The 111,360-nt window shown below is 67.8% G+C and carries 111 protein-coding genes, 1 tRNA gene and 1 pseudogene (2 of these 113 cut by a window edge); 59 read left to right on the top strand and 54 right to left on the bottom strand.

Going from position 1 to position 111,360, the window contains the following annotated elements:
- The 4 genes from AC5LXX_RS12810 to AC5LXX_RS12825 all read left to right on the top strand — a co-directional run.
- Positions 1-76 carry the 3' portion of a CysB family HTH-type transcriptional regulator gene (locus AC5LXX_RS12810; RefSeq protein WP_034186287.1) on the top strand. The gene continues 866 nt to the left of window position 1, outside the view, so the window shows 76 of its 942 coding nt (coding positions 867-942); its start codon lies beyond the left edge, outside the window; it ends in the stop codon at positions 74-76.
- A gap of 64 nt (positions 77-140) precedes the next feature.
- The gene (locus tag AC5LXX_RS12815) at positions 141-1,298 is read left to right on the top strand and encodes an ABC transporter substrate-binding protein (protein WP_493409686.1); all 1,158 of its coding nucleotides are present in this window, start codon (positions 141-143) and stop codon (positions 1,296-1,298) included.
- Between the two features lie 92 nt (positions 1,299-1,390).
- A tRNA-Leu gene (locus AC5LXX_RS12820) sits at positions 1,391-1,475 on the top strand.
- Positions 1,476-1,629: 154 nt separating this feature from the next.
- Positions 1,630-1,797, top strand: a complete 168-nt coding sequence (locus tag AC5LXX_RS12825) for a hypothetical protein (protein WP_493409687.1) — start codon at positions 1,630-1,632, stop codon at positions 1,795-1,797.
- Between the two features lie 21 nt (positions 1,798-1,818).
- Here the strand turns inward: AC5LXX_RS12825 and AC5LXX_RS12830 are convergent, their stop codons facing one another.
- The gene (locus AC5LXX_RS12830) at positions 1,819-2,709 is read right to left on the bottom strand and encodes an alpha/beta fold hydrolase (RefSeq protein WP_493409688.1); all 891 of its coding nucleotides are present in this window, start codon (positions 2,707-2,709) and stop codon (positions 1,819-1,821) included.
- Between the two features lie 70 nt (positions 2,710-2,779).
- Here AC5LXX_RS12830 and AC5LXX_RS12835 point away from each other — a divergent pair, with 70 nt between their 5' ends.
- A complete protein-coding gene (locus tag AC5LXX_RS12835; protein ID WP_493409689.1) occupies positions 2,780-3,709 on the top strand; it encodes a LysR family transcriptional regulator in 930 nt (309 codons plus the stop codon).
- 23 nt (positions 3,710-3,732) lie between these two features.
- On the opposite strand, the gene AC5LXX_RS12840 is transcribed toward AC5LXX_RS12835, so the two are convergent.
- The 4 genes from AC5LXX_RS12840 to copC form a co-directional block, all read right to left on the bottom strand.
- A complete protein-coding gene (locus AC5LXX_RS12840; RefSeq protein WP_493409690.1) occupies positions 3,733-4,668 on the bottom strand; it encodes a LysR family transcriptional regulator in 936 nt (311 codons plus the stop codon).
- Between the two features lie 165 nt (positions 4,669-4,833).
- Positions 4,834-5,607: an SDR family oxidoreductase gene (locus AC5LXX_RS12845; protein WP_493409691.1), complete on the bottom strand. Its 774-nt coding sequence runs from the start codon at positions 5,605-5,607 to the stop codon at positions 4,834-4,836.
- Between the two features lie 179 nt (positions 5,608-5,786).
- On the bottom strand, positions 5,787-6,287 hold the full coding sequence (locus AC5LXX_RS12850; RefSeq protein WP_493409692.1) for a DinB family protein: 501 nt from the start codon (positions 6,285-6,287) through the stop codon (positions 5,787-5,789).
- Between the two features lie 65 nt (positions 6,288-6,352).
- Positions 6,353-6,727: a copper homeostasis periplasmic binding protein CopC gene (gene copC / locus AC5LXX_RS12855; RefSeq protein WP_322084525.1), complete on the bottom strand. Its 375-nt coding sequence runs from the start codon at positions 6,725-6,727 to the stop codon at positions 6,353-6,355.
- 114 nt (positions 6,728-6,841) lie between these two features.
- Between copC and AC5LXX_RS12860 the strand changes: the two genes are divergently transcribed.
- The gene (locus AC5LXX_RS12860) at positions 6,842-7,558 is read left to right on the top strand and encodes a pseudouridine synthase (RefSeq protein ID WP_493409693.1); all 717 of its coding nucleotides are present in this window, start codon (positions 6,842-6,844) and stop codon (positions 7,556-7,558) included.
- 106 nt (positions 7,559-7,664) lie between these two features.
- Positions 7,665-7,853 carry a hypothetical protein gene (locus tag AC5LXX_RS12865; RefSeq protein ID WP_493409694.1) on the top strand — a complete coding sequence of 63 codons (189 nt, stop codon included), beginning with the start codon at positions 7,665-7,667 and terminating at the stop codon, positions 7,851-7,853.
- Here AC5LXX_RS12865 and AC5LXX_RS12870 read toward each other — a convergent pair.
- Positions 7,836-8,873, bottom strand: a complete 1,038-nt coding sequence (locus AC5LXX_RS12870) for an NAD-dependent epimerase/dehydratase family protein (RefSeq protein ID WP_493409695.1) — start codon at positions 8,871-8,873, stop codon at positions 7,836-7,838. The two genes, AC5LXX_RS12865 and AC5LXX_RS12870, sit on opposite strands and share 18 nt — an antisense overlap.
- A gap of 107 nt (positions 8,874-8,980) precedes the next feature.
- On the opposite strand from AC5LXX_RS12870, the gene AC5LXX_RS12875 reads away from it, so the two are divergent.
- The 3 genes from AC5LXX_RS12875 (at position 8,981) to AC5LXX_RS12885 (ending at position 11,958) form a co-directional block, all read left to right on the top strand.
- Positions 8,981-10,012: a CDP-6-deoxy-delta-3,4-glucoseen reductase gene (locus tag AC5LXX_RS12875; protein ID WP_493409696.1), complete on the top strand. Its 1,032-nt coding sequence runs from the start codon at positions 8,981-8,983 to the stop codon at positions 10,010-10,012.
- Between the two features lie 292 nt (positions 10,013-10,304).
- Positions 10,305-11,489 carry an acetylornithine transaminase gene (locus AC5LXX_RS12880; RefSeq protein ID WP_493409697.1) on the top strand — a complete coding sequence of 395 codons (1,185 nt, stop codon included), beginning with the start codon at positions 10,305-10,307 and terminating at the stop codon, positions 11,487-11,489.
- Positions 11,490-11,502: 13 nt separating this feature from the next.
- Positions 11,503-11,958 carry a GNAT family acetyltransferase gene (locus AC5LXX_RS12885; protein WP_493409698.1) on the top strand — a complete coding sequence of 152 codons (456 nt, stop codon included), beginning with the start codon at positions 11,503-11,505 and terminating at the stop codon, positions 11,956-11,958.
- 21 nt (positions 11,959-11,979) lie between these two features.
- Here AC5LXX_RS12885 and AC5LXX_RS12890 read toward each other — a convergent pair whose 3' ends face one another.
- The 8 genes from AC5LXX_RS12890 to AC5LXX_RS12925 form a co-directional block, all read right to left on the bottom strand.
- Positions 11,980-12,657, bottom strand: coding sequence for a DUF2278 family protein (locus AC5LXX_RS12890; RefSeq protein WP_493409699.1), 678 nt, complete (start codon positions 12,655-12,657; stop codon positions 11,980-11,982).
- A 270-nt stretch (positions 12,658-12,927) separates the two neighbouring features.
- Complete coding sequence (locus AC5LXX_RS12895; RefSeq protein ID WP_006750046.1) at positions 12,928-13,644, bottom strand: ABC transporter ATP-binding protein; 717 nt, start codon at positions 13,642-13,644, stop codon at positions 12,928-12,930.
- On the bottom strand, positions 13,644-14,420 hold the full coding sequence (locus AC5LXX_RS12900) for an ABC transporter ATP-binding protein (protein ID WP_124456196.1): 777 nt from the start codon (positions 14,418-14,420) through the stop codon (positions 13,644-13,646). The genes AC5LXX_RS12895 and AC5LXX_RS12900 overlap by 1 nt, the downstream gene beginning before the upstream one ends.
- A 23-nt stretch (positions 14,421-14,443) precedes the next feature.
- Positions 14,444-15,613, bottom strand: coding sequence for an ABC transporter permease subunit (locus tag AC5LXX_RS12905; protein ID WP_124456197.1), 1,170 nt, complete (start codon positions 15,611-15,613; stop codon positions 14,444-14,446).
- An 18-nt stretch (positions 15,614-15,631) separates the two neighbouring features.
- A complete protein-coding gene (locus AC5LXX_RS12910; protein WP_006478051.1) occupies positions 15,632-16,582 on the bottom strand; it encodes a branched-chain amino acid ABC transporter permease in 951 nt (316 codons plus the stop codon).
- 211 nt (positions 16,583-16,793) lie between these two features.
- A complete protein-coding gene (locus tag AC5LXX_RS12915) occupies positions 16,794-17,468 on the bottom strand; it encodes an amino acid-binding protein (protein WP_493409700.1) in 675 nt (224 codons plus the stop codon).
- 268 nt (positions 17,469-17,736) lie between these two features.
- The gene (gene ispH, locus AC5LXX_RS12920) at positions 17,737-18,717 is read right to left on the bottom strand and encodes a 4-hydroxy-3-methylbut-2-enyl diphosphate reductase (RefSeq protein WP_011352949.1); all 981 of its coding nucleotides are present in this window, start codon (positions 18,715-18,717) and stop codon (positions 17,737-17,739) included.
- Positions 18,718-18,719: 2 nt separating this feature from the next.
- Positions 18,720-19,175 carry an FKBP-type peptidyl-prolyl cis-trans isomerase gene (locus AC5LXX_RS12925; RefSeq protein ID WP_124456199.1) on the bottom strand — a complete coding sequence of 152 codons (456 nt, stop codon included), beginning with the start codon at positions 19,173-19,175 and terminating at the stop codon, positions 18,720-18,722.
- Between the two features lie 136 nt (positions 19,176-19,311).
- Between AC5LXX_RS12925 and radC the strand changes: the two genes are divergently transcribed.
- The 4 genes from radC to nadB all read left to right on the top strand — a co-directional run bounded on the left by radC (position 19,312) and on the right by nadB (position 22,490).
- Positions 19,312-20,085, top strand: coding sequence for a RadC family protein (radC, locus tag AC5LXX_RS12930; RefSeq protein ID WP_493409701.1), 774 nt, complete (start codon positions 19,312-19,314; stop codon positions 20,083-20,085).
- A 237-nt stretch (positions 20,086-20,322) separates the two neighbouring features.
- Positions 20,323-20,556, top strand: a complete 234-nt coding sequence (rpmB, locus tag AC5LXX_RS12935) for a 50S ribosomal protein L28 (protein WP_004186391.1) — start codon at positions 20,323-20,325, stop codon at positions 20,554-20,556.
- A gap of 17 nt (positions 20,557-20,573) precedes the next feature.
- Complete coding sequence (rpmG, locus tag AC5LXX_RS12940; RefSeq protein ID WP_006478046.1) at positions 20,574-20,741, top strand: 50S ribosomal protein L33; 168 nt, start codon at positions 20,574-20,576, stop codon at positions 20,739-20,741.
- Positions 20,742-20,903: 162 nt separating this feature from the next.
- A complete protein-coding gene (gene nadB / locus AC5LXX_RS12945) occupies positions 20,904-22,490 on the top strand; it encodes an L-aspartate oxidase (protein WP_493409702.1) in 1,587 nt (528 codons plus the stop codon).
- 96 nt (positions 22,491-22,586) lie between these two features.
- On the opposite strand, the gene nadC is transcribed toward nadB, so the two are convergent.
- The 6 genes from nadC to purN all read right to left on the bottom strand — a co-directional run bounded on the left by nadC (position 22,587) and on the right by purN (position 29,656).
- The gene (gene nadC, locus AC5LXX_RS12950; RefSeq protein ID WP_493409703.1) at positions 22,587-23,468 is read right to left on the bottom strand and encodes a carboxylating nicotinate-nucleotide diphosphorylase; all 882 of its coding nucleotides are present in this window, start codon (positions 23,466-23,468) and stop codon (positions 22,587-22,589) included.
- Positions 23,465-24,601, bottom strand: a complete 1,137-nt coding sequence (gene nadA / locus AC5LXX_RS12955; RefSeq protein ID WP_493409704.1) for a quinolinate synthase NadA — start codon at positions 24,599-24,601, stop codon at positions 23,465-23,467. Before nadA ends, nadC begins: the two co-directional genes overlap by 4 nt.
- A gap of 315 nt (positions 24,602-24,916) precedes the next feature.
- Positions 24,917-26,110 (bottom strand): DesA family fatty acid desaturase, encoded by a 1,194-nt coding sequence (locus AC5LXX_RS12960; RefSeq protein ID WP_493409705.1) that lies wholly within the window; start codon positions 26,108-26,110, stop codon positions 24,917-24,919.
- 220 nt (positions 26,111-26,330) lie between these two features.
- Positions 26,331-27,713 carry a mechanosensitive ion channel family protein gene (locus tag AC5LXX_RS12965; RefSeq protein WP_493409706.1) on the bottom strand — a complete coding sequence of 461 codons (1,383 nt, stop codon included), beginning with the start codon at positions 27,711-27,713 and terminating at the stop codon, positions 26,331-26,333.
- 18 nt (positions 27,714-27,731) lie between these two features.
- Positions 27,732-28,997 (bottom strand): RsmB/NOP family class I SAM-dependent RNA methyltransferase, encoded by a 1,266-nt coding sequence (locus AC5LXX_RS12970; protein ID WP_493409707.1) that lies wholly within the window; start codon positions 28,995-28,997, stop codon positions 27,732-27,734.
- Positions 28,994-29,656: a phosphoribosylglycinamide formyltransferase gene (purN, locus tag AC5LXX_RS12975; protein WP_493409708.1), complete on the bottom strand. Its 663-nt coding sequence runs from the start codon at positions 29,654-29,656 to the stop codon at positions 28,994-28,996. The genes AC5LXX_RS12970 and purN overlap by 4 nt, the downstream gene beginning before the upstream one ends.
- Positions 29,657-29,779: 123 nt before the next feature.
- On the opposite strand from purN, the gene AC5LXX_RS12980 reads away from it, so the two are divergent.
- The 5 genes from AC5LXX_RS12980 to dut all read left to right on the top strand — a co-directional run bounded on the left by AC5LXX_RS12980 (position 29,780) and on the right by dut (position 35,996).
- The gene (locus AC5LXX_RS12980; protein WP_493409709.1) at positions 29,780-30,772 is read left to right on the top strand and encodes a bifunctional riboflavin kinase/FAD synthetase; all 993 of its coding nucleotides are present in this window, start codon (positions 29,780-29,782) and stop codon (positions 30,770-30,772) included.
- 102 nt (positions 30,773-30,874) lie between these two features.
- Complete coding sequence (ileS, locus tag AC5LXX_RS12985) at positions 30,875-33,712, top strand: isoleucine--tRNA ligase (protein WP_493409710.1); 2,838 nt, start codon at positions 30,875-30,877, stop codon at positions 33,710-33,712.
- Positions 33,713-33,714: 2 nt separating this feature from the next.
- Entirely contained in the window at positions 33,715-34,215 is a 501-nt protein-coding gene (lspA, locus tag AC5LXX_RS12990; protein WP_124456209.1) for a signal peptidase II, read from the top strand.
- A gap of 67 nt (positions 34,216-34,282) precedes the next feature.
- Positions 34,283-35,494 carry a bifunctional phosphopantothenoylcysteine decarboxylase/phosphopantothenate--cysteine ligase CoaBC gene (gene coaBC / locus AC5LXX_RS12995; protein WP_124456210.1) on the top strand — a complete coding sequence of 404 codons (1,212 nt, stop codon included), beginning with the start codon at positions 34,283-34,285 and terminating at the stop codon, positions 35,492-35,494.
- Between the two features lie 55 nt (positions 35,495-35,549).
- A complete protein-coding gene (gene dut / locus AC5LXX_RS13000; protein ID WP_021160741.1) occupies positions 35,550-35,996 on the top strand; it encodes a dUTP diphosphatase in 447 nt (148 codons plus the stop codon).
- A gap of 48 nt (positions 35,997-36,044) precedes the next feature.
- Here dut and AC5LXX_RS13005 read toward each other — a convergent pair whose 3' ends face one another.
- From AC5LXX_RS13005 to clpS, 4 genes are all read right to left on the bottom strand, one after another.
- A complete protein-coding gene (locus tag AC5LXX_RS13005; protein ID WP_493409711.1) occupies positions 36,045-36,815 on the bottom strand; it encodes a COG4705 family protein in 771 nt (256 codons plus the stop codon).
- Between the two features lie 134 nt (positions 36,816-36,949).
- Positions 36,950-38,329 carry an amino acid permease gene (locus tag AC5LXX_RS13010; RefSeq protein ID WP_493409712.1) on the bottom strand — a complete coding sequence of 460 codons (1,380 nt, stop codon included), beginning with the start codon at positions 38,327-38,329 and terminating at the stop codon, positions 36,950-36,952.
- 105 nt (positions 38,330-38,434) lie between these two features.
- A complete protein-coding gene (gene clpA, locus AC5LXX_RS13015; RefSeq protein WP_124456213.1) occupies positions 38,435-40,735 on the bottom strand; it encodes an ATP-dependent Clp protease ATP-binding subunit ClpA in 2,301 nt (766 codons plus the stop codon).
- On the bottom strand, positions 40,732-41,046 hold the full coding sequence (gene clpS, locus AC5LXX_RS13020) for an ATP-dependent Clp protease adapter ClpS (protein WP_006398529.1): 315 nt from the start codon (positions 41,044-41,046) through the stop codon (positions 40,732-40,734). Before clpS ends, clpA begins: the two co-directional genes overlap by 4 nt.
- Before the next feature lie 290 nt (positions 41,047-41,336).
- Here clpS and AC5LXX_RS13025 point away from each other — a divergent pair, with 290 nt between their 5' ends.
- A complete protein-coding gene (locus tag AC5LXX_RS13025; protein WP_176050694.1) occupies positions 41,337-41,504 on the top strand; it encodes a hypothetical protein in 168 nt (55 codons plus the stop codon).
- Between the two features lie 89 nt (positions 41,505-41,593).
- Positions 41,594-41,797: a cold-shock protein gene (locus tag AC5LXX_RS13030; RefSeq protein WP_006478030.1), complete on the top strand. Its 204-nt coding sequence runs from the start codon at positions 41,594-41,596 to the stop codon at positions 41,795-41,797.
- Between the two features lie 182 nt (positions 41,798-41,979).
- Here AC5LXX_RS13030 and AC5LXX_RS13035 read toward each other — a convergent pair whose 3' ends face one another.
- Entirely contained in the window at positions 41,980-43,569 is a 1,590-nt protein-coding gene (locus AC5LXX_RS13035; RefSeq protein ID WP_493409713.1) for a multicopper oxidase family protein, read from the bottom strand.
- A 617-nt stretch (positions 43,570-44,186) separates the two neighbouring features.
- Between AC5LXX_RS13035 and AC5LXX_RS13040 the strand changes: the two genes are divergently transcribed.
- Entirely contained in the window at positions 44,187-44,411 is a 225-nt protein-coding gene (locus AC5LXX_RS13040) for a hypothetical protein (protein WP_006490888.1), read from the top strand.
- 123 nt (positions 44,412-44,534) lie between these two features.
- Here the strand turns inward: AC5LXX_RS13040 and AC5LXX_RS13045 are convergent, their stop codons facing one another.
- Positions 44,535-46,763 (bottom strand): NADP-dependent isocitrate dehydrogenase, encoded by a 2,229-nt coding sequence (locus tag AC5LXX_RS13045; RefSeq protein WP_493409714.1) that lies wholly within the window; start codon positions 46,761-46,763, stop codon positions 44,535-44,537.
- Between the two features lie 282 nt (positions 46,764-47,045).
- On the bottom strand, positions 47,046-48,302 hold the full coding sequence (gene icd, locus AC5LXX_RS13050) for an NADP-dependent isocitrate dehydrogenase (protein ID WP_493389265.1): 1,257 nt from the start codon (positions 48,300-48,302) through the stop codon (positions 47,046-47,048).
- Between icd and AC5LXX_RS13055 the strand changes: the two genes are divergently transcribed.
- From AC5LXX_RS13055 to AC5LXX_RS13080, 6 genes are all read left to right on the top strand, one after another.
- Complete coding sequence (locus AC5LXX_RS13055; RefSeq protein ID WP_124456217.1) at positions 48,301-48,513, top strand: hypothetical protein; 213 nt, start codon at positions 48,301-48,303, stop codon at positions 48,511-48,513. The two genes, icd and AC5LXX_RS13055, sit on opposite strands and share 2 nt — an antisense overlap.
- Positions 48,514-48,579: 66 nt before the next feature.
- Entirely contained in the window at positions 48,580-49,158 is a 579-nt protein-coding gene (locus tag AC5LXX_RS13060) for a pseudouridine synthase (protein ID WP_321860179.1), read from the top strand.
- Positions 49,159-49,439: 281 nt separating this feature from the next.
- Positions 49,440-49,655 carry a hypothetical protein gene (locus AC5LXX_RS13065; protein WP_011352970.1) on the top strand — a complete coding sequence of 72 codons (216 nt, stop codon included), beginning with the start codon at positions 49,440-49,442 and terminating at the stop codon, positions 49,653-49,655.
- A gap of 160 nt (positions 49,656-49,815) precedes the next feature.
- On the top strand, positions 49,816-50,316 hold the full coding sequence (locus AC5LXX_RS13070) for a DUF192 domain-containing protein (protein WP_124456219.1): 501 nt from the start codon (positions 49,816-49,818) through the stop codon (positions 50,314-50,316).
- 217 nt (positions 50,317-50,533) lie between these two features.
- Complete coding sequence (gene fusA / locus AC5LXX_RS13075) at positions 50,534-52,645, top strand: elongation factor G (RefSeq protein ID WP_124456220.1); 2,112 nt, start codon at positions 50,534-50,536, stop codon at positions 52,643-52,645.
- A 165-nt stretch (positions 52,646-52,810) separates the two neighbouring features.
- On the top strand, positions 52,811-53,827 hold the full coding sequence (locus tag AC5LXX_RS13080) for a HoxN/HupN/NixA family nickel/cobalt transporter (RefSeq protein ID WP_185658264.1): 1,017 nt from the start codon (positions 52,811-52,813) through the stop codon (positions 53,825-53,827).
- Positions 53,828-54,007: 180 nt separating this feature from the next.
- Here AC5LXX_RS13080 and AC5LXX_RS13085 read toward each other — a convergent pair whose 3' ends face one another.
- The 3 genes from AC5LXX_RS13085 to AC5LXX_RS13095 form a co-directional block, all read right to left on the bottom strand.
- Positions 54,008-55,435 carry a hypothetical protein gene (locus AC5LXX_RS13085; protein WP_493409715.1) on the bottom strand — a complete coding sequence of 476 codons (1,428 nt, stop codon included), beginning with the start codon at positions 55,433-55,435 and terminating at the stop codon, positions 54,008-54,010.
- Positions 55,436-55,543: 108 nt separating this feature from the next.
- Complete coding sequence (locus AC5LXX_RS13090; protein ID WP_493409716.1) at positions 55,544-55,723, bottom strand: hypothetical protein; 180 nt, start codon at positions 55,721-55,723, stop codon at positions 55,544-55,546.
- Between the two features lie 60 nt (positions 55,724-55,783).
- Positions 55,784-56,629 (bottom strand): aldo/keto reductase, encoded by an 846-nt coding sequence (locus AC5LXX_RS13095; RefSeq protein ID WP_493409717.1) that lies wholly within the window; start codon positions 56,627-56,629, stop codon positions 55,784-55,786.
- A gap of 166 nt (positions 56,630-56,795) precedes the next feature.
- Between AC5LXX_RS13095 and AC5LXX_RS13100 the strand changes: the two genes are divergently transcribed.
- The gene (locus tag AC5LXX_RS13100) at positions 56,796-57,542 is read left to right on the top strand and encodes a GntR family transcriptional regulator (protein ID WP_089440857.1); all 747 of its coding nucleotides are present in this window, start codon (positions 56,796-56,798) and stop codon (positions 57,540-57,542) included.
- Between the two features lie 28 nt (positions 57,543-57,570).
- On the opposite strand, the gene AC5LXX_RS13105 is transcribed toward AC5LXX_RS13100, so the two are convergent.
- Both AC5LXX_RS13105 and AC5LXX_RS13110 read right to left on the bottom strand, forming a co-directional pair.
- Entirely contained in the window at positions 57,571-58,962 is a 1,392-nt protein-coding gene (locus tag AC5LXX_RS13105) for a CoA transferase (protein WP_493409718.1), read from the bottom strand.
- Positions 58,963-59,131: 169 nt separating this feature from the next.
- Positions 59,132-59,455 carry a DUF2917 domain-containing protein gene (locus AC5LXX_RS13110; protein WP_493409719.1) on the bottom strand — a complete coding sequence of 108 codons (324 nt, stop codon included), beginning with the start codon at positions 59,453-59,455 and terminating at the stop codon, positions 59,132-59,134.
- A 218-nt stretch (positions 59,456-59,673) separates the two neighbouring features.
- Between AC5LXX_RS13110 and mdtD the strand changes: the two genes are divergently transcribed.
- Positions 59,674-61,110 (top strand): multidrug transporter subunit MdtD, encoded by a 1,437-nt coding sequence (gene mdtD / locus AC5LXX_RS13115; RefSeq protein ID WP_124456364.1) that lies wholly within the window; start codon positions 59,674-59,676, stop codon positions 61,108-61,110.
- A 191-nt stretch (positions 61,111-61,301) separates the two neighbouring features.
- The gene (locus AC5LXX_RS13120) at positions 61,302-62,576 is read left to right on the top strand and encodes an EAL domain-containing protein (RefSeq protein ID WP_124456365.1); all 1,275 of its coding nucleotides are present in this window, start codon (positions 61,302-61,304) and stop codon (positions 62,574-62,576) included.
- 19 nt (positions 62,577-62,595) lie between these two features.
- Here the strand turns inward: AC5LXX_RS13120 and AC5LXX_RS13125 are convergent, their stop codons facing one another.
- The 3 genes and pseudogenes from AC5LXX_RS13125 to AC5LXX_RS13135 all read right to left on the bottom strand — a co-directional run bounded on the left by AC5LXX_RS13125 (position 62,596) and on the right by AC5LXX_RS13135 (position 63,928).
- A complete protein-coding gene (locus AC5LXX_RS13125) occupies positions 62,596-63,201 on the bottom strand; it encodes a class I SAM-dependent methyltransferase (protein WP_493409720.1) in 606 nt (201 codons plus the stop codon).
- A gap of 86 nt (positions 63,202-63,287) precedes the next feature.
- Positions 63,288-63,411: pseudogene (locus AC5LXX_RS13130) on the bottom strand (2-dehydropantoate 2-reductase N-terminal domain-containing protein); the annotation flags it as partial.
- Positions 63,404-63,928, bottom strand: a complete 525-nt coding sequence (locus tag AC5LXX_RS13135; RefSeq protein ID WP_493409721.1) for an Mpo1 family 2-hydroxy fatty acid dioxygenase — start codon at positions 63,926-63,928, stop codon at positions 63,404-63,406. The pseudogene AC5LXX_RS13130 and the gene AC5LXX_RS13135, both read right to left, overlap by 8 nt.
- Before the next feature lie 81 nt (positions 63,929-64,009).
- Between AC5LXX_RS13135 and AC5LXX_RS13140 the strand changes: the two genes are divergently transcribed.
- On the top strand, positions 64,010-64,717 hold the full coding sequence (locus tag AC5LXX_RS13140; RefSeq protein WP_493409722.1) for a Crp/Fnr family transcriptional regulator: 708 nt from the start codon (positions 64,010-64,012) through the stop codon (positions 64,715-64,717).
- Between the two features lie 86 nt (positions 64,718-64,803).
- Positions 64,804-66,015: a chromate efflux transporter gene (chrA, locus tag AC5LXX_RS13145; RefSeq protein ID WP_493409723.1), complete on the top strand. Its 1,212-nt coding sequence runs from the start codon at positions 64,804-64,806 to the stop codon at positions 66,013-66,015.
- A 105-nt stretch (positions 66,016-66,120) separates the two neighbouring features.
- On the opposite strand, the gene sodB is transcribed toward chrA, so the two are convergent.
- Positions 66,121-66,699, bottom strand: coding sequence for a superoxide dismutase [Fe] (gene sodB / locus AC5LXX_RS13150; protein WP_011352986.1), 579 nt, complete (start codon positions 66,697-66,699; stop codon positions 66,121-66,123).
- 227 nt (positions 66,700-66,926) lie between these two features.
- Positions 66,927-68,309, bottom strand: a complete 1,383-nt coding sequence (xseA, locus tag AC5LXX_RS13155; RefSeq protein WP_493409724.1) for an exodeoxyribonuclease VII large subunit — start codon at positions 68,307-68,309, stop codon at positions 66,927-66,929.
- A gap of 449 nt (positions 68,310-68,758) precedes the next feature.
- Between xseA and lpxK the strand changes: the two genes are divergently transcribed.
- From lpxK to AC5LXX_RS13180, 5 genes are all read left to right on the top strand, one after another.
- Complete coding sequence (lpxK, locus tag AC5LXX_RS13160; RefSeq protein WP_124456370.1) at positions 68,759-69,787, top strand: tetraacyldisaccharide 4'-kinase; 1,029 nt, start codon at positions 68,759-68,761, stop codon at positions 69,785-69,787.
- Positions 69,768-69,962 (top strand): Trm112 family protein, encoded by a 195-nt coding sequence (locus AC5LXX_RS13165; protein ID WP_006482216.1) that lies wholly within the window; start codon positions 69,768-69,770, stop codon positions 69,960-69,962. Before lpxK ends, AC5LXX_RS13165 begins: the two co-directional genes overlap by 20 nt.
- A 100-nt stretch (positions 69,963-70,062) precedes the next feature.
- Positions 70,063-70,854, top strand: a complete 792-nt coding sequence (gene kdsB, locus AC5LXX_RS13170; protein WP_059233379.1) for a 3-deoxy-manno-octulosonate cytidylyltransferase — start codon at positions 70,063-70,065, stop codon at positions 70,852-70,854.
- Positions 70,855-71,062: 208 nt separating this feature from the next.
- Complete coding sequence (gene adk, locus AC5LXX_RS13175; protein ID WP_124456371.1) at positions 71,063-71,725, top strand: adenylate kinase; 663 nt, start codon at positions 71,063-71,065, stop codon at positions 71,723-71,725.
- Between the two features lie 196 nt (positions 71,726-71,921).
- The gene (locus tag AC5LXX_RS13180; RefSeq protein ID WP_124456372.1) at positions 71,922-72,680 is read left to right on the top strand and encodes an SDR family NAD(P)-dependent oxidoreductase; all 759 of its coding nucleotides are present in this window, start codon (positions 71,922-71,924) and stop codon (positions 72,678-72,680) included.
- Positions 72,681-72,747: 67 nt separating this feature from the next.
- On the opposite strand, the gene AC5LXX_RS13185 is transcribed toward AC5LXX_RS13180, so the two are convergent.
- Both AC5LXX_RS13185 and murJ read right to left on the bottom strand, forming a co-directional pair.
- Positions 72,748-73,590: a SirB1 family protein gene (locus tag AC5LXX_RS13185; protein WP_060313760.1), complete on the bottom strand. Its 843-nt coding sequence runs from the start codon at positions 73,588-73,590 to the stop codon at positions 72,748-72,750.
- Between the two features lie 8 nt (positions 73,591-73,598).
- A complete protein-coding gene (gene murJ, locus AC5LXX_RS13190; RefSeq protein WP_124456373.1) occupies positions 73,599-75,149 on the bottom strand; it encodes a murein biosynthesis integral membrane protein MurJ in 1,551 nt (516 codons plus the stop codon).
- Positions 75,150-75,453: 304 nt separating this feature from the next.
- Here murJ and rpsT point away from each other — a divergent pair, with 304 nt between their 5' ends.
- Positions 75,454-75,726, top strand: coding sequence for a 30S ribosomal protein S20 (rpsT, locus tag AC5LXX_RS13195; protein WP_006482211.1), 273 nt, complete (start codon positions 75,454-75,456; stop codon positions 75,724-75,726).
- 155 nt (positions 75,727-75,881) lie between these two features.
- Here the strand turns inward: rpsT and AC5LXX_RS13200 are convergent, their stop codons facing one another.
- On the bottom strand, positions 75,882-76,202 hold the full coding sequence (locus AC5LXX_RS13200; protein ID WP_124456374.1) for a DUF3579 domain-containing protein: 321 nt from the start codon (positions 76,200-76,202) through the stop codon (positions 75,882-75,884).
- 413 nt (positions 76,203-76,615) lie between these two features.
- Here AC5LXX_RS13200 and argF point away from each other — a divergent pair, with 413 nt between their 5' ends.
- Positions 76,616-77,545 (top strand): ornithine carbamoyltransferase, encoded by a 930-nt coding sequence (argF, locus tag AC5LXX_RS13205; RefSeq protein WP_124456375.1) that lies wholly within the window; start codon positions 76,616-76,618, stop codon positions 77,543-77,545.
- A gap of 88 nt (positions 77,546-77,633) precedes the next feature.
- On the opposite strand, the gene murB is transcribed toward argF, so the two are convergent.
- Positions 77,634-78,683 (bottom strand): UDP-N-acetylmuramate dehydrogenase, encoded by a 1,050-nt coding sequence (gene murB / locus AC5LXX_RS13210; RefSeq protein WP_493409725.1) that lies wholly within the window; start codon positions 78,681-78,683, stop codon positions 77,634-77,636.
- 138 nt (positions 78,684-78,821) lie between these two features.
- Here murB and AC5LXX_RS13215 point away from each other — a divergent pair, with 138 nt between their 5' ends.
- Positions 78,822-79,307 (top strand): YajQ family cyclic di-GMP-binding protein, encoded by a 486-nt coding sequence (locus AC5LXX_RS13215; protein WP_006482217.1) that lies wholly within the window; start codon positions 78,822-78,824, stop codon positions 79,305-79,307.
- Positions 79,308-79,386: 79 nt separating this feature from the next.
- Here the strand turns inward: AC5LXX_RS13215 and plsY are convergent, their stop codons facing one another.
- Both plsY and ybaK read right to left on the bottom strand, forming a co-directional pair.
- Positions 79,387-80,025 (bottom strand): glycerol-3-phosphate 1-O-acyltransferase PlsY, encoded by a 639-nt coding sequence (gene plsY / locus AC5LXX_RS13220; RefSeq protein WP_493409726.1) that lies wholly within the window; start codon positions 80,023-80,025, stop codon positions 79,387-79,389.
- Between the two features lie 116 nt (positions 80,026-80,141).
- Positions 80,142-80,633, bottom strand: coding sequence for a Cys-tRNA(Pro) deacylase (gene ybaK / locus AC5LXX_RS13225; protein ID WP_124456378.1), 492 nt, complete (start codon positions 80,631-80,633; stop codon positions 80,142-80,144).
- A gap of 263 nt (positions 80,634-80,896) precedes the next feature.
- Here ybaK and AC5LXX_RS13230 point away from each other — a divergent pair, with 263 nt between their 5' ends.
- The gene (locus tag AC5LXX_RS13230) at positions 80,897-82,459 is read left to right on the top strand and encodes a class I adenylate-forming enzyme family protein (RefSeq protein WP_493409727.1); all 1,563 of its coding nucleotides are present in this window, start codon (positions 80,897-80,899) and stop codon (positions 82,457-82,459) included.
- An 87-nt stretch (positions 82,460-82,546) separates the two neighbouring features.
- Here the strand turns inward: AC5LXX_RS13230 and xerD are convergent, their stop codons facing one another.
- From xerD to queG, 3 genes are all read right to left on the bottom strand, one after another.
- Positions 82,547-83,497 (bottom strand): site-specific tyrosine recombinase XerD, encoded by a 951-nt coding sequence (xerD, locus tag AC5LXX_RS13235; protein ID WP_493409728.1) that lies wholly within the window; start codon positions 83,495-83,497, stop codon positions 82,547-82,549.
- Positions 83,497-83,964 carry a methylated-DNA--[protein]-cysteine S-methyltransferase gene (locus AC5LXX_RS13240; protein WP_493409729.1) on the bottom strand — a complete coding sequence of 156 codons (468 nt, stop codon included), beginning with the start codon at positions 83,962-83,964 and terminating at the stop codon, positions 83,497-83,499. Before AC5LXX_RS13240 ends, xerD begins: the two co-directional genes overlap by 1 nt.
- Positions 83,965-84,027: 63 nt before the next feature.
- Positions 84,028-85,251 carry a tRNA epoxyqueuosine(34) reductase QueG gene (gene queG, locus AC5LXX_RS13245; protein WP_493409730.1) on the bottom strand — a complete coding sequence of 408 codons (1,224 nt, stop codon included), beginning with the start codon at positions 85,249-85,251 and terminating at the stop codon, positions 84,028-84,030.
- 17 nt (positions 85,252-85,268) lie between these two features.
- On the opposite strand from queG, the gene tsaE reads away from it, so the two are divergent.
- The gene (gene tsaE, locus AC5LXX_RS13250) at positions 85,269-85,823 is read left to right on the top strand and encodes a tRNA (adenosine(37)-N6)-threonylcarbamoyltransferase complex ATPase subunit type 1 TsaE (protein ID WP_124456383.1); all 555 of its coding nucleotides are present in this window, start codon (positions 85,269-85,271) and stop codon (positions 85,821-85,823) included.
- Entirely contained in the window at positions 85,805-87,331 is a 1,527-nt protein-coding gene (locus tag AC5LXX_RS13255) for an N-acetylmuramoyl-L-alanine amidase (protein ID WP_493409731.1), read from the top strand. Before tsaE ends, AC5LXX_RS13255 begins: the two co-directional genes overlap by 19 nt.
- A gap of 45 nt (positions 87,332-87,376) precedes the next feature.
- On the opposite strand, the gene AC5LXX_RS13260 is transcribed toward AC5LXX_RS13255, so the two are convergent.
- Complete coding sequence (locus AC5LXX_RS13260; RefSeq protein ID WP_185658275.1) at positions 87,377-88,255, bottom strand: EamA family transporter; 879 nt, start codon at positions 88,253-88,255, stop codon at positions 87,377-87,379.
- Between the two features lie 152 nt (positions 88,256-88,407).
- Here AC5LXX_RS13260 and AC5LXX_RS13265 point away from each other — a divergent pair, with 152 nt between their 5' ends.
- Together AC5LXX_RS13265 and trxA are read left to right on the top strand one after the other, a co-directional pair.
- Positions 88,408-89,289 carry a pirin family protein gene (locus AC5LXX_RS13265; RefSeq protein WP_493409732.1) on the top strand — a complete coding sequence of 294 codons (882 nt, stop codon included), beginning with the start codon at positions 88,408-88,410 and terminating at the stop codon, positions 89,287-89,289.
- 52 nt (positions 89,290-89,341) lie between these two features.
- On the top strand, positions 89,342-90,190 hold the full coding sequence (trxA, locus tag AC5LXX_RS13270) for a thioredoxin (protein ID WP_493409733.1): 849 nt from the start codon (positions 89,342-89,344) through the stop codon (positions 90,188-90,190).
- Positions 90,191-90,277: 87 nt separating this feature from the next.
- On the opposite strand, the gene AC5LXX_RS13275 is transcribed toward trxA, so the two are convergent.
- Entirely contained in the window at positions 90,278-91,135 is an 858-nt protein-coding gene (locus AC5LXX_RS13275) for a tRNA threonylcarbamoyladenosine dehydratase (RefSeq protein ID WP_493409734.1), read from the bottom strand.
- Positions 91,136-91,263: 128 nt separating this feature from the next.
- Here AC5LXX_RS13275 and pdxH point away from each other — a divergent pair, with 128 nt between their 5' ends.
- The 3 genes from pdxH (at position 91,264) to AC5LXX_RS13290 (ending at position 94,560) form a co-directional block, all read left to right on the top strand.
- Positions 91,264-91,908 carry a pyridoxamine 5'-phosphate oxidase gene (pdxH, locus tag AC5LXX_RS13280; protein WP_493409735.1) on the top strand — a complete coding sequence of 215 codons (645 nt, stop codon included), beginning with the start codon at positions 91,264-91,266 and terminating at the stop codon, positions 91,906-91,908.
- A gap of 121 nt (positions 91,909-92,029) precedes the next feature.
- Entirely contained in the window at positions 92,030-93,250 is a 1,221-nt protein-coding gene (locus AC5LXX_RS13285; protein ID WP_493409736.1) for a class I SAM-dependent methyltransferase, read from the top strand.
- A 23-nt stretch (positions 93,251-93,273) separates the two neighbouring features.
- Positions 93,274-94,560: a DUF72 domain-containing protein gene (locus AC5LXX_RS13290; RefSeq protein ID WP_493409737.1), complete on the top strand. Its 1,287-nt coding sequence runs from the start codon at positions 93,274-93,276 to the stop codon at positions 94,558-94,560.
- A 44-nt stretch (positions 94,561-94,604) separates the two neighbouring features.
- Here AC5LXX_RS13290 and msrA read toward each other — a convergent pair whose 3' ends face one another.
- A complete protein-coding gene (msrA, locus tag AC5LXX_RS13295; protein WP_050017027.1) occupies positions 94,605-95,165 on the bottom strand; it encodes a peptide-methionine (S)-S-oxide reductase MsrA in 561 nt (186 codons plus the stop codon).
- 591 nt (positions 95,166-95,756) lie between these two features.
- On the opposite strand from msrA, the gene AC5LXX_RS13300 reads away from it, so the two are divergent.
- From AC5LXX_RS13300 to AC5LXX_RS13310, 3 genes are all read left to right on the top strand, one after another.
- Positions 95,757-97,163 carry a selenium-binding protein SBP56-related protein gene (locus AC5LXX_RS13300; protein WP_493409738.1) on the top strand — a complete coding sequence of 469 codons (1,407 nt, stop codon included), beginning with the start codon at positions 95,757-95,759 and terminating at the stop codon, positions 97,161-97,163.
- Complete coding sequence (locus tag AC5LXX_RS13305; protein WP_493409739.1) at positions 97,160-97,825, top strand: hypothetical protein; 666 nt, start codon at positions 97,160-97,162, stop codon at positions 97,823-97,825. Before AC5LXX_RS13300 ends, AC5LXX_RS13305 begins: the two co-directional genes overlap by 4 nt.
- 300 nt (positions 97,826-98,125) lie before the next feature.
- Positions 98,126-98,635, top strand: coding sequence for a flavin reductase family protein (locus AC5LXX_RS13310; protein WP_124456395.1), 510 nt, complete (start codon positions 98,126-98,128; stop codon positions 98,633-98,635).
- Here the strand turns inward: AC5LXX_RS13310 and AC5LXX_RS13315 are convergent.
- Positions 98,622-99,122 (bottom strand): Lrp/AsnC family transcriptional regulator, encoded by a 501-nt coding sequence (locus tag AC5LXX_RS13315; protein ID WP_006477992.1) that lies wholly within the window; start codon positions 99,120-99,122, stop codon positions 98,622-98,624. The genes AC5LXX_RS13310 and AC5LXX_RS13315 overlap by 14 nt on opposite strands.
- Positions 99,123-99,252: 130 nt before the next feature.
- Here AC5LXX_RS13315 and kynB point away from each other — a divergent pair, with 130 nt between their 5' ends.
- The 6 genes from kynB to AC5LXX_RS13345 all read left to right on the top strand — a co-directional run bounded on the left by kynB (position 99,253) and on the right by AC5LXX_RS13345 (position 106,442).
- Positions 99,253-99,894: an arylformamidase gene (kynB, locus tag AC5LXX_RS13320; RefSeq protein WP_493409740.1), complete on the top strand. Its 642-nt coding sequence runs from the start codon at positions 99,253-99,255 to the stop codon at positions 99,892-99,894.
- Positions 99,895-99,919: 25 nt separating this feature from the next.
- Entirely contained in the window at positions 99,920-101,173 is a 1,254-nt protein-coding gene (kynU, locus tag AC5LXX_RS13325; RefSeq protein WP_493409741.1) for a kynureninase, read from the top strand.
- A 90-nt stretch (positions 101,174-101,263) separates the two neighbouring features.
- Entirely contained in the window at positions 101,264-102,199 is a 936-nt protein-coding gene (gene kynA, locus AC5LXX_RS13330) for a tryptophan 2,3-dioxygenase (protein ID WP_493411128.1), read from the top strand.
- Positions 102,200-102,530: 331 nt separating this feature from the next.
- Positions 102,531-103,925 carry a D-arabinitol 4-dehydrogenase gene (gene dalD / locus AC5LXX_RS13335; RefSeq protein ID WP_493409742.1) on the top strand — a complete coding sequence of 465 codons (1,395 nt, stop codon included), beginning with the start codon at positions 102,531-102,533 and terminating at the stop codon, positions 103,923-103,925.
- Positions 103,926-104,008: 83 nt separating this feature from the next.
- Positions 104,009-105,379 (top strand): xylulokinase, encoded by a 1,371-nt coding sequence (locus AC5LXX_RS13340; protein WP_493409743.1) that lies wholly within the window; start codon positions 104,009-104,011, stop codon positions 105,377-105,379.
- Between the two features lie 49 nt (positions 105,380-105,428).
- Positions 105,429-106,442 (top strand): sugar-binding transcriptional regulator, encoded by a 1,014-nt coding sequence (locus AC5LXX_RS13345; RefSeq protein WP_124624605.1) that lies wholly within the window; start codon positions 105,429-105,431, stop codon positions 106,440-106,442.
- Between the two features lie 22 nt (positions 106,443-106,464).
- Here the strand turns inward: AC5LXX_RS13345 and AC5LXX_RS13350 are convergent, their stop codons facing one another.
- Positions 106,465-107,688 carry an MFS transporter gene (locus AC5LXX_RS13350; protein WP_493409744.1) on the bottom strand — a complete coding sequence of 408 codons (1,224 nt, stop codon included), beginning with the start codon at positions 107,686-107,688 and terminating at the stop codon, positions 106,465-106,467.
- Positions 107,685-108,881 carry a serine hydrolase domain-containing protein gene (locus AC5LXX_RS13355; protein ID WP_493409745.1) on the bottom strand — a complete coding sequence of 399 codons (1,197 nt, stop codon included), beginning with the start codon at positions 108,879-108,881 and terminating at the stop codon, positions 107,685-107,687. Before AC5LXX_RS13355 ends, AC5LXX_RS13350 begins: the two co-directional genes overlap by 4 nt.
- 113 nt (positions 108,882-108,994) lie before the next feature.
- Between AC5LXX_RS13355 and AC5LXX_RS13360 the strand changes: the two genes are divergently transcribed.
- Complete coding sequence (locus AC5LXX_RS13360; protein WP_493409746.1) at positions 108,995-109,879, top strand: LysR family transcriptional regulator; 885 nt, start codon at positions 108,995-108,997, stop codon at positions 109,877-109,879.
- A 14-nt stretch (positions 109,880-109,893) separates the two neighbouring features.
- Here the strand turns inward: AC5LXX_RS13360 and AC5LXX_RS13365 are convergent, their stop codons facing one another.
- Together AC5LXX_RS13365 and AC5LXX_RS13370 are read right to left on the bottom strand one after the other, a co-directional pair.
- Entirely contained in the window at positions 109,894-111,003 is a 1,110-nt protein-coding gene (locus AC5LXX_RS13365) for an ABC transporter ATP-binding protein (RefSeq protein ID WP_493409747.1), read from the bottom strand.
- 55 nt (positions 111,004-111,058) lie between these two features.
- Positions 111,059-111,360: the end of an HAD family hydrolase gene (locus tag AC5LXX_RS13370; protein WP_493409748.1), read on the bottom strand. The gene runs 385 nt beyond the window's last position; the window shows 302 of its 687 coding nt (coding positions 386-687); its start codon lies off the right edge, out of view; its stop codon occupies positions 111,059-111,061.

The raw sequence follows: 111,360 nt of genomic DNA on the forward strand, positions 1-111,360 counted from the left end.
GCTGCTGTCGCCGACGCTGAACCGCAAGCTGATCGAGCAGGCGCTCAAGGGCGAATCCGAATCGTACGAGCTTTGACCGGCCTGTATAAATACAGGGGCGCCTGTCGCGCCCCTTTTTGCTGCCCGACGGAGATTCCCGCATGACGCTTCCCGCCCTGTTGCGCCGCGCCGCCGGCGCCGCCCTCGTGCTGGCCTGCGCGGCCGCGCATGCCGACCTGAAGGTCGGCGTCGACCTGTCGTCGACCGGCCCGGCCGCCGCGATCGGCATCACGAGCAAGAACGCGATCCTGATGTGGCCGAAGACGATCGCCGGGCAGCCCGTGCAGGTGACGGTGCTCGACGACGCGTCCGATCCCGGTACCGCGGTGCGCAACATCCGCAAGCTGGTCGACGAGGATCACGTCGACGTCGTGGTCGGGCCGAACATCACGCCGGCCGCGCTCGCGGCGCTCGACCCGGTGGCCGCCGCGCAGACGCCGATGATCACGCTCGTCGGCTCCGGCTCGATCGTCGAGCCGCAGGAAGGCGCGCGGACCTGGGCCTTCAAGATGGCGCAGAGCGACCGCGCGATGGCCGACGTGATGACGCGCTACATGGCGAACCACGGCGTGAAGACGGTCGGCTTCATCGGCTTCGCGGACAGCTACGGCGACAGCTGGCTGAACGAGTTCACGCGCTTCGCCGACCTGCGCAAGATCCACGTCATCGCGACCGAGCGCTTCAACCGCACCGACGCGAGCGTCACGGGCCAGGCGCTGAAGCTGATCGCGGCGAAGCCCGACGCGATCCTGATCGCGGGTGCCGGCACGCCGACCGTGCTGCCGCAGCGCACGCTGATCGAGCGCGGCTACAAGGGCCCGATCTACCAGACGCACGGCATCGCGACGCCGGAATTCATCAAGCTCGGCGGCAAGGACGTCGACGGCACGCTGTTCCCGACCCAGCCGGTGGTCGTCGCGCGCACGCTGCCGGCCGACCATCCGGCCCGCAAGGCCGCGCTCGCGTTCGTCGACGCGTACGAGGCGAAGTACGGCGCCGGCACGGTCACGCAGTTCGCGGGCGACGCGGCGGGCGTCTACCCGCGCCTCGCCGATGCGGTCGGCCGCGCGCTGAAGGCCGCGCAGCCCGGCACGCCTGCGTTCCGCGCGGCGCTGCGGCACGAACTCGAACGCGCGCACGAACTCGTCGTGCCGAACGGCGTCGTCAACACGAGCGACAAGGATCATGTGGGGCTGGATCAGCGCGCGAGCGTGATGGGGATCGTGAAGCAGGGCCGGTTCGTGTACCTGAGCCAGTGACTTGCGGCTGAATGACCGGGTGGCTTGCCCGACATCCGGATTTCCGCCATAATCCGCCTTTCGCCGCGCACTGGCTGCGCGGTCTGGAACAAGCCCAGGTGGTGAAATTGGTAGACGCAGGGGACTCAAAATCCCCCGCCGCAAGGCGTGCCGGTTCGATTCCGGCCCTGGGCACCAGTCTTTCGCAGCGTCCACGCGCTGCACCGTCGAAACCCGCGCAAGCTCGCCGCTTCGCGGGTTTTTTGTTTTGGCCGCACGCGATGCCGGCCGCAACGCACGCCCTCCCGCGACAGTCCAAGCATCATCAGGGAACGCAGCACGGAGGCAAGCCATGCCCAGGCGCGTCGTTTCAATCCCGCTTCGCGTCGGCGTGCTCGCCGCGCTGCTGTCGATCCTGCTGGGCGGATGCGACCTGCTCCGCGAGCCGCCCGTACCCGACTGGCCGGGGCCTCATGCGCCCTATCCGTTCCCGGACGACATTCCACACCGCACCGAATGACCGGCTCGGACGGCCGTGCGTTCAGTCGCGCTCGCAGAACCGCAGGATCGCGTCCGCGACGGCCGCCGGCGCCTCGCGTTGCGGAAAGTGTCCGACCGAGTCGAGGATCTGCCGCGCGTAGCGCCCGGCGAAGAACCGCTCGCGCCCGGCCGAGCTGTCCGGATGATTGCAGGTGTCCGCGCCGCCGTGCAGCACGAGCGTCGGCACCGCCAGCACGGGCGCCGGGTTCAGCCGCGCGTCGTCGTCGGCATAGGCCGGCGTACCCGGCGCGAAACCCCAGCGCTGCCGGTACGAATGCAGCACGACGTCGATCCAGTCGGGCCCGTCGAACGCGACGGCTGCCGCGTCGAAATCGCTGTCGCGATACCAACCGGGCGGCGACCACGTGTCCCACATCAGGCGCGTGAACGCGCGGCGGTCGTCGCGCAGCGCCTGCTCGCCGCGCGGCGTCGCCATGAACCAGTGATACCAGTAGTTGCGCGCCTGCTGCAGCGACATCGGCTGGCCGGGATCGTTGGTACCGTACCCGACCGACAGCATCACGAGATGGGACGCGGCACCGTCGCGCAGCCCGCACGCGTTCGCCGCCGCGCGGGCGCCCCAGTCGTGCCCGACCAGCACGGGCCGCTCGACGCCGAGCACGTCGATGAATTCGAGCAGGTCGCGGCCGAGCGCCGCGAGCTGGCCGCTGCGCGGCACGGTTGCATCGCGAAAACGCGTCGGCGCAAAGCCGCGCAGCGCGGGCGCCAGCACGCGATAGCCGCGCGCGGCGAGCGACGCGGCCACCGGCTCCCAGCCGACCGCGCTGTCCGGCCAGCCGTGCAGCAGCACGGCCACGCGCTCGCCGCGCGGGTTCCATTCGAGATAGCCAATATCGAGCGACGCGGTCGTCGCATGCGCATAGGTCGTCATCGTGCACTCCATTGAGTCAGCCTGAGCGCACGATGGTAGGCCGGCCTTTCATCACAATTCACGGAGTATCATGATTCATTCCTTGAATTTCGCGTTGAATCGACCGATGGAACTGACCGATCCCGCGTCGACCGCGCTCGACATCACGCTGCTGCGCACCTTCCTCGAAGTCGTCGACAGCCGCGGGTTCGCGCCGGCCGCCGACCGTCTCGCGCTGACGCCGTCGGCCGTCAGCGGTCACATCAAGCGGCTCGAACAGGCGGCCGGCACCGTGCTGCTCGCGCGCACGACGCGCCGTATCGCGCTCACGCCGGCCGGCGACACGCTGTACGCGTATGCGCGCAACATCGTCGACATGGAGCGCGAAGTGCGCGCGCGGCTGCGCGGCGCGCCGGCGCACGGGCCGCTGCGGGTCGGCGCGTCGGAGGACTTCGCCGGCGCGTGGCTGCCGCACGTGCTGCGCACGTTCCGCGACCGCCATCCGCGGACGTCGATCGAGCTGAAGGTCGGGATCACCGCATCGCTGCTGCGCGAACAGACGCTCGGCCGGCTCGATGTCGTATTCGGCAAGCAGTGCCGGCAGGTCGACACGCCGGGTGAATTGCTGTGGGAAGAGCCGCTCGTGTGGGCCTTCGCGTCGGACCGCGCGCTAGACGCAGGCAGCGAAGTGCCGCTCGCGCTGTTTCCGCAGCCGTGCGTCTATCGGGAAGCGGCCGTCGCGGCGCTCGCCGCCGCGCTGCGGCCGTTCCGCGTGCTGTTCGAGAGCAGCAGCATGGCCGGCTGCGTGTCGGCCGCGCTCGCCGGCTTCGCGGTCACCGCGCTCGCGCGCAGCCAGCTGCGCGACGGCCTGCGCGAATGCGGGCCGCAGGACGGCCTGCCCGCGCTGCCGGCCGCGCGCTTCTACGCGTTCTCGGCGAAACCCGACGGCCCCGGCGCCGCGTTGATCGACGCGGTGCGGGACGCCGGACGCGGCAGGCAGTTCGCGGCGCCGGGCGACTGAAACATGCGCGGCCGCCGCCCCGGTCAGTCGCCTTCCGCGCCCGGTCCGGCCGCCGTCCCCGTCAGCGCATCGGCCATCAACTCGCCGAACCACTCGATGAATGCATTGAGCCGGCGCGACCGATGGCGCCGGTGCGGATACACGGCCGACACGTCCATCGGCTCGGCGCGGTAACCCGCCATCACGTCGACGAGCGCGCCGCTTTCCAGCAGATGCTCGACGTCGAACCGCGGAATCTGGATCAGCCCCATGCCGGCAATGCAGCCGGCGATATAGGTTTCCGCGTTGTTGACGATCACGCGGCTCGGCAGCGTCAGCGTATGCCGCTGCCCGTCCGCGCAGTATTCCCACCCGAGTTCGCGCCCCGTCGTCGGCGACGCATAGCCGATCGCCCAGTGCCCGTGCGCGAGCGCATCCGGATGCTCGGGTACGCCGCATTCGCGCAGGTAGTCGGGGCTCGCGCAGTTGATCAGCGTGAACTGCCCGAGCGGCCGCACGACGAGGCTGCTGTCCGCGAGCCGCCCGACGCGGATCGCGCAGTCGACGCCTTCCTGCACGAGGTCGATGGAGCGGTCGGTCGAGCCGAGCGACAGTTGCAGCTTCGGGTAGCGGTGAAACAGCGACGGCAGCGCGGGCGCGATGACGCGGCGCGCAATCCGGCTCGGCACGTCGACGTTCAGCCGCCCGACGACGTCGCGGTCGCGCCGGCGAAACAGGCGGTCGAGCTCGTCGGCTTCCGCAAGCAGGCGCCGGCCGCGTTCGAGCAGCAGCGCGCCGTCGGCAGTGAGCTGCACCTGGCGCGTCGTGCGATGCAGGAGGCGCGTGCCGAGCCCCGTCTCGAGCTGCTGGACGGCCGCCGACACGGTCGCGCGCGGCACGTCGAGCGCATGCGCGGCCTTGATGAAGCTGCCCATTTCGGCAACCTGCAGGAAGATTCTGACCTGATCCAGCTTGTCCATCGGCAGGGAACGTGGGTTCGGACGACCGTCGCCGCGCGCCGCCGCGCATCGCGGCAAGGTCGGCGGCACAAGGAAAACGAGCGTGCGGCCTCGCGGCTGCACGCCCGTGCATTGTCCACGCAAACGCGCCATTGCGGTGCGCCGCGCGACGCGTGAGCGGCCCGGTTACTTCGTCGTATAGCCGCCGTTGATCAGGATCGTCTGGCCCGTGATCCACCAGCCGTCGGTCACGAGATGACGGATGAACGGCACGACGTCCTCGATGTCGGTCAGGCCCGTCTTGCTGAACGGCGACAGCGCGGCGGCCGTCTTGTGATACGCGACCGCGTCGGCGCCTTCGGCCGGATAGAAGAACGGCGTATCCATCGGGCCCGGCCCGACGGCCGTCACCGAGATCCCGCGTGCGCCGTACTCCTTCGACGCCGCGCGCGTGAAGTGCTCGACCGGCGCCTTCGACCCTTCGTATGCCGCATAGAACGGCGTGAACGCGCCGAGCAGCGACGTCACCAGCGTGACGAGCTTGCCGTGATCCTCGAGGTGCCGCCCCGCTTCCTTGATGAAGAAGAACGCCGACTTGCTGTTGACCGCGAACATCTCGTCGTACTCGGCCTCGCTGATCTCGGTGAACGGCTTCTTCAGCACCTTGCCGACCGTGTTGATCGCGATGTCGATCTTGCCGAAGCGCTGCTTCGCGTCGTCGAACAGCTTCTCGACCGCTGCGGCCGTGGTCAGGTCGGCCTGGAACGTGGCGGCTTCCGCGCCGGCTGCGCGTACCGCAGCGGCCGTCTCCTCGGCCTCCGCCTGCGACGCCGCGCTGTTGTAGTGGATCGCCACCGCCTTCGCGCCGTGGCTCGCCAGGTCCCGCGCGATCAGGCCACCGAGATTCTTTGCGCCGCCTGCGATCAGGACGACCTTGTCTGCGAGCGTGTGAGTTGCCACGGTTGACTCCTTTTTTCGTTGAACGAAGCTAGGAGTGTAGGCACGCGCGACGCGCCGGTCAGCCGGTCGCGGCTGGATGGATTATCCAGAAAATCGACCCAATCGGAGCGATGCAAGGTGGTCGGCCGCACTGACGGCGGCGCCGGATTCTGCGCGCGGCCGCACGGCCGTCACCCGCGTCAGCGCGCGTAAAGCGCCGCGTCGATCTTGCCGAGCAGCCACTGCATGCCGGCCAGATGCTGCTGGTCGTGGCTGCACAGGTAGTGGACGAGCCCGCGCACGGTCAGCGAACCGTAGCCGTCGAACTCGCCGGTGCGCTCGAACTGCTCGGGCGTGAGGCGCGACAGCCGCTCGAGCGTTTCGCGTCGCGCGTCGCGAATCGCCGCGAGCACGTCGGACGCATACGCGTCGTCGTAGCGGCGCTCGATCGCGAGCGCGTCGCCGTCGATCGACTCGAGCAGCGGCCGGTCTTCTTCGAGCATCCGCCGCAGCCGCACGTGATAGCCGTCGATCTCGATGTCGCGCACGTGGCAGAGCTGCCCGAGCGGCGAGAAATGCTCGCTCGGGATCCCGGCCCAGTCGTCGGGCGTCCAGCGCGCGTAGCCGTCGGGAACGGCCGCGAAATGCGCTTCGAGCTGACGGGGGAAGTCGGCGAGTGCGTCGAGCGTCGTCGGATTCATGCGGGAAACTCCCTGTCGGATGAAGGCGACGACAACCCTGGCACGGGCCTGCCGCCGCCGTTACGTCACTTCACGCTGAAGCCGTACGCGCCCTGCGTGCGGTGCCCGTCGGTCGCGACGGCCACCCATTTCACCGTATAGGCACCGGTGCCGGCTGCCGTCAGCGGCACCGTCATCCGCTTGCGGTTCGATGCATCGATGCGAGCGCGGCCGTCCGACACCGTCTTGCCGCCGCCGTCGACGACGACGATCGAGCTGAATGCCGGCTCGAGCGGCTCGGTGAAATCGATCGTGACGGCAGCCGGTGCGGCGGCCACCGTCGCACCGGCTGCCGGATCGCTCTTCGCGAGATGCGCGTGCGCGAAAGCGGCCGACGAGACGGTTGCGGCAACGATGACGGCGGCGGCCTGGCGGCCGAACGGGAATGAATCGAAACGCATGGACTTTCCGTGAAGAATGAACGGGCGCCGCGCCCCGCGCGGCGTTCCGGCAGCTTACCAGCGCATGCGCGTTCATGCCGGTCATCGGCCGCCGCTTGATAGAATGCGCGCGCTATGGATCTCGAAAGCATTCTCTACACCCAGGGCTTCGGCTCGCGCCGCCAGTGCCGCGGCCTGATCGAAGCCGGCCGCGTCGCCGTCGCGGGCACCGTCGCGACCGACCCCGACGCCGCGTTCGATACCGACGGCCTCGTGTTCTCGGTCGACGATACTGCGTGGCCGTTTCACGCGCGCGCGTATCTCGCGCTCAACAAGCCGGCCGGCTACGAGTGCTCGCGCGATCCGCAGCACCACGCGAGCGTGTTCAGCCTGCTGCCCGCGCCGCTCGTCGCCCGCGGCGTACAGTGCGTCGGCCGGCTCGACCAGGACACGACCGGCCTGCTGCTGCTGTCCGACGACGGCCAGTTCGTGCACGCGTACACGTCGCCGAAGCGCAAGGTGCCGAAGACCTACGTCGCGACCGTGCGCCACCCGCTCGACGATGCGCAGCTGAATGCGCTGCGCAGCGGCGTGCAGCTGCACGGCGAGCCGAAGCCGATCGCGGCCGTCGCCGCCGACGCGCGCGGCACGCACGCGCTTGCGCTGACCGTCCTCGAAGGCAAATACCATCAGGTCAAGCGCATGGTGGCGGCGGCGAGCAATCGCGTCGAGTTGCTGCACCGCGAAAGTATCGGTGGCTTCACGCTGCCGGGCGACCTCGCACCGGGCGCGTGGCGATGGCTCGACGATGCCGACCTTTCAGCCCTGCGCAATCCCGTCAAAACCCTGTAAGGGAAAATCCGCACGACCGTTCGATGCGCGGCCGCGTCTCGGGCGCAGGTTCCCCCGCTATACTGAAATCACAAGCTGCAAGAGCAGCGATGCAGGGGGAGATATCGTGAACATCAACCATTCTTTCGAACTGTCGTCGGTGATGATCGCGTTCGCGGTCATCGGTGTCATCGCGATCGGCGGCCTGCTGGCCGCGATGCATATGAAGCACAAATATCATCCGAACCTGATTGGCGCGCTGATCGGTGCGCTGCTGTGCTTCCTGCTGATCGAGGCGCTACCGGCGCTGACCTGACGCACTGCCCGGCGCGAGCGTTTGAAGGAAATCGTCTACGGTCGGGTACCGCAACGTCACGCACAATTCGGCCTTGAGCCGTGCGTTGGACAGGCGTCGCGACTCGCGCATGAACGACAGCAGCGTCGGTTCGAGCTGGCGCTCGGCGTCCGCGCGGCTGATGCGCGGCGGCCTCGGCAGGCCGAGCACCTGCGCGACCCGGTCGAAATACTCTCCCATCCGCAGTTCGCTGTCGTCCGACGCGTGCACCGCGCGCGCCGGCCTGCCGCGCTCGGCCGCGCGGCGCAGGATCGCCGCGAGATCGTCCGCATGGATGTGGTTCGTGTATACGTCGTCGGCCGGCTCGAGCGCCGGCGTGCCGCGCTTGAGCCGCGCGACCGGCAGGCGGTTCGCCGCGTAGATGCCGGGAATGCGCACGATGCGCGCGGACAGCATGCCGCGCACCGTCGCCGCACGCAGCTGCCGCTCGGCCGACACGCGCCGGAACGCGCGCGGATTCGCGGGGCGCAACGGATGCGTTTCGTCGATGCGCGCGCCGCCGCAGTCGCCGTATACGCCTGTCGTGCTCGCGTAGACGAGCCTCGGCGCGCGAAGGCCGTCGGGTACAATACGCGCTCCCCGAACGGGTGCACCGGCCTGCCGCGCAGCGGTGCGCAGCGTTCGGAGCCGGCCGACCGCCGGTGCCGTCGGCGTCGATGGCCGACGCGCGGGCATGGACGTTGCGGCGATCAGCGCACGCGTACGCCGGTCGTCACGGCCGTCGGACTGCGGCGGCGCGAGATGCAGGATCGTGCGGGCAAGGCCCGCGAGGCGGCCGAGCGTCGCCCGGCGATCGAGGTCGCCGACGATCGGTGTCGCACCTGCGGCGCGCAGTTCGTCGCGGCGGGCCGGGTGGCTCGTCAGCGCGAAGATCCGCAGGTTGCAGCGCGCGTCACGCCATTGCGCGACGCAGCGCATGCCGACGTCGCCGCAGCCGACGATCAGTGCGCGCGGCCGGCGCAGGATTCGTGTCGCGATCATGTTGGTTGCGAAATCAGTAGCGGCCGTCGCGCGACGCGCAACGGTCTTGCATTGTAGCTGCCGTGCGCGACATGCACGGTCCCCACATTTTGTTCTAGTTTGGTTCTATGGCATTCAACGTCACTCTCAAGCAAAGCGGCCGGCAATTCCTGGTCGAGTCGGACGAAACCGTGCTGGCCGCCGCGCTGCGCCAGAACGTCCATCTGCCGTACGGCTGCAAGAACGGCGCATGCGGCTCGTGCAAGGGCCAGATCGTGTCGGGCCAGATCGAACAGGGCCCGCACGCCGCATCGGCTCTGTCCAACGACGAACGCACGCGCGGCCTCGCGCTGCTGTGCTGCTCGAAGGCCCAGTGCGATCTCGAAATCGACGTGCGTGAAATCGCCGGCGTCGACGGCGTGCAGGTCAAGAAGCTGCCGTGCCGGATCGCCGCGCTCGAGCGCAAGGCCGACGACGTGATGGTCGTGAAGCTGCAACTGCCCGCCAACGAGCGCCTGCAGTACCTCGCGGGCCAGTACGTCGAGTTCATCCTGAAGGACGGCTCGCGCCGCAGCTACTCGATGGCGAACGCGCCGCACGAGGAAGGCCCGATCGAGCTGCACATCCGCCACATGCCGGGCGGCAAGTTCACCGACCACGTGTTCGGCGCGATGAAGGAGCGCGACATCCTGCGCTTCGAAGGCCCGCTCGGCACGTTCTTCCTGCGCGAGGATTCCGACAAGCCGATCGTGCTGCTCGCGTCGGGCACGGGCTTCGCGCCGATCAAGGCGATCATCGAGCACGTGAAGCACTCGAGCATCACGCGCCCGATGACGCTCTACTGGGGCGCTCGCCGCAAGAAGGACATCTACCTCGCCGAACTCGCCGAGCAGTGGGCACGCGAGATTCCGAACTTCAAGTACGTGCCGGTGCTCTCCGAGCCGGACGCCGGCGATCAATGGACGGGCCGCACGGGCTTCGTCCATCGCGCGGTGATCGAGGACCTGCCAGATCTGTCGGGCCACCAGGTGTATGCGTGCGGCGCGCCGGTGATGGTCGAATCCGCGCAGCGCGATTTCACGCAGCACCACGCACTGCCGGCCGACGAGTTCTACGCGGACTCGTTCACGAGCGCCGCCGATCTCGCGCATCCGGTCTGAGCACCGGGCGCGCCCGCGCCCTCGCTGCACGCCGCCGTGTCACATCCGTGGCATCGCGGCGGTTTACAGTGAGGCGCGGGATGCCTTATGCTTGCGCACATGAACTGCTTCCTGTCCGCCCTTCGACGTCGCCGCTCGCCGCTCCGCCCGGATGCCGCCGGCTCGTCACGGACTCGCGCGTAACCCACACCGCTTCACCGGTTACGCACAAGCTGTTCGACCCACCAGCCACGGCCTTCCGTGGCTTTTTTATTGCCCGTTTCCCTTTCAACGTCCGCTGGAGTCTGCTGCCATGCCCCTGAACGATTTTCCGATCGACTCGCTGATGTACATCACGAACCGCCCCGACATCGTGTTTACGCACGGCAAGGGTTCGTGGCTCTACGATCACACGGGCAAGCGCTATCTGGACTTCATCCAGGGCTGGGCCGTCAACAGCCTCGGCCACTGCAACGACGGTATCGTCGAGGCGCTGAAAACGCAGGCCGAGAAGCTGCTGAACCCGTCGCCGGCGTTCTACAACGAGCCGATGGCGAAGCTCGCGGGCCTGCTCACGCAGCACAGCGTGTTCGACAAGGTGTTCTTCACGAACAGCGGCGCCGAAGCGAACGAAGGCGCGATCAAGCTCGCGCGCAAGTGGGGCCGCAAGTTCAAGAACGGCGCGTACGAGATCATCACGTTCGACCACAGCTTCCACGGCCGCACGCTCGCGACGATGTCGGCCAGCGGCAAGCCGGGCTGGGACACGATCTACGCGCCGCAGGTGCCGGGTTTCCCGAAGGCCGAGCTGAACGACATCAACTCGGTCGAGAAGCTGATCACCGACAAGACCGTCGCCGTGATGCTCGAACCGATCCAGGGCGAAGGCGGCGTGATCCCGGCCACGCGTGAATTCATGCAGGCGCTGCGCGCGCTGACGAAGCAGCACGACCTGCTGCTGATCGTCGACGAAGTGCAGAGCGGTTGCGGCCGCGCGGGCACGCTGTTCGCGTACGAACTCGCCGGTATCGAGCCGGACGTCATGACGCTCGCGAAGGGCATCGGCGGCGGCGCGCCGCTCGGCGCGCTGCTGTCGAAGGCCGACGTCGCGGTATTCGAGGCCGGCGATCAGGGCGGCACCTACAACGGCAACCCGCTGATCACGGCGGTCGGCTATTCGGTGATCTCGCAGCTCGTCGCACCCGGCTTCCTCGAAGGCGTGCGCGCACGCGGCGAATACCTGAAGCGCAAGCTGCTCGAGCTGTCGGAAGAACGCGGCTTCGAAGGCGAACGCGGTGAAGGCCTGCTGCGCGCGCTGCTGCTCGGCAAGGACATCGGCCCGCAGATCGTCGAGAAGGCGCGCGACATGCAGCCGGATGGCCTGCTGCTGAACGCCGCGCGACCGAACCTGCTGCGCTTCATGCCCGCACTGAACGTAACGACCGAGGAAATCGACCAGATGATGGCGATGCTGCGGTCGATCCTCGACACGCTCTAAGGAGACCGCCGCGATGGATGCCGCCGCCGATGCTGTCGCGATCCGCCCGTTCGAACGCGCCGACACCGATGCCGTGCTCGAAGTATGGCGCGACGCGTTCCCGCAATACGAAGACGCCGATGCGCCGCCGCATCGCGATCCGCTGCGATCGATCGAGCTGAAGCTCGCGACGCAGCCGGAACTGTTCTTCGTCGCGACCAGCGGCGCGCGCGTCGTCGGCACGCTGATGGCAGGTTTCGACGGCCATCGCGGCTGGCTCTACTCGTTCGGCGTCGCGAACGACGCACGCCGGCTCGGCGTCGGCCGTGCGCTGATCACGCACGCGGAACGCGCGCTCGCCGCGCGCGGCTGCCTGAAGATCAACCTGCAGGTCCTGCCCGGCAACGACGACGCGTGCCGCTTCTATGCGGCGCTCGGTTATCGCGTCGAGGAGCGCATCTCGTTCGGCAAGACGCTGCCGGCCGCATGATGCCGCCGGCAGCGGCCCTGATCAGTTCGAGCGCGTGATCGGCCCCGCGCCCGGCACCGGATTGCCGAGCGCGTCGGTCGGCACGGCCTGCTGCTCGAACGCCGCGAAATACGCGGCCCATTGGGTGTCGCTCACGCGCACGATCAGCGCACCGTCCTGCCACACGTCGTTGTGGTCGTTGTGGTCGTCGCCCGCGCGATGCAGGTAGTTCGGGCCCGTCGAGCCCTGGTTCATGTGCGTGTCGTGGATACCGTTGCCTTCCGTATAGGTACGGCCGAACACGACGACGTCGAGGCCCTGCGACTGCGCGGCGTTCACGAGCCGCAGCAGCGACGGGATCGGCTCGGGGTTCTCGGTGCCGTCCATCACCGCACTCGCACGCCACGCGCCCGTCTCGTTCAGGATGTCGCTGCGCAGGTAGTCGAGCGCGGGTAACGCGGCCTGCCCCGTGAGGTCGGTATAGCCTTCGGCCGCGGCCGCGAGCGTCCCGGTGACGGGATGGTGGAAATCGTAGACGAGCTTGTAGTTCAGCAGGTCGTCCGCATCGCTGGTGCCGACGTTGATCGCGACATCCCAGTCGCCCGACGGCAGCGCCAGCGTCAGGTGGATGTGGTACTGGATCTCGCTGCCGTGCGGCGAGCCCTTCAGCTTCGCCACCGATGTCACCTTCGCTTTCACGAAACCGTAGTCCAGACTCATGCGTGCTCTCCATGTTCCGATGGGTCGTCGATGCTACGCGGCCCGTGTGTCGGATTGTGGGCGACAGGCTTCGGCCTGCGCTCCCTGTTCCCGCGCCACATGCGCAGCACAACGCTCGAATGGAGTCGCGTCCGCGCGCACAGTTCGCGCACGGATCGCCCCGACAAGAAAAAAGGCTGTCACGGCATCCCGTGACAGCCTTTCGAAAGCCCTGGTGCGACGCATGCGGCATTCGCCGCCGCGCGTCACCGGGCCCGCTCGTTCGCTCGCTTACTCGCCCAGATACGCGGCGCGCACCTTCGGATCGTCGAGCATCTGCTTCGCATCGCCTTCCATCGTGACCGTGCCCGAATCCATCACGTAACCGCGGTCGGCGGCCTGCAGCGCGAGGCGCGCGTTCTGCTCGACGAGCAGCACCGTGATGCCCTCCTTCGAGATCTCGCGCACCACTTCGAAGATCTTCTCGACCATGATCGGCGACAGGCCCATCGACGGCTCGTCGAGCAGCAGCAGCTTCGGCTTCGAGAGAATCGCGCGCGACATCGCCAGCATCTGCTGCTCGCCGCCCGACAGCGTGCCCGCGAGCTGCGTCGCTCGTTCCTTCAGGCGCGGGAAGAAGCCGAACATCCGGTCGACGTCCTTCTTGATCTGCTCGTTGTCGTTGCGCAGGTACGCGCCCATCTGCATATTCTCGATGATCGACATCCGCGCGAAGATCCCGCGGCCTTCCGGCACCATCGCGAGGCCGCGCTTGAGCAGTTCGTGCGACGGGACGCCCTTGATCGACTTGCCGTCGTACTCGATGTCGCCGGCCGAGTACGGCTTCAGGCCGGTGATCGCCTTCATCGTCGTGGTCTTGCCTGCACCGTTCGCGCCGATCAGCGTCACCAGCTCGCCCTGGCGGACTTCCATGTCAACGCCCTTGACGGCCTGGATGCCGCCGTAGTTGACCTGCAAGCCCTTGATTTTCAACATTGCCGCTGCCATCAGTGCACCCCTGCGCCGAGATATGCCTCAATCACCTTCGGGTTCTTCTGCACGTCCTGCGGCAGACCCTCGGCGATCACCTTGCCGTAATCGAGCACCGTCATCCGGTTGCACAGCCCCATCACGAGCTTCACGTCGTGCTCGATCAGGAGAATCGTGCGGCCGTCCGAGCGGATCTTGTCGAGCAGGCGCGTGAGTTCGACCTTCTCGGTCGCGTTCATCCCGGCTGCCGGCTCGTCGAGCGCGAGCAGCTTCGGGTCGGTCGCCAGCGCGCGTGCAATCTCGAGACGGCGCTGGTGGCCGTACGACAGGTTGCGCGACGTGTAGTCCGCGTACTGCAGCACGCCCACGTATTCGAGCAGCTCGATCGCGCGTTCCTTGATCTCGCGCTCTTCCTGGCGTTCGGCCGGTGTCTGGAACACCGCGCCGAGCAGCCCGTGCTTGGTGCGCACGTGGCGGCCCACCATCACGTTCTCGAGCGCCGTCATCCCGCCGAACAGGCGGATGTTCTGGAACGTGCGCGCGATGCCGGCCTTGGCCACCTGGTGCACGGCCGTCGGCGTGTAGTTCGTGCCGTCCAGCTTGAAGTCGCCGGAGTCCGGCGTGTAGAGGCCCGTGATCACGTTGAAGAACGTCGTCTTGCCGGCGCCGTTCGGGCCGATCAGGCCGTAGATCTCACCTTCCTTGATCTGCAGGCCGACGTCGGACAGCGCCTGCAGCCCGCCGAAGCGTTTGTTCACGCCCGAGACGGACAGTCGGATTTGCTTGTCGCTCATGTGTGTATCCCCTTGTCCGTAGGTTAAGCGCGCACCGGCTTCTTGCTGTTGCGCTTCGCCAGTTTCGCGATCTTGTCCTCATGCTTCGGCGCGGGCCACAGGCCTTCCGAGCGATACAGCATGATGATGACCATCGCGAGGCCGTACAGCGCCTGACGGATCACTTCCGTATCGACGATGTCGTGACCGAACAGCGCGTGCTGCAGCGGGCTCATCGTCGAACGCAGGAATTCCGGGAAGATCGCGAGCAGCACCGCGCCCAGGATCACGCCCGGGATGTGGCCCATGCCGCCGAGCACCACGCAGGCGAGCACGACGATCGATTCCCAGAACGTGAACGACTCGGGCGACACGAAGCCCTGGAACGCACCGAACATCGAGCCCGACAGGCCGCCGAACGACGCGCCCATCGCGAACGCGAGCAGCTTCACGTTACGGGTGTTGATGCCCATCGCCTTCGCAGCGATCTCGTCTTCGCGGATCGCTGCCCAGGCGCGGCCGATACGCGAGTGCTGCAGACGCGTACACACCCAGATCACCAGCAGCGAGCAGAGCACGAACAGGTAGTAGTACATGTAGACCGACGGCAGCTGGAAGCCGAACAGCGTATGCGTCTGCGACAGGTTGAAGCCGCCGACGTGCACCGGATCGATGCCCGTGATCCCCTTCGGGCCGTTGGTGATGTTCACCGGACGGTCGAGGTTGTTCATGAAGATCCGGACGATTTCACCGAAGCCGAGCGTCACGATCGCCAGGTAGTCGCCGCGCAGGCGCAGCGTCGGTGCGCCGAGCAGGATCCCGAAGGTCGCCGCCAGCGCCATCGCGATCGGCACGATGATCAGGAACGGGATGTGCAAGCCGTTCGGCGCGAGCGCCGCGATCCACTCGAACTGCGAGGTCAGGTGCGGCGAAGACAGCAACGCCGCCGTGTACGCGCCCACCGCGTAGAACGCGATGTAGCCCAGGTCGAGCAGGCCGGCGAAGCCGACCACCACGTTCAGGCCGAGCGCGAGCATCACGTACAGCATCGCGAAGTCGAGCACGCGGACCCAGTAGTTGCCGCCGGCCGAGCCGATGATGATCGGCGCGGCGATCACGAACACGGCGGTCAGGATGCCGATGACGACGGTCTTGGCGGTGTTGCGCTCTTCGACGAGCGACGTCGAGGATTCGATCGGTTGAATGGATGTCATGTCGTTTGCTCCCTTCCGTTACGCGCGATCCGCGACCCGTTCGCCCAGCAGGCCGGACGGACGGAACACCAGCACGATGATCAGCACGACGAAGGCGAACACGTCCTGGTAGTTACTGCCGAATACGCCGCCCGTGAGATTGCCGATGTAGCCGGCCCCGAGCTGCTCGATCAGGCCGAGCAGCACGCCGCCGACCATCGCGCCGCCGAGGTTGCCGATCCCGCCGAGCACCGCGGCGGTGAACGCCTTCATGCCGGGGATGAAGCCCATGTAGAAGTGCACGTTGCCGTATTCGGACGCGATCATCACACCGGCCAGCGCGGCGAGCGCGGAGCCGATCATGAACGTCGCGGAGATCACGAAGTTCGGGTTCACGCCCATCAGGCTGGCCGTATTCGGGCTTTCGGCGATCGCGCGCATCGCGCGGCCGAGCTTGGTCTTGTGCACGAGCAGCAGCAGGCCGCCCATCACGATGAACGCGACCGCGATGATCACGATTTCAGTGACCGAGATCACGGCGCCGGGCGTCGTGTCGGTGGCCTTGATCACGTTGATCGGGTCGGTCGGCAGCAATTGCGGGAACGGCAGCGGGTTGCGCGACCAGATGATCATCGCAGCGGTCTGCAGCAGGATCGACACGCCGATCGCGGTGATCAGCGGGGCGAGGCGCGGTGCGCGACGCAGCGGCCGGTACGCGACGCGTTCGATCGTGAAGCCGACGAACGCACAGACGACCGCGGCGATGCCCAGGCCGATCGTCAGCGTCGCGACGTTGCCGAGTCCGGGGAAATGGTTCTGCAGCACGGTGATGGCCGACAGCGCGACCATCGCGCCGATCATCAGCACGTCGCCGTGCGCGAAGTTGATGATGCCGAGAATGCCGTACACCATCGTGTAGCCCAACGCGATGATGGCGTAGACACTGCCGAGCACCAGCCCGTTGAGAACCTGCTGGACGAAAATATCCATTTAAAGCTCCTTGGCCCGTGCAGCCGGAGGACGTTGCGCCCCGCGGGTAAGCGAGGAATCGCGCCTTCTCGGCGACACTGCGGGTACTAGTCGATACCGGTAAGGGTGGATCGTCCCGGCGCGCGCCGCCCGGCCTGTACGGCCGGACCTGCCGCCGGAGCGGATACAAAAACGGCACCGCACTGTTCCGGTGCCGTCATGAGTCCCGTCGCTAAATCGTCACGACATCGAGGACGGTGTTCCTGGCCTCCTTGAAGTCGTGGAGCAGCATGCCGAGACGGCCTTCGTCCGGTTTCCCGGCATCCGTGCCTTGGCCCGTCCGACGCGGCGCAAGCGCCCCATCCGGACGGATCGGATTCCGTGCCGCGTTGCCTGGCACGGCACCGCGAACGCCGCACCCGACATTCGTCAGGAGTGCGTCGGAATCCATCGTACGAACCAGACCGCGCGCCATGACCCGACCGGTCGTGGCGGCACGCTGATTCATCGAATTGAAATGAAGGGGGGCCGGTGACATCGGTGCACTTCCCGCAGCGCCGCGCTCGGCCGGCATCCGTCGAGCGGCACGCACGGTCGCCGTCGCGCCACGATCGGCGGCTGGCTGCACTGCAACCGGCATGCCCGCTGCCGGGCCGTTCGTCCGCCCAAGCGCGTTGATTTCGTCAATCGTCAAACGTGCCCCGTATTCCTTGTCGTTGCCCCATTGCGCGATACGGCACGCCGTTGGCGCCGCACGACCGGTTCCAGCGACGCGCACGCCGCTGGCCGGCGGTGCCGCGAACACCGCAGCCTCCCTGCCCGCCCCGTCGTCGCTCTTTTTGCTGCATCCGGCAAGCATTGCAACCGGTGCGGCGACGGACACGGCGTACGCCAACTTCACATGCATCGAATGGTCTCCCGCGCCTTGCCAAAACCCGTTTCAAAGCCATTCCGGCTTGAAAACGGGCGCATTGTAACTCCATTTATAGGACGCCAATAATCCCGATTCGATGGGGTTTTCCTGCATTGCAACCAATTTTGAGAGACGTTTGGGCGGAGCGGGAGCAACCGGGTTGCACTGCGAATGGGAATAATGGTTGCGATCTGAATTTCGAGGCACAAAAAAAGCGCGCCGGGAAGGCGCGCTTCGGTGTTCCGCAGGTGCGATGCGGCAATCAGGCGGCGGGCGGCAGGTTCAACCCGCGCGGCAGCGGAAACGACACGTTTTCCTCGATGCCGTCGAGCGCGCGGACATTGCGCACGCCGAGTTCGCGCAGCCGCGCGATCACGGCCTGGGCGAGCACTTCCGGCGCCGACGCGCCGGCCGTCACGCCGATGCGGCGCTTGCCGGCGACCCATGCCGGATCGATCTGGTCGGGCGCGTCGACCATGTAGGCGTCGACGCCGCGCTTCTCGGCCACTTCGCGCAGGCGGCTCGAATTCGAGCTGTTGGGACTGCCGACGACGATCACGACGTCGCATTGCGGCGCCATGAACTTCACCGCGTCCTGGCGGTTCTGCGTCGCGTAGCAGATATCCTGCTTCTTCGGCTCGCGGATCTTCGGATACTTCGCCTTCAGCGCGCCGATGATCTCTGCTGCGTCGTCGACGGACAGCGTCGTCTGCGTGACGAGCGCGATGCGCTCGGGATCGGCCAGCTCGAGTTTCTGCACGTCCTCGACGCTCTCGACGAGATGCATCCCGCGCTCGACCTGCCCCATCGTGCCTTCGACTTCCGGGTGGCCCTTGTGCCCGATCATGACGATGTCGACGCCGTCCTGGCGCATCTTCGCCACTTCGACGTGCACCTTCGTGACGAGCGGGCAGGTTGCGTCGTAAATGCGCAGCCCGCGCACGTCGGCCTCGTCGCGCACGGCCTTGGACACGCCGTGCGCACTGAAGATCACGGTGTTGCCGGCCGGCACTTCCTCGAGTTCCTCGACGAAGATCGCGCCCTTCTTCTTCAGATCCTCGACGACGTACTTGTTGTGGACGATCTCGTGACGGACGTAGATCGGCGCACCGTGCATCGCGATCGCGCGCTCGACGATCTCGATCGCGCGGTCGACGCCCGCGCAGAAGCCGCGCGGCTGGGCCAGCAGGATTTCGGCATCGGCGGCGACGGTCTGCCCGGACAGCGTATCGGTGGTGCTCATGATTACAGGATTCCGATGATTTTCACTTCGAACGTGAGCGCCTGGCCCGCGAGCGGATGATTGAAGTCGAACAGCGCCGAGGTCTCGCTGACTTCCTTCAGCACCCCGGCATACCGGCCGCCATCAGGCGCGTTGAACTCGATCAGCTCGCCCGGCGTGAAATCGTCGCCGACCATGCCGTTCTCGCGCAGCGTCGACAGCGTCACGCGCTGGAGCATGTCGGGATTACGGGGACCGAACCCCTGATCGGGGGCTAGCTGATAAGTCGAGTGGTCGCCGACCCTGAGCCCGAGCAGAATCTGTTCGAGCGAGGGCGCCAGTTGCCCCGCGCCCAGCAGCAGCGTGGCCGGCTTGTCGGAGAAGGTGTTGACGATGTCGGCGCCGTCGGCCAGTGCCAGCCGGTAATGCAACGTGACATGGGAACCGGGCTTCACTTCGGATAGATCGATGAGGCTCATGAATTACTCGTTCGGTCGGCGCCCGATACGGCCGAATGGCCCGGCGCAAAGCCAATATTGTAAGTCACCTGAGCGCGCAAGGCGGAAAGTGCGACGACGTCGCGCATACCGCCCTGCCGCCAATGGAGTTTCGAGCATGACGTCACCCTGCCTCGCCCTGTCGCCGGTCGAATGCCGCGACACCGCCCCTGAGCCGGCCGATCCGCCGGCCCGCATTCTCCCGATTTGCCCGCGCAAGCGCCGTACCCGCAACTGGCGGCCCGAGCGGCCGCGCGAGCGGTTGCTGGAGCGCGGGCCGGCTGCGCTGACCGACGACGAACTGGTCGCACTGCTGCTCGGCACGGGCAAGCCCGGGCACGATGTATTCGTCACCGCCCGCGCACTGGTCGATCGGTTCAAGACGCTGCGCGGGCTGCTCGAAGCGAGCGCCGACGATTTCCAGGCGCACCCCGGCATCGGCCCCGCGCGCGCCGCGCGGCTGGCCGCGATCATCGAGATCGCGCGGCGCGTGATGAACGAGAAGGCGCAGGTGCGCTCGCCGATCGATTCGCCCCAGGCCGTCGAGGATTGCCTGCGGCTGAAGATCGGCTCGCGTTCGCAGGAAGTGTTCGTCGCCGTGTATCTCGATGCGCGCAACTGCCTGATCGACATGGAGGAAATCACGCGCGGCTCGCTCACGCGGATGGCCGTCTACCCGCGCGAGATCGTGCGCCGCGCGATGGCGCACAATGCCGCGTCGCTGATCGTCGCGCACAACCATCCGTCGGGCGCCGTGCAGCCGAGCGCGGAAGACCGCCGCCTCACCCGCGTGCTGAAGGACGCGCTCGAACTCGTCGACGTGCGGCTGCTCGACCACGTCGTCGTCGGCACCGACGATACTTTTTCGTTCGCACGCGCCGGTTGGCTGTAGACTGTGCCGCGGCAGCCCGCCCCGGGGCGCCGCAACGACGAAGCGAAATTAGGTTTGATTTTTCTGAACTTTTTCTGCTAGAATCGTCGTCTGTCTTTTTTCCAACCAGTTCTAGCCATCGAAGGGCCTTGTCTGTATGGGCTTCGGCGTTCTGAGTGCAGCCATGGATCACGTGGCGGTACGATGGAACCTTCATCGGCGATCGAACCCCGAATTTAGCGTATTAGGAGTGCTCTCATGGCACGCGTATGCCAAGTAACTGGGAAAGCGCCGATGAGCGGCAACAACGTTTCCCACGCCAACAACAAGACGAAGCGCCGCTTCCTCCCGAACCTGCAAAACCGCCGGTTCTGGGTAGAGAGCGAAAACCGCTGGGTGCGCCTGCGCGTTTCGAACGCCGGCCTGCGCCTGATCGACAAGAACGGCATCGATTCCGTGCTCGCTGACCTGCGCGCACGCGGCGAAGCCTAAGCCCAAGGAGCACAATCATGGCAAAAGGCGCACGCGACAAGATCAAGCTCGAGTCCACCGCTGGTACGGGTCACTTCTACACGACCACGAAGAACAAGCGCAACATGCCGGAAAAGATGGCGATCAAGAAGTTTGATCCCGTCGTCCGCAAGCATGTGGAATACAAAGAAACCAAGATCAAGTAATCTCCGGTTTCTGCCAGCCTGACGGCGACCGAAAAGCCCCGCTCCTGCGGGGCTTTTTGTTTTGCGCGCACGCTGAGTGGCCCGACGCGGTATGCTCTCCCCTTTCCGCGGCCACGGCCGACGGAACGCACAAGATCAAAAGCGTAACGATGGAGATGCAGCATGAAATTCGACGTGGCGATCGTCGGCAGCGGCCTGGCAGGGCTGTCGGTCGCACTCAACCTGGCCAGCACGCGACGTGTCGCGCTGATCGCGAAGCGTTCGATGATGGAGGGGGCCAGCGATAACGCGCAAGGCGGTATCGCAGCCGTCCTCGATTCGGCGGACAGTATCGAGAACCATGTCGACGACACGCTGGTCGCCGGTGGCGGCCTGTGCGACGAAGGCGCGACGCGCTACATCGTCGAGCACGGCCGCGAAGCGATCGAATGGCTGATTTCGCAAGGCGTGCCGTTCACGAAGGACGACGCGGCCGAACTCGGCTTCCACCTGACGCGCGAAGGCGGCCACAGCCACCGCCGGATCATCCACGCGGCCGACGCGACCGGCCATGCGGTGCTTGCCACGCTGTCGGAGCGGGCACGCCAGCACCCGAACATCACGTTCTTCGAGAACCACCACGCGATCGACCTGATCACGTCGGACCGGCTCGGCCTGCCCGGCCGCCGCTGTCACGGCCTGTATGCGCTCGACGTCGACAACGACCGCACGATCACGATCGAAGCGCCGCATACGGTGCTCGCCACGGGCGGTGCCGGCAAGGTCTACCTGTACACGACGAACCCCGACACCGCGACCGGCGACGGCATCGCGATGGCGTGGCGCGCGGGCTGCCGCGTGTCGAACATGGAATTCATCCAGTTTCACCCGACCTGCCTGTTCCATCCGTACGCGAAGTCGTTCCTGATTTCGGAGGCCGTGCGCGGCGAAGGCGGCCTGCTGAAGCTGCCCGACGGCACGCGCTTCATGCCCGCGCACGACCCGCGCGCCGAACTCGCGCCGCGCGACATCGTCGCACGCGCGATCGACTTCGAGATCAAGAAGCGCGGGATCGACTGCGTGTATCTCGATATCAGCCATCAGCCGGAAGCGTTCCTGCGCGAACACTTCCCGACGATCCACGCGCGCTGCCTCGAATTCGGCATCGACATCGCGAAGCAGCCGATTCCCGTCGTGCCAGCCGCGCACTATACGTGCGGCGGTGTCGTCACCGATCTCGCCGGGCGCACCGATCTCGCGGGCCTGTATGCGGTCGGGGAAACGTCGTACACGGGCCTGCACGGCGCGAACCGGCTCGCGAGCAACTCGCTGCTCGAATGTCTCGTGATCGGCCGCGCGGCCGCCGAAGCGATCGAGGCGGCCGGCTTCGACGCCGAAACGCCGGCCACGCTGCCCGCCTGGGACGAAAGCCGCGTGTCGGATGCCGACGAGGAAGTCGTCGTCGCGCACAACTGGGACGAACTGCGCCGCCTGATGTGGAACTACGTCGGCATCGTGCGCACCGACAAGCGTCTCGAACGCGCCAAGCACCGGCTGTCGCTTTTGCGCGACGAAATCCACGAGTACTACGCGAACTTCCGCGTAACGCGCGACCTGCTGGAACTGCGCAACCTCGTCGACGTGGCGACGCTGATCGTGAAAAGCGCGCAATCGCGCCGCGAAAGCCGCGGGCTGCACTACAGCCGCGACTGGCCGCACTCGCTGCCGAAGGCGTTGCCGAGCGTGCTCACGCCGCGCGCGCGCCGCTGAGCGCAGGCCCTTCCCGGCCACGCCGGGAGCGCCCAAGAAAAAAACCGTTGGCGCGCAAACGCCAACGGCTTTTTTGTCCGACCGGACGAGGTTCGGTCAGTCGACGATCCGCATCGAATAGTCGGTCGCGCGCACGTCCTTCGTCAGCGCGCCGATCGAGATGCGATCGACACCCGTTTCCGCGAACGCACGCACCGTCTCGAAATTGACGCCGCCCGACACTTCGAGCACGGCCTTGCCGGCCGCCACGCGTACGGCTTCGCGCATCATGTCGAGCGTGAAGTTGTCAAGCAGCACCGACTCCGCGCGATGCGCAAGCGCCGTGTCGAGCTGCGCAAGCGTCTCGACTTCGACCTGCACGGGCACGCCCGATTCCAGCGCGAATGCCGCGTCGAGCGCCTCGCCGACACCGCCTGCCGCCGCGATGTGGTTTTCCTTGATCAGGATGCCGTCGTACAGCGCGAGACGCTGGTTCTCGCCACCGCCGACGCGCACCGCATACTTCTGCGCGAGCCGCAGGCCCGGCAGCGTCTTGCGCGTATCGAGGATCTTCGCGCGCGTGCCTTCGACACGATCGACGTAGCGGCGCGTCGCGGTCGCGACACCCGACAGCAGCTGCAGGAAGTTCAGCCCGTTGCGCTCGGCCGTCAGCAGCGCGCGCGCCGGCCCGTCGAGTTCGCAGACGGTCGAATCGGGCGTCATGCGGTCGCCTTCGCGATAGCGCCATTGCACGGCGATCGACGGATCGATCCGGGCGATCACGGCCTCGAACCACGGCACGCCGCAGAGGACGGCTTCTTCACGCACGATGATGCGCGCACGGCGGCGCCCGCCGGCCGGCACGAGCCGCCCGGTCTGGTCGCCGGCGCCGACGTCTTCGGCGATCGCGTCGGCCACGTTGCGCGCGATCGCGTCGTCGAATGCCGCGCCGTATTGTGCGCGAACGACGTCGAACAGCGGGGATACAGCCTCGCTCATGCGGCCCCCACGTTCGCGAACAGTTGCTGGTCGCGCTGCAGATCGCCGCTCGCCTGCACGCGCTTCTTGTGCGCGGCCGCGAATTCGAGCATCCGGTCGATCGGCAAACGCGCGCGCGCGCCGATCGCGGGATCGACGAAGATCTCGTTGTGACCACGTTCGAGCACGTCGGCGAGGTTCGCGAGGCCGTTCATCGCCATCCACGGGCAGTGCGCGCAGCTCTTGCAGGTCGCGCTGTTGCCGGCCGTCGGCGCGGCGATGAAGGTCTTGCCGGGCGCGGCGAGCTGCATCTTGTGCAGGATGCCGAGATCGGTCGCGACGATGAAGTGCGTCGCGTCGAGCTTGACTGCCGCGTCGATCAGTTGCGTGGTCGAGCCGACGACGTCGGCCTGCGCGACGACGTTTTCCGGCGACTCGGGATGGACGAGCACCTTCGCGTCCGGGTATTCGGCGCGCAGCAGGTCGAGCTCGATGCCCTTGAACTCGTCGTGGACGAGACACGAGCCTTGCCACAGCAGCATGTCCGCGCCGGTTTTCTTCTGGATATAGCTGCCGAGATGACGATCCGGCGCCCAGATGATCTTTTCGCCGCGCGCGTGCAGGTCGGCCACGATCTCGAGGCCGATCGACGACGTGACCATCCAGTCCGCGCGCGCCTTCACGGCCGCGCTGGTGTTCGCGTAGACGACGACGGTGCGGTCCGGATGGGCATCGCAGAACGCCGAGAATTCGTCGACCGGGCAGCCGAGGTCGAGCGAACAGGTCGCGTCGAGATCGGGCATCAGGATCCGTTTGTTCGGGCTCAGGATCTTCGCGGTCTCGCCCATGAAGCGCACGCCGGCGACGACCAGCGTCTGCGCGTCGTGATCGCGGCCGAAGCGGGCCATTTCGAGCGAGTCGGCCACGCAGCCGCCCGTTTCGTCGGCCAGTTCCTGCAGTTCGGCGTCCACGTAGTAGTGGGCGACCAGCACGGCCTTTTCACGGGCGAGCAGCGCCTTGATGCGCGCCTTCAGTGCGGCGCGTTCCTCGGCGGACGGCGCGTCGGGCACCTTGGCCCATGCCTGCCCCACGCCGCACACGGTCCCTGCTGCGACGGGTCGGTCGTACTCGACGGGTTTGATCGTCGATTGCATCTCCATATCTCCTGTCGACCCAAGTTAGCGCTTTAGCGCTTACTTGGGTCCCATGCTTCGCGGTCGATCAGAGTTAGCGCTTCAGCGCTTACTCTGATCCCATGCTTCGCGGTCGGCCCGAGTTAGCGCCTTAGCGCTTACTCATGCCCCATGCTTCGCGGTCGACCCAAGTTAGCGCTTCAGCGCTTACTCGAATCCCATGCTCTGGTCATACAAATTCGGCCCTGCCGACGCCCTTCAAAAACCGGCGGCCCAAATGAAAAAACCCCGCCAACGCGGGGTTTGTGACGTCCTGAGATTCTAATCGATTTCGAATCAGGCGTAGCGGCGCAGGCGCGTCGCGAATTCCTGCAGCGCCTTGATGCCGCTTTGTTCTGCGCGATGGCACCAATCCTGCAATTGCGCGAGAAGCTGTTCGCGCGACGCGGTCGAACGATCCCAGATCGCCGCCAGATCCTGGCGCAGCTGGAAATACGTATGCAGCTTCTGGCTGTTCGCGAAGATTTCCGGCAGCAGCTTCTTCTGCGGCTCATCGAGACCGTCGGCGTCCTTGTGGAACCACTTGCGCGCGCCGCGCATCATCTGGTACTTCTCGCCGCCGATTTCCTTCAGGTGCGCGAGCTCCTGGCGGTACGCACGCTTCACGGCCTTGCCGTAGCGCGCCATCACTTCGTAGCGGTTCGACAGCACGGCCTGCAACGTTTCCTGGTCGAGCACCGTCTTCGGCTTGTTCAGGCGCGGCGTCGGCGCAACCTTCTTCACCTTCGCGAGACCGAACACCGACATGATGCGGATGTACATCCAGCCGATGTCGAACTCGTACCACTTGTTCGACAGCTTCGCCGACGTCGCGAACGTGTGGTGGTTGTTGTGCAGCTCTTCACCACCGATTACGATGCCCCACGGGAACAGGTTCGTGCTCGCGTCGGCCGAGTTGAAGTTGCGATAGCCCCAGAAGTGACCGAAGCCGTTGACGACGCCAGCCGCCCAGAACGGAATCCAGACCATCTGCACGGCCCACACGGTGAGGCCGATCACGCCGAACAGCGCGACGTCGATCACCATCATCAGGCTGATGCCGAGAATCGGGTACTTCGAATAGACATTGCGCTCGACCCAGTCGCTCGGCGTGCCGTGGCCGAACTTGCGCATCGTCTCTTCGTTCTTCGCTTCCGCGCGATACAGCTCCGCGCCCTCGAGGAACACCTTCCAGATGCCGCGCGTCTGCGGGCTGTGCGGATCTTCCTCGGTCTCGCACTTCGCATGGTGCTTGCGGTGAATCGCGGCCCACTGACCCGTCAGCATGCCGGTCGTCATCCACAGCCACAGGCGGAAGAAGTGGCTCGCGATCGGATGCAGTTCCAGCGCACGGTGCGCCTGGCAGCGGTGTAGATAGACCGTCACGCCGATGATCGTGACGTGCGTGACGGCGAGCGCGAACAACGCGACCTGCCACCACGAAAAATGCAGGAGCCCGTGGGAAAGAAAATCGAGCAGGGAATTCAACAAGGCAGTTACCTGTGATGAGAGCGACGCCGGCTCATGCAGGCGTCAGAAAAATGAAAGCATACCGCGTATAGACTTGAATTTTACTTCAACCGTTCCAAGTCTTTGTAAAAAATGAATATTTTCTTGCCCTGGCGCAATCGGAAGAGTCCACGGGCGGACTGGGAAAGGCCCGTGATCCGGTTCCGGTCGCGGGGTCAAACCATTTGACGGCCGGCGCGCGCTACGCAGCCGGCGCGCGCCCGTTCGCCGCGTCGTTCGCGGCCACCGGATCGAGTGCGGCCGCGGCACCCGCGGCGGCAAAACCTTCCGGCAATCCGACCACACGCACTTCGCGCTGCGGGAACGGAATCGAGATCCCGTGCTCGCTGAACAGCCGCCAGATGTTGCGGTTCACGGTCGAGCGCACGCCCGACGTGCCTTTCGCGGAATCCTCGATCCAGAAGCCGAGCTCCAGGTCGATCCCGTCCGCGCCGAAACTCACCAGGTACGGCGTCGGCGCGGGCTCCGCCAGCACGCGCGGCACGCCCTTCGCCGCATCGGCGAGCAGCACGAGCGCGTGCTCGACGTCGCTCGTGTACGCGACCTGCACCGCGACCTTCGCATAGCCGCGCGTCAGGTACGACGACTGGTTCTGCACGACGTCGGTGATCAGCTTCTCGTTCGGGATCAGCGTCTCGTTGCCGTCGAGGCCGCGCACGACCGTGTAGCGCGTGCGGATCTGCGTGACGACACCCTGCAGGCCGCCGACGCTGATCGCGTCGCCGAGCCGCAGCGAGCGGTCGAGCAGGATGATGAAGCCCGACACGTAGTTGCTCGCGATCTTCTGCAGCCCGAAGCCGAGGCCGACGCCCACCGCACCGCCGAACACGCCGAGCACCGTCACGTCGATGCCGACCAGCGACAGCCCGATCAGGATCGCCGCGAACACGAGCAGCGCGCGGCCGACCCGCGACAGCACGACCTTCAGGTTCGCGTCGAGCGTGCTCGCGCGCGTGAGGCGATCCTCGAGCACCGAGCCGAGCCACATCGCGACCATCAGCGTCACGCACACCCACAGCGCGCCCGAGATCACCGACAGCAGCGTGAGGTGCGCGTTGGCGACGCGGAACTGCACGCTGTCGAGCCAGCCGAGCACATCGCGCTGGATGCCGAGCACGGTCAGCACCATCGCGGCCCACACGACGGTCGACACGATCTTCTCGACGATCGACAGCCATGCGTGCGTGTGGCCGTCGCGCGCGAACACGCGCCGCGCGAAGAAGAACAGCACGTAGATCGACGCGATGCCGAACAGCGGCACGAGCGCAAGCGACAGCAGCGACGTCGACATGAACGGGTCGAACGCGAGCTGCGCGACACCGACGAACACGCTGCCGAACAACGGGAACAACGCGCGCTTCAGGCTTTGCGCGCCCGCGCCGGGCGCGCGGCCGGCCGCCCGGCGGCGGGCATCGATGCGGCCGTGCACGAAGCGCGCGGCCACCCACGCGAAGCACAGCGCGCCGACGAGGATCGCCGCCTGCCAGATCATCACCGGCTGGTGGAAGTCACGAATGACCGATGCCAGCCGGTGCGACAGCAGGCGGCTCTGCAGATTTTCCATCGTCCGTCCGGGCAGTCGTTACTGCGCGGCGCGCCGTTCGAGCACCGCGGCGAAGAAGCCGTCGGTTGCATGACGATGCGGCCACAGCGACAGGTAGTCGCCCGTCTCGAGCTCGATGCGCTGGTCGGCCAGCACCTTCTGCGCCGGCACCAGCACGAACTCGGGATGATCGGCCAGGAACTGCTCGACGATCCGCTCGTTCTCGGCGTCGAGCACGCTGCAGGTCGCGTAGACGAGCCGCCCGCCCTTCTTCACGAGGCGCGCGGCGCTCGCGAGGATCGACGCCTGCTTCGGCGTCAGCTCGTCGATCGCCGTGCGCGTCTGGCGCCACTTCAGGTCCGGATTGCGGCGCAGCGTGCCGAGGCCGCTGCACGGCGCGTCGACCAGCACGCGGTCGATCTTGCCGGCGAGCCGCTTGATCTTCGCATCATGCTCGCTGTCGATCAGCACCGGGTTCACGTTCGACAGCCCGCTGCGCGCGAGGCGCGGCTTCAGCTTCGCGAGGCGCTTCTCCGACACGTCGAACGCGTAGAGGCGCCCGGTCGAGCGCATCATCGCGCCCAGCGCGAGCGTCTTGCCGCCCGCGCCGGCGCAGAAATCGACGATCATCTCGCCGCGGCGCGGCGCAACGAGCGAGCACAGCAGCTGGCTGCCTTCGTCCTGCACCTCGATCTGGCCTTCCTCGAACAGCTTCAGGCGCGTCAGCGCCGGCTTGCCGACGACACGCACGCCGAACGGCGCGAACGGCATCGCGCCCGCATCGATCCCGTTCGCACGCAGCGCGTCGATCACCTGGTCGCGGGTCGCTTTCTGCGCATTGGCGCGCAAGTCGAGCGGCGCCGGGTAGTTCAGCGCGGCGGCGAGTTGCGCGAGCTCCTCGGCGTCGAATCGGGCCGACAGCGCTTGGTGGATCCAGTCGGGCAGGTTCGTGCGCACGCGCACCGGCAGGCTGGCCGGATCGATCTTCGACACGTGTTCGAGCCACGCGGCCTCGGTGTCGGACAGGAACGGCTTCAGCGCGTTGCGGCCGGCCGTCTGCATCAGGCCGAGCAGCGTGAGGCGCCGTGCCGGCGTGCCCGTGCCGCTCTCCGCGAGATGCGAAAACTCCATTTTCCGGCGCAGCACCGCAAACACGGCTTCGGCGATCACGCCGCGCTCCGCATGCCCGAGCTTCGGGTGCGCGCGGAAGAACCGGCTCGTCGTCGCGTCGGCGGGGCCGGCGAACTTCAGCACCTCGGCCAGCAAAGTCTCGGTCTGGCCAATCAGGAATCCGTGCAGCTTCATACGCCCTCACTCGTTTCGGTATGCGGTTGATCCGCGAAAATCCAGCGCGCCTCCTCCGGCGCGACCACTGCACGGCCGTTCTCGAGGCGCAGACGCCCCTCGACGAACCAGCGCACCGCGCGCGGATACAGCACATGCTCGACGGTCAGTACGCGCTGCGCGAGCGCGGCCGCGTCGTCGCCCGCGCGCACGGGCACCGCGCCCTGCGCGACGATCGCGCCGCTGTCGAGCTCGGGAATGACGAAATGCACGCTTGCGCCATGCAGCGCGACACCCGCATCGAGCGCCTGCTGATGCGTATGGATGCCCTTGAAGCTCGGCAGCAGCGACGGATGGATGTTCAGCAGCCGGCCCTCATATCGTCTGACGAATGCGGGCGTGAGGATGCGCATGAAGCCGGCGAGGACGACGAGATCGGGGGCGAAACGGTCGATCTCGGCGGCGAGCGCCGCGTCGAAGCTGTCGCGGCCGTCGAACGACCGGTGGTCGACCACCGCCGTCGCCACCCCGTGCGACGCGGCAAAAGCCAGCCCGGCCGCATCGGGCCGGTTGGCGATCACGGCGGCAATCTCGGCCGGCCAGCGTTCCTGCGCGCACGCGCGGACGATGGCCTCCATGTTGCTGCCGCGACCGGAAATCAGGATCACGAGTTTTTTCATCCGCGAATTTTACCATTCGCCCCCGCGTTTCCCGCCTTCTCGGCCGCCGACCCGTCCGAACGTTTATAATCTTCTGCTTTGCGGCATCCCACCGCCCATTCCCCCGACGCTGCATCCGCTATCGTGAAAGTCTTCCGCGGCCTGCCCAACGCCGAGAGCCGCGCCCCGTGCGCGCTGACGATCGGCAACTTCGACGGTGTCCATCGCGGCCACCAGGCCCTGCTCGCGCGCGTGCGCGCGGCAGCGGACGCGCGCGGCCTGCCCGTGTGCGTGATGACGTTCGAACCGCACCCGCGCGAATTCTTCAATCCGGCCGGCGCGCCGCCGCGCATCGCGATGCTGCGCGACAAGCTCGAGGCGCTGCGCGATCACGGTGTCGACCGCGTCGTCGTCGAGCACTTCAACCATACGTTCGCGAGCCAGTCGCCGCAGGCGTTCGTCGAGCGCACGCTGGTGAACGGGCTGCATACGCGCTGGATGATGGTCGGCGACGATTTCTGCTACGGCGCGAAGCGCGCGGGCACCTTCGACACGCTGAAGGCGGCCGGCGAGCAATACGGTTTCGAAGTCGAGCAGATGGGCACGGTGGCCGGCAGCGACGGCACGCGCATCTCCAGTTCGGGCGTGCGCGCCTCGCTCGCGGCCGGCGATCTCGAAGCGGCCGCGCAGGCGCTCGGCCACGGCTATGCGATCAGCGGCCACGTCGCGCACGGGCTGAAGCTCGGCCGCGACCTCGGCTTCCCGACGTTGAACCTGCCGATCGCGCACAAGCGGCCGGCGCTCGCGGGCATTTTCGTCGTGCAGGTGCACGGCCTCGGCCCCGAGCCGCTGCCGGGCGTCGCGAGCCTCGGCCTGCGCCCGACCGTCGACGATTCGGGCCGCGTGCTGCTCGAAGTCCACCTGCTCGACTGGCATGGCGACGCGTACGGCAAGCTCATCCGCGTCGAATTCCTGAAGAAGCTGCGCGACGAGGCGAAATTCGACGATCTCGAGGCGCTGTCGCGCGCGATCGCACTGGACGTCGCGAATGCGCGCGCGTACTTCGTCGAGCGCGACCGTGCGCCGGGCAGCCGCGCCACGGGCTTCGCGACGTCGGCCACCGACCGAATTAGCTGATCCGGACGGCGGCGCCTGGCGCCGCACCCTCGCGCCGCCCACTCGCGCGCATCCCCGATTCACGACGCCCGAGCGTCTCCCGATTTAGATAGCGATCCCATCATGAGCAACAAGAAAGCCGATTCGAAACCGCAGGCCAAGTATCCGGTCAACCTGCTCGACACGCCGTTCCCGATGCGCGGCGACCTGCCCAAGCGCGAGCCGCAGTGGGTCAAGGAATGGGAAGAGCGCGGCCTCTACGAGAAGATCCGCGCGGCCAGCAAGGGCCGGCCGAAGTTCATCCTGCACGACGGCCCGCCGTATGCGAACGGCGACATCCACCTCGGCCACGCGGTCAACAAGATCCTGAAGGACATCGTCGTCAAGTCGCGCAACATGGCCGGCTTCGACGCGCCGTACGTGCCTGGCTGGGATTGCCACGGGATGCCGATCGAGATCCAGATCGAGAAGCAGTTCGGCAAGTCGCTGCCGGCGGCCGAAGTGATGAGCAAGGCGCGTGCATACGCGACCGAGCAGATCGAGAAGCAGAAGATCGGCTTCAAGCGCCTCGGCGTGCTCGGCGACTGGGCGAATCCGTACAAGACGATGAACTTCGTGAACGAGGCGGAAGAGATCCGCGCGCTCGGCAAGATCATCGAGAAGGGCTATGTGTATCGCGGGCTGAAGCCGGTGAACTGGTGCTTCGACTGCGGCTCGGCGCTCGCCGAGGCGGAAGTCGAGTACAAGGACCGCACCGACCCGACGATCGACGTGATGTTCGCGTTCGCGGAACCGGAAAAGACCGCGCAGGCGTTCGGCCTGCCGGCGTTGCCGCGCGCCGAAGGCGGCATCGTGATCTGGACCACCACGCCGTGGACGATTCCCGCCAACCAGGCGCTGAACCTCCATCCGGAAATCGTCTACGCGCTGGTCGACACCGAGCGCGGGCTGCTGATCATCGCGGAAGAGCGCGTCGAAGCCTGCATGACCGACTTCAAGCTGACGGGCCGCGTCGTCGCGACCACGCCGGGCGTGAAGCTCGCGGGCCTGCGCTTCCACCACCCGCTCGCATCGGCCCACCCCGGCTACAAGCGTACGGCGCCCGTCTACCTCGGCGACTACGTGACGACCGACACGGGTACCGGCGTCGTGCACTCGTCGCCCGCCTACGGTATCGAAGACTTCCAGTCGTGCAAGGCGCACGGGATGACCGATTCGGACTTCATCAACCCGGTGATGGGCGACGGCCGCTACATCGAATCGCTGCCGCTGTTCGGCGGCCTGTCGATCTGGGATGCGAACCCGAAGATCGTCGACGCGCTGAACGCGGCCGGCTCGCTGCTGCGCAGCGAGAAGTACACGCACAGCTACATGCACTGCTGGCGCCACAAGACGCCGATCATCTACCGCGCGACGTCGCAGTGGTTCGCCGGCATGGACGTCACGCCGAACGACGGCGGCAAGACGCTGCGCGAAACCGCGCTCGAAGGCGTCGACGCGACCGCGTTCTACCCGTCGTGGGGCAAGCAGCGCCTGTTCAGCATGATCGCGAACCGTCCCGACTGGACGTTGTCGCGCCAGCGCCAGTGGGGCGTGCCGATGGCGTTCTTCGTGCACAAGGAAACCGGCGAGCTGCACCCGCGCACGCTGGAACTGCTCGAGGAAGTCGCGAAGCGCGTCGAGCAGTCGGGCATCGAGGCATGGCAGTCGCTCGACCCGCGCGAGCTGATCGGCGACGACGCGAACCTGTACGAGAAGAACCGCGACACGCTCGACGTGTGGTTCGACTCGGGCACGACGCACTGGCACGTGCTGCGCGGCTCGCACAAGGATCAGCTGCAGTTCCCGGCCGACCTGTACCTCGAAGGCTCGGACCAGCATCGCGGCTGGTTCCACTCGTCGCTGCTCACGGCGTCGATGATCGACGGCCGCGCGCCGTACAAGGGCCTGCTCACGCATGGCTTCACGGTCGACGGCGAAGGCCGCAAGATGAGCAAGTCGCTCGGCAACGGCATCGATCCGCATGAAGTCGCGAACCGCCTCGGCGCGGAAATCATTCGCCTGTGGATCGCATCGACCGACTACTCGGGCGAGCTCGCGATCTCCGAGGAAATCCTGAAGCGCGTGACCGAAGGCTATCGCCGTATCCGCAACACGCTGCGCTTCCTGCTCGCGAACCTGTCGGACTTCGACTTCGCACAGCACGCGGTGCCGGTTGAAGAATGGCTCGAGATCGACCGTTATGCGGTCGCGTTCTCGCAGCAGTTGCAGACGGAGCTGCTCGGCCACTACGAAAAGTACGAATTCCACCCGGTCGTCGCGAAGCTGCAGACGTACTGCTCGGAGGACCTCGGCGGCTTCTACCTCGACGTGCTGAAGGACCGCCTGTACACGAGCGCCGCCGATTCGCGCGCGCGCCGCTCCGCGCAGACCGCGCTGTATCACCTGACGCACGGGCTGCTGCGCGTGCTCGCGCCGTTCCTGTCGTTCACGGCGGAAGAAGCGTGGAAGGTGTTCCAGCCGGCGAGCGACACGATCTTCACGGAAACCTACTATGCGTATCCGGAAGTCGCCGGCTCGGCCGCGCTGATCGAGAAATGGGCGCTGCTGCGCGACGTGCGCGGCAACGTGACGAAGGCGCTCGAGGAAGCGCGCACCGCGAACCGCATCGGTTCGTCGCTGCAGGCCGAAGTGGCCGTGCATGCGAGCGGCGCGCGTTACGACGCGCTCACGAGCCTCGGCGACGACCTGAAGTTCGTGCTGATCACGTCGGCGGCGACCGTCGTCAAGGTCGACGACGAAGCGCAGGAAAGCGTCGACGTGGCTGCCTCGAAGTACCAGAAGTGCGAACGCTGCTGGCACTACCGCGAAGATGTCGGCGCACATGCCGATCATCCGACACTGTGCGGCCGCTGCTTCTCCAACCTGTTCGAAAACGGCGAAATCCGGAGCGCTGCCTGACCATGGCGAAAACCCTGTCGAAGCCGGCCAGCGGCGCGCTTGCGCCCTGGCTCGGCATTTCGCTGATCGTGATCCTGTTCGACCAGCTGTCGAAGATCGCGATCCTGAAGACGTTCGCGTACGGCGCGCAGCATGAGCTGACGTCGTTCTTCAACCTCGTGCTGGTGTACAACCGCGGCGCGGCGTTCGGCTTCCTGTCGACCGCCGGCGGCTGGCAGCGCTGGGCGTTCACCGCGCTCGGCATCGGCGCGACGCTCGTGATCTGCTTCCTGCTGAAGCGTCACGGCCAGCAGCGGCTGTTCAGCCTGTCGCTCGCGCTGATCCTCGGCGGCGCGCTCGGCAACGTGATCGACCGGCTCGTCTACGGTCACGTGATCGACTTCCTCGATTTCCACCTCGGCGCCTGGCACTTCCCGGCGTTCAACCTCGCCGATTCCGCGATCACGGTCGGCGCGGTGCTGCTGATCTACGACGAACTGCGTCGCGTGCGCGGCTCGCGCTAAGCGCGCATACTCGGCGTCGACGGCCGGCTTCGCGCCGGCCGTTCCGTTTGACCCTTGGAGGCCTGAGTTGGCACACGCAGAACTCGCAGGAAAACACCTCGTTCTCGGCCTGACGGGCGGCATCGCCTGCTACAAGATCGCCGAGCTCACGCGGCTGCTCGTGAAGGCCGGCGCGACCGTGCAGGTCGCGATGACCGAAGCGGCCACGCAGTTCATCACGCCCGTGACGATGCAGGCGCTGTCGGGCCGGCCCGTCTATACGAGCCAGTGGGACGCGCGCATCGACAACAACATGGCGCACATCGACCTGTCGCGCGAAGCCGACGCGATCGTGATCGCGCCCGCGTCGACGGATTTCCTCGCGAAGCTCGCGCACGGGTTCGCGGACGACCTGCTGTCGACGCTGTGCGTCGCGCGCGACTGTCCGCTGCTCGTCGTCCCCGCGATGAACCGCCAGATGTGGCAGAACCCGGCCACGCAGCGCAACGCCGCGCAACTGCGCGCGGACGGCGTATCGGTGCTCGGCCCGGATTCGGGCGCGCAGGCATGCGGCGAAGTCGGCGACGGCCGGATGCTCGAGCCCGAGGCGATCTATGAAGCGATCGTCGCGCATTTCGCGCCGAAGGTACTCGCGCACCGGCGCGTGCTGATCACGGCCGGGCCGACGTTCGAACCGCTCGACCCCGTGCGCGGCCTCACGAACCGCTCGAGCGGCAAGATGGGTTTCGCGCTCGCGCGCGCCGCGCAGCAGGCCGGCGCCGACGTGCATCTCGTCGCGGGGCCGGTCGCGCTCGACACGCCGTGGGGCGTGTACCGCCAGGACGTGCAGACCGCGCAGCAGATGTACGACGCGGTGATGCACGCGGTGGCCGATGCCGACATCTTCATCGCAGTGGCCGCAGTGGCCGACTGGCGCGTCGATCAGCCGGCCGAGCACAAGATGAAGAAGACGGCCGACCGCAAGATGCCGGCGCTCGCATTCGTCGAGAACCCGGACATCCTCGCATCGGTCGCGGCGTTGCCCGACCCGCCGTTCTGCGTCGGCTTCGCGGCCGAAAGCGGCGACCTCGACGTGCACGGCGACGAGAAGCGCAAGCGCAAGAACGTGCCGCTGCTCGTCGGCAACCTCGGCCCGCTGACGTTCGGCCGCGACGACAACGAAGTCGTGCTGTTCGAAGCGGCCGGCCTCACGCGCCTGCCGCGCGCCCCGAAGGACGAACTCGCGCATGCGCTCGTCGCGGAAATCGCGAAGCGCCTGCCCGACAACCGCCTGATCTGATCACCCGCGCGACGGCGCTTGCCGCCGCGCCCTTCCCGACCGATTCGACGACCGCATGAAACTCGACCTGAAGATTCTCGACGCGCGCATGCGCGACTACCTGCCCGCCTACGCGACCACCGGCAGCGCGGGCCTCGACCTGCGTGCGTGCCTCGACGCACCGGTCACGCTGCAGCCGGGCGAAACGACGCTCGTGCCGACGGGCCTCGCGATCCACCTCGCCGATCCCGGCTATGCGGCGCTGATCCTGCCGCGCTCGGGCCTCGGGCACAAGCACGGGATCGTGCTCGGCAACCTCGTCGGCCTGATCGACTCCGACTACCAGGGCCAGCTGATGGTCTCGACGTGGAACCGCGGCCAGACCGAGTTCGTGCTGAACCCGTTCGAACGGCTCGCGCAGCTCGTGATCGTGCCGGTCGTGCAGGCGCAGTTCAACATCGTCGACGATTTCGCCGAGAGCGATCGCGGCGAAGGCGGTTTCGGCAGCACCGGCCGCCACTGAGCGGCACTGCACGAAAAAGGGGCCTCGCGGCCCCTTTTCATTTCAACGTCACTCGCTGACCGGCTGCGCGATCCGCGCGCGTGCCGGTTCGCGTCGCCGCGCCTGCGCGATGCTCGCATAGATCACCATCGCGGCCAGCACGCCGAGCAGCACGGCTGACGACCCGACCGTGCCGAGCGCGAGGCCGCCCTTCGCGACCGGCTTCGTCAGCAGGTCGCCGACCGTCGCGCCGAACGGACGCGTGAGCACGAACGCGGCCCAGAACAGCAGCACGCCCGAGATCCGCGTGAAGTAGTGCGCGAGCACGATCACCGCCAGCAGCCCGCCGATCAGCAGCGCGCCGCCGCCGAAGCCGAGCCCCGAGCTGTCCGCGAGGAAGTCGCCGAGTGCGGTGCCGAGCGTATTCGAGAACAGGATCGCGATCCAGTACAGCAGCTCGACCTTGCGCGTGCGGATCAGGTCGACCGACAGCGATTCGCCGCTCAGGCGCCAGACCGCGAAGATCGCCAGCAGGATCGCGACGAGGATCGACGACCCGGCGGCATAGCCGAGGCCGAGCGTGCGGTCCATGAAGTCGGACATCGTCGTGCCGGCCGTGCTCGTCGCGACGATCACGGCCCAGTAGACCGCCGGGCGATAGCGTGTCGTCCGGAGCTGCGCGCCCAGCGTCACGAGAAAGAAACCGAACAGCAGGATCGAGCTCACCGCGTAGCCGACGTTCAGCGTCATCGACAGCAGGTCGCCGCCGGTCTCGCCGAGTGTCGTCGCGCAGATCTTCATGATCCAGAACGCGAGCGTGATTTCGGGAAGTTTGTTCATTCGAACCCCATTTGCAGGAAGCGGCGGGCCGGCGCGCGCCGGCCCGCCTTGCGGACAGGTTCGAATGTAATCGCCGCCGGCTTAACGGAACCTTAGCGAGCGTGCGGAACGGGGAGGCAGCTGCGCCGCCGCGGTCAGCGTGCGTGTTCGTGCCGGTAATGCAGCGCGTAGGCGAGCGTCAGCAGTACGACGAACACGACACCGACCACCATCGTCATCCGGAATTCGCGCGTGAACGCGGTCGTGAACAGGATCGCGGCGACGAGCCCGGCACCGAGCAGGCTGCCGAACGGGTGGCCCCACATCCGGAACGCGAGCGCGGGACCGCGATACTGCGACCGGAAGCGCAGGTGCGTGACGAAGATCATCAGCCACGTGAACAGCGCGCCGAACATCGCGATCGCCATCATCACGGTGAACGCGGTGTCGGGCGCCAGCGCGACCAGCACGGCCGCGACCGCGACGCCGCTGGTCGAGATCCACAACGCCGCACGCGGCACGCCGTTCGTGCCGAGCCGGCCGAACACCGCGGGCGCGAGCCGCGCGCGCGACAGGCTGAACATCATCCGCGTCGTCACGTAGAGCTGGCTGTTCATCGCCGACAGCGCCGCGATCAGCAGCACGAAGTTGATCACGCCGGCCGCGTACGGCACGTGCGTCGCGGCCATCACCTTCACGAACGGGCTTTCGTCGGTGCCGGCCGCCGTCCAGGGCACGATCGCGAGCATCAGCGCGAGCGTCAGCAGGTAGAACAGCACGAGCCGGAACACGGTCGAGCGGAACGCGCGCGTAACCGCGTGCTGCGGATCGCGCGCCTCGCCGGCCGCGATCGCGACGGCTTCGATGCTCATGTAGCTGAAGATCGCGACGATCACTGCGACCCAGGTGCCCCACGGCCCCTTCGGCATGAAGCCGCCGTGCGCGGTGTAGTTCGCGAAGCCGATGCCCGATGCGGCGGGCGCCGACCACACGAGATACGCGCCGAGCACGATGAACACGACGATCGCCGCGATCTTCAGTAGCGAGAACGCATATTCGACCGTGCCGTACAGCGTGACGCTGGCGAGGTTCACGGCGATCAGCAGCGCGGAGAAGCCGATCACCCAGTACCAGCCGGGCACGGCCGGGAACCAGTACTTCATGAACACGGCGATCGCGCTGATTTCGGTACCGATCGCGAACACGACCGCGAACCAGTACGCATAGCGCACCAGGAAGCCCGCGAGCGGACCGACGTAGTGCTCGGCATACGCGCCGAACGAGCCGGCCGTCGGATGCGCGACGGTCATTTCCGCGAGCGCGCCCATCAGCAGCAGCGCGATCAGCGCGCCGATCGCATAGGAAACGAGCACGCTCGGGCCTGCGAGCCCGATCGCGAATCCGCTGCCGAGAAACAACCCCGTGCCGATCGCGCCGCCGATCGCGATCATCGCCATCTGCCCCGACGTCAGCGCGTGGCGCAACCCTTGTTCGCGCGCGACGATAGCGTCGAACGACCGTTGTTGTTGTGTCACTGCGTTACCACTCCCCTGCACCACCATCGCGCCGCCCCGGCGCCGGATCAAACGAAACGGCGCGGAAAACTTCCCGCGCCGTTCGCATGAACAACGAATTATCGCTTACTCGACTTCGACCGTCTCTTCGTTCGGCTTGTGCGGCGGATTCGCCAGCTTGTCGAACGACAACTGCACCTTGTCGTTTTCGTCGACGTCGACCGTCACGTGACCGCCGTTGACGAGCTTGCCGAACAGCAGTTCGTCGGCCAGCGCGCGCCGGATCGTGTCCTGGATCAGCCGCTGCATCGGCCGCGCGCCCATCAGCGGGTCGAAGCCGTGCTTCGCGAGATGCTTGCGCAACGCGTCGGTGAAGAGCGCGTCGACCTTCTTCTCGTGCAGCTGTTCCTCGAGCTGGATCAGGAACTTGTCGACCACGCGCATGATGATTTCCTCATCGAGCGAGCGGAAGCTGATGATCGAATCCAGGCGGTTGCGGAACTCCGGCGTGAACAGGCGCTTGATGTCGGTCATCTCGTCGCCCGTCTCGCGGCGCGTCGTGAAGCCGATCGTCGCCTTCTGCATCGACTCGGCGCCCGCGTTCGTCGTCATGATGATGATGACGTTGCGGAAATCCGCCTTGCGGCCGTTGTTGTCCGTCAGCGTGCCGTGGTCCATCACCTGCAGCAGCACGTTGAAGATGTCCGGATGCGCCTTCTCGATTTCGTCGAGCAGCAGCACGCAATGCGGCTTCTTCGTGACGGCTTCGGTCAGCAGGCCGCCCTGGTCGAACCCGACGTAGCCCGGCGGCGCGCCGATCAGGCGGCTCACCGCGTGACGCTCCATGTATTCCGACATGTCGAAGCGGATCAGCTCGATGCCGAGCGTGAACGCGAGCTGGCGCGCCACTTCGGTCTTGCCGACGCCCGTCGGGCCGGAGAACAGGAACGCGCCGATCGGCTTGTCCATCTTGCCGAGGCCCGCGCGCGCCATCTTGATCGAGGCCGCGAGTGCGTCGATCGCCGGATCCTGGCCGAACACGACGCTCTTCAGATCGCGATCGAGCGTCTGCAGCTTGCTGCGATCGTCCTGCGACACGCTTTGCGCCGGCACGCGTGCGATCTTCGAGATGATTTCCTCGATTTCGCTCTTGCCGATCGTCTTCTTCTGCTTCGACTTCGGCAGGATGCGCTGCGCGGCGCCCGCTTCGTCGATCACGTCGATCGCCTTGTCCGGCAGGTGACGGTCGGTGATGAAGCGCGCCGACAGTTCGGCCGCGGCCGACAGCGCACCCGACGAATACTTGACGCCGTGATGTTCCTCGAAGCGCGACTTCAGCCCGCGCAGGATCGCGACCGTCTGCTCGACGCTCGGCTCCGTCACGTCGACCTTCTGGAAGCGCCGCGACAGCGCGGCGTCCTTCTCGAAGATGCCGCGATACTCGGTGAACGTCGTCGCTCCAATGCACTTGAGCGTGCCCGACGACAGCGCCGGCTTCAGCAAGTTCGACGCATCGAGCGTGCCGCCCGACGCGGCGCCCGCGCCGATCAGCGTATGGATCTCGTCGATGAACAGGATCGCGTGCGGGCGCTCCTTCAGCTCCTTCAGCACCGTCTTCAGACGCTGCTCGAAATCGCCGCGATACTTGGTGCCCGCGAGCAGCGCGCCCATGTCGAGCGAATAGACCTGCGCGTTCGCGAGGATGTCCGGCACTTCGCCGCGCGTGATGCGATACGCGAGCCCTTCCGCGATCGCGGTCTTGCCCACGCCGGCCTCGCCGACGAGCAGCGGGTTGTTCTTGCGGCGACGGCACAGCACCTGCACGACGCGCTCGACCTCGGGCTCGCGCCCGATCAGCGGATCGATGCGGCCGTCCTTCGCCATCTGGTTCAGGTTCTGCGTGAACTGCGCGAGCGGCGTTTCCTTCTGCGCGTTCGCGTCTTCGCTTTCCGCATTCGCGTCGGTCGACTTCGCGGCTTCGCCGTTGTTCGTCTTCGCGATGCCGTGCGAAATGAAGTTCACCACGTCGAGGCGCGTGACGCCCTGCTGCTGCAGGTAGTACACGGCGTGCGAATCCTTCTCGCCGAAGATCGCGACCAGCACGTTCGCGCCGGTGACTTCCTTCTTGCCGTTCGACGTCGACTGGACGTGCATGATCGCGCGCTGGATCACGCGCTGGAAACCGAGCGTCGGCTGGGTATCGACATCGTCGGTGCCCGGGACGGTAGGTGTGTTGTCGTGGATGAAATTGCGCAGGTTCTGACGCAAGTCCTCGATGTTGGCCGCACACGCGCGCAACACCTCGGCTGCCGTCGGATTATCCAGCAGGGCCAGCAGCAGGTGCTCGACCGTAATGAACTCATGGCGCGCCTGGCGTGCTTCCATGAACGCCATGTGCAGGCTGACTTCCAATTCCTGGGCAATCATGCTTCCTCCATCACGCACTGCAGCGGATGCCCTGCCTGCCGCGCATGGGTAACGACTTGCTCAACCTTGGTCGACGCGATGTCCCGCGTATAGACCCCACATACCCCTCGTCCTTCACGATGGACCTTCAGCATGATCTGCGTGGCCGTCTCGCGATCCTTCTTGAAATACTCCTGGACCACCATCACGACGAATTCCATCGGCGTGAAGTCGTCGTTCAGCAGCACCACCTTGTACATCGAAGGCGGCTTGAGCTTCTGCTGCTTGCGTTCCAGGACGGTACTGTCCTGCTTGTCCGGGATAATCGCCATACACCCATTCTAAACAACTCGGACAGGCCCGCAATCCTGCCATAACCCGACCGACCGGCCGGCGCCCTCCCCGGTATCCCGGAACACGCCTTCTTCTTCGTGCCATACGAAAGCCGGCTGCGGTGCCGGCTTTCACGCGTGGCGCGGAACACGAACCGTCAGGGGGCAACTGCACCGGACCGTCGTGTCCGCATCCAGTATCCCACAAGCCGGGACGACTCGAACGCGTGTCACTCGAGCCTGGTATATGAGCCGATTATGGGGCTTTTCAAGACCCCGCGCTTGGCGGCATGCTGCAAAGCAAAGCCGGAAAAACCCTGAAAATGGGTTCTTTACAACGACCCTCTAAACGTCTAAAAATTCCACTTGACACTCCAATAAAGAGCGCCAACAATCAAGCTGGCACTTTTTTCAATTTGCCGGTTGGCGAAATGAAAGAGGCCGAGGTGAGCTTGTGAGGGGGGAACGACTGCATTTTCCAGTCGTTTAGCTTTTCGAGCGTGCTCGTGGTAAGTAGCAGCGACTGTGTGACAGGGGAAGTAGGAAAATGGCAACTGGTATCGTTAAGTGGTTCAACGACGCGAAGGGCTTCGGTTTCATCACTCCCGACGAGGGCGGTGAGGATCTGTTTGCGCACTTCTCGGCTATCACCATGAATGGCTTCAAGACGCTGAAGGAAGGCCAGAAGGTGAGCTTTGACGTCGTTCAAGGACCGAAGGGCAAGCAAGCGTCGAACATCCAGGCCGCATAAAGGCATCGGATATCGGACGAAGAAACCCGGCGCATTGCGCCGGGTTTCTTTTTTTTGAGGCGGGCCAATCGATAATCGATTGGCCCACCTTTTCGTTCAATCCCGATAATTGAGCACACATTGTCTTGTCACACATGCAGATCGGATATCGGCCCTGCGCGTGAAACACATTCACTACATCGTTACACGACCTTCAGCGTGCCCATCATGCCGAGGTCCTCGTGTTCGAGAATGTGGCAATGAAACATGCGCTCTCCAGGCATGTCTTGCGTGACGAGAATCGACACGGTTTCGCCGCTGCGCACGTTCACGGTATCGCGCCATGCGCGGAACGGTTCGGTCGTGCGGGAGCCGCCCGACGCGCGCTCGATCACCTGGAACTGCGTGCCGTGCAGGTGGAACGGGTGATCCATGTCGGTGGTGTTGCGAATCTCCCAGCGCTCGATGTCGCCACGGCGGCTCGTCAGCGTGGCACGGTGCGCGGCGTAGGTTTCGCCGTTGATCGTGAAACGCATGCCGGCCGGACGGCCGTGCGCCGCGCCCTTCATCATCGCGTCCATGTCCATTTCCTCGCCGAACGCGACCGTCTTGTGCGCAACCGGTTCGGCGAGCGGCGGCACCGCGCGCAGCGTGGCGGGCAACGCGCGCGCGGCGGCGGGCGCAAATGCGACATCGGCCAGCGCCAGCGCCGGATCGGGCGGCAGGCTGCCGTGGCCGTCGTCGTGCGACATCGCCATCTTGCGGCGGTCGTACTCGGCCGCCTGCAGCACCGCGCGCGACGCGCGATCGCCGGCGCGCACCAGCAGTTCCGCGCGCGCGCCCGGCGCGATCAGCAACGACGTCACGCGGCGCGGCGCATCGAACAGCCCGCCATCGGTACCCGCGTGCTCGAACGCACGGCCGTCGTCGAATGCGACGCGCAGGTAGCGTGCGCTGCACGCGTTCCACACGCGCCAGCGCTCGTCGCCCACGACGTCGATGCGCGGCCGGCGCGCGCCGTTGACCAGCACGAACTGGCCTTCGCGGCCGTTCATCCAGTCCATCATGTCGTTCGGCGCAATCGTGCCGTCGTGTGCAAGCTTCAGGTCCGACACGAACAGGTTGCGCTCGGGCCAGCCGACCAGCGGATCGTCCGCGGCGCGCACGATGAACGGGCCGGCCAGCCCGCGAAACACCTGCTCGGCCGTCATCATGTGCGGGTGCGGGTGGTACCAGTAGGTGCCGGCGCTGCCCTTCGGCAGCGTGAAGCGGTACACGCGCGCCGCGCCGGGCGCGACGGGATCGGACGGATTGCCGTCCTGGTCGGGCGGCACGGGCAGGCCGTGCCAGTGGATCGTCGACGGCTGCGGCAGCTTGTTCACGAACTTGATCTCGACCGTGTCGCCCTCGCGCACGTCGATCAGCGGGCCGACGACGGGGCCTTGCGTGCCCGCGCCGAACTGCCAGAACGTGGTCGGCCGCGCGCCGCGCAGCATCGGGCGCGCGACAGGCTGCGCGACCAGCGTGGCCCGGAACGTACCGGGCTCGCGGCTTTCGTTCGCGAGCGTGCGCAACGCCGCGAGCGGCGCGCCGGCCGGCAGTGCGTCGGCGGCCGCGAGCGCGGCCGGTGCAGGCTTGCCGTCCTGCGCGTGCCCCGACATGCCGGGCATGTCGTCCATCGAATCCATGCCGGCCATGCCCGCATGACCGGCATGCTGCGCCCACGCGGTGCGCGCGAACAGCGACGCGGCCGCGATACCGATGGCGCGCGACAGGAAGGTTCTCCGTATCATCAATCGATCCTCGTTATTCATGCAGCGTCGCGCGACAGCCGCGACGCGTGCGCCGGCCGGCCGAATCGCCGGTGCGCGACGCGAAACCCGATGCCCGCGTCATCATAACCGCTGGCCTCTATCGAAAAACGCCGCCACCGGTCTGGCGGCGATACGCCGCAGCGCGGGCTTGGCACGGCCCTTCGTCGGCCATCACGCCCCGGACCGGCCCGCCGCCGTATCCAGCCGCCCGTTTTGCGCGTGCCGTTCGGCGCCCCGCGGCACGCGTCGCGCCATCCCGCCGTAAAACCGCCAATTTTTCACGATGTGGAACAAGTCCCTGCGTTGTAAAAATTCGTGGTGCAGGGCACAAATTTCGCGTTTCGCGATACCAAAAAACGTTCCGCAATACAAAACGACAGAAATATCATCTTGTTTTTAAACGAGAATTTTTGTTTCGAGAAGCCGTTCTACATGCACCATCCGACCGGGTCGCGGACGTAGACTTTGTTCCATGCACTGACGCTTCGCCACGACGTTCGATACGGAACCCGGCGCAAGCAGCCAGTCGGGCCACAGCCGGCCGAGCCGGCAGGCGGCACAACAGAATCGCTCGTGATCAGAAAGGGAGAACGGAAATGAAGGGATTTCGCTTTGGTTCAGCGCTCGGGTCGTTCTACATCCTGCCGGGTAACGGCGGCTGGGAAGCGACGTTCGGCAACGCCCTGCTCGGCGCATTCTCGTGCCCCGAAGTCGCGGCCGACCACATCTCCCGCGGCGACTGCGAGCAGTTGTCCGAACTGGACACGGCGACGCTCGAAGTGCCGCACGAAATCGCCGAATGGGAAATCGTTCACGTCTGAATGGCAAACCTGCAACGAAAAACGCCCCGGGCGACCGGGGCGTTTTCATTGGGTGTCGGACGGCGAACGACCAGCCCCGCCGCGCCGACACACGCATTGGCACGCGCGATTGCGCGGCCCGCGTCAGGCGACTGCGTCGACGATGGCGTTCAGCGTCGCGCTCGGGCGCATCGCCTGGCTCGTCAGGTCGACGTTCGGACGGTAGTAGCCGCCGATCGCCTGCGCCTTGCCTTGCGCGGCCGCCAGCTCTTCCAGGATGCGCGCTTCGCTGTCGGACAGCGCCTTCGCCACGCCTTCGAACTGCGCCTTCAGCGCGGCGTCCTCGGTCTGCTCGGCCAGCGCCTGCGCCCAGTACAGGCACAGGTAGAAGTGGCTGCCGCGGTTGTCGAGGCCGCCGACCTTGCGCGCCGGCGACTTGTTCTCGTCCAGGAACTTGCCGGTCGCCTGGTCGAGCGTCTTCGCGAGCACGACCGCCTTCGGGTTCTGGTATGCGTTGCCGAGGTGTTCGAGCGACGCGGCCAGTGCGAGGAATTCGCCGAGCGAATCCCAACGCAGGAAGCCTTCCTCGACGAACTGCTGCACGTGCTTCGGCGCCGAGCCGCCCGCGCCCGTTTCGAACATCCCGCCGCCGGCCATCAGCGGCACGATCGACAGCATCTTCGCGCTGGTGCCGAGTTCCATGATCGGGAACAGGTCGGTCAGGTAGTCGCGCAGCACGTTGCCGGTGACCGAGATCGTGTCCTTGCCCGCACGGATGCGCTCGAGCGAGAAACGCGTCGCTTCGACCGGCGTCATGATGCGGATGTCGAGGCCGTTCGTGTCGTGGTCCTTCAGGTAGCGTTCGACCTTCGCGATGATCTGAGCATCGTGCGCACGCGCCGGATCGAGCCAGAACACGGCCGGTGCGCCGGTCGCGCGCGCGCGATTGACCGCGAGCTTGACCCAGTCCTGCACCGGTGCGTCCTTCGTCTGGCACATGCGCCAGATGTCGCCCGCTTCCACTGCATGCTCGAGCAGCACGTTGCCGGCTTCGTCGGTGACGCGCACGACGCCGTCCGCCGGGATCTGGAACGTCTTGTCGTGCGAACCGTATTCCTCGGCCGCCTGCGCCATCAGGCCGACGTTCGGCACGCTGCCCATCGTGACCGGATCGAATGCGCCGTGCTGCTTGCAGTCCTCGATCACGGCCTGGTAGACGCCTGCGTAGCAGCGGTCCGGAATCACGGCCTTCGCGTCGTACAGCGCGCCGTCCGGGCCCCACATGCCGCCCGAATCGCGGATCATCGCCGGCATCGACGCGTCGACGATCACGTCGCTCGGCACGTGCAGGTTCGTGATGCCCTTGTCGGAGTTGACCATCGCGAGGCGCGGACGCACCGCGTATTCGGCCTTGACGTCGGCTTCGATCGCTTCGCGCGTGTCGGCCGGCAGGTCCTTCAGGCGCGCGTACAGGTCGCCGATGCCGTTGTTCGGATTGAAGCCGACCTGCGCCAGCACGTCCGCGTGCTTCGTGAGCGCGTCGCGGTAGAACACCGACACGAAGTGACCGAACAGGATCGGGTCCGAGACCTTCATCATGGTCGCCTTCAGGTGCACCGAGAACAGCACGTCCTGCGCCTTGGCGTCGGCGATCTGCGCTTCGATGAAGCTGCGCAGCGCATTGCGGCTCATCACCGATGCGTCGATGACTTCACCGGCCTTCACGGCCGTCTTTTCCTTCAGCACCTTCTTCGCGCCGTCGGTCGTCGTGAGTTCGATCTTCACGCTGCCGGCATCGGCGATCAGCGCCGACTTCTCGCTGCCGTAGAAGTCGCCTTCGGTCATGTGCGCGACGTGCGCCTTCGACGTGGCCTTCCATGCGCCCATCTTGTGCGGATGCTTGCGTGCGTAGTTCTTGACCGACAGCGGTGCGCGGCGGTCGGAGTTGCCTTCGCGCAGCACCGGGTTCACCGCGCTGCCCTTGATCTTGTCGTAGCGCGCCTTGACCGACTTCTCTTCGTCCGTCGACGGATCTTCCGGATACGCCGGCAGCTTGTAGCCCTGCGCCTGCAGTTCGGCGATCGCGGCCTTCAGCTGCGGCACCGATGCGCTGATGTTCGGCAGCTTGATGATGTTCGCTTCCGGCTGCAGCGTGAGCTGGCCCAGCTCGGCCAGATCGTCGGAACCCTTCTGCTCCGGCGGCAGGATGTCTGCGAATGCCGCGATGATGCGGCCGGCGAGCGAGATGTCGCGCGTTTCGACGGCGACGCCGGACGAACGCGTGAAGGCCTTGACGATCGGCAGCAGCGAATAGGTCGCGAGCGCGGGCGCTTCGTCGGTGAGGGTGTAGATGATCTTGGGCGAAGTGGACATGGTGGTCAAAGCATTGCTACGTGATTGTTGAACTGAGGAGCGCCGGCGGTAACCGGCGGGGAGCGACCGGGTCGGTCGCGAAAGGGGCGCGCCGGCTCAGCCGGGCGGTGGTGTTGCGAGGGCCGTCATGTTCTACCTTGCAGGGCCTCCGGGCCGCATCGCGGCGCCGCGGCCCGCATGCCGGACCGCCCTGCCAACAAACCTGCCATCCACGAAACGCTCCGGCGCCGGCAGTCAGCGCCGGGGCGGCCGGCAACCTGCCGGCCCACCCCGGAAGGGGTCTTACATGTTCTCGATCAGCACTTCGCCGAAGCCGGAGCACGACACCTGCGTCGCGCCTTCCATCAGGCGCGCGAAGTCGTACGTGACGCGCTTCTGCAGGATCGACTTCTCCATCGCGGCGATGATCGTGTCGGCCGCTTCCGTCCAGCCGAGGTGGCGCAGCATCATTTCCGCCGACAGGATCTCGGAACCGGGGTTCACGTAATCCTTGCCCGCGTACTTCGGCGCCGTGCCGTGCGTCGCCTCGAACATCGCGACCGAATCCGACAGGTTCGCGCCCGGCGCGATCCCGATGCCGCCGACCTGCGCGGCCAGTGCGTCGGAGATGTAGTCGCCGTTCAGGTTCAGCGTCGCGATCACGTCGTATTCGGCCGGGCGCAGCAGGATCTGCTGCAGGAAGGCATCGGCGATCGAATCCTTGATCACGATCTCGTTGCCCGTCTTCGGGTTCTTCACGCGCATCCACGGGCCGCCGTCGATCAGCTCGCCGCCGAACTCCTTCTGCGCGAGCGCGTAGCCGGCATCACGGAACAGGCCTTCCGTGAACTTCATGATGTTGCCCTTGTGCACCAGCGTGACCGACTTGCGATCGTTGTCGATCGCGTACTGGATCGCCTTGCGCACGAGACGCTCGGTGCCTTCGGTCGACACGGGCTTGACGCCGATCCCCGAGGTTTCCGGGAAGCGGATCTTCTTCACACCCATCTCGTCCTGCAGGAACTTGATGACCTTCTTCGCCTGCTCGGAGCCCGCGGCCCATTCGATGCCCGCGTAGATGTCTTCCGAGTTCTCGCGGAAGATCACCATGTCGATCTTCTGCGGTTCGCGCACCGGCGACGGCACGCCCTTGAAATACTGGACCGGGCGCAGGCACACGTACAGGTCGAGTTCCTGGCGCAGCGCGACGTTCAGCGAACGGATGCCGCCACCGACCGGGGTCGTGAGCGGCCCCTTGATCGACACCACGTATTCCTTCAGCACCTGAAGCGTTTCTTCCGGGAGCCACACGTCCGGACCGTACACCTTCGTCGCCTTCTCGCCCGCAAAGATCTCCATCCAGTGGATCTTGCGCTTGCCCTTGTAGGCATGCGCGACCGCCGCATCGACGACCTTGATCATGACCGGCGTGATATCGAAGCCCGTACCGTCGCCTTCGATATAGGGAATGATCGGCTGATCGGAAACGTTGAGCGAGAAGTCCTTGTTGACGGTGATCTTGTCACCGCCTTCCGGAACCTTGATGTGCTGATACGGCATGATCGACTCCAGTGACGTGGCTGAGCAGGTGATGCTGGTCGAAGCTGCGCGCGCGGCGGGGGCGCGGCATGGCCACCCGGTGACGGCAACAGCGAGCCGCTATTCTAGCGCCCCAACCGGGCACTTCGGCATGAACCGCGGCACTGCGTATCAAGGCCTCACTTATGTCTTATATAAGACAGAGGACTTGCCGTTCCGTATTATGCATTAAGATTCCGCCATTTGCCATAGACCGCCCGCCCCCGCCTCCCGCGGCAGGCCGGGCGGGCGCCCTGCCATGAACCTGATCGCCCTCAACAAGCCGTTCGGCACGATTTGCCAGTTTTCCGCGCACGAGACGCGCCCGTCGCTCGGCGACTGGGTAAAAACGCCCGGCGTCTATGCGGCCGGCCGGCTGGACGCGGACAGCGAAGGCTTGCTGCTGCTCACCGACGACGGCGCGCTGCAGGCGCGCATCGCGGAGCCGCGCCACAAGCTCGTGAAGCGCTACTGGGCGCAGGTCGAGGGCGCGCCCGGCCCGGCCGACCTGAAGGCGCTCGCGCGCGGCGTCGATCTCGGCGACTACGTGACGCGCCCGTGCCGCGCCGAATTCATCGAGCCGCCCGACACGCTGTGGCCGCGCAATCCGCCGATCCGCTACCGCGCCGCGATCCCGACCACGTGGATCGAACTCGCGATCACCGAAGGCAAGAACCGGCAGGTGCGCCGGATGACGGCAGCCGTCGGCTTCCCGACGTTGCGCCTGGTGCGCGTGGGCATCGGTGCACTGGATATATTTGCGCTCGGCATTGCACCGGGCGAAACAATCGCACTGCCGCCGCGCGCGCCATGGGACGGTTTCGCGGCCGCCGGATAACGAATTCGGGAAACGCGAATTTTTCGTCGTCTTTTTCGTCAACCGGCTGCGAAGATCGCGCGTTAAACCACGCAGATGCCAACCTTAGCTATCCGGCATTGGCAGCCGAACCCGTGTTTGCGTCACGAAAGCGACGTTTTTCTCGAATACGATTCGGCGCCCGCAGCGCAATGAGAAATTTCTCGAAGCGTCTGTCAACCGAAAGGTGGATGGCACCGTTAGACGACATGACTCCTATTGCCGGGTCATTTGGTTAATTAACTAAAGCTGAGGAACACAACATGAACAAACTGATCGCCGCTCTGGTCGCTGGCCTCTTCGCAACGGCTGCTTTCGCACAAGCTTCGGCTCCGGAAGCTGCTCCGGCAGCAGCAGAAGCTGCTTCGGCACCGGCTAAGCACGCTGCCAAGAAGCACCACGCTGCCAAGAAGCACCACAAGGCATCGAAGAAGGCTGCAGCAAGCGACGCAGCAGCACCGGCAGCTGCTTCGAACTAAGTAAGCTGGCTGTAATAACGCAGTCAAGAACACGCAGTCTTGCCGTTCTTACGGCGTTGAAAGGCAGATCACCGCAAGGCGATCTGCCTTTTTCTTTTGTGTGCCCGCCGGCGCGCATCGCGTACCATGCGGGTCTCGTTTTCCAGACAGGAGCCATGCTGTGCAATTCTCCCTGCGCTCGTCGCTCGGCCGCCTAGCGCGCGCCACCGTGTTTCCCGCCGCGCTCGCCGTCCTCGCGCTCGGCATGCAGGCCGCCGGCGCGCAGATGCCGCCCGGCGCCAAGCAGCCGAGCGAGTTTCCGCGCGTGAAGCTGCGCGCCGGCATGTACGTGATCGACGCGGCCGTCGCCGCGAACGACGCCGACCGCGAACAGGGGCTGATGTACCGTTCGCAGCTCGCGCCTAACGAAGGCATGCTGTTCGTCTTCAACGAGAACGCCGTGCACTGCTTCTGGATGAAGAACACGCTGATCCCGCTGTCGATCGCGTTCATCCGCGCGGACGGCACGATCACCGACATCGACGAGATGAAGGCCGAGACGACCGACAACCACTGCCCGCGCAACAACGGCGTCTACGCGCTCGAAATGAGCAAGGGCTGGTTCGCGGCGAAGGGCATCAAGCCCGGCATGAAGCTCGACGGCCTGCCGAAGGCCCAGTAACGGCCTGTTCCGCGGCGGCGCGCCGCGCATCGACCGAAGCCGGCCGCCCGTTGCGCGCCGGCTTTTTTTTCACCTGCCGGCGGCGCTGCCCCGCTTGATTCCGCCGGCGCCGGCCGCATCTGCAAAAGCCACGCGCAAGCGCTATGCTTTAAGTCTCGCTTGTCCAGTCCGGGCCGGTACCGCCGGCTCGCTTACATTCGAACCTAAGGAGGTTCACGTGCCCCGCAAAACCCCCATCGAGCGCTATCGCAATATCGGGATCAGCGCTCACATCGATGCCGGCAAGACCACGACGACCGAGCGCATCCTGTTTTACACCGGCGTGAGCCACAAGATCGGTGAAGTGCACGACGGCGCGGCCACGATGGACTGGATGGAGCAGGAGCAGGAACGCGGCATCACGATCACGTCGGCGGCGACCACGGCCTTCTGGAAGGGCATGGCCGGCAACTATCCGGAACACCGCATCAACATCATCGACACGCCCGGGCACGTCGACTTCACGATCGAAGTCGAGCGCTCGATGCGCGTGCTCGACGGCGCGTGCATGGTCTACGACTCGGTCGGCGGCGTGCAGCCGCAGTCCGAAACCGTGTGGCGCCAGGCGAACAAGTACAAGGTGCCGCGCATCGCGTTCGTCAACAAGATGGACCGCATCGGCGCCGACTTCTTCCGCGTGCAGAAGCAGATCGGCGAGCGCCTGAAGGGCGTCGCCGTGCCGATCCAGATTCCGATCGGCGCGGAAGATCATTTCCAGGGCGTCGTCGATCTCGTGAAGATGAAGGCGATCGTGTGGGACGACGAAAGCCAGGGCGTGAAGTTCACGTACGAGGACATCCCCGCGAACCTCGTCGAGCTCGCGCACGAATGGCGCGAGAAGATGGTCGAGGCCGCGGCCGAAGCGAGCGAGGAACTGCTCGAGAAGTACCTGCACGACCATGAATCGCTGACCGAGGACGAGATCAAGGCCGCGCTGCGCAAGCGCACGATCGCGAACGAGATCGTGCCGATGCTGTGCGGCAGCGCGTTCAAGAACAAGGGCGTGCAGGCGATGCTCGACGCGGTGATCGACTACCTGCCGTCGCCGGTCGACGTGCCGGCGATTCTCGGCCACGACTTCGCCGATCCGGAAAAGCCGGCGGAACGTCATCCGAGCGATGACGAGCCGTTCTCGTCGCTCGCGTTCAAGATCATGACCGACCCGTTCGTCGGCCAGCTGATCTTCTTCCGCGTGTATTCGGGCGTCGTCGAATCGGGCGATACGGTGCTCAACGCGACGAAGGACAAGAAGGAGCGGCTCGGCCGGATCCTGCAGATGCACGCGAACGAGCGCAAGGAAATCAAGGAAGTGCGCGCGGGCGACATTGCGGCTGCCGTCGGGCTGAAGGAAGCGACCACGGGCGACACGCTGTGCGATCCGGTCAAGCCGATCATCCTCGAGAAGATGGAGTTCCCGGAGCCCGTGATCTCGCAGGCCGTCGAGCCGAAGACGAAGGCCGACCAGGAAAAGATGGGCCTCGCGCTGAACCGCCTGGCGCAGGAAGATCCGTCGTTCCGCGTGCAGACCGACGAAGAATCCGGCCAGACGATCATTTCGGGGATGGGCGAGCTCCACCTCGAAATCCTGGTCGACCGGATGAAGCGCGAGTTCGGCGTCGAAGCGACGGTCGGCAAGCCGCAGGTCGCGTATCGCGAGACGGTGCGCACGACGGCATCCGACGTCGAGGGCAAGTTCGTCAAGCAGTCGGGCGGCCGCGGCCAGTACGGCCATGCGGTGATCACGCTCGAGCCGAACCCGGGCAAGGGCTACGAGTTCCTCGACGAGATCAAGGGCGGCGTGATTCCGCGCGAGTTCATCCCGGCCGTCGACAAGGGCATCACCGAAACGCTGAAGAGCGGCGTGCTCGCGGGCTACCCGGTCGTCGACGTGAAGGTGCACCTGACGTTCGGCTCGTACCACGACGTCGACTCGAACGAAAACGCGTTCCGGATGGCCGGCTCGATGGCGTTCAAGGAAGCGATGCGCCGCGCGAAGCCCGTGCTGCTCGAGCCGATGATGGCCGTGGAAGTCGAGACGCCCGAGGAATTCATGGGCAACGTGATGGGCGACCTGTCGAGCCGTCGCGGCATCGTGCAGGGGATGGAAGACATCGCCGGCGGCGGCGGCAAGCTCGTGCGCGCCGAGGTGCCGCTCGCGGAGATGTTCGGCTATTCGACGTCGCTGCGTTCGGCGACACAAGGCCGCGCGACCTACACGATGGAGTTCAAGCAGTACGCGGAAACGCCGGCCAACGTATCGGAAGGCGTGATCAGCGCGAAGACGAAGTAAGCGCCGGGCGCTCGCGCCCCGTCGCATGCACGCAAGCCCGTCCGGTTCCGGACGGGCTTTTTTTCGTCCGGCGCGCGCTGCCGCGATGGCGTCCTTTTGATCGACTCGCAGGCATTTTTTTCGCATGCCACAATGGAAAGCGATTCGTCAGATGGAACCCGCCCGATGCCGCCCACCCCTGCCCTGCGCCGCCTGCTGATGCTCTACGCCGGCCTGATCGCCGCGAACGTCGCCGTGTGGCTGTGGGCGCTCGCGGTGCTGCGCGACCATCCGCTGCTGCTCGGCACCGCGGCGATCGCGTACGGGCTCGGGTTGCGTCATGCCGTCGACGCCGATCACATCGCCGCGATCGACGTCGCGACACGCAAGCTGATGCAGGACGGCCAGCGCCCGGTGAGCGTCGGGCTGTTCTTCTCGCTCGGCCATTCGACGATCGTGATCGCGGCGACGCTCGGCATCGCGCTGACCGCGTTCGCGCTGCGCGACCGGTTCGATGCGTTCCGCGAGATCGGCGGCACGATCGGCACGGCGGTGTCGGCCACCTTCCTGCTCGTGCTCGCGTGCGTGAACCTGATGATCCTGCGCGACGTATGGCGGCGTTATCGCCGCGCCCCCGCGCACGCACACACGCACGGCGACGCGCACGTGCACCGCCCCGCCGGACTCGTGTCGCGACTGCTGCGCCCGCTGTTCCGGTTCGTGTCGAAAAGCTGGCACATGTATCCGGTCGGTGTGCTGTTCGGGCTAGGTTTCGATACTGCAACCGAAATCGGCCTGCTCGCGATCGCCGCCGCGCAGGCGAGCCAGGGGTTGCCTGTCTACACGGTCATGCTGTTTCCCGCCTTGTTCACCGCCGGCATGACGCTGATCGACTCGACCGACAACGTGCTGATGATTCATGCCTATGGCTGGGCGATGGACGATCCGCAGCGCAAGCTGCTCTACAACGCGAGCATCACGTTCGTGTCGGCGGCCGTTGCACTGGCGATCGGCGGGATCGAGGCGGCCGGCCTGCTGGCCGACAAGCTGGCGCTGACGGGCCCCGTGCGCGACACGCTCGATGCGCTCGGCGAACGCTTCGGCTCGATCGGCTACGGCATCGTCGCGCTGTTCCTCGTGTGCTGGATCGCGTCGATCCTGTTCCACCGCTGGCAGCGCGCCGCCGACGCGCCGGCGCGCTGAGCCGCGCGCGAAAGCTCACACGTTTCAATCCGGAAACAAAATCCCCCCGACGACGTTGCATGCGTGCGTCGCGTGTCCGCGCGCGCCTTGCGTGACGGGCACAAGCGGCCGATGGCACGAATCTCGCAGATAGGGATTCGCACGGCGGGCCCGCGTGCCGATCCGCGTTCGCGGCTGGCGTCAAGCTCCGGCCCGAAGGCAATCGGCTGCCGATAGGACAACGAATCTTTTCTGGCTCCCTGCACCACACGTAGATCGTCGCGCGGCAACGAGGCGCCGCGCGCATGGGAGGCCATGATGCATAAGACGAAACAACCGTCCCGCCCGGCGGGACGGCGCCCTCGTGCAACCTTGCTGGCCGCGGCCGCGTTTGCGTGCTGCTGCTCGTATGCGGTCGCACAAACCACCACGCCCGACTCCGTGGCCGGCGCGAACGCCGGCGCGGACACCATCATGACGCTGGTCGCGGACGCTTCGTCGTGCGCAGCCAATCCGGCTGGGTGTGCGGTGCAGGTCTATGCCGGTCATGGTATCGGCGGCAACGGTGCCGGCACGAGCGGCAGTGGCGGCAGCAGTCCTGGACCGGCCAACGGCAGTGGTAGCGGCAACGGCAGCAGTGGAAACAACGGCAACGGTGCCGTCGGACCTGCCGGTGCCGGTGGAGCGACAGGTGGAACGTCCGGCGGGACGAGCGGCACGGGTCGCGGAGGGAACTCGTCCGGCAACGGTGGTAACGGTACTTCGGGTGGCGGCACCTCCGGTGGCGGTACTTCCGGTGGCGGTACTTCCGGTGGCGGTACTTCCGGTGGCGGCACTTCCGGTGGCGGCACTTCCGGTGGCGGTACTTCCGGTGGCGGCACTTCCGGTGGCGGTACTTCCGGTGGCGGCACTTCCGGTGGCGGTACTTCCGGTGGCGGAGGCCATGGCGGACACGGAGGCGGCGGCGACGGTGACGGTGGTGGCCATGGCGATGGTGGTGGTCACGGCGACGGTGGCGGCCATGGCGACGGTGGCGGCCATGGCGACGGCGGCGGCCATGGCGACGGCGGTGGCCATGGCGACGGCGGTGGCCACGGCGACGGCGGTGGCCATGGCGACGGCGGTGGCCACGGCGACGGCGGTGGCCACGGCGACGGCGGTGGCCATGGCAACGGTGGTGGTCACGGCGACGGCGGCGGTCATGGCGACGGTGGTGGCCACGGCAACGGCGGTGGTCACGGCGACGGTGGTGGCCACGGCGACGGCGGTGGTCACGGTGACGGCGGTGGTCATGGCGACGGTGGTGGCCACGGCGACGGCGACGGCGGTGGCCACGGCGACGGCGGTGGCCATGGCAACGGTGGTGGTCACGGCAACGGTGGTGGTCACGGCGACGGCGGCGGTCATGGCGACGGTGGTGGCCACGGCAACGGCGGTGGTCACGGCGACGGTGGTGGCCACGGCGACGGCGGTGGTCACGGTGACGGCGGTGGTCATGGCGACGGTGGTGGTCACGGCGACGGCGGTGGTCACGGCGACGGCGGTGGCCATGGTGACGGTGGTGGCCACGGCAACGGTGGTGGCCACGGCAACGGTGGTGGTCACGGCAACGGCGACGGCGGTGGCCATGGCACCGGTGGTCACGGCAATGGTGGTGGCAACGGCAATGGCAACGGCAGTGGTGGCGCTGGCAATGGTGGTGCCAATGGCGTTGGCAACGGCAACGGCAACGGCGGCTCAGGCAACGGTGGCGGCAACGGCAACGGTGGCCAGGGCAACGGCGGCAACAACGGCAACGGTGGCCACGGCAATGGCGGCGGCAACGGCAATGGCAACGGCAGTGGTGGCGCCGGCAACGGCGGGCCCAACGGGGTCGGCAATGGCCACGGTACCGGCAACGGCAATGGCGGCGGTCACGGCAACGGCGGCTCGTCCGGCGGCAACCACTGACCGGACGCGTTGCCCGGCCGGGTGCCGTCAGAGCATCTCGAGCGCGCGCTTGCTGCGCGGCGGACGGAAATACGCGTCAAGCTGCGCGCGCTCGTCATCGCTCAATTCGAAATCGAGCGCGGCGCGATTGTCGCGCACGTGCTCGATCCTCGCTGCCTTCGGGATCGCGAATACGCCCGGCTGCGCGAGCACCCATGCCAGCGCGACGCGCATCACCGACACGCCGCGCAGCCGCGCAATCTCGTCGAGCGGCGAACGCTTCGGCAGCCGTCCGTGGTCGACCGGGCTGTACGCCATCGCCGGCATCCGGTGATCGGCGAGCCATGGCAGCAGGTCGAATTCCGGGCCGCGCCGCGCGATGTTGTAGAGGATCTGGTTGGTCGCGCAGGCACCGCCGCCCGCGTCGTCGACGAGTTCTTCCATATCGGCCGTATCGAAGTTGCTCACGCCCCAGCGTCGAATCTTGCCCGCGCGCTGCAGCGCCTCGAAGCCCTCGACCGTCTCCGCGAGCGGCACCGAGCCGCGCCAGTGCAGCAGGTACAGATCGAGACGATCGGTGCGCAGGCGCTTGAGGCTCGCGTCGCACGCGGCGACCACACCGCGCCGGCTCGCATGGTGCGGATAGACCTTGCTGACGAGGAACACGTCGTCGCGCAGGCCCGCGAGTGCTTCTCCGACCAGTTCCTCGGTCGCGCCGTCGCCGTACATCTCGGCGGTATCGACCAGCGTCATCCCGAGTTCGATGCCTTCGCGCAGCGCGGCGATCTCGTCCGACCGGCGGGCCGGCCGCTCCCCCATTTCCCAGGTGCCCTGGCCGAGCTTCGGAATCGTTTCGCCGTCCGGCAGGACGACCGTGGAGATCGTGTCTGTCATGCGTTCCTCGTTGCGGATTCGTGGCCGCGCAGCGCGGCCGAAGCATGGAATACGACGCGTCAGTGTAGTCAATCGGCACGCCGACGGCCTGTTGCACGGCAAAAACCGGCTATAACGGCACCGCATGATGACTTAGAATGGCCGCAACCTGATCGATACCCATTCCATGAAGGCACCCACGGACGACCGGTGGCAGGACCTGCGCCCCGACCCGGACAACGACACGCCGCTGTACCTGCAGCTCGCCCGCAAGCTCGGCGACGCGATCCACGACAACCGCTGGACAGCCGGCGAGGCCCTACCTTCGGAGCGCGTGCTGTCCGATGCGCTCGGCGTGTCGCGCATCACCGCGCGCAAGGCGATCGCGCTGCTCGTCGAGCAGGGCCTGATCCGCCGCACGCAGGGCGCGGGCAATTTCATCCAGCCGCGCTACGAGGATCCGCTGTCGCGACTGTCGAGCTTCAGCGAAATGCTCGAGCGCCGCGGCTTCAAGCCGAGTTCGCAATGGCTCGCGCGCGAAATTCAACCGGCGAACCGCGACGAAGTGATCCAGCTCGGACTGTCGCCGGCCGCCTCCGTTACACGCCTGAAACGCCTGCGCCTCGCCGACGGCATCGTGATGGCCGTCGAGAACTCGACGTTCCCCGCGACGCTGATTCCCGATCCGCAGGCGATCGGCGGTTCGCTGTACAGCTATCTCGAAGCGCGCGGCACGCCGATCGTGCGTGCGCTGCAGCATTTCCGCGCGGTCAACGCGACCGACGAAATCGCCGAACAGATGGGCATCGCGCCGCACGACGCGCTGCTGCTGATCACGCGGATCGGCTATACGTCGGACCAGCGCGCCATCGAACTGACCGATACCTACTGCCGCAACGACTACTACGACTTCGTCGTCGAGCTGCGCAAGTAATGGCGGCCGCGCGGCCGGCGCTTGCCGCTCACAGCCAGCGCGCGACGTCGGTGCCGAGCGGCACGGGCGGCCGCGCGAACGCGGGCGGCGTGGCCGACAAGCGCTCGGCCGGCCGCACGGTATCGAGCATGCCGAACGGCGATGCGACGCGATCGATCCGGTCGCGCACGTCGGCGGCTGCGAGGTCGGGCGCACTCAGGCCGTCCGGCACGTTGCCGAACGACTGCAGCCAGCGCCCCGTCTGCGCGAGCGACATCCGCACGTGCCAGCTTCCGCCTTCGCCCGCCCGCCGCGCGAGCGCGATCATCGCGCCGAACGCCGCGAGATACCCCGTCGCGTGATCGAGCGCCTGGCACGGCAGGTGGCGCGGCGCGGCCGCATGGGCGGCCTGCTGCTCCTGCGATGCGATCCCGCTCGCCGACTGCACGAGACTGTCGAAGCCGCGCCGCTCCGCCCACGGCCCCGCATGTCCGTACGCCGAGATCGACACGTACACGATGCCGGGCCGCCGCTCCGCCAGCGCGTGCGGCGCGAAACCGCGGGCCGCGAGCGCGCCGGGGCGGTACGACTGCAGGAACACGTCCGCATCGCGCACGAGCGCGTGCAGCGTAGCGACACCCGCCGTATCGCGCAGGTCGATCCACGTCGAACGCTTGCCGCGCCCGTTGTCGATCACCAGCGGTGCGATGTTCGGCAGGTGCGGCCCGTTGACGAGCAGCGTCTGCGCGCCATGCGACGCCAGCGTGCGACCCGCGACCGGCCCCGCGATGATGCGCGTGAGATCGAGCACGCGCACGCCGGCGAGCGGCTGCCCGGATGCGCCACGGCCGATCGGCTCGACCGGCGCGTCGCCGATCCGCTCGATCTCGAACAGCGGCAGCGATGCGACCGCGTGCGCCTGCCCGTGCGCCGCCCATTCGTCAGGTGTTCTGATCAATGCCGCGCACAGACCGGCCTCGGCCAGCGCGCTATCGAGCACCATGCCGTCCCATGTGCGGATCGCTGCGGCGACGTCGGCCCGCTGCGCGCCGCAACCGAGCACGTCGAGGATTCCGCGCAGGTGATGCGGGAAGTTCGCATGCAGCTGGATCCAGCGTCCGTCGCCCGTCTCGAAGAAGCCCGTCACCGGATGACGCAACTCCGGCGGCGGGCCGTCGTCCACGCGCAGGTAGCGTTCGCTGCGGAACGCGACCAGCGCGTCGCGCACCGACACGTCAACGGCTTGCGCGACGCCCGTACGAAGCCGGTGGCACTCGGCAGCCGCGAGCCCGGCCGCCGCGATCGTGGCTGCCGCGAGCGCGCCGATATGAAACGTCGACGGCAGCGTCGGATCCTGCCCCGTCACGCTCGCGCGGGCCAGCGCGTCGCGCTCGCCGCGTGCGAGTTGCCACAGATGCGTCAATGCGAATTCGGGCGTCATGGTGAACGGAGCGCGATGGAGGGCACGGATTCGAGTCTAGAATTCGCGCCCGGCGCAATCAATCCGGATTGCGCGAATCCACGTGCGGGCATGCTTCATGCGGCCCGGCAGGCGAGATCGCGCACGACATCCGCCGGCATCCTCCGTGTTCATGCGAACGCCCCGCACGCTACGTCGGCAGCGACGCGGCCGCACCGCGCCGGCCGGCGCGCCACGCGACGAGCGGCCGCCACCACGCGTGTGCGACACGCACGGCCGGCGCCGCGTGCGGCCCGAACGCGAACGTCGCGCCGCGCAGCCCCGCGCTGATCCACACGCGCACGCCGGGCTCGAACGCCAGCGAATCGCCGGCACCGAGCCAGTGGTCGTCGGGCCGGCCCTCTACCGTCACCCACGCTTCACCGTCGGCCACCTGCAATGCGGTGCGATCGACGATCCGCCAGCGCCCGGCCGGCTCGTCGCCGTCGATCACGTAAAGTCGCAGTTCGCGCATGGCAGCCTCCTGGTCGCACGGGTTCGATGGCACCAGTATTTCGGACAGTGGCAGCACACGGACAGGTACGGCTGCAGACACTTTTGACTGAACTGTACTGGCCGGGCGACGGAGACGGCATCCGATTGCCGGCATTCGCGTCACATCAGGGCGCCGAACCTGCACGGCCCATCGGCTTTCCCTACAATGTCGGCTGTCCCGCGCCACCGCCCATCCTCATGTTCCAGCGTCCACCTGCCGTCGCCCCCGGCGAAAAGAACCTCACCGTGATGCTCTGGCTCGTTGCAACGGGCTTCTTCATGCAGACGCTCGATGCGACGATCGTCAACACGGCGCTGCCGTCGATGGCCGCGAGCCTCGGCGAATCGCCGCTGCGGATGCAGTCGGTCGTGATCGCGTACTCGCTGACGATGGCGGTGATGATCCCGGTGTCGGGCTGGCTCGCCGACACCTTCGGCACGCGACGCGTGTTCTTCAGCGCGATCCTGGTGTTCTCGCTCGGCTCGCTGCTGTGCGCGAATGCGCATACGCTCACGCAGCTTGTCGCGTTCCGCGTCGTGCAGGGGGTCGGCGGCGCGATGCTGCTGCCGGTCGGACGGCTCGCGGTGCTGCGCACCTTTCCGGCCGAGCGCTACCTGGCCGCGCTGTCGTTCGTCGCGATTCCCGGCCTGATCGGCCCGCTGATCGGGCCGACGCTCGGCGGCTGGCTCGTGAAGATCGCGTCGTGGCACTGGATCTTCCTGATCAACGTGCCGGTCGGCGTCGCGGGCTGCATCGCGACCTTCTACTCGATGCCCGATTCGCGCAACCCGGCCGTCGGCCGCTTCGACCTGAAGGGCTACCTGCTGCTGACGATCGGCATGGTCGCGATCTCGCTGTCGCTCGACGGGCTCGCGGATCTCGGCATGCAGCACGCGGCCGTGCTCGTCCTGCTGATCCTGAGCCTCGCGTGCTTCGTCGCGTACGGGCTGTACGCGGTGCGCGCGCCGCAACCGATCTTCTCGCTCGAACTGTTCCGGATCCACACGTTCAGCGTCGGGCTGCTCGGCAACCTGTTCGCGCGGATCGGCAGCGGCGCGATGCCGTACCTGATACCGCTGCTGCTGCAGGTGAGCCTCGGCTACTCGGCGTTCGAGGCCGGGCTGATGATGCTGCCGGTCGCGGCGGCCGGGATGTTCTCGAAGCGGATCATCACGCGGCTGATCACGCAGCACGGCTACCGCAAGGTGCTGCTCGCGAACACGATCATGGTCGGCGTGATGATGGCGAGCTTCGCGCTGATGCGCGACTCGGTGCCGGTGTGGGTGAAGGTCGTGCATCTCGCGCTGTTCGGCGGCTTCAACTCGATGCAGTTCACCGCGATGAACACGCTGACGCTGAAGGATCTCGGCACGGGCGGCGCGAGCAGCGGCAACAGCCTGTTCTCGCTCGTGCAGATGCTGTCGATGAGCCTCGGCGTCACGGTCGCGGGCGCGCTGCTCGCGACGTTCACGGGCATGCTGCGCACCGTGACGCCGAGCAATACGCTGCCGGCGTTCCACGCGACCTTCATCTGTGTCGGGATCATCACGGCCGCGTCCGCGTGGATCTTCGCGCAACTCGCGCCCGAGATCCGCAGCACCGCGCGCAAGACCGATCCGTCCGAGCGCGCATGACGCGCGGCGCGCGCCGTTTCGGGGGCCGCACCGCCGTCGCGTGCACCATTGCGGTGCAGATCGCCCCGGCGATGCGCGCGCCGCGGCGCCCTTTCCCGTCCGCGACGCGCGGCCGCACGCGGCGCGATGCCGTGCATGCTTCTTGCTCGCCTATTCTCTAGGTAAACTGGCAGTCTTCCATCGGCGACATCATGAGCATGATCGAAATCGATCCCCCCGGCTTTCAGCCGCCCCGCCCCGTCGCCGGCGACGACGGGAACCGGCGCACCGTGCTGTACGGCGGCTACACCGTGTTCAGCGTGTTCCAGCCCGTTTTCTCGGTGTCGCACCGCCGCGCGATCGGCTATCACGCGTCGCTGCGCGCGCACGACGAGGAAAGCCGTCAGGTGGCGTCGCACGAGGTGTTCACGCAGGCCGCGCGCCGCGGCGACCTGCTCGAACTCGGCCGGCTCGCCGAATCGTTGCATCTCGGCAACTTCCACGCGTTCGACAGTCACGACGAATGGCTCTTCCTGAGCCTGCATCCGGCCGCGCTGATGGACACCATCTACAGCGACGCGCTGCTCGCGAACCTGAAGGCGCTCGGGCTGCCGCCGCACCGCGTGGTGCTCGAGGTGCCCGAGCAGGCCGGCGGTGAAACGCCGCGCTACGCGGCGATCATCGACGGGCTGCGCAAGGCCGGCTTCCTGATCGCGCTGGGCGGGTTCGGCGCGAAGCATTCGAACATCGACCGCGTGTGGCACCTGCATCCCGACATCGTCACGCTCGACCGCGGCATCCTCGCGCAGGCAAGCGAGCACTCGCACCTCGAGCGCGTGCTGCCGGGGCTGGTGTCGCTGCTGCACGAATCCGGCCAGCTCGTGCTGATGGGCGGCCTGTCGACCGAGCGCGACGCGCTGATCGCGCTCGAATGCGACGTCGATTTCGTGCAGGGCCAGTATTTCGCGGGGCCGAGCGTCGATCCCGTGCAACCGCAGGCCGCCGCGGGCTGCATGGATACGCTGTCGGCCGCGCTGCGGCTGCGCGTCGCGCAGCGCGAACGCACGCAGGCGGAACGGCTCGCGCCGTACGTCGCCGCGCTCGAGGAAGCAAGCCAGAAGCTCGTCGCCGGCGAATCGCTCACCGACGCGGCCGTCGCCGTGCTGGGGCTGCCCGAAACCGCACGCTGCTTCCTGCTCGACGCATCCGGACGCCAGATCGGCGACAACGTGCTCGCGCGTGGCAGCGTATCGCAGCGTGCGAAGCGCTTCCGGCCGCTGCTGCATTCCGAAGGGGCCAGCTGGGAGCGTCGCCCGTACTTCATCGACGCGATGCGCGCGCCGGGGCGTGTGCACCTGACGCCGCCCTACCTGTCGATCAACGAGGCGCACCTGTGCGTGACCGCATCGATCGCCGCGCCCGCCGCGACCGGCATGCAGGTGCTCTGCGTCGACATCAACTGGGAAGCGGCGCTCAGCCGCGAGTGAGCGTGCCGGCGCGCCGCGTTCACGCGGCGCCGGCCGCCTTGCGCACGATCAGCCGGTGTACGCGCTTGCCGGACGAGGCGCTCACGACCTCGTGCTCGTCGATCACGTGCATGCCGGCGCCGAGCGCCGCATGCATCCGCGCCGAATCCAGTGCCGTGTAGAGACGGCCGCGCTCGTCGCGCAACGTCCCGTTTCCGGCCACCCGCCAGCTCAGGTACAACGTGCCGCCCGGCATCAGCAGATCGGCCAGCCGCGCGGCGGCGGCCGCCGCATCGGCCTGTTCGAGATGCATGACGACCGTTTCGCACAGCACGTTGCAAAACGCGCCGGACGGCACGCCGGCCAGCGCCGGCAGCGCGGCGAGTTCGAAGGTCACGTCCGGATGGTGCCGCCGCGCCTCGTCGAGCAGCGCGGCGCTCGCGTCGTAGCCGCGCACGTCGAAGCCGCGCGACGCGAGCCAGGCCGTATCGCGCCCCGCACCGCAACCGACGTCGGCGGTCGGCCCCGACGAGAAATGCTGTTCGAGCAGCGCGTACATGTCGTCGGGCGCGGCCTGGTCGAGCCAGTCCTGCGCGTATTGCGCGGCATGGGCGTCGTAGGCGTCGAGTGTCGGGCGATCCACCATGGCGAGTGCTCCGCATAGGCGTCGTATGACGCTTCCCGCATCTTAGCCGTTGCGCCCGGCCCGTGGTGCCGCGCGCGGCCCGCGCCGCCGATCGCGCGAAGCCGGCCTACGCGGCCGACGAGCGTCACGTGCGCGCCGCCGGCCGCGTAGGCCGCCGAGATAGCAGCCGACGGCGCCTGCACCGAACACGCAGACCGGCGCGTCAGACATGCGAGTGCGCACCGCCGTGCACGGGGCCGGCGCGCCGCTCGACTTCGCGGCGTACGTCGCCGCGCAGCCCCGCGAAGAACGCGACTTCGGCGACGACGAACAGCGGCCCGACCATCAGGCCCACCAGATCGTCGACGAACGCGGGCTTGCGCCCTTCGAACCAGTGCCCGACGAACTGCACGATCCAGCCGACGACGAACGCACCGATGCCGATCGCGAGCCATTGTGCGGTCGGCAGCGGCGCGAGCGATTGCGCGGCCCACAACCCGAGCGCGAACAGCGCGGTCATCACGATCCCGAAGCGCAGGTCGAGGCGCAGGTAGAACACGACGAACGCCAGCGCCAGCAGCAGCGCCGGCGACAGCGCGACGCCGGCCAGCATCCCCACCGCCGGCCGCGACAGCAGCACCTCGACCGCGAACACGATCATCGGAATGCCGACCAGGTGCGTCGCGATGTTGCGCGCGTCGCGATGGTAGGCCGCATACTGCGAAAGGTGGTCTTCGAGCGTCTTCATCGCGTCTCCTGGTCGGTTATCGAGCGCTATGATGCGCGTCACGCCCCAGAACCTCTGTCAGCTACCCGACATCGCGTGCCCATGCCTGCTCCGCTCGCCCCGTACCTGCCGCAGATCGAAGCGCACCCGTGGTTCGCCGCGCTGCCGCCCGCATTGCGCGCGGACCTGCTCGCCGGCGCGGTGCTGCGCCGCCTGCCGGCCGGCCAGGCGTTGTTCCGGCGCGGCGACCCGCCGTGCGGGCTGTACGCGGTGCTGGCCGGTTCACTCACGATAGGTGCGGTCGACCCGCAGGGCAAGGAAACGCTGCTGACGGTGGCCGAGCCCGTCACGTGGTTCGGCGAAATCGCGCTGTTCGACGGCCAGCCGCGCACGCACGACGCGATCGCGCTCGACGACGCCCTGCTGCTGCACGTCCCGCAGGCCGCGCTGCTCGCGATCCTCGACGCGACGCCGCAATACTGGCGGCAGTTCGCGCTGCTGATGGCGCAGAAGCTGCGCCTGAGCTTCCTGACCGTCGAGTCGATGAGCGTGATGCCGGCCGCGCAACGGCTCGCCGCGCGCCTGCTGATGATCGCCGACGGCTATGGCGGCATCAGCGCCGGACGCACGCGCGTGCGGCTGTCGCAGGAAACGCTCGCGTCGATGCTGTCGATCACGCGGCAAACCACCAACCAGCTGCTGAAGGCGCTGGAGGCCGACGGCGTCGTGCGGCTGCATGTCGGCGAAATCGAGCTCGTCGACATCGATGCGCTGCGCCGCGCGAGCGGGCTGGGCGACGGCACGCGCTGAGCGACGCGCACAGCACTGCCGTAGTTTGCCCCGCCGCTGCCGCATTGCGCTATCGTGGCGGCTCGTCCGCTCTCCCGCGCCCCGTCTTGAAGCCATCGACCGCCGCCGCCCCGTCCCGTCATCCGTGGCCCGTCTTCGTCGCGTTCCTGCGGCTCGGCCTCACGTCGTTCGGCGGCCCGGTCGCGCACCTCGGCTACTTCCGCGCCGAATTCGTCACGCGGCGCGGCTGGCTCACCGAACGCACGTATGCCGATCTCGTCGGGCTGTGCCAGTTCCTGCCGGGGCCCGCGAGCAGCCAGGTCGGGATGGCGATCGGCCTCGCGCGCGCCGGCTATGCGGGGATGTTCGCCGCGTGGCTCGGCTTCACGCTGCCGTCGGCGCTGCTGATGATGCTGTTCGCGCTCGGCGTGCATGCGACGGGCGCGCCGATCGAAGCCGGCGCGCTGCACGGGCTGCGCATCGTGTCGGTCGCGGTGATCGCGCAAGCCGTCTGGGGGATGGCGCGCACGCTGTGCCCCGATGCGCGCCGCGTCACGCTGATGGCCGCGGCCGCATGCGTCGCGCTGCTCGCGCCGGCCGGGTGGACGCAGATCGCGGTGATCGTCGCGGCCGGTGCGGCCGGCCTCGCGCTGCTGCCGCAACCGGCACGCGACGCACACGAACCGTTGCCGCTGCACGTGTCGCACCGCGCGGGCATGCTGTGGCTCGCGCTGTTCGCGGCGCTGCTCGTCGCGCTGCCGTTCGCAGCCCGCGCGCTCCACTCCGATACGCTCGCCGTCGTCGATGCATTTTTCCGCACCGGCGCGCTCGTGTTCGGCGGCGGGCATGTGGTGCTGCCGCTGCTGCAGGCGGCCGTGGTCGCGCCCGGCTGGGTCGGCGATTCGACGTTCCTCGCCGGGTACGGCGTCGCACAGGCCGTGCCGGGGCCGCTGTTCACGTTCTCGGCGTTCCTCGGCGCGTCGCTGCGCGACGCGCCGAACGGCTGGCTCGGCGGCACGATCGCGCTGGTCGCGATCTTCGCGCCGTCGTTCCTGCTCATTGCCGGCACCGCGCCGTTCTGGGAGCGCCTGCGCCGCAGCGCACACATGCAGGCCGCGCTCGCGGGCGTGAACGCGGCCGTCGTCGGGCTGCTGCTCGCCGCGCTCTATCACCCGGTCTGGACCGACACGATCGTCGCGCCGCGCGACCTGGCCGCCGCGCTCGTCGCCTACGTCGCGCTGGTGTTCTGGCGCGTGCCGCCGTGGGCCGTCGTGATCGCGAGCGCGGCACTCGGCTGGGCGCTCAGCCTGGCCGCCTGATCCCGGCAAGCGTGCCGCCTTTCTGCGCGCTAAAAACAAAAAAGCCCTCGTTTCGAGGGCTTTTTGCTGGGTGCCGCGCGCCGTGGCGGCGCGCCGGCGCCGGACTTACGCGAAGTTCTTCGCTGCGAAGTCCCAGTTCACGATGTTCCAGAACGCTTCGACGAACTTCGGACGTGCGTTGCGGTAGTCGATGTAGTACGCGTGTTCCCACACGTCGATCGTCAGCAGTGCCTTGTCGGCGGTCGTCAGCGGCGTCGCTGCGTTGCTCGTCGACACGATGTCGAGCGAACCGTCAGCCTTCTTCACGAGCCATGCCCAGCCCGAACCGAACGTGCCGACCGCGGCCTTCGTGAACGCTTCCTTGAACGCGTCGTACGAACCCCACTTCGCGTTGATCGCGTCGCCCAGCGCGCCCGTCGGTGCGCCGCCGCCGTTCGGCGACAGGCTGTTCCAGAAGAACGTGTGGTTCCAGATTTGCGCGGCGTTGTTGAAGATGCCGCCCGACGACTTCTTCACGATCTCTTCCAGCGACAGGTTTTCGAATTCCGTGCCCGGGATCAGATTGTTCAGGTTCGTCACATAAGCCTGATGGTGCTTGCCGTAGTGGTACTGGATCGTCTCGAGCGAGATGGTCGGCGCGAGTGCGTCTTCAGCGTACGGGAGCGGCGGGAGCGTATGAGCCATGGCGATTCCTTCGTTGAGTATGTAGGGAGGCTGTGTTGGATGCTGCCGAGCGTCCGATTGTAGGCGAGGACGAATAACCCCGCAAACTCACGGGCCATTTATCCGCGGTATGCGGAAAAGCGATGTTTGCGCAACGTCCGGCAGGATGAACCCGATGCTGAGCAGCCTCCGTTCCCGTGCACGTTGCGTCCGTTGCAGCAGCCTTCGCCCCGCTTGCCGCCGTTACGTCAGATCGTATCGGTCAGCCGCGGCTGCACGTCGGCGAGCGACACGTCGGCCGAGCCTTCGGCCAGATGCACGGTCAGGCGCCGCTGCGGTTTCAGCGCGTTCGGCGCACGCACCGCACGGCCCGTCTGCGCATCGATCAGTGCCGCATAGCCGCGCTCGAGCGTGCGCTGCGGGCTCAGCACCTCGAGCCGTGCCGCACAGGCTGACACGCGCGCCGTGTCGCGTTCATGACGGCGCTGCAATGCAATGACGAGACGCTGCGACAGCCCCGCGAGCGCCTGGCGCGCCTGCGACGCATCGGGCCGCGCGCGCTGCCAGCGCAGTTGCGCCAGCGCGAAGCGCGCACGTGCGTCGCGCACCGGCCGCGACGCCGCCGACGCGAGCCGCACCGCGAGCTGCTCGACGTGCGTGCGCTGCCGCTGGAGCCGCTCGGCCGGGCTCACGAGCCGGCGCGCGAGCCAGTCGAGCTGCTGCGCGCGCTGTTCGAGCCGGCGCGCCATACCGCGCGCGAGCGCACGCTGGCGCTCGTCGACCTCGCGCAGCAGCAGCGCACGCTGCGGGCTCGCGAGCTCGGCCGCGCCGGTGGGCGTTGGCGCGCGCACGTCGGCCGCGAAGTCCGCGATCGTGAAATCGGTTTCGTGCCCGACTCCGCTGACGACCGGCAATTCGCTCGCCGCGATCGCGCGCGCCAGCGCTTCGTCGTTGAACGACCACAGATCCTCGATCGAGCCGCCGCCGCGACAGACGAGCAGCACGTCGACCTCACGGCGCGCATTCGCGGCCTCGACGGCCGCGACCAGTTTTTCGGCGGAACCGGCGCCCTGCACGGGCGCCGGATAGACGATCACCGGAATGTGCGGCGCGCGCCGCGCGAGCGTGGTCAGCACGTCGCGCAGCGCGGCGGCCTGCAGCGACGTGACGATGCCGATCGCGCGCGGGTGGGCCGGCAGCGGCCGCTTGCGCTCGGGGGCGAACAGGCCCTCGCCTTCGAGTTGCGCCTTCAGCCGCAGGAACGCCTCGTACAGGCGCCCCTGCCCGGTGCGCCGCACGGCTTCGACGTTCAGCTGCACTTCGCCGCGCGGCTCGTACATCGTGACGACCGCGCGCACCTCGATGCGGTCGCCTTCGCGCGGCGTGAATTCCGCGTACTGCGCACGGCCGCGGAACATCACGCAGCGCATCTGCGCCTGCTGGTCCTTGATCGAGAAATACCAGTGGCCGCTCGCGGCGCGCGTGAAATTCGAGACTTCGCCCGCAATCCACAGCAGCGGAAACGAGCGCTCGAGCATCGTCGAAATCGCGCGATTGAGCGCCGAAACGGGAATCACTTCGTCGCCGCCGCGCGTCGCGCCGGGTGCGGAAAAAGGAGAGTCGGAAAGCATGGACGATTGGATGAATGCTGGCGGCGTCACGATAGTCCGACCCGCGCGCGACGTCCAGCGCCGCCGCATTCGCCGCCGCGCGCGGAAGGTGTCCACACTCTGGCATTCGTCCGCCTAAAACGCCTGGAAACCGCAAAAAAACCCAGACGATTCTTCGTAACACATTGATTTTTATAATTTTTTAAACCTTTCGAAATGATTCTCATCCGATTCGATGCCCGCCGGACGGGCGTTTGACGCAATCGACCGAGGAGTTTTTCACAGAGTTATCCACAGGCAGCCGCGATCCGGCCCCGCGGGCAGCATTGGCCGGTCGCGCTTGCCGCGCCCGCGTGCGGCGCGCTAGAGTGCCGCCTTCCGCAGACCCCGCGGCATGTGCCGCCCAACGGAGAATCCGCCTTGACGAATCCGTCCCACGCCGCGGCGCACGACGCGCCGCGCCCGGCCCGATGAGCGCGCCCGGCGGCCCGCTCGCGCGGCTCGAAGCGCGCCTGACACGCGAATGGCAGCGGCGCGGCGCGCTCGCCTGGGCGCTCACGCCGTTCGCCTGCGTGTTCGGCCTGTGCGCGGCGCTGCGGCGCACCGCCTACACGCAGGGGTGGAAACGACCGGTCGACGTCGGCGTGCCCGTCGTCGTGGTCGGCAACGTGACCGTCGGCGGCACCGGCAAGACGCCGACCGTGATCGCGCTCGTCGACGCGCTGCGCGCGGCCGGCTTCACGCCGGGCGTCGTGTCGCGCGGCTACGGCGCGAACGTGAAGGCGCCGACCGCCGTCACGCCCGCGTCGCGCGCCAGCGTCGGCGGCGACGAACCGCTGCTGATCGCGCGCCGCACCGACGCGCCCGTCTGGGTTTGCCCCGACCGCGTCGCGGCCGCGCAGGCGCTGCGCGCCGCGCATCCGGACGTCGACGTGATCGTCAGCGACGACGGCCTCCAGCACTACCGCCTCGCACGCACGGTCGAGCTCGTCGTGTTCGACCACCGGCTCGGCGGCAACGGCTTCCTGCTGCCGGCCGGGCCGCTGCGCGAGCCGCTGTCGCGGCACCGCGACGCCACGCTCGTCAACGATCCGTACAGCGGCGCGCTGCCGCCGTGGCCCGACACCTACGCGCTGGCGCTGACGCCGGGCGCCGCGTGGCACCTCGACCAGCCCGCGCTGCGCCGCCCGCTGTCGCAGTTCGCGCACGAGCGCGTGCTCGCCGCGGCCGGCATCGGCGCGCCGGAACGCTTCTTCGCGACGCTGCGCGCGGCCGGTCTCGCGCCGGCGACGCGCGCGCTGCCCGACCATTACGCGTTCGCCGACAATCCGTTCGTCGACGACGCCGTCGACGCAATCCTGATCACCGAGAAGGATGCAGTAAAATTGGGCGCTTCCTGGCGCGACGCTCGACTGTGGGTGGTCCCCGTCGAAGCCGCGCTCGACCCTCGCCTCATTGCCCTCGTTGTGGAGAAACTCCGTGGACGCTCGCCTGCTTGAAATCATTGTGTGCCCTATCTGCAAAGGCCCGCTCCACTACGACCGCGCCGCGCAGGAGCTGATCTGCAACGCGGACAAGCTCGCGTACCCGATCCGCGACGGCATCCCCGTGATGCTCGTCGACGAAGCGCGCCAGACCGTCGAAGGCACGCCGGTCGATCCGGCCGGCCGCTAAGCCGCCCGACGCCACCCCGGCCCCGGCCGGGGTGACGAACCCTGCCGGCCGACCGGCTCCGGACGCGCCGCCTGCCCCGTTCTTCTCACCGCTCACCCCGATGACTCACCCGCAACCCTTCATCGCCGTCATTCCCGCCCGGCTCGCGTCGACGCGCCTTCCGAACAAGCCGCTCGCCGATCTCGGCGGCAAGCCGATGGTCGTGCGCGTCGCCGAGCGCGCGCGCGAAGCGGGCGCGCAGCAGGTGCTCGTCGCCTCCGACGCGCAGAGCGTGCTCGACGCGGCGCGCGATCACGGCTTCGAAGCGGTGCTCACGCGTGCCGACCATCCGTCCGGCACCGACCGGCTCGCGGAAGTCGCGGCGGCGTTCGGGTGGAGCGACGACACCGTCGTCGTCAACGTGCAGGGCGACGAGCCGCTGATCGACCCCGTGCTCGTGCGCGACGTAGCGTCGCACCTCGCCGCGCATCCGGCGTGCGCGATCGCGACTGCCGCCCACCCGATCCACGACGCGGCCGACGTGTTCAACCCGAACGTCGTGAAGGTCGCGCTCGACGCGCAAAGCGTCGCGCTGTACTTCTCGCGCGCGCCGATTCCGTGGAGCCGGGATGCGTACCAGCCGCACTGGCCGGACGTCGCGGCCATGCCAGCACCGGCTTTCCCGGTCTACCGGCACATCGGCCTCTATGCCTATCGCGCGCGTTTCCTGCGCACGTATCCGTCGCTCGCGCAGGCGCCGATCGAGCAGGCCGAGCAGCTCGAACAGCTGCGCGCGCTGTGGCACGGCGAGCGCATCGCAGTGCTGATCACCGAATCCGCACCCGAAGCCGGGATCGACACGCCTGCCGATCTCGCGCGCGTGCAGGCCCTTTTTCAGCCGGGTTCAAAATAACCCGTGGCATAATCAGGCGATTGTGCGAGCCGTCCGCGACCAGCGCGTCCTCGCTTGACCCCGCCCGCGGCCCTGCCGGCAGCCGCGCGTCGCCCAAGTCGACGCGCCGCATCAGACCGGTCCGCCGCGCGCCAGGCAAGCCCCGCGCCCGCTGTCGCCGACGCCTTCGAGGCTCGCCACACGAATCTACATACTTGGAGATATCACCATGCGTTTGATCCTGTTGGGCGCGCCCGGCGCGGGAAAGGGCACCCAGGCAAACTTCATCAAGGAAAAGTTCGGCATCCCGCAAATCTCGACGGGCGACATGCTGCGCGCGGCCGTGAAGGCCGGCACGCCGCTCGGCGTCGAGGCGAAGGGCTACATGGACGCCGGCAAGCTCGTGCCGGACGCGCTGATCATCGGCCTCGTCAAGGAACGCCTGAAGGAATCCGACTGCGCGAACGGCTATCTGTTCGACGGTTTCCCGCGCACGATCGCGCAGGCTGACGCGATGAAGGACGCCGGCGTCGCGATCGACTACGTGCTCGAGATCGACGTCCCGTTCTCGGAAATCATCGAGCGCATGAGCGGCCGCCGCACGCATCCGGCCTCGGGCCGCACGTACCACGTCAAGTTCAACCCGCCGAAGGTCGAAGGCCATGACGACGTGACGGGCGAGCCGCTGATCCAGCGCGACGACGACAAGGAAGAAACCGTCAAGAAGCGTCTCGAAGTGTACGAAGCGCAAACCAAGCCGCTGATCACGTACTACGGCGACTGGGCGCAGCGCGGCGAGGAAAACGGCCTGAAGGCCCCGCAGTATCGCAAGATCTCGGGTCTCGGCGCGGTCGAGGAAATTCGCGAGCGCGCGTTTGACGCACTGAAGTAAGCAGCGCGTCTCGCCCTCGCAGAAGCCGCCCTTTCCGGGCGGCTTTTTTTTCGCCCGATGGGGATGCGCACGGCCGTGCGGGTATCGCCTTCGCGTGACGACGCCCCGTACAATCGCTCGGATTCGCGCCCCGCTCTCGCGGCGCACCGGCTTTCCGACTGCCCGATCGGCATCGGACAGAACCCTGGAGACAGTCATGGACATTCGCGGCAACGTGTTTCTGATCACGGGCGGTGCATCGGGCCTCGGCGCCGGCACCGCGCGGATGCTCGCGCAGGCTGGCGGCACGGTCGTGCTCGCCGACCTGAACGAAGCGGCGGGCACCGCGCTCGCGACCGAGCTGGGCGGCGCATTCGTACGCTGCGACGTGTCGAGCGAAGCCGACGCGCACGCGGCCGTCGACACGGCGACGCGCGCGGGCACGCTGCGCGGCCTCGTGAACTGCGCGGGCATCGCGCCGGCCGCGAAAACCGTCGGCAAGGACGGCGCGCACCCGCTCGACGTGTTCGCAAGGACGATCAACGTCAACCTGGTCGGCACGTTCAACATGATCCGGCTCGCAGCCGCCGCGATGGCCGCGACCGCGCCGACCGCGGAAGGCGAGCGCGGCGTGATCGTCAGCACCGCGTCGGTCGCCGCCTTCGACGGCCAGATCGGCCAGGCCGCCTATGCGGCGTCGAAGGCCGGCGTCGCGGGCATGACGCTGCCGATCGCACGCGACCTGGCGCGCAGCGGGATCCGCGTGATGACGATCGCGCCCGGCCTGTTCGAGACGCCGATGCTGCTCGGCATGCCGCAGGACGTGCAGGACGCGCTCGGCGCGATGGTGCCGTTCCCGCCGCGGCTCGGCAAACCGGCCGAGTACGCGATGCTGGTGCGCCAGATCGTCGAGAATCCGATGCTCAACGGCGAAGTGATCCGCCTCGACGGCGCGATCCGGATGCAGCCGAAGTAAGCCGCGCATGAAAAAACGCCCGCGATGCGGGCGTTTTCGTTACGGGCTCAGGCAGCCGCGCTGCGGCTCAATCCTCGCCGTCGCGCTGCATCCGCTGGCGCAATTCGCTCACCTGCGACTCGACGACGGTCGCATCTTCCGCCTCCGGCCGCTCGCCGAGATACTGCTCGAGATCCTCGAGCGCGGGGCGCAGGTAATCGAGCCGCGCATACGCGAAGCCGCGGTCGCGCACCTCGTCGAGTTGCTCGGGCAACAGGATCACGAGCCGCTGCTGTACCGCGAGCAGCCGCTGCCAGCGTTCCGTCTGCAGATAGATCGTCTTCAGGTTGCGCAGCATCCGCGCGATGATCTCGCGGCTCGTCGCCGGTTGCAGCAGCGCGCGCAACGCGCTGTCGACCGCCCCCGCCGCACGCGCGACGTACGGCTCGAGCATCTCGACCATCTCGGCTTCGGACAGCGAATGGCCGTTGGTCGGATCAATGATCAGGTCGCCGTCCGGCAGCGTCACGCGCAGCAGGAAATGGCCGGGGAACGACACGCCGCGCGCCGGCACGCCGATCTGCTCGGCGAGCTCCAGGTACAGCACCGACAGCGAGATCGGAATCCCCCGCCGCCGCTTCAGCACCGCGTTCAGGTGGCTGTTATCGGGGTCGTAGTAATCGTTGTGATTGCACGCGAAGCCGAGTTCGCGGAAGAAGAAGTCGTTCAGCGCGGCGACGCGGCCCTTCAGGTCCGCATCGTCGGCGAGCCGCCGGCGCAGCCGCGCCGCCAGCATGTCGAGCTCGGCCAGCGTGCCCTGCAGGTCGAGGTCGGGATACGCGTCCTGCGCCAGCGACAGCGCGGCTTCCGTGACGGGCAGACTGTCGTCGTCCGCCACGAGCGTGCTGAAGTAGTCGAGGACGCGGGTCATTGCGGTCGTCACTTGGCGCGCCTTCTGAAGTAAGCGTATTTGAAGCCCATCACCCACAACATACCGAAATATAGTGCAGCGAACAGCACGAGGCACGCCGCCATCAGCGCAATGCGGTCGAGCGGCTGCGTGCGCATCCCGGTCCAGTCGAAGTTGATCGCGCACCAATGCATCAGGCCCGCGAGCACGAGCGCCGCGCCGACGAGCTGCACGAAGAAGCGCAGCCAGCCCGGCGACGGCTGGTAGATGCCGCGCTTGCGCAGCCCGAGGAACAGCAGCAGCGAGTTCAGGCACGCGCCGACGCCGATGCTCAGCGTGAGGCCCGCGTGGCCGATCAGCGGCACGAACACGTAGTTCGAGAGCTGCGTGACGATCAGCACGCCGATCGCGATCTTCACGGGCGTCTTGATGTCCTGCTTCGCATAGAAGCCCGGCGCGAGGATCTTGATCAGGATGATGCCGACGAGGCCGATCCCGTAGGTGGCGAGCGCGCGCGCGACCATCGTGACGGTATGCGCGTCGAACTTGCCGTAGTTGAACAGCGTCGCGGTGAGCGGCGTCGCGAAGAAGAACAGCGCGAGCGCGCTCGGCGCCGCGAGCAGGAACGTGACGCGCAGCCCCCAGTCGAGCAGCGCCGAATATTCGTGCGAATCGGCGTCGACGTGCGCCTTCGACAGGCTCGGCAGCAGGATCGTGCCGAGCGCGACGCCGAGCAGCGCCGTCGGGAATTCCATCAGGCGGTCGGCGTAGTTGATCCACGACACGGCGCCCTGCCCGAGCCGCGACGCAATGTTGGTGTTGATGATCAGCGACAGCTGCGCGACCGACACCGCGAACGTGGCGGGCACCATCTTCGCGAGCACGCGCTTCACGCCCGGGTGGCGCAGCGCGCGCAGCGGGTTCAGGCCGATCAGCGGCACCATGTCGATCTTCTTCAGCCCCGGCAGCTGCACGAGGAACTGCAGCACGCCGCCGACGATGACGGCCCATGCGAGCGCGTAGACCGGCACCTTCAGGTGCGGCGCGACGAACACGGCCGCGGCAATGAACGCGACGTTGAGCAGCACCGGCGCGAACGCGGGCAGCGAGAAGCTCTTGTACGTGTTGAGCACGCCGGACGCGAGCGTCGTCAGCGAAATGAACACGATGTACGGGAACATGATCTGCGTCATCGTGACCGCGAGCGGGAACGCCTGGCCATCGGTGTGCAGGCCGGACGCGACCGCGAACACGACCCACGACGCGCCGGCGATGCCGAGGACCGACAGCACGGCAAGCGCCCACGCGAGCACGGTGGACATCGCGTCGACGAGCGCCTTCGTCGCATCGTGCCCCTGCTGGTTCTTGAACTCGGCGAGGATCGGCACGAACGCCTGCGAGAACGCGCCTTCGGCGGACAGGCGGCGCAGCAGGTTTGGAATGCGGAAGGCGACGTAGAACGCGTCGGTGTATTGACTGGCGCCGAACGCACGGGCGATCAGCGTCTCGCGGGCCAGTCCGGTCACGCGCGACAGCAGCGTGAAGCCGCTGACCGTCAGCAGGGCTCGGAATAGATTCATGGGGCGCTTATTATACGGACGTTGCGCGACCCGGCCAGCGGCCGATGCCGAAAAGCGCGCACGCCGCCGGCGCCCCGTCCGGCGGATGTCACTTCGAACTTGCCACTCGCTTGATTTTGTTGCTATAATCGCCGGTTTCTGGGCTCGTACATGCACGGCAGCTGCCGTTTTCATGTCCCTGCCTCGGTTAAAATCACCGTTTTTTTATGCGCCCCTGGGCAATCGTTCTCAGGGGACGGATCGAAAAGCAGCGCTTGGCCGTCAGGCTCCAAGCTCTGGAAACAGGACAGGATAAGGAACCGTCATGGCTAACTCCGCACAAGCACGCAAGCGCGCCCGCCAGGCCGCGAAGGCAAACTCGCACAACTCGGCGCTGCGCTCGAAATTCCGTACCGCGATCAAGTCGGTTCGCAAGGCTGTTGAAGCCGGCGACCAAGCAAAGGCTGCCGAGCTGTTCAAGGCTGCCGTGAAGACGATCGACACGATCGCCGACAAGAAGATCGTTCACAAGAACAAGGCCGCTCGCAGCAAGAGCCGCCTGGCCGCAGCCGTCAAGGGCCTGCAGGCAGCAGCGTAAATCCGGTGCGCCCGCTCGCGCGGGCGTTCCTGTTTCCTGCGATCACGAAAAAGCCCGCCTAGGCGGGCTTTTTTGTTGCCTGTCGCCCGCGCATCATGCGGGGTGGCAACGGCACTTGCCAGGGCAGGCGCTGCATGCGCCCTCGCCCGTCAGCATCACTTCTTCGTGTTGTAATCCGGCAATTCGCACGCCTCGGTGACGACGAGGTTGTTGTCCTTCGCGAAATTCAGCACGAAATCGAAAGCCATCGGTTCGATGTCGCGCAACCGCGAATCGAGGATCACGCATTTCAGGTCGCCGAGCATCGTCGGGCGCACGTACAGCGAATACTTGAGACGCGCATTCGGCCCGCTCGCCCCCGGCCCGAAGCAGGCCATCACACCGGCCAGACGCTCCGACCAGTCGCTCGGGCGAAACTTTTTCCCTTCTTTCGTGATGCCCTGGATGAAGAATTCGGTCGGAGGGGTTTCAGCCATGTGGTTACCCAAGTGACGGCCCGGCGATGTCCAGGCAACGGCGCCTGGATACGCGAACACAAAGCTGGAACGGACGGCGGCACAAGCATTCCGGTATCCCGAAAACGGGACGTCGATGCGCGCCGCCGGTAAACTGCACCGGATTTGTGCAGCGCACGGCTTGTGTCCGGCAGAGCGCGAAAAGCCTTGCCTGCCGGGCTGGAGAAAACTTTCGAATTATACCGCAGCGCGCCATCGCGCGTCGTCCCGACGGCCGCCTTCCCGTGCCGTGCGCTGCCCGCCCCGATCGTGCCCCGTTTCGTTCGACGGCTCGTCAAAGCACAGAAAATCCTTTATGCTGCTTTGAGTTATCCACACCCGACGGCGGCGCCGTCCGGCTTCGCTGCCGGGTGAAACCCGCCGTATTTCGCTTCATGACCGCCAAAACCATTCGTCACTACCTGCAGTTCAAGGATTTCTCGCTGGAAGACTACGAGTACGTGCTCGAACGCACGGGTATCCTGAAGCGCAAGTTCAAGAACTACGAGACCTATCACCCGCTGCACGACCGCACGCTCGCGATGATCTTCGAGAAGAGCTCGACGCGCACGCGCCTGTCGTTCGAGGCCGGGATCTTCCAGCTCGGCGGCCACGCCGTCTTCATGAGCACGCGCGACACGCAGCTCGGCCGCGGCGAACCCGTCGAGGATTCCGCGCAGGTCATCTCGCGGATGGTCGACATCATCATGATCCGCACGTTCGAGCAGGACGTCATCACACGCTTCGCGGAAAACTCCCGCGTGCCGGTGATCAACGGCCTGACGAACGATTACCACCCGTGCCAGGTGCTCGCCGACATCTTCACGTACTACGAGCACCGCGGCCCGATCGCCGGCAAGACCGTCGCCTGGGTCGGCGACGCGAACAACATGCTCTACACGTGGATCGAAGCCGCGCAGATCCTCGGCTTCAAGCTGCGCCTGTCCACGCCGCCCGGCTATGCACTCGACATGAAGCTCGTGTCGCCCGGCAGCGCGCCGTTCTACGAGGTGTTCGACGATCCGAACGAAGCCTGCAGGGGCGCCGACCTCGTCACCACCGACGTGTGGACGAGCATGGGCTTCGAAGCCGAGAACGAGGCGCGCAAGCAGGCGTTTGCCGACTGGTGCGTCGACGAGGAAATGATGGGCCATGCGAACCCGGACGCGCTCTTTATGCACTGCCTGCCCGCTCACCGCGGCGAGGAAGTGACGGCCGGCGTGATCGACGGCCCGCAGAGCGTCGTGTGGGACGAAGCGGAAAACCGCCTGCACGTGCAGAAGGCGCTGATGGAGTTCCTGCTGCTCGGCCGCCTCAAGCACTGACGCGCCGGAACGCACTCGCGTAAAAAAAGCGCCGATCGACGATCGGCGCTTTTTGCTTGGGCGCGCGGAAAGCGGCGCGGGACGCGCGTTACAGGCAGACCGGCTCCGCCTCCAGCTCGACACCGAAGTGCGCATGCACGTCGGCCTGGATCGCCTGCGCCAGCGCCAGCACGTCGGCGCCCGTCGCGCCGCCGCGATTGACGAGCACGAGCGCCTGGCGGTCGTGCACGGCCGCCGCACCGAGCGCGCGGCCCTTCCAGCCGCAGCGGTCGATCAGCCAGCCGGCCGCCAGCTTCACGTGCCCGTCCGGCTGCGGATACGACACGACCTCGGGTGCGCGGGCGCGCAGCGCGTCGAACTGCGCGGCGTCGATCACCGGATTCTTGAAGAAACTGCCCGCGTTGCCGAGCACGAGCGGATCGGGCAGCTTCGCGCGGCGGATCGCGACGACCGCGTCGAACACATCGCGCGGCGTCGCCGCATCGGGCGCGATGCCCCGTGCGTCGAGCTCACGCGTGACGTCCGCGTAGCCGAGCCGCGGCGTCCATTGCTTCGGCAGCCGGAACGTCACCGACACGATCGCGAACCGGCCGCGCCCTTCCCGCTTGAAGAAGCTGTCGCGGTAGCCGAACGCGCAGCGCGCGGCGTCGAAGCGCTCGCTGCGCCCCGTCGCCAGCTCGACCGCGACCAGCGAGTCGAAATACGCCTTCATCTCGAGGCCGTACGCGCCGATGTTCTGGATCGGCGCGGCGCCGACGGTGCCGGGAATCAGCGCGAGGTTCTCGAGGCCCGGCATCCCGTGCTCGAGCGTCCACGCGACGAACGCGTGCCAGTTCTCGCCGCCGCCAGCCTCGACGTACCACGCGTCGTCGTCCTCGCGCACGACGCGGCGGCCGGCGATCTCGTCGAGCAGCACGACGCCGTCGAAATCGCGCGTGAACACGACGTTGCTGCCGCCGCCGAGCACGAGCTGCGGCAGGTTCGCGACGCGCGGATCGCGGTGCAGCGCCTCGAACTGCGACGCCTGCGTGATGCGCGCGGCAAAGCGCGCGTTCGCGGCAATGCCGAACGTGTTGTGCGCGGCGAGCGGATGGTCGGGAAGCAGCGACAGGGTGGAATCGTCAGGAGGCATCGGCATTCGCGGTCACGTCGGCCCAGGGCCGGCGGACGGCCGGCCTTGGGCAAACGGAGGGGCATCGGTAAAATGGCAAACAGTCCGCAATTATAGCGAGTGCCCGCGCGCGAGCCGGGTGCCCGCATCTCAAGGGAGAATGCCATGCCATCGTTCGACGTCGTTTCCGAAGCGAACATGATCGAAGTGAAGAACGCCATCGAGCAGTCGAACAAGGAAATTTCGACGCGCTTCGACTTCAAGGGCTCCGACGCGCGCGTCGAGCAGAAGGAACGCGAGCTGACGCTGTTCGCCGACGACGATTTCAAGCTCGGCCAGGTCAAGGACGTGCTGATCGGCAAGCTGGCCAAGCGCAACGTCGACGTGCGCTTCCTCGACTACGGCAAGGTCGAGAAGATCGGCGGCGACAAGGTCAAGCAGATCGTCACCGTGAAGAAGGGCGTGACGGGCGATCTCGCGAAAAAGATCGTGCGCCTCGTGAAGGACAGCAAGATCAAGGTGCAAGCGAGCATCCAGGGCGATGCGGTGCGCATTTCGGGCACGAAGCGCGACGACCTGCAGAGCACGATCGCGATGCTGCGCAAGGACGTCACCGACACGCCGCTCGACTTCAACAACTTCCGCGACTGATCGCCAGCCGATCCGTCGCGTCATCCCGCCGGGCCCCGCACACGCGGCGCGCCCGGCGCGCGGCAGACGCCGCGCTTTCTCAGGCTTTCCCGCCGTCCTGCGCGCCGCCGTCCGCGGCCGCCTTCTTCTTGTCGCCGATCCGGCTTTCCTGCCCCGCGAGCAGCTTCGAAATGTTGCCGCGGTGACGCCACACGAGCAGCACGCTCATCGCGAGCACGGCCCACGCGACCGGGTTGTGGCCCGTGCCGAACAGGAACACGTCGAACACCGGCGCGAACGCGGCCGCCACCAGCGCCGCGAGCGACGAGTAGCGGAAGAAGAACGCGACGATCAGCCAGGTCAGCGCCGTCGCGAGCCCGAGCACCGGGTGCACGGCGAGCAGCACGCCGGCGGCCGTCGCGACGCCCTTGCCGCCCTGGAAGCGGAAGAACACCGGATACAGGTGGCCAAGGAACACGGCGATCGCGACCCACGCGACCGCGACGTCGGGCAGGCCCAGGCGCCGCGCGAGCCAGACGGCAATCCAGCCCTTGAATGCATCGCCGACGAGCGTCAAGATCGCGGCCTTCTTGTTGCCGCTGCGCAGCACGTTGGTCGCGCCGGGATTCTTCGACCCGTACGAACGCGGGTCGGCCAGGCCCATCGCGGAACTGACGACGACGGCGAACGACACCGAACCGATCAGGTAGGCAACGAGGGCGGCGAGCAGGATCTGCATGCGGAGGACTCTTCTTTCAACGTATCGGTGAAGGGACGGCCGTGCCAGGCAAACCGGCAGGCCGAAACGGCGCCCATTCTACCGAACGGGCGCGGGGTGCCACGAAGGTGAAACCCTCAGTCGACGCTCGCGCACTGCACGGGCTGCGCGCCGAGCAGCGACACGAGCACCGCCGGCGCGAGGCTGACGAGGTAGCCGCGGCGGCCGCCGTTCAGGTAGATCGTCGGCAATTCGAGGATCGTCGCCTCGACGTAGACGGGCATCGTCTTGCGCGTGCCGAACGGCGACGTGCCGCCGACGAGATAGCCCGAATGGCGGTTCGCGACCTCCGGCTTGCACGGCTCGACGCGCTTCGCGCCGATCTGCCGCGCGAGGTTCTTCGTCGATACGGTGCGATCGCCGTGCATCAGCACGATCAGCGGCTTCGCGTGCTCGTCTTCCATCACGAGCGTCTTCACGACGCAGTGCTCGTCCGCGCCGAGCTGGCGCGCCGATTCGCCGGTGCCGCCGTGCTCGACGTAGTCGTACGGATGCTCGCCGAACGTCACGCCGTGGCGGCGCAACAGCTGGGTCGCGGGGGTTTCGGACACGTGTCTGGATTTGCTCATGGCGGCATTTTAATGGCGAACGACCGGCAGGCGGGCGGCCACGTGCGCGGGTCGGCGGGCGGGCCGGCGGTATACTCGCGGCCCGTTTTCCGCCGGACGGCCGCCCGGGCCGCCGCCACCACCGCCACGATTCCGCCCGTCATCATTGCGGACATCGCGAAGTGCTATTGCCCGATTGGCCGATTGTGGCGCGTGCGCCGTCATGGCACGATCGTTCGCAAACATCGTGAAGCCGCCGCCCGGCCCCCTTTTCTGGAGACGCCATGCCCTCGCCCATCCGTTCGTCCGAGTCGCTCGACGTCGACGCCCTGCTCGCCGCGCTGCCGCGCCGCATCGCCGACGTGCCCGCGCGCTGGGCCGCGCAGGCGCCCGCGCATCCGGCGCTGATCGAAGATGCGCGCCGCCTGTCGTACGGCGAGCTGGCGCAGGCCGTCGATGCGGCGGCCGCGCGGCTCGCGAGCCTCGGCGTGCAGGGCGGCGACCGCGTGATGATCGTCGCCGAAAACTGCGTCGCGCAAATCGTGCTGCTGTTCGCGGCCGCCCGCGTCGACGCGTGGGCGCTCGTGTCGAACGCGCGGCTGTCGGCCGGCGAACTCGATGCGATCGCCGCGCACGCGCGCCCGAAGCTGGTCGTGTTCACGATCGACGCATCGCCCGACGCGCGCGCGCATGCCGCGCGGCTCGGCGCGACGCCCGCCGGCGCGCTGCCGGTCGACATCGGCGCGTGGTCGTATCGCGTCGACGCGAACGCGCCCACCGAACCGGTCGCCGCCGACGGCGCCGCGCAATGTGCGGCGCTGATCTACACGACCGGCACGACGGGTACGCCGAAAGGCGTGATGCTGTCGCACCGCAACCTGCTGTTCATCGCGGCCACGTCGAGCACGCTGCGCCGCGTGTCGCCCGACGACGTCGTCTACACGGTGCTGCCCGTGTCGCACGTGTACGGGCTCGCGTCGGTCTGCCTCGGCAGCCTGTACGCGGGCGCGACGCTGCGGCTTGCGCCGCGCTTCTCGCCGGAAGCCGTGCGCATCGCGCTCGCCGAAGAAGGCGTGACGATCTTCCAGGGCGTGCCCGCGATGCACGCGAAGCTGCTCGAACACCTGCACACGCACGGCCACGCGTGGCACGCGCCGCGCCTGCGCTTCGCGTATTCGGGCGGCTCGCCGCTCGACGCGAACCTGAAGGCACGCGTCGAGCGCCAGTACGGCGTGCCGCTGCACAACGGCTACGGGATGACCGAAAGCAGCCCGACGATCACGCAGACGCCGCTCGACGCGCCGCGCGCCGACAGCTCGGTCGGCGTGCCGATTCCGGGTGTCGACATGCGGATCGTCGCGCCGGACGGCACCGACGTGCCGCCGGGCGAAGTCGGCGAGATCCGCGTGCGCGGGCCGAACGTGATGCTCGGCTATTACCGCAACGCCGACGCGACGCGCGCGGCCGTGTCGCCGGACGGCTGGCTGAGCACCGGCGATCTCGCACGGCAGGAAGCCGACGGCGCGGTGACGATCGCGGGCCGCAGCAAGGAGCTGATCATCCGCTCGGGCTTCAACGTGTACCCGGTGGAAGTCGAGCAGGTGCTGAACGCGCATCCGGACGTCGTGCAGGCGGCCGTGATCGGCCGCCCGGTCGAAGGCAACGAGGAGGTGCTCGCGTTCGTCGAGCTGGTGCCGGGCGCGACCGCGGACGAAGCCGCGTTGCACGCGTGGTGCGCGGAGCGGCTCACGCCTTACAAGCGCCCGGCGCACATCCGCGTGCTCGACGCGCTGCCGGCCGCCTCCACCGGCAAGGTGCTGAAGCACAAGCTGCGCGAGCTGGTCTGACACCGGCCGCTGCGGCTGCGCGCACATCGAGCGCACATCGAGCGCACATCGGCGCCCGCGCGGTGCCCGATGCACGCGCCCCGCTCGCTAACCGCGCGGGTGATGCTGCGCGTGCAGCGTCTTCAGCCGTTCGCGCGCGACGTGCGTGTAGATCTGGGTGGTCGAGATGTCGCTGTGGCCGAGCAGCATCTGCACGACGCGCAGGTCGGCGCCGTGGTTCAGCAGGTGCGTCGCGAACGCATGCCGCAGCGTGTGCGGCGACAGGTGCGCACGCACGTCGGCCTGCTGCGCGTGGCGCTTGATGATGTTCCAGAACTGCTGGCGCGTCATCCCGTCGCCGCGCGCGGTCACGAACAGCGCGTCGGCCGCGCGCGCGCCGAGCAGCGCGGGCCGCGCCTCGCGCAGGTAGCGCTCGATCCAGCCGTGCGCGACTTCGCCGAACGGCACGAGCCGCTCCTTCGAACCCTTGCCCATCACGCGCACGACGCCTTCGTTCAGGCCGACCTCGACCGTCTTCAGCGTCACGAGCTCGCTCACGCGCAGCCCGCTCGCGTACATCAGCTCGAGCATCGTGCGATCGCGCAGGCCGAGCGGCGTGCCGACATCGGGGGCGCCGAGCAGCGCCTCGACCTGCGCCTCGGACAGCGTCGACGGAAACCGCGCCGCCTGTTTCGCGGACGTGATGCGCAGCGTCGGGTCGGCGCTCGCGCGATGCTCGCGCACGGCCCAGCCGTAATAGCGACGGAACACCGACAGCCGCCGGTTCGACGACGTCGCCTTGCCGTCGCTGCGCGCGGCGATGTAGCCCGTCACCATCGCCTCGTCGGCCAGATCGAGCTGTGTATCGTGCGTCTCGGCCAGCCACTGGCAAAACAGCACCAGATCGCGCCGATAGGCATCGAGCGTGTTGCGCGCGAGCCCGTGCTCGAGCCACAGCGCATCGCAGAAGACGTCGATCGACGCGCGGCTCGCGAGCAGCGCGGGCGAGGCCGCGGCAGCATCGCCGTCGGCTTCGGGAGTCATCAGTGGTTCACTCATCAGTACGGCACGCCTTCGTGCGCCAACAGCCAGCGCTTCACTTTCTGGTAATAGCCGTTGTCGTCGTGGTTCGCGAAGCCGCCGAGGCCGGCCGCCGCGACGACGCGATGGCACGGAATCACGAGCGGGAAATAGTTCGCGCCGCACGCCTGGCCGACCGCGCGCGGTGCGCTGCCGATCCGCTTCGCGACCTGCCCGTAGGTCAGCACCGTGCCGGGCGGGATATCGCTGATCACGTCCCACACGCGGTGCTGGAATGCACTGCCGACTTCGGCGAGCGGCAGGTCGAAGCGCGCGGACGCGCGCTCGAAATAACGTTCGATCTGCTTGACCGCGCGCTTCGCGAGCGGCGAATCCGGATCGACCGACTTCACCGATTCGGGCAGATAGACGATCTCGCGCACCACCGCGGCGTCCGTGCGGATGCCGACCTTGCCGAACGGCGCGTCGATCACTGCGTTGAACATTGCCTTCTCCTGACCGATGAATGCGCGCCCGGTGCCGCGCGCCGACGACACTTTACGCCGCCTTCACGCGGCACGCAGCGCCCATTCGACATGCTCGCGCACGACCGGCGACGGATCGTCGGCCCGCGCGCGCAACGCGGCGACGATTGCGTCGCGCGCCGACGGCGCAAGCCGGTCCGCGTCCGCGCGCAGCGCGTTGCCGAGCCCGACCGCGAGATTGCGCAGCCAGCTTTCATGGCCGATGCGCCGGATCGCGCTGCCCTGCATCCGCGTGTCGAATGTCTCCGCGTCCCACGCGAACAACTCGACGAGCGTCGCGCGGTCGAGGCCGTGCCGCACGTCGAAATCGGCGACGGGCGCGGCCTGCGCGAACTTGTTCCACGGGCACACGAGCTGGCAGTCGTCGCAGCCGTACACGCGATTGCCGATCATCGGCCGCAGCGCTTCGGGGATGCTGCCTTTCAGTTCGATCGTCAGGTACGAGATGCAGCGGCGCGCGTCGACGCGGTACGGCTCGACGATCGCACCGGTCGGACACGCGTCGATGCAGCGCGTGCAGCTGCCGCAGTGCGCGCCCGGCGTCTCGGGTGCGGCATCCGGCGACGTGTGCGCGTCGGTCGGCAGCGGCAGGTCGACGTAGATCTCGCCGAGGAAGAACAGCGAGCCGGCGTCGCGCTGCAGCAGCAGCGTGTGCTTGCCGCGCCAGCCGACGCCGGCCTTCTGCGCGAGCTCGACCTCGAGCACGGGTGCCGAATCGGTGAACACGCGGTAGCCGAATGCGCCGATCTCGTGCTCGATGCGCTCCGCGAGCGTCTGAAGCCGGTTGCGCAGCACCTTGTGATAATCGCGACCGCGCGCATAGATCGACACGACGGCGGCCTGCGGATCGTCGAGCCGCGCGCGTTCGCGGGCACGCCAGTCGTGCGGCACGAGCGCGCCGGGCTCGCCGCCGGCGAGCGTTTCGGCCGGCAAATAGGCGAGCCGCACGGAAATCACGCGTCGCGTACCGGCCACAAGTTCGGCCGGGCGCGCGCGTTTCATCCCATGTTTCGCCATATAATCCATTTCGCCGTGGTATCCGGCTTCCAGCCAGGCGGCGAGGCCTGCTTCGGCATCCGAGAGATCGGTATCGCTGATGCCGATCGCCCCGAAACCCAATTCGCGCCCCCACGCCCTGATGCGAGCGGCGAGCGCAGTCAACGCCGCATCATCGAGCGCGCACGGCGCCGCGCCTTCGGCATGAGTCGAAGGCCTGTCGGATGCGGCGAGTTCCGGTAATCGGTTCATCGCACTATTTTACGAGAATGCCAGCCACGTCCAGCCAATCGCCTCACGACGCCATGCTGCCGGCCCCGCTCGCGGAGCGCGTGATCGCGCTCGCCGACGAAGCGGCGACCGACGCATTCGGCACGCGCTTCGCGCACGCGCTCGACGCGGCACGCCTCGAACTCGACCGCGCCCATGCGTTCGACGGGCTGCAGATCCAGCTGGTCGGCGATCTCGGCGCGGGCAAGACGACCCTCGTGCGCGCGATCCTGCGCGGCCTCGGCCACCAGGGCCGCGTGCGCAGCCCGACCTACACGCTCGTCGAGCCTTACGCGCTCGAACGCAGCGATGGGGAACTCGAGGTCTATCACTTCGATCTGTATCGATTCAACGATCCGGCCGAATGGTCCGATGCAGGCTTTCGCGAATATTTCAATTCCAGCGCGATCTGCCTCGTCGAATGGCCGCAACAGGCGGGCGCCCTGCTCGGCGTGCCCGATCTGGTTTTCTCGCTCGACGTGGATGGCGACGGCCGTGCCCTCACCGTCCGGGCGTACAGCGCTTCAGGAAAGGCATGTCTCGAAAGATGTTGATCAAACCGTTCCGCTCGATCGAATCGGCGGCCACCGCGACGCACAACTGGCGGCGCCGCCAGATCCTGCGCGCGGGCGCATCGACGCTGGTGCTCGGCCTCGTCGCGCCGCGGCTCGCGCACGCGTCGTCGGTGCTCGGCGTGCGCGTGTGGCCCGCGCGCGATTACACGCGCGTCACGATCGAATCCGACCAGCCGCTGCAGAATAGCCAACAGCTGCTGCAGGGTCCCGACCGTCTGGTCGTCGACCTGACCGGCCTCGATCTCGACCAGGCGCTGCGCGACCTCGTGTCGAAGATCGCGCCGAACGATCCGCAGATCCAGTCGGTGCGCGTCGGCCAGTATCAGCCGCACGTCGTGCGGATGGTGTTCGACCTGAAAGGCTCGGTGAAGCCGCAGGTGTTCACGCTGCCGCCCGTCGGCACCTACAAGTACCGGCTCGTGTTCGACCTGTATCCGGCCGTCGCGCCCGATCCGCTGTCCGACCTGATCGCGCAGACGGAACGCAAGGAGCAGGCGCTCAACGACACGGCGCGCGCGCAGCAGATGCAGCCGCCGACCACGCTGGCCGGCCCCGGTACGCCGCCGCCCGGCGCGGGCGACAACAGCGATGCGTTCTTCCAGCGCTTCGCGCAGAACACGCCGGCCACGCCGCGCACGCCGCCGGCGGCCGGCACGCCTTCGACGCCGCCGAAGCCGGCCGTCAAGCCGCCGCCCGTCATCGCGCGCCGCGACGACAGCGACGACGACGGCGACACCTACAAGTTCACAGCGCCGAAATCCGGCAAGGGCGGCACCGTGCGCCTGCTGACGGTCGCAATCGATCCGGGCCACGGCGGCGAGGATCCGGGCGCGATCGGCGGCGGCGGCACGTACGAGAAGCACATCGCGCTCGACATCGCGAAGAAGCTGCGCGCGAAGATCGACGGCGCGCCGAACATGCGCGCGATGATGACGCGCGACGCCGACTTCTTCGTGCCGCTGAACGTGCGCGTGCAGAAGGCGCGCCGCGTCGGCGCGGATCTCTTCGTGTCGATCCACGCGGATGCATTCACGACGCCGTCCGCGCGCGGCTCGTCGGTGTTCGCGCTGTCCGATCACGGCGCGACGAGCGCCGCGGCGCGCTGGATGGCGAACAAGGAGAATTCGTCCGACCTGATCGGCGGGATCAACATCAAGACGGCGGACGCGGCCGTGAACCGCGCGCTGTTCGACATGTCGACAACGGCCCAGATCCGCGACTCGCTGCGCTACGGCAACTACGTGCTGAAGGAAGTCGGCGGCATCAACAAGCTGCACAAGGGCTCGGTCGAGCAGGCCGGGTTCGCGGTGCTGAAGGCGCCCGACATTCCGTCGATCCTCGTCGAGACCGCGTTCATCAGCAACCCGGAAGAGGAAAGCCGGCTGAACGACGACAGCTATCGCGACCAGATGGCCGACGCGATCTTCCGCGGCATCAAGCGTTACTTCGCCGCGAATCCGCCACTCGCGAAGAACCGGATGGCCTGACGGCCGTCCGTTCCCTGCCGCCGGCACGCATCGCGTGCCGGCGCGTCACGAAGCCGAGAAGCGGCGCATCAGTTTCCCGCCGAACACGTTCACCGCGAGCCCGCCCATCACGAGCGCCGCGCCGATCAGCTGCGCTTGCGTCAGGTGCTCGTCGAGCAGCAGCGCCGACGACGCGAGCCCGACGACCGGCACCAGCAGCGAGAACTGTGCGACCTGCGCGGCCGGGTAGCGCGACAGCAGGCGGCTCCACAGCCCGTAGCCGAGCAGCGTCGCGACGAACGCGAGATAGACGACCGCGAAGATCGACGCGCCGTCGAGCCCCGCGAGCGCGGTCGCGATGCGCTGCGGCCCTTCGAACCACAGCGACAGCAGGAAGAACGGTACGGGCGGCACGAGGCTCGCCCACACGACGAGCGACACGAGGTTCGCCTTCCCGACCTTCTTCGTGACGATATTGCCGAACGCCCACATCGCGGCCGAGCCGATCGTCAGCAGGAAGCCCGCGAGCGTCATCGCGCGGCCGCCCTGCGCGGCGATCACGACGAGCCCGCCCGCAGCGATCGCGAGCCCGACCAGGTTCTGCACGCGCAGCCGTTCGCCGAGGAACAGCATCGCGAACACGAGCGTGAAGAACGCCTGCGACTGCAGTACGAGCGACGCGAGGCCGGCCGGCATGCCGACGTACATGCCGGTGAACAGGAACACGAACTGGCCGAGCTGGATCGTCGCGCCGTACAGCACGAGCAGGCGCCACGGAATCTGCGGCCGGCGCACGAAGAACACCGCGGGCACGGCCGCGAGCGTGAAGCGCAGCGCGCCGAGCAGCATCGGCGGCATGCCGTGCAGGCCGACCTTGATCACGACGAAGTTCACGCCCCACGCCAGGATCACGACCAGCGCAAGCAGCAAGTCCTTCGGGGCCATCATCGGCGTCTCCTCGATTCGAATCGTTGTTCCGAAGCGCGTCAGTCTACCGGGATTCGCCGGGCGGCCCGATACCCGCGCGGCGCGCATGGAATCGGCGGCGGGCGGCCAGTACAATGACCGGCATCCCCCGCCGCCCCACTGGAACCGCCATGACCGACTCGATCAAAGCCCTGCTGAAGCCGCACGTGCGCGACATCGGCAACCTGCAGGTGCGCCGCACGCTGCCCGCGCTCGCCGCGCGCCTCGTCGGCCCGTTCATCTTCTTCGATCACATGGGACCCGCCACGCTGCCGGCCGGCACGGGGCTCGACGTGCGCCCGCATCCGCACATCGGGCTCGCGACCGTCACCTACCTGTTCGACGGCGCGATCCTGCACCGCGACAGCCTCGGCTCGCTGCAGGCCATCGTGCCGGGCGACGTGAACTGGATGACGGCCGGCCGCGGGATCGTCCACTCCGAACGCACGCCCGACGCGCAGCGCGCCAGCGGTCATACCGTGCACGGGATCCAGACCTGGGTCGCGCTGCCGCAGGCGCACGAGACGACCGAGCCGTCGTTCGAGCACCATCCGGCCGACACGCTGCCGAAGCGCAACGAAGACGGCGTCGCGCTGACGGTGATCGCCGGCGACGCGTTCGGGCTGCGCTCGCCCGTCACGACATTCTCGCGCACGCTGTACGTCGCGACCGAATTCGCGGCCGGCGGCCGGCTCGAACTCGACGCGTCGCACGAGGAGCGCGCGGTCTACGTGGTCGACGGCACGCTCGCGATCGACGGCACGCCGGTGCCGGCCGAACAGATGGCCGTGCTCGCGCCGGGCGCGGCGGTCACGCTGACGAGCGACAGCGGCGCGCGCGCGATGCTGCTCGGCGGCGACAGGATCGATGGCGAACGCTTCATCGAATGGAATTTCGTCGCCAGCAGCCGCGACGCGATCGAGCGTGCGAAAGTGGCCTGGATGCGCCAGGAAATGGGCAAGGTGCCGGGCGAGACCGAGTGGATTCCGCTGCCCGAGTCGAAGCCGCGTTGAAAAAGAGGCGCGCCGCCCTCATCCTGACGATATTCGAACCGAAGAGAACGACATGGACACCACGCTTGCCACTTTCGAGAAAGACGTCATCGAGGCGTCGCTGGACACGCCCGTGCTGGTCGACTTCTGGGCGCCGTGGTGCGGCCCCTGCAAGACGCTCGGCCCGCTGCTGGAAAAGCTCGAGGCCGACTACGAAGGCCGCTGGAAGCTCGTGAAGGTCAACGTCGACGAGAACCAGGAACTGGCCGCGCACTTCCAGACGCGCAGCATCCCGCACGTGATCGCGTTCGCCGACGGCCGCCCGGTCGACCAGTTCGTCGGCGTGCTGCCCGAAGGCCAGTTGCGCGCGTTCCTCGACCGGCTGCTGCCTGCCCCCGAGGAAGCCGAGCGCCGCGCCGCGCAATACGCGATCGCCGAACAGCGCTACGACGACGCGCTCACGCACCTCGAAGCGGCGCTCGCGCTGAACCCCGGCTTCGACGACGCGCGCCTCGACCTGATCGAGCTGCTGCTCGCGAGCAACGAGGTCGACGCCGCGCGCGCCGAGACCGAGCGCCTGTCGCCGCAGACCGTCCAGAACGGCGATCCGCGCTATCAGGCGATCAAGACGCGATTCGACGCGCTCGACGCCACGGCCGACCTGCCGCCGACCGACGCGCTCGAAGCACGCATCGCGGCGAACCCGGCCGATCTCGACGCGCGCTTCGACCTCGCGCAGAGCCTGATCGCGCGGCGCGCATACGAAGGTGCAGTGGAACAGTTGCTGGAAATCGTCCAGCGCGACCGCGCGTACGGCGACGATCTCGGCCGCCGCACGTTGATCTCGGTGTTCGAGCTGGCCGGCGATCGCCCGGACCTCGTCGCCGGATGGCGACGCAAGCTGAGCATGGCGCTCAACTGACGCGCGACGCGCCGGGCCGCAACGGCCCGGCCGGATCGCCGTCGCGCTTGCGGCGCACGACCCGCGCCGCAGCCTCCTCTTCCTCGTTCAGCCGGCAGCCTGCGCCGCGATCGCGCGCAACGCATGCGCGGCGGCCGCGAACCCGAAGCTCGCGGTCACGCACACGCTCGAACCGAATCCCGCACAGTTGAGCCCCGCGACATGCGCGGCCGCGGACGGCTCGGCACCGTCCTCGATATCGCACGCGGCCGCTTCCGGATAGATCAGCGGCTCGTCCGAATACACGGCGCTGACCTTGAAACGCGCCTTCGGCCCGCGCGGAAAGCCGTGCTGCTTGCGCAACTGCGCGCGCACCTTCGACAGCAGCGGATCCTGGATCGTCAACGCAAGATCGTCGATGCGGATGCGCGTCGGGTCCAGCTGACCGCCCGCGCCGCCGACGACGACGAGCGGCTGCCGCTTCGCGACGCACCACGCGATCAGCGCGACCTTCGTGCGCACGCTGTCGATCGCGTCGATCACGTAGTCGAAGCCGCCGCCGAGCAGCGCGTCGAAGTTGTCGGGCTCGACGAAATCCTCGATCCGGTTCACCCGGCACGCGGGATCGATCAGCGCGATCCGCTCGGCCATCGCGTCGACCTTCGGCTTGCCGTAATTGCCGTCGAGTGCGTGGACCTGCCGGTTCGTATTGCTTTCCGCGACGTTGTCGAGATCGATCAGCGTCAGCGTGCCGACCGCGTTGCGCGCGAGCGCCTCGGCCACCCACGACCCGACGCCGCCGATCCCGATCACCGCGACGTGCGCACGCTCGAACGCGGCGGCGGCCGGCGCGCCGTACAGGCGCGCGACGCCGCCGAAGCGCCGGGCGCGATCCACGTCAAGCTGGATTTCCGGGGTCGGGGTAAGATCAGAAGAACTGGGCGGGGCAGCGTCGGCAACGGACATGGCAGCAAGGAAAACGTAAGTCGTGCAGCCCTCTATTTTGCCTGAACTCCCCGCTCGCACGCGCCACTGTGCACGCACGATTCTTGCGCGTTCGCTATACTGGCCCCAGATTGAAGCGTTTGCATAACATGACGACTCTCGCCGATCTCCGCATCAACTATTCACGTGCTTCGCTCGACGAAGCCGATGCCGCCCCCGACCCCCTCGCCCAGTTCGATCGCTGGTTCAAGGAGGCGCTCGCCGCCAAACTGCCCGAGCCGAACACGATGACGCTCGCGACCGTCGGCGACGACGGCCGGCCGTCGGCCCGGATCGTGCTCATCAAGGGCGTCGACGAACGCGGGTTCGTCTTCTTCACCAATTACGAAAGCCGCAAGGGGCGCGATCTCGCCGCGCATCCGCAAGCCGCGCTGCTGTTCTACTGGATCGAGCTCGAGCGCCAGGTGCGCATCGAAGGCCGGATCGAGAAAACCAGCGCCGAAGAAAGCGACCGCTATTTCGCGTCGCGCCCGCTCGGCTCGCGCATCGGTGCGTGGGCATCGGAGCAGAGCGCGGTGATCGACAGCCGCGCGACGCTCGAAGCGCGCGAAAAGGCCGTCAGCGAACGCTACGGCGACCACCCGCCGCGCCCGCCGCACTGGGGCGGCTACCGCCTCGTGCCCGACTCGATCGAGTTCTGGCAAGGCCGCCCGTCGCGGCTGCACGACCGCCTGCTCTACACGCGCGACGCCGCGGCGGCGTCGGGCTGGACGATCTCGCGCCTGTCGCCGTAAGCGCGGCACCGGCGCACGCCGGTCGTGTCTCGTGTTGCATCCGGGCGCCCGCTTCGCAAGCGGCGGGCGCCGGTCAAGATACTTGGCTGTATTCGATTCAACGAACAAACGGAGAATCCAAATGTTCTGGGAAAAGAAGCTGGCACAGTGGGCGGACGAAGTACGGGCGAAAGCGGACATACCGGCGCGCCTCGTGCTGTGGAACGGCGATCAACTCGATTTCGGCACCTTCAGCGCACCGCAGGTCACGCTGAAGGTCAACAGCGCATCGGCGTTGCCGCTGCTGCTCGATCCGAGCCTCGACAATCTCGGCGAGGCGTACGTGAAGGGCAAGATCGACATCGAAGGCAGGCTGTCGGACATCATCAACGTCAGCTACTCGCTTGCGCGCAACACGGTGACGAACGCGAGCAAGCTCGCGCGCGTGAAACGCTACTTCAATCACTCGAAGAGCACCGACAAGAAGGCGATCCAGTATCACTACGACGTCTCGAACGCGTTCTACCAGCTGTGGCTCGACGAGAACATGGTGTACTCGTGCGCGTACTTCGAGAACGGCGACGAGGATCTCGCCACCGCGCAGATCAAGAAGATCGATCACATCCTGACGAAGATCCAGCTCCAGCCCGGCCAGCGCCTGCTCGACATCGGCTGCGGCTGGGGCGCGCTCGTGCTGCGCGCCGCGCAGAAGTTCGGCGCGACGTGCCTCGGCGTGACGCTGTCGCAGAACCAGTTCGACCTCGCGACCGCGCGCGTGAAGGCCGCGGGGCTCGAGGACAAGATCGAGATCCGCCTGCAGGATTACCGCGAGATCGACGGCCAGTTCGACCGCATCACGAGCGTCGGGATGTTCGAGCACGTCGGCCGCAAGAACCTGCCGCTCTATTTCTCGCGCATCCGCGAGCTGCTGACCGACGACGGCATCGCGATGAACCACGGGATCACGTCGACCGACGCGGAAAGCGGCGAGACGGCGCTCGGCGGCGGCGAATTCATCGACCGTTACGTGTTCCCCGACGGCGAACTGCCGCACATCAGCCTCGCGCTCGAAGCGGCGCAGCGCGGCGGACTCGAGGCGGTTGACGTCGAAAGCCTGCGGCGGCACTATGCGCGCACGCTCGAGATCTGGACGGAGAACTTCGAGGCGAAGGCCGACCAGGCGAAAGCCCTCGTCGACGACGAAAAATTCCGCATCTGGCGCGTGTATCTTGCCGGCTGCGCGTATGCATTCGAGCACGACGACGTGTCGATCTTCCAGATCGTGTGCCGCAAGGCCGGACGCAGCGCGAAAACGCTGCCGTGGTCGCGGCGCTACATGTACGAACACGCGCTGCCGCGCTAGGCGGCGCCTCACGCTGGGCATGCATGGGTGACGGCAGGACGCGGCGCAAGGCGCCGCAGGAACGACAGCAGCGCGACGACCCGGACGCGCCGCACACCGACGGCCAGTTCGACCTGTTCGGCATGCCGGCGGACGCTGCACGCGTGTCGCCTGCGCCGGCGGACGACGGCCGCCCCGCCCGCCCCGATGAGCGCGTGACGCCGCACGCGCAGGACGCAGCGCCGCCTGCACCTTCCCGCGCCGCCGACGACGAACCGGCACCTTCCTCGGGCCTGCTGTGGGACGAACCGTCGCCGCCCGCCACGCCGCCGAAGAAAGGCCGGCGCAAGCGCGGCGTGCTGCCTGCGCCGATTGCCGCAGACGTCGCCGACGCCGCGGCCGGCCTGCCGCCGAACGTCCGGCTCGGCACGTCGTCGTGGTATTTCCCCGGCTGGAACGGCATCGTCTACGACGGCGATTTCGCGCAGACGAAGCTGTCGCGCGAAGGGCTCGAAGCGTACGGCGCGCATCCGCTGCTGAAGAGCGTGAGCCTCGACCGGTCGTTCTACGGCCCGCTGTCGGTGGCCGACTACCTGCGCTATGCGCAGCAGGTGCCCGACGACTTCCGTTTCGTCGTGAAGGCGCCGGCGTCGGTGACCGATGCGGTGATCCGCGGCCGCCGCGGCGAGCCATCGGGGCCGAACCCGACCTTCCTCGACGCGCAGCTCGCGACCCGCGAATTCGTGCAGCCGTGCCTCGAAGGGCTCGGCCGCAAAGCGGGCGTGCTCGTGTTCCAGTTCTCGCCGCTGCCCGATCAGCTGCTTGCCGAGCCGGCCGCACTGATCGACCGGCTGACCGCGTTCTTCGCGGCGCTCCCGCCGCTGGCGCCGGAAGCCGACGGCACGCGCTACGCGATCGAGATCCGCGACGCGAGCCTGCTCACGCCGCGCTTCATCCGCGCGCTCGCGTCGCTCGGCGTGCGCTACTGTGTCGGCCTGCACGCGCGGATGCCCGACCCGCTGCGCCAGGCCGCCGCGCTCGCGCTGCTCGACGGCGACGCGCCGGGCCCGCTGATCGTGCGCTGGAGCCTGCACGGCGGCTTCAAGTACGAACAGGCGAAAGCGAAATACGAGCCGTTCGACAAGCTCGTCGACGAGGATCCGGCCACGCGCTCGGCGCTCGCCGAGCTGGCCGCGCGCTACGCGCTGGCCGGGCAGCCGGTGATCATCACGATCAACAACAAGGCGGAAGGCTCCGCGCCGCTGTCGTGCATCGCGCTCGCACGCGAAATCGCCGCCGCGTGCGCGCAGTGGCGCAACGAGGCGGCGTAACACCTGTTCTCGCCTGTGTTCGCCGGCTTCCGCCGGTTCCGTGCTTACGCGCCGCGCAGCGACTTCAGCCGGTGCGAGAACTTCTGCCGGAATTTCGCGAGCTTCGGCCCGATCACGACCGAGCAGTAGCCCTGCCCGGGGTTCCGCGCGTAATAGTTCTGGTGATAGTCCTCGGCCGGCCAGTAGTTGCCGTCGAGCGGCACGACCTGCGTGACGATCGGCTGGCCGAACACCTGCTCGCGCTCCAGCTCTCGGATCACGTCGAGCGCCGTGTCGCGCTGCGCATCCGAATGCGTGAACACGACCGACCGGTACTGCGTGCCGACGTCGTTGCCCTGCCGGTTCAGCGTGGTCGGATCGTGCGTCGCGAAGAAGATCTCGAGGATCTCGCGATAGCCGATGCGCGCCGGATCGAACGTCACGTTGACGACTTCCGCGTGGCCAGTATCGCCTTCGCAAATGTCGCGGTAGCCGGGATTGCGCGTATGGCCGCCCGCATAACCCGACTGGACGGCCGTCACGCCGTCGACATCGAGAAACACGGCCTCCGTGCACCAGAAACACCCGCCTCCCAAAGTCGCGGTTTCAAGCATCTCGTTCCCCATGAATTCAGACCCTCGTTGATGACGGCAGCGGCACGCCCGTGCCGGCTGCCGCCGTTCCATCCCGCCGCTGCGCGCCCGTGGTACGGGACACCGCGGCACTCCGGCAAGTATCTCACTCGCGCGCGAACCTGGCAGATTCCGCAGGTGCCGCGCCCGACTCGCCTGCACGATTCTCGTCTACACTTAGGCACGCGCAAGCGCGGCGGCAAACCCGCCGTCACGCACGCAGCGCCCGATGCATGCCCGACCCTGATGCAAACATCATCTGCCGGAACATCGCTATGCATGCCTTAACAGAATTCGCCCGCGTCACCCGCCCGGCCGCTGCCGCGTCGCGGGGCGCCGCCTCGACTGCGTCATCACGTCGCCGCGCATCCGTCCCGCCCCCGGCGCGGCGATCCGGCCTGTCGCCGTTACCCGCTTTCCCCGCTTTCACGACCTGATGCACGGCGCCGCGCGTGGCACCGACACGTGCGTCCGTGCGTCGATCGCACCCGCCGGCACGCTGCACGCCGCGCGGCCATCCCGACCCGCACGCCCGCAACGAACGGCCGTGCGTTCACGATCCAAACCCATCGAGGAGGCATCACCATGAGCATGCGGCCTGACCCGACGTTTCACGCTTCTCCCGAGCTTGCGATGCAGGCGCCGGCGGAAGAATTCGCCTATACGTTGTTGCTGAGCCCCGATTTTTCCAGACCCGACGCGCTCGCCGTGATCGACGTGAAGCCCGGTTCGCCGACCTACGGGAAAATCGTGCACACGGTGACGATGCCGAACACCGGCGACGAGTTTCACCACTTCGGCTGGAATGCGTGCTCGTCGTCGCTGTCGCCGCTGACCGGCCATGCGTTCCTCGAGCGCCGCTTCCTGATCATCCCCGGCCTGCGCTCGTCGCGCATCTACGTGATCGACACGAAACCGCACCCGACGCAAGCGCGCATCCACAAGATCATCGAGCCCGACGAGATCTTCGCGAAGACCGGCTATTCGCGCCCGCACACCGTGCACTGCGGCCCCGAAGGCATCTACGTGAGCACGCTCGGCGGCGCAGGCAAGGACGGCACCGACGGCGCGCCCGGCATCTTCATCATGGATTGCGAGACGTTCGACGTACTCGGCCGCTGGGAGATCGATCGCGGCTCGCAGGACAAGCACTACGACTTCTGGTGGAACCTGCCGCGCGACTACATGGTGTCGAGCGAATGGGCGCTGCCGCCGCAATTCGAGAACGGGATCGTCCCCGAGGACCTGCTCGCGAACAAGTACGGGCACCGGCTGCATTTCTGGGACCTGCGCGCGCGGCGCAACGTGCAGACGATCGATCTCGGCGCGCAGCACCAGATGGCACTCGAGGTGCGGCCCGCGCATGACCCGGCGCGCGAGTACGGGTTCGTCGGCGTGGTCGTCGATACGACGAATCTCGAAGGCTCGATCTGGACCTGGTGGCGCGAAGGCGGCCAGTTCCATGTGAAGAAGACGGCGACGATCCCAGCCGAGCCGGCCGCGGCCGACGAACTGCCGCCGCTGCTGCAAGGATTCGGTGCGGTGCCGCCGCTCGTGACCGACATCGACCTGTCGCTCGACGACCGCTTCCTGTACGTGTCGTGCTGGGGGACCGGCGAGATGCGCCAGTACGACGTGTCGGATCCGCACAATCCGGTGCTCGCGGGGTCGGTCCGTATCGGCGGCATCGCGCGCCGTGCGCCGCACACGAACGGCCGTACGTTCGCGGGCGGCCCGCAGATGGTCGAGATCAGCCGCGACGGCCGGCGCGTCTACTGGACCAATTCGCTGTATTCGACTTGGGACGACCAGTTCTATCCGGACGGCGTGCCGGGCGCGCAGGTGCTCGCGCATGCGGGGCCGGACGGCGGGCTGACGCTCGCCGACGACTACTGGGTCGAATTCCCCGACGGCTACCGCGCGCACCAGATCCGGCTCGAAGGCGGCGACTGCTCGACCGACTCGTTCTGCTATCCGTCGGTCAAGCGTTGAGCGCCGGCCTGCACGCGCAGGCCGCCCTGTGGGCGGCCGTGCTCGCGAGCGGCGTCTACCACGGGCTCAATCCCGCGATGGGCTGGCCGCTCGCGGTGTCGAACGCGCTGATGACGCGCCGCGGCACCGCGCTCGTCGCGGCGCTCGGCTATCTCGCGCTCGGCCACGCGCTCGCGGTGTTCGCGGTGATGCTGCCGTTCGGGCTGCTCGCCGCGCTGCTCGCGTGGCAGGCGGCGATCCGGATCGGCGCGAGCGCGCTCGTGATCGGCTTCGGCGCCGCGCTGCTGATCCGGCGCCGGCATCCGCGTGCGCTCGCGCGGATCCCGCCGGCGCGGCTCGGCCTGTGGTCGTTCGCGGTCGCGATCGCGCACGGCGCGGGGTTGATGCTGGTGCCGATCTACCTCGGGCTGTGCGGGCTCGACCGCGACGCCGGCCACCGTGCGGCCGCCATGCTCGTCGATGCGCATCTCGGGATGGCGCTCGTCGTCGCGGCCGTGCACGCGGTCGCGATGATCGCGGCCGGCGGCGGGCTCGCATGGCTCGTGTACCGCTATCTCGGGCTGAAGTTCGTGTCGCGGAGCTGGTTCAATCTCGACGCGGTGTGGGCATCGAGCCTGATCGTGACGGGCGCGCTGTCGCTCGGACTGGCGGCGTCGCAATAGTGCAGGGGCGACGGCCGGCGGGATGCGGCGGCGCCAGTCCGGGAGGCGGCGCCGCACGAAAACACGACGGAACGGCCACGCCGGCTACCCGCAGCCGCACATCAGGTAGTGCGCCGCAGTGTTCGCTACGCCACCCTGCCTCCGCAATGCGCCGTCCGGCCGGGCTCGACGGCCCCGATTCCGCTAAAATCGGGCCATGCGCACCCCTTCCCTATCGACCGCCTTGTCGCCTTTCGTCCGCCGTGCCCGCGCCACCCGCGTCGCGCCGCGCCTGCCCGTCCCGTTCCGGATGGCGGCCCGATGAGCCGCGCCAACCCGCCGGATTTCGACGCGACGGCCTTCCGGCAGGCACTCGGCCAGTTCGCGACGGGCGTGACGGTGATCACGACGCGCGCGCCGTCCGGCCAGCTGATCGGCATTACCGCCAGCTCGTTCAACTCGGTCTCGCTCGATCCGCCGCTCGTGCTGTGGAGCCTCGCGCACAAATCGGCGTCGACGCCCGTGTTCCGCGGCAACAGCCATTACGTGGTGAACGTGCTCGCGGCCTCGCAGCTCGACCTGTGCAAGCGCTTCTCGACCTACAAGGGCGACCGCTTCGAAGGCATCGCGCATGCGGCCGGCAACTCGGGGATGCCCGTGCTCGACGGCGCGCTCGCGTGGTTCGAATGCCACAACCGCAGCCGCTACGATGAAGGCGACCACGTGATCTTCGTCGGCGAAGTCGAACGCTGCGGCGTGCGCGCGGTATCGGACACGGCGCCGCCGCTCGTGTTCCACGGCGGCGGCTTCCACGGCCTCACACCGCTTTGATCGCTCCCGTGCGCGCCAGCCCGACCGGCGCGCCGGCTTCATCCTTCAGCGTCTGCAGCACGATGTTCGACCGGATGTCCATCACGCCCGGCGCCTTGTAGAGCCGGTTCAGCACGAAATCCGAATAGTGCTTGAGGTTGTGCGCGAGCACGCGCAGCAGATAGTGGCTCTCGCCCGTCACGACGAACGCGCCGACCACCTCCGGCCATTCGCGCAGCGCTTCCGCGAAGCGCTCGTGCCATTGATTCTCTTCGTTGCGCATCGACACCTGCACGAATGCCTCGAGCTCGAAGCCGAGCTTCTCGCGGCTCAGGCACGCGCGATAGTGCTCGATCACGCCCTGCTCCTCAAGCAGGCGCATGCGGCGCAGGCAGGCGGATGGCGAAAGCGAGATACGTTCCGCCAGGTCGAGATTGCTGATTCTGCCCTCCTCCTGCAATACCGCCAGAATCCGGCAGTCGGTGGCATCGAGCGTGATCGCGTGCATTTTTGGTCCCCGTTTTCCCTCTGAGTCGAATTATCTGCCAATCCGGCGGATTGTCCATGTTTATTTCGCAAGCACTTTCTGCGAGCGTCCACCTATCATTCGAAGGATCGACTCATCGAAACGTCATGCCATGGACACACTCTGGGACATCTCGCCGCCGGTCAGCCCCGCCACCCCCGTGTGGCCGGGCGATACGCCGGTTTCCGTCGAACGCGTGTGGCGGATGGAGGCCGGCTCGCCGGTCAACGTCGCGCGCCTGACGCTGTCGCCGCACACCGGCGCGCATTGCGACGCGCCGCTGCACTACGACGCCGACGGCGCACCGATCGGCGCCGTGCCGCTCGACACCTATCTCGGCCCGTGCCGCGTGATCCATTGCATCGGCGCGGCGCCCGTCGTGCAGCCGGCCGACATCGCGGCCGCGCTCGACGGCGTGCCGCCGCGCGTACTGCTGCGCACGTATGCGCATGCCAGCGTCGAACAGTGGGACAGCGATTTCTGCGCGGTCTCGCCCGAGACCGTCGACCTGCTCGCCGCGCATGGCGTGAAGCTGATCGGCATCGATACGCCGTCGCTCGACCCGCAGGAATCGAAGACGATGGATGCGCATCACCGCGTGCGCGCGCACCGGATGGCGATCCTCGAAGGCATCGTGCTCGACGACGTGCCGCCCGGCGACTACGAACTGATCGCACTGCCGCTGAAATTCGCGACGCTCGACGCGAGCCCCGTGCGCGCGGTGCTGCGCGCGCTGCCCGCGCGTGCTTCCTGATTACCCCGACCAACACCCCCACATCATGATCAAGACCCGTGAAGACGCGCTCGCGCTCGACCGCGACGACCCGCTTGCCCCGCTGCGCGACCAGTTCTCGCTGCCCGACGGCGTGATCTACCTCGACGGCAACTCGCTCGGCGCGCAACCGAGCGCGTCGGCCGCGCGCGCGCAGCAGGTGATCGGCGCCGAATGGGGCGAAGGCCTGATCCGCAGCTGGAATACGGCCGGCTGGTTCGCGCTGCCGCGCCGCCTCGGCGACAAGCTCGCGACGCTGATCGGCGGCGCGCCCGGCGAAACGGTCGTCACCGACACGATCTCGATCAACCTGTTCAAGCTGCTGTCGGCGATGCTGCGCCACCAGGCCGAGGGCGCGCCGGAGCGCCGCGTGATCGTGTCGGAACGCTCGAACTTTCCGACCGACCTGTATATCGCGCAGGGGCTGATCGAACAGCTCGGCGGCGGCTACGAGCTGCGCCTGATCGACGATCCGGCCGACCTGCCGGCCGCGCTCGGCGCGGACGCGGCCGTCGCGATGATCACGCACGTGAACTACCGCACCGGCTACATGCACGACATGCCGGCCGTCACGCAGCTCGTGCACGACGCGGGCGCGCTGATGCTGTGGGATCTCGCGCACTCGGCCGGCGCGGTGCCGGTCGACCTGAACGGCGCGCGCGCGGACGGCGCGGTCGGTTGCACGTACAAGTACCTGAACGGCGGCCCCGGCTCGCCCGCATTCGTGTGGGTGCCGCAGCGCCATCTCGCGCATTTCTCGCAGCCGCTGTCCGGCTGGTGGGGCCACCGCGCACCGTTCGCGATGCAACCGGCCTTCGCGCCCGATCCGGGCATCGCGCGCTTCCTGTGCGGCACGCAGCCGATCGTGTCGATGTCGATGGTCGAATGCGGGCTCGACGTGTTCCTGCAGACCGACATGCACGCGATCCGCCGCAAGTCGCTCGCGCTGACCGACGCGTTCATCGCGCTCGTCGAGGCACGCTGTGCAGGCTTGTCGCTGAAGCTCGTCACGCCGCGCGCGCATCACCAGCGCGGCTCGCAGGCGAGCTTCGAGCATCCGCACGGCTACGAAGTGATGCAGGCGCTGATCGCGCGCGGCGTGATCGGCGACTACCGCGAGCCGTACGTGCTGCGCTTCGGCTTCACGCCGCTCTATACGCGCTTCGCCGACGTGTGGGATGCCGTCGAGACGCTGCGCGACATCCTCGCCACCGGTGCGTGGAAGGCACCCGAATTCGCCGAACGCGGCGCGGTGACCTGACCGGATTTGCGCGGCGCGCCGCCGTTGCATGCGGATCGCGCGCCACGCGTTCGTCATTCAAATCTGGAGAAAGTCGTGAATTCTGGTCATATGCAGCCACCCGGCGACGACGCGCCGGCGGGCTGCCCGTTCTCGGGCGCACGCGCCGCGCAACCGGCGCAAGCCGCGCACGAAGCGCCGCACGTGCCCGGCGAAGCCGACACACAAGCCGGCTGGCACAACGCGCAGCTCGATTTCTCGAAGTCGATGAGCTATGGCGACTACCTGTCGCTGAATTCGATCCTCGACGCGCAGCATCCGCTGTCGCCCGATCACAACGAGATGCTGTTCATCATCCAGCATCAGACGAGCGAGCTGTGGATGAAGCTCGCGCTGTTCGAACTGCGCGGCGCGCTCGACGCGGTGCGCACCGACGCGCTGCCGCCCGCGTTCAAGATGCTCGCGCGCGTGTCGCGCATCCTCGAGCAGCTGGTGCAGGCGTGGAACGTGCTGTCGACGATGACGCCATCCGAATACTCGGCAATGCGGCCGTATCTCGGCCAGTCGTCGGGCTTCCAGTCGTACCAGTATCGCCAGCTCGAATTCCTGCTGGGCAACAAGAACGCCCAGATGCTGCAGCCGCATGCGCACCGGCCCGACATCCTGGAACAGGTGCGCGCGACGCTCGAAGCGCCGTCGTTCTACGACGAAGTCGTGCGCCTGCTCGCGCGGCGCGGGTTCCCGATCGCGCCGGAGCGGCTCGATCGCGACTGGACGCAGCCGACACGGCACGACGAGACGGTCGAAGCCGCGTGGCTCGAGGTGTATCGCCACCCGCAGCAGCACTGGGAGCTGTACGAGATGGCCGAGGAACTCGTCGATCTCGAGGACGCGTTCCGTCAGTGGCGCTTCCGCCACGTGACGACCGTCGAGCGCATCATCGGCTTCAAGCAGGGCACCGGCGGCACGAGCGGCGCGCCGTACCTGCGCAAGATGCTCGACGTCGTGCTGTTCCCCGAGCTCTGGCACGTGCGCACCACGCTGTAACGCACGTCACGCGCCCGCCGTCACGACGACGTGCGGGCCAGCTCCTCCCCTTCGCGCGGCGCCGACGGCACGCGCGACAGCCTCGGAATGTGCCGCCGCACACCGCGAGCAGCGCGACGGCCAACATCGTCAGCTACGCACCCGCAGTATCCGTCGCGAGCAGACGCAGCATCCGTACGCAAGCACGAGCGGCAGCGCGCACGCCGCAGCGCACCATCGAAATACCGTTTCCCCGCCTTGACTTTCGCTCGCCCGAATACGATCATTCGCTCACACAAAGAGCAAATGATCGTATTTGACTGGAAAGACAGGCACGAACAGGAGACACCGGATGAGCGAATCGCCCTCCGCCCGCGCGCCCGTGCTGCTGCACATCGGCGCCGGCTCGTTTCACCGCGCGCACCAGGCGTGGTATCTGCATCGCGTGAACGCGGCCGTGCCGGCCGGCGAACGCTGGTCGCTGACCGTCGGCAACATCCGCGACGACATGCGCGCGACGATGGATGCCCTCGCCGCGCAGCACGGTGAATACACACTCGAAACCGTCACACCGCAAGGCGAGCGCGCGTACGAGACGATCCGCGCGATCACGCACGTGCTGCCGTGGTCGATCGACCTCGCCGCGCTGATCGACGCCGGCGCCGATCCGGCATGCCGGATCGTGTCGTTCACCGTCACCGAAGGCGGCTACTACCTCGACGAACACAACCGGCTCGACATCGCGAACGCCGATCTGGCGGCCGACCTGCAGGGCGCGCGCACGACGCTGTACGGCGCGCTCGCAGCGCTGCTCGCCGAACGCATGAAGCGCGGCGCGGGCCCGCTCACGCTGCAGAGCTGCGACAACCTGCGCAGCAACGGCGCGCGCTTTCGCGCCGGGATGCGCGAATTCCTCGAACGGCGCGGTGAAACCGCCCTGCTCGCGTGGTTCGACGCGAACGTCGCGACGCCGAGCGCGATGGTCGACCGCATCACGCCGCGCCCGACCGCCGACGTGCGCGAGCGCGTACTCGCGGCCACCGGCTTCGACGACGCGTGCCCGGTGATGGGCGAATCGTTTATCCAGTGGGTGATCGAGGACCGCTTCGCAGCCGGCCGGCCGCGCTGGGAGCTGGCCGGCGCCGAACTCGTCGACGACGTGCACCCGTACGAGGAAGCGAAGATCCGCATCCTCAACGCGACGCACAGCTGCATCGCGTGGGCCGGCACGCTCGCGGGCCATACGTACATCCACGAAGGCACGCACGACGCGGCGATCCGCCGCTTCGCGCACGACTACGTGACGCAGGACGTGATCCCGTGCCTCACGCCGAGCCCGCTCGATCTCGCGCGTTACCGCGACGTCGTGCTGGAGCGCTTCGGCAACCCGTACGTGCTCGACACGAACCAGCGCGTCGCGGCCGACGGCTTCTCGAAGATCCCCGGCTTCATCGCGCCGACGCTCGTGGAATCGTTCGCGCGCGGCGCGGCGCCGGTCGCCACCGCCGTGCTGCCCGCGCTGTTCCTGCGCTTTCTCGAACGCCGGGCACGCGGCCTGCTGCCGTATGCGTACCAGGACGGCGTGATGGATGAAGGCACCGCGCGGGCGATCGTCGAAGCCGACGATCCGGTCGTCGCGCTGTGCGCGAGCCGCGCGCTGTGGGGTTCGCTCGCCGGCAACGCGGCGCTGTTCGAGGCGCTGCGCGCGGGGCTCGCGCGGGTCGATGCATGGCTGGCGCAGCGCTGACGCGCATCCGGGCGAACCTGCCTTGGCACGTGCGCTGCCGCGCGGCTAAAGTAGCGATTCCCCACTGACGGAACGAACCGCTCATGTATCTCGGCATCGACCTCGGCACCTCGGAAGTGAAGGTATTGCTGCTGGCCCCCGACGGCACGGTCGTCGGCACGGCCGGCACGCCGTTCACCGTGTCGCGGCCGCATCCGCGCTGGGCCGAACAGCATCCGGACGACTGGTGGCAAGGCACGCTCGCCGCGCTCGCCACGTTGCGCGAACGGCATCGCGACGCGTTCGCGCAAGTGCGCGGCATCGGCCTGTCGGGGCAGATGCACGGCGCCGTGCTGCTCGGCCGCGACGACCGCGTGCTGCGCCCCGCGATCCTGTGGAACGACATGCGCAGCGCCGACGAATGCGCGCTGCTCACCGAACGCGCGCCCGATCTCCACGCACTGGCCGGCAATCTCGCGATGCCGGGCTTCACCGCGCCGAAACTGCTGTGGGTCGCGAAGCACGAACCCGACGTGTTCGCGGCCACCGCCTGCGTGCTGATGCCGAAGGACTACCTGCGGTTCCGGATGACCGGCGCGAAAGTGTCCGATCCGTCGGACGCGGCCGGCACGCTGTGGCTCGACGTCGCGCGCGAACTCGGGCTGTCGGAGGCCGTCGTGGTCGCGGGCGGCGGCGGCGACAACGCGACGAGCGCGCTCGGCATCGGCGCGATCCACGCGGGCGACGGCTTCGTGTCGCTCGGCACGTCGGGCGTGCTGAGCGTGGTCGGCGACCGCTTCATGCCGAACCCCGCGTCGGCCGTGCATGCGTTCTGCCACGCGATTCCCGATCGCTGGCAACTGATGAGCGTCGTGCTGTCGGCCGCGAGCTGCCTGCGCTGGGTCTGCAAGCTGACGGGCACCGACGAGCCCGCGCTGCTCACCGAAGTCGAGGCGCTCGACGCCGACGCGCTCGCCACGGCGCCGCTGTTCCTGCCCTACCTGTCGGGCGAACGCACGCCGCACAACGACCCGTACGCGCAGGGCGTGTTCTTCGGGATGACGCATGCGACCGAGCGCGCGCATCTCGGCTACGCGGTGCTCGAAGGCGTGACGCTCGGCCTCGCGGACGGCCTCGACGCGCTGCATGCGGCCGGCGTCGAAACCGACCAGCTGTCGCTGATCGGCGGCGGCGCGCGCAGCGCATTCTGGGCGCAGCTGATCGCCGACGCGCTGAACGTGCGCACGCGCCAGATCGGCGGCGGCGAAACGGGCGCGGCGCTCGGCGCGGCACGGCTCGGCTGGCTGGCCGTCGGCGGCGATCCGCACACGGTGCTGACCAAGCCGCCGGTACGTGCCGAATACGCGCCGGACGCCGCCCGCCATGCGAGGCTGCGCGAACGCCTCGACGCGTTCCGCTCGCTGTACCGTCACGTGCAGCCGCTGTACGAACCGTCACGCGCGCGGCTCGCGTAGGCGTGACTGCGGGGCAGCACGCACGACATGCGTTACAGTGGACGCCGTCGTGCGGCCTGCCGGCCGGCCCGCGGGGCGGCCCCCTGATCCAAACCGAATCGCTATCGTGTCCAAGTCCTCAGAAAAGCTCGATCTCGCCACACGTGCCGCGTGGCTCTACTACGTCGCGGGCGACACGCAGAACGAAATCGCCGAGAAGCTGCAGGTCTCGCGCCCGGTCGCGCAGCGCCTCGTCGCGTTCGCGGTCGAGAAGAACCTGATCCGCGTGCGCGTCGATCACCAGCTCGCCGACTGCCTCGATCTCGGCGCGCAGCTCTCGAAACGCTACGGCCTCGCGATGTGCGAAGTCGTGCCCGTCGATGCCGATGCGCCCGACGCGATCGACCGCAAGCTCGCGGTCGCCGGCGCGCAGGTGATGGAGCGCTACCTGAACGAAACGCGGCCGATGGTGATCGCGGTCAGCAGCGGCCGGACGCTGAAGGCCGCGGTCGCGCAGATCGCGCAGATCGACCGACCGCAGCACCGGCTCGTGTCGATGGTCGGCGCAATCGCGGCCGACGGCTCGTCGAACCGCTACGACGTCGCGCAGTACATCTCCGAGAAAACCGGCAGCAAGCATTTCCTGCTGCCCGCGCCGCTGTTTGCCGACAGCGACGCCGAACGCGCGCAGTGGTGCAACCACCGGCTGTACCGGATCGTCGAGGCGCTGTCCGGCGAAGCCGACGTCGCGTTCGTCGGGATCGGCAACATCGGCCCGCACTGCCCGCTCTACGAAGACGGCTTCATCACCGAACAGGAACGCGACGAGATGACCGCGCTCGGCGCGGTGGCCGAACTGCTCGGCGTGCCGATCGACGCGCAGGGCACGCAGATCACCGTGTCGACCAGCGCGCGCGTGACGAGCGTGGCGCTCGCGACGCCGCCCAAGCTGCCGACGATCGCGTTCGCCGGCGGCCCGAAGAAACACGACGCGGTGATCGCCGCGCTGCGCGGCGGCTGGCTGTCGGGGCTCGTCACCGACGAAGCGTGCGCGCGCGCCGCGCTCGCCGCGAAGGCGGCCTGACACCGCCGCCGGCGCAAGCCGCTCAGGCCGCGCGCGGCGCCGGGAACGCATGCCGGCGTGCGCGCCACGCGCCGATCCACGCGGCCGCCAGCAGCGCGACGAGCACCCACGGAATCGCACCCGCGCCCGTCGCGCCGAGCAGCATCCCGCCCGCGATGCCGCCACCGGCGATCGCGAGGTTCCACACCGTCACGAGCATCGACTGCGCGACGTCGGCCGATTCCCCTGCCGCGTTCGCGGTGGCCGTCTGGAACAGCGTCGGTGCGCCGCCGAACGCGAGTCCCCACAGCGCGACACCCGCGTAGACGATCGCGATCCCGGAACCCGCGCCGAGCATCAGCGCCGCGAGCGCGAACAGCGCGATACTGGCGAGCGTCAGCTGCCGTTGCGCCGCGCCGATCCATGCGCCCGTCAGCGCGATGCCGGCCAGCGACGCGACCCCGAACACGAACAGCACCACGTCGACCTGCGCGCCCATCCGCACACCCGCCAGGAACGGCGCGACATACGTGTAAAGCATGTTGTGCGCGAGCACGTACGCGAACATCACGGTCAGCACCGGCCGCACGCCGGGCAGCGTCATCACGCCGAGCACCGGCTCGCGCGCGCCGGCGGGCTGCCCTGGATAGTCGGGCACGCGCAGGCGGATCCAGCCGATCAGCGCGAGCGCGGCCAGCGTGATCAACGCGAACGCGACGCGCCAGCCGAACATTGCGCCGAGCGCGGTGCCGGCCGGAATGCCGATCGACATCGCCGCCGGTATGCCGAGCATCGCGACCGCGATCGCGCGGCCGCGCAGCGATGGGTCGACCATCCGGCTCGCATAGCCGGCCAGCAGCGCCCACAGCAGGCCGGCCGACATCCCCGCGACGAACCGCGCGGCTAGCGTGAGCGCGTAGTACGGCGACACGGCCGTCAGCGCGTTCGACACGACGAAGCCGGCCAGCGCCGCGAGCAACAGGCGGCGCCGGCGCATCGCGCGCGTCGCGGCAACGAGCGGAATCGCCGCGACGATCGAGCCGAGCGCGTAGACGGTCACCAGTTGGCCGATCAGCGCCTCGGTCACGCGCAGGTCGGCGCTCATCAGCGGGAGCAGGCCAGCCGGCAGCGCTTCGGTGAGCACCGTGATGAAGCCGGCGGTGGCAAGCGCGAGGAGGTTCGCGACGGGAAGGCGCGCACCGGCCAGCGTGGACGAATCTGTCGCACGATCGGCAGCGCGCTCGGAAACGGATACGCACTCGCTCATTGCGCACTCCGATCGTCGACGCCATACACCGCATCGCGCACGTCGGTGACGATGCGCCCGTGCATCCCTTCGTACAACGTATTGGTCAGTGCCACCACCGTCAGCCCTGCCGCCCGGTCGACGAACCACGCGTGCCCGTAGGCGCCGCCCCAGCGCCACGTGCCGACCGATTCCGGCGATTGCGCGGGCACCGGGTCATGCAGCACGGAAAAGCCGAGCCCGAAGCCGAACCCCGGCGCGTCGGGCAGATCGTGCGCGCCCGGCTGGATGCGTGACATCTCGTCGATCCAGCGCGGTGCGAGCCAGCCGTCGAGGCCCGTGCGCAGCGTATCGAGCAGCGTCAGGCAATCGTGCGCGGTGCCGACCATGCCCGCGCCGCCCGACGGCCACGCGGTCGCATCGAACGCGCGCGCCGGCTCGAAACGGATGCCGACCGTGCCGTCGAACACCGGCACGAGATCGTCGTCGGCCATCCGGCGCGGTACGTCGGGCGTGCTCACGTAGGGCGTCGCGACGCGCGCGGCGTCATGCGCGACGAATCCGGTATCGGCCATCCCGAGCGGCGTCGTGACGAGCGCGGCCACCGCCTGCGCGAGCGGCCGGCCATCGACCGCTTCGATCAGCGCCCCCGCCACGTCGGTCGCAAGCGAGTAGCCCCACGATGTGCCGGGCGCGAACCGCAGCGGCACACGCGCGATGCGCCGGACGTTCTCCGCCAGCGACAGGCCTGCGCGATCCATCCCGTCGGACACGCCGGCGCGCGCGTACGGGCCGTCGCCATCGGCTTCGAGAAAGCGGTAGCCCAGCCCGGCCGTATGCGACAGCAGATGCCGCAGCGTGATCGCGGCAGGCGTGCCGTCGGGCAGCGTCGGCTGGAACGCCGGCAGCCAGCACGCGACCGGCTCGTCGAGCCCGATGCGCCCGGCCGCGACGAGCCGCATCGCGGCGGCCGTCACGATCGGCTTCGACATCGACGCGAGCCGGAACAGCGTGTCCTCCCGCATCGGCGTACCGCGTTCGCGATCGGCGAGACCGGCCGCGCGCGCATAGCGAAGTTCGCCGTCACGGGCAACCAGCACGACCGCGCCGACCACGCGCGCATCGGCCAGCGCGCGATCGAGCGCGGCATCGAGCCGGCCGCGCAATGCGGCGTCGGGATCGGCATGCGTGACGGAGACAGGCGGGGATGACATGGCGTGACCTCGAACAATGAAGGAACGCCCATCGTAGGGAGCCGGCGCCAGAAGAAAAACCGGGTTAGAGTTCCGGACACTCCGGACATCGATGTCCGTAATCGGGGCCCAGTATGGAAAATCTTGGCGGTTTCGTCGTGTTCGTCCAGGTCGCGGAAACGCGCAGCTTCGTCGCGGCCGGCCGCGCGCTCGGGCTGTCGGCGTCGGCGATCGGCAAGCGTATCGCGCGGCTCGAGGCGCGCCTGAACGTGCGGCTCTTTCACCGCAGCACGCGCAGCATCACGCTGACGGCCGAGGGCGCGCGCTTTCTCGAACGGTGCCGGCGCGTGATCGCCGAAATCGACGCGGCCGAGCAGGAACTCACGCACAGTGCCGAAGCGCCGCGCGGGCGCCTGCGCGTGAGCCTGCCGACGATCGGCACGCTGCTGCTGCCGGTGCTCGCCGATTTCATCGCCGCGTATCCGGAGATCGAACTCGACATCGATTTCAGCGACCGGCTCGTCGACGTCGTCGATGAAGGCTTCGACGTGGTGCTGCGCACGGGCCAGCCGTCGGATTCGCGACTGTCGTCGCGACTGCTCGGCCATTTCCGCCAGCACCTCGTCGCGTCGCCCGGCTACCTCGACCGGCACGGCACGCCGCGCACGCCTGCCGATCTCGCGCGGCATCGCTGCCTGCACTACCGCTTCCCGAGCAGCGGCAGGCTCGAGATCTGGCCGCTGCGCGCGCCGCGTGCCGGCACGCCGCCGGAGGTACCCGTCTCGATGGTCAGCAACAACGCCGAGACGCGCCTGTGCTTCGCGCTGCGTGGGCTCGGCATCGCATGCCTGCCCGAGTTCTTCGTGCGAGACGCGCTCGACGACGGCAGGCTGCGCGCCGTGCTCGACGACCACGTCGCGAGCCGCACGCCGTTCTACGTGCTGTGGCCGTCGGGCCGCCATCCGATGCCCAAGCTACGCGCATTCGTCGACTACATGGCCGAGCACCTGCGGCTATAACCGGCGCGCGGCCGTCAAGCCGCCTTCGCGTGCACGCTCAGCCGGCGGAACGCCTGCCCGTTTTCGTCGAACAGGTGGCAGTGCTCGGCCTGCGCATGCACGCGCAGCGCCTCGCCGGTGCAGTACGTGTCGAGCGGCGGAATCCGCGCGATCAGCCCGTCCGGCGCGACGGCCGATTCCGCATACAGGTAGGCCGCATCGCCGAGCGATTCGACGGCCATCGTCCGTGCGGCAACACCGGCGGCGGCCGCGTCGACCAGCAGGTGCTCGGGCCGCACGCCGACGGTCACCGCGGCACCGCGCTGCAGCGCGGTCGCCTCCACCGCGACGCGCTGCGTCTCGCCGCTGTCGAAGCGCACGAGCACGCCGCCCGCATCGACCGATTCGACCGTGCCCTTCAGGAAGTTCATCTTCGGCGAGCCGATGAAGCCTGCGACGAACTGGTTCGCCGGCGCGTGATACAGCGCGTTCGGCGTGCCGACCTGCTGCACCGCGCCGCCCGACAGCACGACGATCTTGTCGGCAAGCGTCATCGCCTCGACCTGGTCGTGCGTCACGTAGATCATCGTCGTCTTCAGCTCGTCGTGCAGCCGCGCGAATTCCAGCCGCATCTTCACACGCAGCGCGGCGTCGAGGTTCGACAGCGGTTCGTCGAACAGGAACACCTTCGGCTTGCGCGTGATCGCGCGGCCGATCGCAACGCGCTGCCGCTGGCCGCCCGACAGCTGCTTCGGCTTGCGGTCGAGCAGGTGATCGATGTGCAGGATCTTCGCGGCCTGCTTCACGGCCTGGTCGATCTCGGGCTTCTTCGCGCCCGCGAGCTTGAGACCGAACGCCATGTTGTCGTACAGCGTCATGTGCGGGTACAGCGCATACGACTGGAACACCATCGCGATGCCGCGCTTCGCGCTCGGCACGTCGTTGACCTTCGCGCCGTCGATCAGCAGGTCGCCGTTCGATATATCCTCGAGGCCCGCGATCATCCGCATCAGCGTGGATTTGCCGCAGCCGCTCGGCCCGACGAACACGACGAATTCGCCGTCGGCGATGTCGAGGTTCACGTTGCGCAGCACTTCGGTGTCGTCGTAGCGCTTCGCGATATTGCGCAGGAGCACGCTTGCCATGATCTGTCTCCGTTCGTTCGTGATGCGCCGCCATGCCGGCAGCGCTTGATCGTTGCTAGTTCGGCAGCACCGCGCCCGTCGCCTGCCAGCGCGCGACGTAGCCGGGCAGCTCGTGCATGTCGTCGAATACGTGACGCGCGCCGATCCCGCGCAGCGCGTCGATCTGGGCCACGGACGCATGCCCGCCGCCGACGAAGCCGAGCACGGTCATGCCGGCCGCGGCGGCCGCGGTGATGCCGGTCACGCTGTCCTCGACCACGAGGCACTGCGCGGGCGCGACGCCGAGCTTGCGCGCGGCCGCGAGATAGACGTCGGGCGCCGGCTTCGGCCGCGCGACCGCATCCGCGCAAAACAGCC

The sequence above is a fragment of the Burkholderia torrens genome (genome assembly GCF_984668525.1).

Coding starts and splice junctions, on each gene's coding strand:
- AC5LXX_RS12815 (WP_493409686.1), top strand. CDS start 141: ATGACGCTTCCCGCCCTGTTGCGCCGCGCCGCCGGCGCCGCCCTCGTG.
- AC5LXX_RS12825 (WP_493409687.1), top strand. CDS start 1,630: ATGCCCAGGCGCGTCGTTTCAATCCCGCTTCGCGTCGGCGTGCTCGCC.
- AC5LXX_RS12830 (WP_493409688.1), bottom strand. CDS start 2,709: ATGACGACCTATGCGCATGCGACGACCGCGTCGCTCGATATTGGCTAT.
- AC5LXX_RS12835 (WP_493409689.1), top strand. CDS start 2,780: ATGATTCATTCCTTGAATTTCGCGTTGAATCGACCGATGGAACTGACC.
- AC5LXX_RS12840 (WP_493409690.1), bottom strand. CDS start 4,668: ATGGACAAGCTGGATCAGGTCAGAATCTTCCTGCAGGTTGCCGAAATG.
- AC5LXX_RS12850 (WP_493409692.1), bottom strand. CDS start 6,287: ATGAATCCGACGACGCTCGACGCACTCGCCGACTTCCCCCGTCAGCTC.
- copC (WP_322084525.1), bottom strand. CDS start 6,727: ATGCGTTTCGATTCATTCCCGTTCGGCCGCCAGGCCGCCGCCGTCATC.
- AC5LXX_RS12860 (WP_493409693.1), top strand. CDS start 6,842: ATGGATCTCGAAAGCATTCTCTACACCCAGGGCTTCGGCTCGCGCCGC.
- AC5LXX_RS12870 (WP_493409695.1), bottom strand. CDS start 8,873: ATGATCGCGACACGAATCCTGCGCCGGCCGCGCGCACTGATCGTCGGC.
- AC5LXX_RS12875 (WP_493409696.1), top strand. CDS start 8,981: ATGGCATTCAACGTCACTCTCAAGCAAAGCGGCCGGCAATTCCTGGTC.
- AC5LXX_RS12880 (WP_493409697.1), top strand. CDS start 10,305: ATGCCCCTGAACGATTTTCCGATCGACTCGCTGATGTACATCACGAAC.
- AC5LXX_RS12885 (WP_493409698.1), top strand. CDS start 11,503: ATGGATGCCGCCGCCGATGCTGTCGCGATCCGCCCGTTCGAACGCGCC.
- AC5LXX_RS12890 (WP_493409699.1), bottom strand. CDS start 12,657: ATGAGTCTGGACTACGGTTTCGTGAAAGCGAAGGTGACATCGGTGGCG.
- AC5LXX_RS12895 (WP_006750046.1), bottom strand. CDS start 13,644: ATGGCAGCGGCAATGTTGAAAATCAAGGGCTTGCAGGTCAACTACGGC.
- AC5LXX_RS12900 (WP_124456196.1), bottom strand. CDS start 14,420: ATGAGCGACAAGCAAATCCGACTGTCCGTCTCGGGCGTGAACAAACGC.
- AC5LXX_RS12905 (WP_124456197.1), bottom strand. CDS start 15,613: ATGACATCCATTCAACCGATCGAATCCTCGACGTCGCTCGTCGAAGAG.
- AC5LXX_RS12910 (WP_006478051.1), bottom strand. CDS start 16,582: ATGGATATTTTCGTCCAGCAGGTTCTCAACGGGCTGGTGCTCGGCAGT.
- AC5LXX_RS12915 (WP_493409700.1), bottom strand. CDS start 17,468: ATGCATGTGAAGTTGGCGTACGCCGTGTCCGTCGCCGCACCGGTTGCA.
- ispH (WP_011352949.1), bottom strand. CDS start 18,717: ATGAGCACCACCGATACGCTGTCCGGGCAGACCGTCGCCGCCGATGCC.
- AC5LXX_RS12925 (WP_124456199.1), bottom strand. CDS start 19,175: ATGAGCCTCATCGATCTATCCGAAGTGAAGCCCGGTTCCCATGTCACG.
- radC (WP_493409701.1), top strand. CDS start 19,312: ATGACGTCACCCTGCCTCGCCCTGTCGCCGGTCGAATGCCGCGACACC.
- rpmB (WP_004186391.1), top strand. CDS start 20,323: ATGGCACGCGTATGCCAAGTAACTGGGAAAGCGCCGATGAGCGGCAAC.
- rpmG (WP_006478046.1), top strand. CDS start 20,574: ATGGCAAAAGGCGCACGCGACAAGATCAAGCTCGAGTCCACCGCTGGT.
- nadB (WP_493409702.1), top strand. CDS start 20,904: ATGAAATTCGACGTGGCGATCGTCGGCAGCGGCCTGGCAGGGCTGTCG.
- nadC (WP_493409703.1), bottom strand. CDS start 23,468: ATGAGCGAGGCTGTATCCCCGCTGTTCGACGTCGTTCGCGCACAATAC.
- nadA (WP_493409704.1), bottom strand. CDS start 24,601: ATGCAATCGACGATCAAACCCGTCGAGTACGACCGACCCGTCGCAGCA.
- AC5LXX_RS12965 (WP_493409706.1), bottom strand. CDS start 27,713: ATGGAAAATCTGCAGAGCCGCCTGCTGTCGCACCGGCTGGCATCGGTC.
- AC5LXX_RS12970 (WP_493409707.1), bottom strand. CDS start 28,997: ATGAAGCTGCACGGATTCCTGATTGGCCAGACCGAGACTTTGCTGGCC.
- purN (WP_493409708.1), bottom strand. CDS start 29,656: ATGAAAAAACTCGTGATCCTGATTTCCGGTCGCGGCAGCAACATGGAG.
- ileS (WP_493409710.1), top strand. CDS start 30,875: ATGAGCAACAAGAAAGCCGATTCGAAACCGCAGGCCAAGTATCCGGTC.
- lspA (WP_124456209.1), top strand. CDS start 33,715: ATGGCGAAAACCCTGTCGAAGCCGGCCAGCGGCGCGCTTGCGCCCTGG.
- dut (WP_021160741.1), top strand. CDS start 35,550: ATGAAACTCGACCTGAAGATTCTCGACGCGCGCATGCGCGACTACCTG.
- AC5LXX_RS13005 (WP_493409711.1), bottom strand. CDS start 36,815: ATGAACAAACTTCCCGAAATCACGCTCGCGTTCTGGATCATGAAGATC.
- clpA (WP_124456213.1), bottom strand. CDS start 40,735: ATGATTGCCCAGGAATTGGAAGTCAGCCTGCACATGGCGTTCATGGAA.
- clpS (WP_006398529.1), bottom strand. CDS start 41,046: ATGGCGATTATCCCGGACAAGCAGGACAGTACCGTCCTGGAACGCAAG.
- AC5LXX_RS13025 (WP_176050694.1), top strand. CDS start 41,337: ATGCTGCAAAGCAAAGCCGGAAAAACCCTGAAAATGGGTTCTTTACAA.
- AC5LXX_RS13030 (WP_006478030.1), top strand. CDS start 41,594: ATGGCAACTGGTATCGTTAAGTGGTTCAACGACGCGAAGGGCTTCGGT.
- AC5LXX_RS13035 (WP_493409713.1), bottom strand. CDS start 43,569: ATGATACGGAGAACCTTCCTGTCGCGCGCCATCGGTATCGCGGCCGCG.
- AC5LXX_RS13040 (WP_006490888.1), top strand. CDS start 44,187: ATGAAGGGATTTCGCTTTGGTTCAGCGCTCGGGTCGTTCTACATCCTG.
- AC5LXX_RS13045 (WP_493409714.1), bottom strand. CDS start 46,763: ATGTCCACTTCGCCCAAGATCATCTACACCCTCACCGACGAAGCGCCC.
- AC5LXX_RS13055 (WP_124456217.1), top strand. CDS start 48,301: ATGATCGACTCCAGTGACGTGGCTGAGCAGGTGATGCTGGTCGAAGCT.
- icd (WP_493389265.1), bottom strand. CDS start 48,302: ATGCCGTATCAGCACATCAAGGTTCCGGAAGGCGGTGACAAGATCACC.
- AC5LXX_RS13060 (WP_321860179.1), top strand. CDS start 48,580: ATGAACCTGATCGCCCTCAACAAGCCGTTCGGCACGATTTGCCAGTTT.
- AC5LXX_RS13065 (WP_011352970.1), top strand. CDS start 49,440: ATGAACAAACTGATCGCCGCTCTGGTCGCTGGCCTCTTCGCAACGGCT.
- AC5LXX_RS13080 (WP_185658264.1), top strand. CDS start 52,811: ATGCCGCCCACCCCTGCCCTGCGCCGCCTGCTGATGCTCTACGCCGGC.
- AC5LXX_RS13085 (WP_493409715.1), bottom strand. CDS start 55,435: ATGGCCACCGCCGTCGCCGTTGCCGTGACCACCACCGTTGCCGTGGCC.
- AC5LXX_RS13095 (WP_493409717.1), bottom strand. CDS start 56,629: ATGACAGACACGATCTCCACGGTCGTCCTGCCGGACGGCGAAACGATT.
- AC5LXX_RS13100 (WP_089440857.1), top strand. CDS start 56,796: ATGAAGGCACCCACGGACGACCGGTGGCAGGACCTGCGCCCCGACCCG.
- AC5LXX_RS13105 (WP_493409718.1), bottom strand. CDS start 58,962: ATGACGCCCGAATTCGCATTGACGCATCTGTGGCAACTCGCACGCGGC.
- AC5LXX_RS13110 (WP_493409719.1), bottom strand. CDS start 59,455: ATGCGCGAACTGCGACTTTACGTGATCGACGGCGACGAGCCGGCCGGG.
- mdtD (WP_124456364.1), top strand. CDS start 59,674: ATGTTCCAGCGTCCACCTGCCGTCGCCCCCGGCGAAAAGAACCTCACC.
- AC5LXX_RS13120 (WP_124456365.1), top strand. CDS start 61,302: ATGAGCATGATCGAAATCGATCCCCCCGGCTTTCAGCCGCCCCGCCCC.
- AC5LXX_RS13125 (WP_493409720.1), bottom strand. CDS start 63,201: ATGGTGGATCGCCCGACACTCGACGCCTACGACGCCCATGCCGCGCAA.
- AC5LXX_RS13135 (WP_493409721.1), bottom strand. CDS start 63,928: ATGAAGACGCTCGAAGACCACCTTTCGCAGTATGCGGCCTACCATCGC.
- AC5LXX_RS13140 (WP_493409722.1), top strand. CDS start 64,010: ATGCCTGCTCCGCTCGCCCCGTACCTGCCGCAGATCGAAGCGCACCCG.
- sodB (WP_011352986.1), bottom strand. CDS start 66,699: ATGGCTCATACGCTCCCGCCGCTCCCGTACGCTGAAGACGCACTCGCG.
- xseA (WP_493409724.1), bottom strand. CDS start 68,309: ATGCTTTCCGACTCTCCTTTTTCCGCACCCGGCGCGACGCGCGGCGGC.
- lpxK (WP_124456370.1), top strand. CDS start 68,759: ATGAGCGCGCCCGGCGGCCCGCTCGCGCGGCTCGAAGCGCGCCTGACA.
- kdsB (WP_059233379.1), top strand. CDS start 70,063: ATGACTCACCCGCAACCCTTCATCGCCGTCATTCCCGCCCGGCTCGCG.
- adk (WP_124456371.1), top strand. CDS start 71,063: ATGCGTTTGATCCTGTTGGGCGCGCCCGGCGCGGGAAAGGGCACCCAG.
- AC5LXX_RS13180 (WP_124456372.1), top strand. CDS start 71,922: ATGGACATTCGCGGCAACGTGTTTCTGATCACGGGCGGTGCATCGGGC.
- AC5LXX_RS13185 (WP_060313760.1), bottom strand. CDS start 73,590: ATGACCCGCGTCCTCGACTACTTCAGCACGCTCGTGGCGGACGACGAC.
- murJ (WP_124456373.1), bottom strand. CDS start 75,149: ATGAATCTATTCCGAGCCCTGCTGACGGTCAGCGGCTTCACGCTGCTG.
- rpsT (WP_006482211.1), top strand. CDS start 75,454: ATGGCTAACTCCGCACAAGCACGCAAGCGCGCCCGCCAGGCCGCGAAG.
- AC5LXX_RS13200 (WP_124456374.1), bottom strand. CDS start 76,202: ATGGCTGAAACCCCTCCGACCGAATTCTTCATCCAGGGCATCACGAAA.
- argF (WP_124456375.1), top strand. CDS start 76,616: ATGACCGCCAAAACCATTCGTCACTACCTGCAGTTCAAGGATTTCTCG.
- murB (WP_493409725.1), bottom strand. CDS start 78,683: ATGCCGATGCCTCCTGACGATTCCACCCTGTCGCTGCTTCCCGACCAT.
- AC5LXX_RS13215 (WP_006482217.1), top strand. CDS start 78,822: ATGCCATCGTTCGACGTCGTTTCCGAAGCGAACATGATCGAAGTGAAG.
- plsY (WP_493409726.1), bottom strand. CDS start 80,025: ATGCAGATCCTGCTCGCCGCCCTCGTTGCCTACCTGATCGGTTCGGTG.
- ybaK (WP_124456378.1), bottom strand. CDS start 80,633: ATGAGCAAATCCAGACACGTGTCCGAAACCCCCGCGACCCAGCTGTTG.
- AC5LXX_RS13230 (WP_493409727.1), top strand. CDS start 80,897: ATGCCCTCGCCCATCCGTTCGTCCGAGTCGCTCGACGTCGACGCCCTG.
- xerD (WP_493409728.1), bottom strand. CDS start 83,497: ATGAGTGAACCACTGATGACTCCCGAAGCCGACGGCGATGCTGCCGCG.
- AC5LXX_RS13240 (WP_493409729.1), bottom strand. CDS start 83,964: ATGTTCAACGCAGTGATCGACGCGCCGTTCGGCAAGGTCGGCATCCGC.
- queG (WP_493409730.1), bottom strand. CDS start 85,251: ATGAACCGATTACCGGAACTCGCCGCATCCGACAGGCCTTCGACTCAT.
- tsaE (WP_124456383.1), top strand. CDS start 85,269: ATGCCAGCCACGTCCAGCCAATCGCCTCACGACGCCATGCTGCCGGCC.
- AC5LXX_RS13255 (WP_493409731.1), top strand. CDS start 85,805: ATGTCTCGAAAGATGTTGATCAAACCGTTCCGCTCGATCGAATCGGCG.
- AC5LXX_RS13260 (WP_185658275.1), bottom strand. CDS start 88,255: ATGGCCCCGAAGGACTTGCTGCTTGCGCTGGTCGTGATCCTGGCGTGG.
- AC5LXX_RS13265 (WP_493409732.1), top strand. CDS start 88,408: ATGACCGACTCGATCAAAGCCCTGCTGAAGCCGCACGTGCGCGACATC.
- trxA (WP_493409733.1), top strand. CDS start 89,342: ATGGACACCACGCTTGCCACTTTCGAGAAAGACGTCATCGAGGCGTCG.
- AC5LXX_RS13275 (WP_493409734.1), bottom strand. CDS start 91,135: ATGTCCGTTGCCGACGCTGCCCCGCCCAGTTCTTCTGATCTTACCCCG.
- pdxH (WP_493409735.1), top strand. CDS start 91,264: ATGACGACTCTCGCCGATCTCCGCATCAACTATTCACGTGCTTCGCTC.
- AC5LXX_RS13285 (WP_493409736.1), top strand. CDS start 92,030: ATGTTCTGGGAAAAGAAGCTGGCACAGTGGGCGGACGAAGTACGGGCG.
- AC5LXX_RS13290 (WP_493409737.1), top strand. CDS start 93,274: ATGGGTGACGGCAGGACGCGGCGCAAGGCGCCGCAGGAACGACAGCAG.
- msrA (WP_050017027.1), bottom strand. CDS start 95,165: ATGGGGAACGAGATGCTTGAAACCGCGACTTTGGGAGGCGGGTGTTTC.
- AC5LXX_RS13300 (WP_493409738.1), top strand. CDS start 95,757: ATGAGCATGCGGCCTGACCCGACGTTTCACGCTTCTCCCGAGCTTGCG.
- AC5LXX_RS13310 (WP_124456395.1), top strand. CDS start 98,126: ATGAGCCGCGCCAACCCGCCGGATTTCGACGCGACGGCCTTCCGGCAG.
- AC5LXX_RS13315 (WP_006477992.1), bottom strand. CDS start 99,122: ATGCACGCGATCACGCTCGATGCCACCGACTGCCGGATTCTGGCGGTA.
- kynB (WP_493409740.1), top strand. CDS start 99,253: ATGGACACACTCTGGGACATCTCGCCGCCGGTCAGCCCCGCCACCCCC.
- kynU (WP_493409741.1), top strand. CDS start 99,920: ATGATCAAGACCCGTGAAGACGCGCTCGCGCTCGACCGCGACGACCCG.
- kynA (WP_493411128.1), top strand. CDS start 101,264: ATGCAGCCACCCGGCGACGACGCGCCGGCGGGCTGCCCGTTCTCGGGC.
- dalD (WP_493409742.1), top strand. CDS start 102,531: ATGAGCGAATCGCCCTCCGCCCGCGCGCCCGTGCTGCTGCACATCGGC.
- AC5LXX_RS13340 (WP_493409743.1), top strand. CDS start 104,009: ATGTATCTCGGCATCGACCTCGGCACCTCGGAAGTGAAGGTATTGCTG.
- AC5LXX_RS13350 (WP_493409744.1), bottom strand. CDS start 107,688: ATGAGCGAGTGCGTATCCGTTTCCGAGCGCGCTGCCGATCGTGCGACA.
- AC5LXX_RS13355 (WP_493409745.1), bottom strand. CDS start 108,881: ATGTCATCCCCGCCTGTCTCCGTCACGCATGCCGATCCCGACGCCGCA.
- AC5LXX_RS13360 (WP_493409746.1), top strand. CDS start 108,995: ATGGAAAATCTTGGCGGTTTCGTCGTGTTCGTCCAGGTCGCGGAAACG.
- AC5LXX_RS13365 (WP_493409747.1), bottom strand. CDS start 111,003: ATGGCAAGCGTGCTCCTGCGCAATATCGCGAAGCGCTACGACGACACC.